Annotated in this window: 71 protein-coding genes and 1 riboswitch; of the genes, 44 read left to right on the plus strand and 27 right to left on the minus strand. The window is 54.8% G+C overall.

The features are described from left to right. Nucleotides 1–511: 511 nt before the first annotated feature. The 4 genes from FE784_RS21370 to FE784_RS21385 all read right to left on the minus strand — a co-directional run bounded on the left by FE784_RS21370 (nt 512) and on the right by FE784_RS21385 (nt 4,588). On the minus strand, nt 512–1,588 hold the full coding sequence (locus tag FE784_RS21370) for a M14 family zinc carboxypeptidase (protein WP_139604269.1): 1,077 nt from the start codon (nt 1,586–1,588) through the stop codon (nt 512–514). A 29-nt stretch (nt 1,589–1,617) separates the two neighbouring features. Further along, nucleotides 1,618–2,946, minus strand: coding sequence for an ABC transporter substrate-binding protein (locus FE784_RS21375; protein WP_139604270.1), 1,329 nt, complete (start codon nt 2,944–2,946; stop codon nt 1,618–1,620). A gap of 165 nt (nt 2,947–3,111) precedes the next feature. Next, nucleotides 3,112–4,149 carry a LacI family DNA-binding transcriptional regulator gene (locus FE784_RS21380; RefSeq protein WP_176706403.1) on the minus strand — a complete coding sequence of 346 codons (1,038 nt, stop codon included), beginning with the start codon at nt 4,147–4,149 and terminating at the stop codon, nt 3,112–3,114. Nucleotides 4,150–4,255: 106 nt separating this feature from the next. Next, nucleotides 4,256–4,588 carry a winged helix-turn-helix transcriptional regulator gene (locus FE784_RS21385; RefSeq protein ID WP_139604272.1) on the minus strand — a complete coding sequence of 111 codons (333 nt, stop codon included), beginning with the start codon at nt 4,586–4,588 and terminating at the stop codon, nt 4,256–4,258. Between the two features lie 141 nt (nt 4,589–4,729). On the opposite strand from FE784_RS21385, the gene FE784_RS21390 reads away from it, so the two are divergent. Both FE784_RS21390 and FE784_RS21395 read left to right on the plus strand, forming a co-directional pair. Beyond that, nucleotides 4,730–5,905 (plus strand): MFS transporter, encoded by a 1,176-nt coding sequence (locus FE784_RS21390; protein ID WP_139604273.1) that lies wholly within the window; start codon nt 4,730–4,732, stop codon nt 5,903–5,905. Nucleotides 5,906–6,053: 148 nt separating this feature from the next. Then, nucleotides 6,054–6,317, plus strand: a complete 264-nt coding sequence (locus FE784_RS21395; protein WP_139604274.1) for a hypothetical protein — start codon at nt 6,054–6,056, stop codon at nt 6,315–6,317. 300 nt (nt 6,318–6,617) lie between these two features. Here the strand turns inward: FE784_RS21395 and FE784_RS21400 are convergent, their stop codons facing one another. Next, nucleotides 6,618–7,493, minus strand: a complete 876-nt coding sequence (locus FE784_RS21400) for an AraC family transcriptional regulator (RefSeq protein ID WP_139604275.1) — start codon at nt 7,491–7,493, stop codon at nt 6,618–6,620. A 156-nt stretch (nt 7,494–7,649) separates the two neighbouring features. On the opposite strand from FE784_RS21400, the gene FE784_RS21405 reads away from it, so the two are divergent. Continuing rightward, on the plus strand, nt 7,650–8,990 hold the full coding sequence (locus FE784_RS21405) for an ABC transporter substrate-binding protein (RefSeq protein WP_139604276.1): 1,341 nt from the start codon (nt 7,650–7,652) through the stop codon (nt 8,988–8,990). A gap of 321 nt (nt 8,991–9,311) precedes the next feature. Here FE784_RS21405 and FE784_RS21410 read toward each other — a convergent pair whose 3' ends face one another. Next, complete coding sequence (locus tag FE784_RS21410; protein ID WP_139604277.1) at nt 9,312–10,184, minus strand: helix-turn-helix domain-containing protein; 873 nt, start codon at nt 10,182–10,184, stop codon at nt 9,312–9,314. 179 nt (nt 10,185–10,363) lie between these two features. On the opposite strand from FE784_RS21410, the gene FE784_RS21415 reads away from it, so the two are divergent. The 6 genes from FE784_RS21415 to FE784_RS21440 all read left to right on the plus strand — a co-directional run bounded on the left by FE784_RS21415 (nt 10,364) and on the right by FE784_RS21440 (nt 19,186). Next, entirely contained in the window at nt 10,364–11,698 is a 1,335-nt protein-coding gene (locus tag FE784_RS21415) for an ABC transporter substrate-binding protein (protein ID WP_139604278.1), read from the plus strand. A 94-nt stretch (nt 11,699–11,792) separates the two neighbouring features. Beyond that, nucleotides 11,793–12,623, plus strand: a complete 831-nt coding sequence (locus tag FE784_RS21420) for an MBL fold metallo-hydrolase (RefSeq protein WP_139604279.1) — start codon at nt 11,793–11,795, stop codon at nt 12,621–12,623. Continuing rightward, complete coding sequence (locus FE784_RS21425; RefSeq protein ID WP_139604280.1) at nt 12,620–14,371, plus strand: alpha-1,3-galactosidase-related protein; 1,752 nt, start codon at nt 12,620–12,622, stop codon at nt 14,369–14,371. The genes FE784_RS21420 and FE784_RS21425 overlap by 4 nt, the downstream gene beginning before the upstream one ends. After that, on the plus strand, nt 14,364–15,158 hold the full coding sequence (locus FE784_RS21430; protein ID WP_139604281.1) for an HAD family hydrolase: 795 nt from the start codon (nt 14,364–14,366) through the stop codon (nt 15,156–15,158). Before FE784_RS21425 ends, FE784_RS21430 begins: the two co-directional genes overlap by 8 nt. Before the next feature lie 170 nt (nt 15,159–15,328). Beyond that, entirely contained in the window at nt 15,329–16,237 is a 909-nt protein-coding gene (locus FE784_RS21435; protein ID WP_139604282.1) for an S-layer homology domain-containing protein, read from the plus strand. A 615-nt stretch (nt 16,238–16,852) separates the two neighbouring features. Beyond that, nucleotides 16,853–19,186 (plus strand): S9 family peptidase, encoded by a 2,334-nt coding sequence (locus FE784_RS21440; RefSeq protein WP_139604283.1) that lies wholly within the window; start codon nt 16,853–16,855, stop codon nt 19,184–19,186. A 108-nt stretch (nt 19,187–19,294) separates the two neighbouring features. Here the strand turns inward: FE784_RS21440 and FE784_RS21445 are convergent, their stop codons facing one another. After that, on the minus strand, nt 19,295–20,977 hold the full coding sequence (locus FE784_RS21445) for a right-handed parallel beta-helix repeat-containing protein (protein WP_139604284.1): 1,683 nt from the start codon (nt 20,975–20,977) through the stop codon (nt 19,295–19,297). 213 nt (nt 20,978–21,190) lie between these two features. Between FE784_RS21445 and FE784_RS41040 the strand changes: the two genes are divergently transcribed. Then, a complete protein-coding gene (locus tag FE784_RS41040) occupies nt 21,191–22,111 on the plus strand; it encodes a helix-turn-helix domain-containing protein (RefSeq protein WP_176706404.1) in 921 nt (306 codons plus the stop codon). A gap of 545 nt (nt 22,112–22,656) precedes the next feature. Here FE784_RS41040 and FE784_RS21455 read toward each other — a convergent pair. After that, on the minus strand, nt 22,657–24,018 hold the full coding sequence (locus tag FE784_RS21455) for an ABC transporter substrate-binding protein (protein WP_176706405.1): 1,362 nt from the start codon (nt 24,016–24,018) through the stop codon (nt 22,657–22,659). Between the two features lie 722 nt (nt 24,019–24,740). Here FE784_RS21455 and FE784_RS21460 point away from each other — a divergent pair. From FE784_RS21460 to zupT, 5 genes are all read left to right on the plus strand, one after another. Further along, complete coding sequence (locus FE784_RS21460) at nt 24,741–25,547, plus strand: IclR family transcriptional regulator (RefSeq protein WP_139604286.1); 807 nt, start codon at nt 24,741–24,743, stop codon at nt 25,545–25,547. Nucleotides 25,548–25,747: 200 nt separating this feature from the next. Then, a complete protein-coding gene (locus tag FE784_RS21465; RefSeq protein WP_139604287.1) occupies nt 25,748–26,776 on the plus strand; it encodes a LacI family DNA-binding transcriptional regulator in 1,029 nt (342 codons plus the stop codon). An 18-nt stretch (nt 26,777–26,794) separates the two neighbouring features. Continuing rightward, entirely contained in the window at nt 26,795–27,931 is a 1,137-nt protein-coding gene (locus FE784_RS21470) for a Gfo/Idh/MocA family protein (RefSeq protein WP_139604288.1), read from the plus strand. Nucleotides 27,932–28,166: 235 nt separating this feature from the next. Continuing rightward, nucleotides 28,167–28,823, plus strand: coding sequence for a Crp/Fnr family transcriptional regulator (locus tag FE784_RS21475; RefSeq protein WP_176706406.1), 657 nt, complete (start codon nt 28,167–28,169; stop codon nt 28,821–28,823). A 123-nt stretch (nt 28,824–28,946) separates the two neighbouring features. Continuing rightward, a complete protein-coding gene (zupT, locus tag FE784_RS21480; protein ID WP_139604290.1) occupies nt 28,947–29,756 on the plus strand; it encodes a zinc transporter ZupT in 810 nt (269 codons plus the stop codon). Between the two features lie 484 nt (nt 29,757–30,240). Here the strand turns inward: zupT and FE784_RS21485 are convergent, their stop codons facing one another. From FE784_RS21485 to FE784_RS21495, 3 genes are read right to left on the minus strand one after another with little or no spacing between them, the layout of a single operon-like run. Then, on the minus strand, nt 30,241–31,131 hold the full coding sequence (locus FE784_RS21485; RefSeq protein WP_139604291.1) for a sugar phosphate isomerase/epimerase family protein: 891 nt from the start codon (nt 31,129–31,131) through the stop codon (nt 30,241–30,243). A 15-nt stretch (nt 31,132–31,146) separates the two neighbouring features. Then, the gene (locus FE784_RS21490) at nt 31,147–32,241 is read right to left on the minus strand and encodes a Gfo/Idh/MocA family protein (RefSeq protein WP_139604292.1); all 1,095 of its coding nucleotides are present in this window, start codon (nt 32,239–32,241) and stop codon (nt 31,147–31,149) included. Between the two features lie 49 nt (nt 32,242–32,290). After that, nucleotides 32,291–34,216, minus strand: a complete 1,926-nt coding sequence (locus FE784_RS21495; RefSeq protein WP_176706407.1) for an FAD-dependent oxidoreductase — start codon at nt 34,214–34,216, stop codon at nt 32,291–32,293. Between the two features lie 676 nt (nt 34,217–34,892). Here FE784_RS21495 and FE784_RS21500 point away from each other — a divergent pair. The 7 genes from FE784_RS21500 to FE784_RS21530 all read left to right on the plus strand — a co-directional run bounded on the left by FE784_RS21500 (nt 34,893) and on the right by FE784_RS21530 (nt 43,995). After that, nucleotides 34,893–36,191, plus strand: coding sequence for an ABC transporter substrate-binding protein (locus FE784_RS21500; protein WP_139604294.1), 1,299 nt, complete (start codon nt 34,893–34,895; stop codon nt 36,189–36,191). Between the two features lie 116 nt (nt 36,192–36,307). After that, nucleotides 36,308–38,527 (plus strand): hypothetical protein, encoded by a 2,220-nt coding sequence (locus tag FE784_RS21505; protein WP_139604295.1) that lies wholly within the window; start codon nt 36,308–36,310, stop codon nt 38,525–38,527. 139 nt (nt 38,528–38,666) lie between these two features. Next, nucleotides 38,667–38,924, plus strand: a complete 258-nt coding sequence (locus FE784_RS21510) for a phytanoyl-CoA dioxygenase family protein (protein WP_139604296.1) — start codon at nt 38,667–38,669, stop codon at nt 38,922–38,924. Beyond that, a complete protein-coding gene (locus FE784_RS21515) occupies nt 38,882–40,585 on the plus strand; it encodes an FAD-dependent oxidoreductase (protein ID WP_281287139.1) in 1,704 nt (567 codons plus the stop codon). Before FE784_RS21510 ends, FE784_RS21515 begins: the two co-directional genes overlap by 43 nt. Nucleotides 40,586–40,605: 20 nt before the next feature. After that, nucleotides 40,606–41,514, plus strand: a complete 909-nt coding sequence (locus tag FE784_RS21520) for a helix-turn-helix domain-containing protein (protein WP_139604298.1) — start codon at nt 40,606–40,608, stop codon at nt 41,512–41,514. Between the two features lie 158 nt (nt 41,515–41,672). Beyond that, nucleotides 41,673–41,864, plus strand: a riboswitch (cobalamin riboswitch). Nucleotides 41,865–42,143: 279 nt separating this feature from the next. Continuing rightward, nucleotides 42,144–43,139 (plus strand): ABC transporter substrate-binding protein, encoded by a 996-nt coding sequence (locus FE784_RS21525; protein ID WP_139604299.1) that lies wholly within the window; start codon nt 42,144–42,146, stop codon nt 43,137–43,139. A gap of 31 nt (nt 43,140–43,170) precedes the next feature. Beyond that, a complete protein-coding gene (locus FE784_RS21530) occupies nt 43,171–43,995 on the plus strand; it encodes a cobalamin-binding protein (RefSeq protein WP_139604300.1) in 825 nt (274 codons plus the stop codon). A gap of 267 nt (nt 43,996–44,262) precedes the next feature. Here FE784_RS21530 and FE784_RS21535 read toward each other — a convergent pair whose 3' ends face one another. Both FE784_RS21535 and FE784_RS21540 read right to left on the minus strand, forming a co-directional pair. Then, nucleotides 44,263–45,666 (minus strand): extracellular solute-binding protein, encoded by a 1,404-nt coding sequence (locus FE784_RS21535; RefSeq protein ID WP_139604301.1) that lies wholly within the window; start codon nt 45,664–45,666, stop codon nt 44,263–44,265. A gap of 177 nt (nt 45,667–45,843) precedes the next feature. Continuing rightward, entirely contained in the window at nt 45,844–47,166 is a 1,323-nt protein-coding gene (locus tag FE784_RS21540) for an ABC transporter substrate-binding protein (RefSeq protein ID WP_176706408.1), read from the minus strand. 520 nt (nt 47,167–47,686) lie between these two features. Between FE784_RS21540 and hepB the strand changes: the two genes are divergently transcribed. From hepB to FE784_RS21625, 17 genes are all read left to right on the plus strand, one after another. After that, nucleotides 47,687–52,897: a heparin/heparin-sulfate lyase HepB gene (gene hepB / locus FE784_RS21545; RefSeq protein WP_139604303.1), complete on the plus strand. Its 5,211-nt coding sequence runs from the start codon at nt 47,687–47,689 to the stop codon at nt 52,895–52,897. Nucleotides 52,898–52,985: 88 nt separating this feature from the next. After that, nucleotides 52,986–53,921, plus strand: a complete 936-nt coding sequence (locus FE784_RS21550; protein ID WP_139604304.1) for an AraC family transcriptional regulator — start codon at nt 52,986–52,988, stop codon at nt 53,919–53,921. Between the two features lie 94 nt (nt 53,922–54,015). After that, a complete protein-coding gene (locus tag FE784_RS21555; protein ID WP_139604305.1) occupies nt 54,016–55,341 on the plus strand; it encodes an ABC transporter substrate-binding protein in 1,326 nt (441 codons plus the stop codon). 67 nt (nt 55,342–55,408) lie between these two features. Then, nucleotides 55,409–56,983: a glycosyl hydrolase family 28-related protein gene (locus FE784_RS21560; protein WP_139604306.1), complete on the plus strand. Its 1,575-nt coding sequence runs from the start codon at nt 55,409–55,411 to the stop codon at nt 56,981–56,983. Between the two features lie 807 nt (nt 56,984–57,790). Next, nucleotides 57,791–59,404, plus strand: coding sequence for a plastocyanin/azurin family copper-binding protein (locus FE784_RS21565; RefSeq protein ID WP_176706409.1), 1,614 nt, complete (start codon nt 57,791–57,793; stop codon nt 59,402–59,404). A 729-nt stretch (nt 59,405–60,133) separates the two neighbouring features. Next, nucleotides 60,134–60,718, plus strand: coding sequence for an RNA polymerase sigma factor (locus FE784_RS21570; protein WP_139604308.1), 585 nt, complete (start codon nt 60,134–60,136; stop codon nt 60,716–60,718). Next, entirely contained in the window at nt 60,715–61,446 is a 732-nt protein-coding gene (locus FE784_RS21575) for an anti-sigma factor (protein WP_176706410.1), read from the plus strand. The genes FE784_RS21570 and FE784_RS21575 overlap by 4 nt, the downstream gene beginning before the upstream one ends. A 378-nt stretch (nt 61,447–61,824) precedes the next feature. Beyond that, on the plus strand, nt 61,825–63,012 hold the full coding sequence (locus tag FE784_RS21580; RefSeq protein ID WP_176706411.1) for a glycosyltransferase family 39 protein: 1,188 nt from the start codon (nt 61,825–61,827) through the stop codon (nt 63,010–63,012). Then, entirely contained in the window at nt 62,985–63,692 is a 708-nt protein-coding gene (locus FE784_RS21585; protein WP_139604311.1) for a glycosyltransferase family 2 protein, read from the plus strand. The genes FE784_RS21580 and FE784_RS21585 overlap by 28 nt, the downstream gene beginning before the upstream one ends. A gap of 5 nt (nt 63,693–63,697) precedes the next feature. Continuing rightward, the gene (locus tag FE784_RS21590) at nt 63,698–64,090 is read left to right on the plus strand and encodes a DUF2304 domain-containing protein (protein WP_139604312.1); all 393 of its coding nucleotides are present in this window, start codon (nt 63,698–63,700) and stop codon (nt 64,088–64,090) included. 20 nt (nt 64,091–64,110) lie between these two features. Beyond that, on the plus strand, nt 64,111–64,428 hold the full coding sequence (locus FE784_RS21595) for an EamA family transporter (RefSeq protein ID WP_139604313.1): 318 nt from the start codon (nt 64,111–64,113) through the stop codon (nt 64,426–64,428). A gap of 8 nt (nt 64,429–64,436) precedes the next feature. Next, nucleotides 64,437–65,480: a GNAT family N-acetyltransferase gene (locus FE784_RS21600; protein ID WP_139604314.1), complete on the plus strand. Its 1,044-nt coding sequence runs from the start codon at nt 64,437–64,439 to the stop codon at nt 65,478–65,480. Between the two features lie 48 nt (nt 65,481–65,528). Next, on the plus strand, nt 65,529–66,191 hold the full coding sequence (locus FE784_RS21605) for a class I SAM-dependent methyltransferase (protein ID WP_139604315.1): 663 nt from the start codon (nt 65,529–65,531) through the stop codon (nt 66,189–66,191). Then, a complete protein-coding gene (locus tag FE784_RS21610) occupies nt 66,188–67,090 on the plus strand; it encodes a DUF3473 domain-containing protein (protein ID WP_139604316.1) in 903 nt (300 codons plus the stop codon). The genes FE784_RS21605 and FE784_RS21610 overlap by 4 nt, the downstream gene beginning before the upstream one ends. Nucleotides 67,091–67,638: 548 nt before the next feature. Further along, on the plus strand, nt 67,639–68,391 hold the full coding sequence (locus tag FE784_RS21615; RefSeq protein WP_139604317.1) for a polyphosphate polymerase domain-containing protein: 753 nt from the start codon (nt 67,639–67,641) through the stop codon (nt 68,389–68,391). Further along, the gene (locus tag FE784_RS21620) at nt 68,375–69,070 is read left to right on the plus strand and encodes a DUF4956 domain-containing protein (RefSeq protein ID WP_139604318.1); all 696 of its coding nucleotides are present in this window, start codon (nt 68,375–68,377) and stop codon (nt 69,068–69,070) included. Before FE784_RS21615 ends, FE784_RS21620 begins: the two co-directional genes overlap by 17 nt. Before the next feature lie 23 nt (nt 69,071–69,093). After that, nucleotides 69,094–70,995, plus strand: coding sequence for a carbohydrate-binding domain-containing protein (locus FE784_RS21625; protein ID WP_139604319.1), 1,902 nt, complete (start codon nt 69,094–69,096; stop codon nt 70,993–70,995). A 108-nt stretch (nt 70,996–71,103) separates the two neighbouring features. Here FE784_RS21625 and FE784_RS21630 read toward each other — a convergent pair whose 3' ends face one another. Together FE784_RS21630 and FE784_RS21635 are read right to left on the minus strand one after the other, a co-directional pair. After that, nucleotides 71,104–71,679, minus strand: coding sequence for a response regulator transcription factor (locus tag FE784_RS21630; protein WP_176706412.1), 576 nt, complete (start codon nt 71,677–71,679; stop codon nt 71,104–71,106). 14 nt (nt 71,680–71,693) lie between these two features. After that, nucleotides 71,694–73,157, minus strand: a complete 1,464-nt coding sequence (locus tag FE784_RS21635; RefSeq protein WP_139604321.1) for a sensor histidine kinase — start codon at nt 73,155–73,157, stop codon at nt 71,694–71,696. A gap of 237 nt (nt 73,158–73,394) precedes the next feature. Here FE784_RS21635 and FE784_RS21640 point away from each other — a divergent pair, with 237 nt between their 5' ends. Further along, a complete protein-coding gene (locus tag FE784_RS21640) occupies nt 73,395–76,958 on the plus strand; it encodes a glycoside hydrolase family 44 protein (RefSeq protein ID WP_139604322.1) in 3,564 nt (1,187 codons plus the stop codon). A 74-nt stretch (nt 76,959–77,032) separates the two neighbouring features. On the opposite strand, the gene FE784_RS21645 is transcribed toward FE784_RS21640, so the two are convergent. Continuing rightward, nucleotides 77,033–79,150 carry a hypothetical protein gene (locus tag FE784_RS21645; protein ID WP_139604323.1) on the minus strand — a complete coding sequence of 706 codons (2,118 nt, stop codon included), beginning with the start codon at nt 79,148–79,150 and terminating at the stop codon, nt 77,033–77,035. Between the two features lie 399 nt (nt 79,151–79,549). Then, nucleotides 79,550–79,843, minus strand: coding sequence for a Rieske (2Fe-2S) protein (locus tag FE784_RS42910; RefSeq protein WP_139604338.1), 294 nt, complete (start codon nt 79,841–79,843; stop codon nt 79,550–79,552). Nucleotides 79,844–80,201: 358 nt separating this feature from the next. Between FE784_RS42910 and FE784_RS21655 the strand changes: the two genes are divergently transcribed. Next, nucleotides 80,202–81,515, plus strand: coding sequence for an ABC transporter substrate-binding protein (locus FE784_RS21655; RefSeq protein ID WP_139604324.1), 1,314 nt, complete (start codon nt 80,202–80,204; stop codon nt 81,513–81,515). 354 nt (nt 81,516–81,869) lie between these two features. Here FE784_RS21655 and FE784_RS21660 read toward each other — a convergent pair whose 3' ends face one another. Further along, nucleotides 81,870–82,646: an AraC family transcriptional regulator gene (locus FE784_RS21660; protein ID WP_139604325.1), complete on the minus strand. Its 777-nt coding sequence runs from the start codon at nt 82,644–82,646 to the stop codon at nt 81,870–81,872. 240 nt (nt 82,647–82,886) lie between these two features. Between FE784_RS21660 and FE784_RS21665 the strand changes: the two genes are divergently transcribed. Together FE784_RS21665 and FE784_RS21670 are read left to right on the plus strand one after the other, a co-directional pair. After that, on the plus strand, nt 82,887–83,237 hold the full coding sequence (locus tag FE784_RS21665; RefSeq protein ID WP_139604326.1) for a Rieske (2Fe-2S) protein: 351 nt from the start codon (nt 82,887–82,889) through the stop codon (nt 83,235–83,237). 46 nt (nt 83,238–83,283) lie between these two features. After that, nucleotides 83,284–85,212 carry an FAD-dependent oxidoreductase gene (locus tag FE784_RS21670; protein WP_281287140.1) on the plus strand — a complete coding sequence of 643 codons (1,929 nt, stop codon included), beginning with the start codon at nt 83,284–83,286 and terminating at the stop codon, nt 85,210–85,212. Nucleotides 85,213–85,295: 83 nt separating this feature from the next. Here the strand turns inward: FE784_RS21670 and FE784_RS21675 are convergent, their stop codons facing one another. The 9 genes from FE784_RS21675 to FE784_RS21715 form a co-directional block, all read right to left on the minus strand. Continuing rightward, nucleotides 85,296–86,699: a sulfatase family protein gene (locus tag FE784_RS21675; protein ID WP_176706413.1), complete on the minus strand. Its 1,404-nt coding sequence runs from the start codon at nt 86,697–86,699 to the stop codon at nt 85,296–85,298. A 33-nt stretch (nt 86,700–86,732) separates the two neighbouring features. Beyond that, nucleotides 86,733–87,644, minus strand: coding sequence for an AraC family transcriptional regulator (locus FE784_RS21680; protein ID WP_139604329.1), 912 nt, complete (start codon nt 87,642–87,644; stop codon nt 86,733–86,735). Nucleotides 87,645–87,709: 65 nt separating this feature from the next. Then, a complete protein-coding gene (locus tag FE784_RS21685) occupies nt 87,710–89,128 on the minus strand; it encodes a sulfatase family protein (protein ID WP_139604330.1) in 1,419 nt (472 codons plus the stop codon). 11 nt (nt 89,129–89,139) lie between these two features. Continuing rightward, nucleotides 89,140–89,673: an adenylyl-sulfate kinase gene (gene cysC, locus FE784_RS21690; protein WP_139604331.1), complete on the minus strand. Its 534-nt coding sequence runs from the start codon at nt 89,671–89,673 to the stop codon at nt 89,140–89,142. Further along, entirely contained in the window at nt 89,670–90,698 is a 1,029-nt protein-coding gene (locus tag FE784_RS21695; RefSeq protein WP_139604332.1) for a Gfo/Idh/MocA family protein, read from the minus strand. Before FE784_RS21695 ends, cysC begins: the two co-directional genes overlap by 4 nt. A 204-nt stretch (nt 90,699–90,902) precedes the next feature. Then, nucleotides 90,903–92,300 carry a sulfatase family protein gene (locus tag FE784_RS21700; RefSeq protein ID WP_139604333.1) on the minus strand — a complete coding sequence of 466 codons (1,398 nt, stop codon included), beginning with the start codon at nt 92,298–92,300 and terminating at the stop codon, nt 90,903–90,905. 176 nt (nt 92,301–92,476) lie between these two features. Further along, a complete protein-coding gene (locus FE784_RS21705) occupies nt 92,477–93,280 on the minus strand; it encodes a sugar phosphate isomerase/epimerase family protein (RefSeq protein ID WP_139604334.1) in 804 nt (267 codons plus the stop codon). 35 nt (nt 93,281–93,315) lie between these two features. Then, complete coding sequence (locus FE784_RS21710; protein WP_139604335.1) at nt 93,316–94,422, minus strand: Gfo/Idh/MocA family protein; 1,107 nt, start codon at nt 94,420–94,422, stop codon at nt 93,316–93,318. 84 nt (nt 94,423–94,506) lie between these two features. Beyond that, the gene (locus FE784_RS21715; RefSeq protein WP_176706414.1) at nt 94,507–95,571 is read right to left on the minus strand and encodes a Gfo/Idh/MocA family protein; all 1,065 of its coding nucleotides are present in this window, start codon (nt 95,569–95,571) and stop codon (nt 94,507–94,509) included. A gap of 734 nt (nt 95,572–96,305) precedes the next feature. On the opposite strand from FE784_RS21715, the gene FE784_RS21720 reads away from it, so the two are divergent. Then, nucleotides 96,306–96,695: an Hpt domain-containing protein gene (locus FE784_RS21720; RefSeq protein ID WP_139604337.1), complete on the plus strand. Its 390-nt coding sequence runs from the start codon at nt 96,306–96,308 to the stop codon at nt 96,693–96,695. Nucleotides 96,696–96,734: the final 39 nt, after the last annotated feature.

Consider the following 96,734-nt stretch of genomic DNA (forward strand, 5'->3'; position numbering starts at 1 on the left):
ACCCCGAACCCCGAACCCCGAACCCCGCACCCCGCACCCCGCACGCCGCACGCCGCACGCCGCAGCCCGCACCCCGCACCCCGCAGCCCGCACGCCGCACCCCGCACGCCGCACGCCGCACCCCGCACGCCGCACCCCGCACCCCGCATGCCGCAGCCCGCACGCCGCAGCCCGCACGCCGCACCCCGCACGCCGCACCCCGCACTACCGAACCAACTACCGCTTCACAGATACAAGCACACATTCCACTTTGTTTCTCCTTGCGATCGAACTCAAGCGGGGACGGTCAATGACTGCCCCGCGCATGGGATAACCGAACGCGATTGGAGGCGTTTCTTCTCGATATGGAAAAACGTCTATCGACGTCTTTCGAAGCTGAGCGACCGAGCCGTTGTTTTGTCGGTAAAGAAGTCTCATTTCGCTTTAGTGCTTTAGCGAAGTTAAACTGTCTTGTCGTTAAAAAAGACCGGGGCTGCCTCGCGGCGGACCCGGCCTTTGCACTTCATTCCGATCAACCCTTTACCATCCGGCCGGCCAACAGCTCCTCCGCCGCCAGCTCGAACAGTTGATGGTGAACGTCCAGTATCGCTTCATAGCCGAATGGAGCGGCAGTCGGGCTCACCACGCCATGCGGGCTTTCGAATAAAATAGGCAAATCCGCTCCTACGTGGTACAGCAGACTTTGCAAGTTCAAGGGCGCCTCCGCACTGGCGAGTCCGACACCGATCAAATCGGCGGGCTGCTTGCCATGGCTGTGGCCCCGGTCGGCTAGCCGCGCATACAGCTTCGATGCAAACGCGTCGATCCGCCGCTGCTGGCTGTCGGGCACATAAGCCGTCGGCAGAACGCCGGGGGCGCTGGAGTAGCTGTGCAGATTGATCAGGCAGTCCGGCCCTTCGGCGGCAACGAGACGCAGCAGCGCCTTGGTCGTCTCGCTCATCGGCTCCGCCCAATCGTCGTGCATCATGTTGACGCCGTTGTCGTCGAAGTAACCCCCGAGGATGCCGACATCGCCTTTCATCGGATGAACCGCCTTGCATGGCTGCCAGCGGTACAGCTCCCCGTTGCTGCGCGTGCCTTGCCCCCAACGGGTCATCTCGTCCTGGGGAATCCCGCTCCAGCCCCTGTATGGCACACGCGCCCTGCCGTCGGGGTTGGCGAGCGGGATGACGATGACGCGAAGCCGGCTCAGCTTGGTCGCGAGCTCCGGCTGCGGATTTCCCGCCAGATCGAGTCCGCTCTCGAGAATGCGGATGACGGAAAGAGCGCTTGCCATACCCTCGATTTCATGGCCATGAATACCGCCGATGATGCACAGGACGGGCCGGGTCCGATTGTTTCGACTATAATAGGCGTCCGGATTTTTCGCGCCGAGCGCGGAGTTGAAATTGGCCGTCCCTTTCCACTCGGGCTCTGCCAAGCCGTAATAAGCGGCGTATACGTGGCGGCCCCCCGGAGAAACGGATAATCGCGTCGATTCGCCGACGGCGACCCGCTCCGTGAGCTCCCGCTCGATGGAGTCGGCATCTGTTATCCACCAGTCGGGTATGGGGACGGAGCTTGTCATCAAATGCTGAGAGACGGTCATGGCTGAACTTCCTTCCTCGGAATCGCTTTTTATTTTTTGGCGCTTTTCGCCTGCTCGATTTTTTGATTCGCTTTCTCGGCCGCTTCCCTCAGGGCGGTGTTCACATCTTTGCCCGTCGCAATGACTTCGGTAAGCGCGGTATTCAGCTCCCCGTTGGCCGTGCTCGTGTATTCCGAAATGTTGGTGGGAGTGGCGTAAACATTCGGTTCGGCGAAAATAGCCAGATTTTTCTTCCTGATAAACTCGGGAGCTTCCTGGGCGAACGCCGCCCGAATCTCTTTGTTGCCGAGCGTGCTGAATACTCCGCGCTTGGATTTGGCCAATTGAACCTCGTCCGAGGTCATGAAAGCGATGACGTCAAACGCATCCTCCTTATGCGGGCTCGTGGACGAAACGGCGTATATGTTCGGATAAGTCTGCACGTTCCCCGGCGCGTTCGGCATCGTCGGAAAATGGGTGAAGTCGAAGTTCAACGCCTCGAACGTGAACGTCAAGCTGAGATCGTTGGCGATGATCGGGGAATACATCGCGGCTACCCTGTCTTTAGTGAATAAGTTCAGCACGCCTGATGTCGTCAGGTGGGTGGCGGTCTTCTCGTTGCCGGGAATCCGGTACAGATCGGCGATCTGGCTCAAAAACCGCGACCACGTCGGATTGGAGAAGTCCGCTTTGCCCGTGGACGGATCGAGATGGTTCAAGGCGTACGGATTGCGGATCAGGAAATTGACAGGCGCCAGCGCCGAGCCGTGATACATGACGCCATTGTCGGTTCGGCTCAGCTTTTTGCTCAGATCGGCGAATTGGTCCCAGGTCATTTTGTTCGGCGGGTACGCTACTCCGAATTTATCGAACAGATCTTTGTTGTACAACATGTAGGTGCCTCCCGCATCTACCGGCAGCCCATACGGCTTGCCGCCGCCGAGTTTGTTGACCAGTTCGAGGGAGGACGGATCGAGTCTGCCCGTATTGTAGCCAGTTTTCGTTATGAATTCGGTCAGATCGGTCTGCAGGGAGTTGGGAAGAAAGGTAGTATGGAATGTGGCTTGGGACGTAATGACGATATCCATGCGCTCTTTGGCGAGCATGACTTGGTCGAGCGGACGGGTCGCGTTGCTGAAATATTCGATGCGCTCGATGTGCGGGAACTTTTGCTGAATCAGCTTCCCATACTGCTCTTTGAATTCTTCGGCGGACGGGCTGCCGGAGTAAATATTTTGAATATAGAGCGTAATGGGCTTCTTCTGCTCCGGCTGAGGCTGTGCGGGCTGACCAGTTCCTTTGCTGTCCGTTGACGTTCCGCATGCGGCAAGACCGAACAAAGCCAATGCCGATAAAACGGATACAAAACTCGTCTTCATACGTTATCTCCCCTTTTTTCACTCGAGTGAAATGTACAACGTCATTGTAAAGCAGCTTATCGGCTTCTGTCAACGGAAAAGAAAAAAACGATCGGCGCTGGGGCCGACCGTTCGAAAAGGTCAGAGGGCATGGTGTCGCAAGCGGGGAGAGGTGAATGCTTCCCGTCAATCGATTGGAGCGGGGCCGGTCGAGCTTCTGGCGACGATATCGTAATCCATCATGTGCGTCGAGGCGGGAAGATTGCTCTGTTGGATGCGCCGGATCAGCAATTCCGCCAGCATCGCTCCCGATTGCCGCATGGGCGAGCGCATGGTGGTGAGCTGGGGAATGGCCAGCGCTGCGTTCAGATCGTCGAATCCGGCCACGGATACTTCCCCGGGGACCGAAATATGTTTTTCTTTCAGCGCATGCATCATGCCGAGCGCAAAATTGTCGTTGACGCCGATAAATGCGGTCGGCTTGTCGAGCCGGTCCCAGGCCAGCTTGAGCCGTTCGTATGCAAGCAGCATCTCGTCCCCGGATGCGTGGGAAACCGGCTTGTCTTCGGCGATTACCATTGGCTGCAGACCGGCGCTCCGCATTGCTTCGTCGTAGCCCTGAAGGCGTCCCTCGGGCGTCCCCTTGATATCCGCAAAGGTCATAAACACGATGCTCCGGTGTCCGAGGGCGATCAGATGGTTCGTCAAATCATAGCCGGCCTGGCGATGATTCAAGGCGACAAGGTCTATTTGGCGGTCGGCGTAATTCCGTTCGAGGGTGTTGACGGTAATCCCGTTTTTGAGAAAATCGTCCAAGTAGTCATTCAGGCCGGCCGTGGCCGCGGCGGAAATGAACGTCGCTCCGGAGATACGCTGCTGCTTGAGCATCTCGATCGCGCTTATCCAATCGTCCTGCCCCCGATTGACATAGTACAGGATCGTGCTGTACTGATGCTTCATCGCGGTATGCTGGAACGCTTCGATCAGAGGAGCGTATATGCCGCGCCGAAAATCGGCCAGCAGCAGACCGAGCACCGAATTTTTCCCGGTCTGGAGACTGCTTGCGAAGCTGTCCTTTTTATAGCCGAGCCGCTCGGCTGCCTCCCGTACTTTCTCGATCGTTTTGGGCGACACGCCGGGGGCGCCGGTTAATGCCTTGGATACGGTCGTGCGATCTATTTCAAGATAGGCGGCCAAATCTTTCATCGTAATGTTCTTCTTCAATCGCTTCTTCTCCTTCGATCGCATCAAGCGTCCGCTAGTGCAGAGCGTTCCTAGTATACCATTTCCGGTACATGTCGAACTATGCTCCTATCCCCGCAACCCGCCTTTATTGCGAGTCCCACCTCATGGCCCACTTCTCCATTTCCTTGAGCGCGGTTTTGAAATCCATTCCTTTATCGGTCAATGAATATTCGACCGTTACCGGTACCGTAGGAAAGACCTGCCGTCGCACAATCCCGTTTTGTTCCAAATGCCGCAGCGCATCCGTCAATGACTGCGTCTTGACGATGACCAAATCTCTATGGAGCTGTTTAAACCGCTTCGGCCCCTTCGACAGCTCGGCAATAATGAGGAATGCCCATTTCGCCCCAAGAATTTGCAGCACCGAACAGATGTGGGGGAAGCCTTGCGAGCCTTGCGCTTCTTCGTTTAGTTCCAAGCATCCTCACATCCTTACTAATAGTTAGTAGGTCAAAATAGTTGGATAATATCCAAAAGCTTTGCCTTCTTACATTATTATCGTAACCTAACTATAATTCAAACAAGAGCTCTCGCCAATACCTCGAAAGGATTGATTCGAATGAACCGACTGTCCATATATGTTCTTGCTTTAGGAGTTTTTCTGACGGCGACGTCCGAGCTGGTCGTCTCCGGAATTTTGCCAGTCATTGCCGAAGACTTGCAAATTTCCATCGCTCTCGCCGGGCAATTGATTACCGCTTATTCGCTTGCTTTTGCGATCGGTACCCCTATTCTGGTCTCGCTTACCTCCCGTATTGGGCGCAAAAAAGTGATGCTGGGCTCATTGGCGGTTTTTATTGCGGGCTGCTTCGTTTCGTACGGCAGCGCAACGGTTTCGCTTCTGATGGCTTCCCGAATCATACTCGGGGTAAGCTCGGGCGTCTATCTTGTCGTAACGCTCGGCGCGGTTGCGAAGCTCGTACCGGCCGAGAAGCTGGGAGGCGCGATCGGCACGATCATACTCGGATTCAGCAGCGCGATGGTGCTGGGCGTTCCGATCGGGATAGCCGTTGCCGGCTGGCTGAGCTGGCAAGCTATCTTTCTGATTCTGGGCTTGTTCAGCCTGCTGGTCGCGTTCGTGATCGTTCGCCTGCTTCCGGAGACGGAAGGGGACGCGCCGGTTTCGTTCCGGCAGCAATTCAAGGTGCTCGGCAGCGTCGTCGTCGTAACCGGATTTTTGCTCACCTTTTTCAGGGAATCGGGCAATTCGATCCTGTTTACTTATTTGACGCCGTTCATGAAAGACGTCCTTCTGTTAAACGCCTCCCACATCGGCATGATCATGCTCGTATTCGGAATTTTCGGGGCGATCGGCTCGCGGTTGGGCGGTTACGGCGCAGATAGGTGGGGGGCTTCCCGAATCATAACGTTCGGCATTATCGTTCAAGCGGCGGTATTGGCTTTATTGCCCGTGTATGCCGGATCTTTGCCGATCGGGTTAGGATTGATCGCTCTGAATGTGTTCTGCATGTTCGCGACCGGTCCGGCGATTCAAACGTACTTTATTCAGCAGGCGCCTCATTCGTCCAATCTAGTCCTCAGCTTGAACACCTCGATCGTTCATCTGGGACTGGCGGCGGGAGCGGGAACGGGCGGAGCGATGGCAAATGCGACGTCGACGGTCCTCTATCATCCGTGGATGGCGAGCTTTGTAGTCGCGATCGGGTTGTCGGCGGCCATGGTCAGCTTCTCGCTCGGGAAGAGAAGGTTGGTCAAGCTGCAGGAGCGCGCTTGACGGGATTATTCGTCGGAAGTGGTAAATACGGATATGTTCAAGTCAAATCATGGTATGTGAAAAGCGCTGCCGACACTTTATATTGGAAATAAAGTATACACACTGGGGAGCAATCGAATTGCTACTCTAAAAATCGGCGAGGTGCGGCATGCTATTGGATCAGAAGCAAACGGAGTACTACACGCATGTCGATGGAGAGAGCGTATCGAGCATTGCTGTCGAGAGCGAGCTCGGAAAAGGGGAAGGAACGGAGCCGATCGTCCGTGAAAAGGGCTCGGGTCGACAAATTCCGTATACCCGGCAGAGGCCGTCCGGCTCGGTCCGTTTCCGCCTGGAGCCGGGGGTGCACTACACGGTCGGGCTTCGTGATTGTATCGCCGGAGCGAGCGGAGATACGGACTGCGCGCAATAGCGGAACACAAGTACGTTATTTGCTTTCATAATAAAGCTATGAACGGTTTAACGGAACACAATTCCGTTATGTAGACCATGAGAAGCAGGTATAGGCCGAAATAGGAGATTTTACGGAATATAGTTCCTTTATTCTAGGAAAAGACCTGTAAATATTTATAATAACGGAACCGCGTTCCGCTATTTGACAGGGCTGTTGAACATAGATATTCATTCAAGCTTGCCGTCATGCCGAGGTCGTCCAAACGCAGCTATCCGGAACCGCGAACTCGGCGGTTCCTTTTGTTTTGACGCGGATTCGTCAACCTTGGCCGGACCGGACTTTATCCCGATATTGCTTCGGCGTCATTCCTTTCAGCTTCTTGAACGCCCGACGCAGCGTTCTGGCATGGTCGAAGCCTACTTCGACGGAGATGTCGACGATGTCCATATCGGTCGTGGCGAGCAGACTCGCCGCCCGTCCGACGCGCAAGGAGTGGAGATAGTGGATGAACGTTTGTCCGACCTGCTGTTTGAACAGGCGGCTCACATAGGACGCATTCCAATTGTAGTGATCGGCCAAATTCGTCAAGGACAGTTCCTCGTTATAGTGCAGATGCATATAGTCCAGCAGCTCCAATACGTTGCTCTGCGATTGAACGGTCGAGGCACCCGGTTCCGAAGAGTCGTAAAGCGTGCGGGTCAAAAATACTAATGCCTCCAACAGCTTGGAGCGTAGAGACGTTTCTTTGGCAAACCGCGTGCTCTCGTATTCCAGCTTCATCGATTCGAACCAATCGATCATATAGACGGTCTGCTCTTCGTTCAGGTCATAGTGGGAGGGAAGCTGCCGGCCGGTCTGCAGCAAGTAGTTGCCGAATTCCTGGTCGGACGAGCTCAGGAACAGCAAATGGATGTCGAACATGCAATTATATTTATGGACGGGAGGGTTGTCCAGACGAATTTCATGAATGTGGTGCGGCAGCAGCAGCGATACCGTACCCCGTTTGAACCGGTGGGGCGTTCCGTTCAAAATTTCCGTTCCGGTGCCGTCGACGACCAGACTCAGCTCGGCGAAATTGTGGTGATGAAGCGGATAATGATGAAGCATATGCTTCTCCATTATAAAAAGCGGCAGCCGGCTTTTTCCGTACAGATCATGATTCAAGGCGTCTTCGAATCGGGGGGAGAGTACCATAAAGCGTCTCCTTCGCAACCGTTTTGTATGTATTGTAGCACGAATCGTTAAAAAGTGGTCTCTGCGACCTCAATAATTGACCGTCGTTTTTGAGCGTTCTCCTGTATAGTGGAGTAGATTCGATCGCAATCGAAATAAAAAGGAGACGAACGAACAATGAGCAAGAGAAAAGGACGGTTACACGGTTCGCGTTATTTGCTGGCGGTCGCCATGGCGGCTACGCTGGTGTCGGCCTGTTCATCCGGCGGGCAGTCTGGCGCTGCCGGCGACTCGAAGACGGGGCAGAAGCAGGAGACAAGCACCCCGAAAGAGACGTTCCAGCCGGTCGTTTTGAATATTTACGGGGGGCGTTACGTTTCGGAGGAAGGGTTTATGGAGGCTTACGGAAAGCATATCCAGAAAAAATATCCGCATATCAGCTTCAACGTGTACGGAAACAAAAATGCCGCCGATATCGTGTCGGCCGGTCAGCCGATCGATATTTTTTATGCCGATCCGGTAGCCTATCCGCGCGATGTGGCGCAGTTCGGACTGGCCTATGACATGTCCGCGCTGATCAAGGAATTCAACTTCGACCAAAACCGGCTGTATCCGGGGCCGATTCAGGTCATGCGCGACACGTTCAACAAAGGGGTAACGGGGCTGCCATTGGCGATGAGAAACGTCGTCCTGCACTATAACAAGGACTTGTTCGACAAGTTCGGCGTAGCGCCGCCGCGCGACGGGATGACGTGGGACGAAGTATACGAGCTTGCGCGCAAGATGACCCGCACGGAAAGCGGCGTGCAATACCGGGGGATGGATTTCTCGGTGCACGTAATCGACTACAACCAGCTCTCGCTCGGATGGATCGATCCGAAGACGGAGCAGGCCAGCGTCAACAATACGCAATGGAACGACTTGATCCGGAATTTTGCCCGATTCTACCAAATCCCCGGCAATGAAGTAGGCACGGACGCCGCCAAAGAGATTATGGACTGGAACCGGTTCGGAGTAAAAGGAATTACCGCGATGGAAGCGACGACGTTTTATTCGGCTACCGTTACGAAGGATTTGTTCAATATGGATTATGCCGCGCTGCCTTCGTTCGCATCCAAGCCCGGGGTAGGGTCTCAATCGCCCGCAACGTACATCGGGGTTACGTCCAGCGCCAAAAATCCGAAAGAAGCATTCCGCGTCATCGAATATTTATTGTCCGACGAGTTCCAGACGATGCTCTCGCGTACCGGGACGATTTCTTCCCTGCAAAATAAAGCGGTCAACGACGTGTTCGGGGCCGACGTGCCGGAGCTGAAGGGCAAAAACCTGAAGGTGGTCATTCCGACCCAATCGGCCGCTCCCGCCCCATTCTCCAGATTGTCGGGTCAAACTCAGGCCAGCTATTGGACGCCTCTGCTGAAAGTGTTTACGGGCGAGACCGACCTGAATACGGGGCTGCGGAATATGGAGGAATCGATCAACAAAAAGGTTGCGGAGCTGAACTCGGCGGCCAAGTAGCGAACGCAGGCCGATCGCGGGAACGATCGGCCTGCTCCCGTGTTTACAGTATGGCGGCGTGAATCGGTTATAGAACCGCTGCGAGGAAGCTATCTGGAATGAGGGAAGACCTTCATTGTTTGGACTGTCGAGACTGTGCGGCAGTCTTTTTTGTTACATTTTTTGCCGCAGCCCCCCGCCTCCGCTCCAAGCGTGTCCAATGCAGCCACGTAAGCTTCAACGGGCTCGGGGAGCAGTCATGCGCGGAGCGTCGGCCTCGTATTCGGACCCGGGAATGCGCCTAACAACCCCGCTCTTTGTAAGCTCGCCAAATGCCAACTGCTAATCGAACAACACATGGTCGGTCGAATGGTTTTTCCTGAACTTTCCCGGAGGCATGCCGAAAAACCGGCGGAATACTTTCACGAAATAGCTCACGTCGGAATATCCGAGCTGCTGCGAGATTTCCTCCAACGGCCGGTCGGCGCTGCGCAGCAGCTCTACGGCTTTCTCCATGCGGATTTTGGTCAGAAATTCGATCGGCGTCTTGCCCACGGTCCGGTGAAACAATTTGATCAAGTAGCTCTTCGTAACGCCGAGCCGGGCGGCCACGCTATCGAGCCCGTCGATCCGGTCGTACTCCTGCTGGAACAGCTTGGCCGCTTCGGTTACGAGGTCCGGCCATTTTTTCAGCACATCGTAGCCTTTGCAGAACCGGTACAGCTCCATGACGAACTGATAGGCCATAGTCGATGCTTTGAAGGCATCGGTCACCTTTTTCATATTGGCTTCCTGATGAATATATTTCAACGTTCGGATCGGAATCGAGTAATCGGGCATATAGAAGACCGACCCCAGGACGTATTCAACGGAAGTCCAACATTTTGCAACTTCATCGCCATACATGGAAATGAACATACACTCGTAATGGTCGCTGTCCTCCGGCAAATAGTACCGGTAGTCGCCGTGGAAACGGATCAGGAAAGCTTTCCCGGACTCGAGCCGGTGCAGTCGTTCGCCAATTCGAATCATGCCCAGACCGGACAACGTATATTGGAACAAATACGGCCCGCCGCTGTCGCTTCGGGATAAGCCGTCGAAGCTGTAGCCGTCGAAGTTGTTCTCCCACCCGACGGCGCTTAGTCCGAGCGACGGATGAACGGCTCCCTCTTGAAAACGGAATATATAGCTGTTCTTTTCCTGTACGAGATCCATGAAAGCTCCCCTCCCCCAATGCCGTGCAGCCTGATGAAATTGGACAATATTTTACCATTGTTAGCCGACATCGTTCATTGTCACGTCCAAACGGACGCTTTATGCTTAACTATAGGATGGTCGTTAGGAAATGTCCATCGTTCTTGTAAACGAATACAACATAATCGGAGGGGTTCCAAATGAGCTTGATGAAGAAAGGATCGCTTGCTCTGCTGCCGCTCGTGGCGACGTCGCTCATGCTCTCGGCTTGCGGAGGCGGCTCCGGAGAGGGGGCCGCGCCCGGAGCGTCGAAGGGAAATGCGGAATCGTCTTCGCCGGCCAAAGTAGTCGCCTACTCATACTGGCAGGAGTTTTCCGACGAGTATTGGGACAAAGTGCTGGTCCAGCCTCTGAAGAAGAAATATCCGCATATTCAATTGGAAATCGTCAAGCCGGGCAAAAACGGGACGGCCAAGCTGGAGGAAATGATCACCGCCGGGGAAGTGCCCGATATCGTGATCAGCGATCTCGGGACGGCGCCCGCCATAGCCGGACTCGGCTTCAACTACGATATGGCGCCCATGATCAAAAAATACGGACTGGACCTCTCCAAGTACGATCAGTCGACGGTAGAGTACATTCGGACCTTCAGCAACACGGGAGGCATCATTACGCTGCCGTACTCCACCAATTTTATCGGGATGTTCTACAACAAGGACATATTCGACAAGTTCGGGGTGGCGTACCCGAAAGACGGAGTGACGTTCAACGAGGTGCTCGATTTGGCCAAAAGGCTGACGCGGATGGACCAGAACATCCAGTATATCGGCTTCGATCATAACAGCATCCACTTCCTGGCCGGCGGCATTACGAGAGACTATTTCGATCCGAAAACCGGCAAAGCGAACGTATCGACGAAGGAATGGAAAATGGCTTACGACCTGCTGGCCCAACTGATCGCCATCCCGGGCAACCGGTTTCCCCAGGATAAAGACAAAATTACGAGATGGCACAACGAGGATTTCTACAAGACGCAAAATGTGGCGATGATCGGGGTGCCGAATCTGATCTCCGCAGGTCTCCAGACCGTGCCGGGCATGAACTGGGACATGACGTCCTATCCGGTATTCGAAGGGTATCCGAAGACGGCGCAGGCGGCCGGAGGCAGAGGACTGTTCATCAATCCGGGCAGCAAGGTGCTGGATGCCGCCTTCAAGGTCGTGGAGTCGGCGCTGTCGCAGGAATCGCAAATCGTCGTTTCGCGCAACGGCGAGCAGCCTTTCCTGCTGACGAAGGAAACGATGGACGCTTTCTCCGCGGACTTGCCTTACACGAAAGGGAAAAACGTGAAGGCCGCTTTCTATAACAAACAAAACTATCCGAAATATCCGACCGAGTATGACGGCACGGCGCTAAGCATCGCGTACAACCGGTCGCTGGATCTGTATGCCGGCAAAGATATCAACACCGTCATTCGGGAAACCGAGGAAGAGATCAACAAGGAAGTCGAAAAGCTGAAGTCCGGCAAAAAATAACGGTTACAAGTCGGGCGCGGAACGGGCTGCATGCAACCCGATCGCGCTCTGGCATTACCGATTGCGACAGTCGGCAGGGGAGGAAAGAACCGCGATGAACATCACGTTTTTGGGAACGGCGGCTGCCGAGGGCATTCCTTTCCCGTTTTGCGATTGCCTGACGTGCAACCACGCGAGGGAGCATCGGGGGCGCAACATTCGCAAGAGGCAGTCCATCCTGATCAACCGGGATGCATTGATCGACCCGGGACCGGATTTATACGCGTCGTGCGCTCAACTGGGGATGTCGTTAACGGAGCTGCGCCACGTGCTGGTAACGCATAATCATCCGGACCATTTCCAACCGGTCAATTTGCAATTTCGGGCGAAGGGGTTCCGGCAGCAGACGGATTTGCCGCTATTGACGCTTATCGCCCCGCCGTCCGTTCTGGCGACATGGGACCGATTCGGCTCGAACGACGCTTCAGCCGAAATAAGCCGCGTTCCGTTTCTGCCGGGCGACAGCCTGTCCGTTCCGCCTTATCGGGTGGAAGCGATCGAAGCGACCCATATCGAGGAAGCTATGAACTATATCATCGACGATGGGCGAAGCAAGCTCTTGTATGCTTGCGATACGGGACTGTACCGCGACCGCGTTTGGAATGCGTTGGAGGCACACCGGCTCGACGCCGTCATTATGGAGTGCACGCTGGGCAGCCGGATGAGCGCGCGCACGCATATGAGCGTCGGCCATATGAAGACGATGCTGGACCGTATGCGGCTGCTGGGCTGTATCGACGATCGGACGCAGCTGTTCGCGACCCATTTCTCCCACCAGCAGGTGGAGCCGCATGAACCGCTGTCCCGCATGCTGCTGGAGGAGGCAGGCGTTCAGTGCGCATACGACGGCATGGTCTTGACGTTAGGAGAGGAACATAGCGCATGAGAATCGGCATGGAGAGCTACGGATTGAAGCAGGGAGGGGAGCAGGATGCGACGCTTGCGGTGATCGAGGCGCTTCTCGCCTGCCGATCCGCGGAAGGCCCGAATACGTTGGTTTTTCCGAAGGGGATATACCATTTCCGCCCCGAGATGGCGGTGGAGCGGCATCTGTACATGACGAACCATGATCAAGGCGGTACTCGCAGAATCGCCTTCCACCTGTGTGATCATACGGATTTGACGATCGACGGGCAAGGCTCCGAATTTATCTTTCACGGCTCCATTATCCCGTTCCTGCTCGATCACGCCGAGCATATCGTCCTGAAACGGTTTGCAATCGATTGGGAGCGGCCGATGTTCGAGCAAGGGACGGTAGCGGATACGGGCGAAGGGACGTTTGATATAAGACTGCGCGAAGGGACGTCCTATGACGCAGCGGATGGAATGCTGTTTTTCGAATACGGCGGCTCCAAGCTGCCGGTCTGGGGACTGCACGACCTTGACCCGGTTACGATGGCTCATGCCTATCAGAGCGGAGACCGGTTGAGCTGGAGCTCTTTTAAAAAGCTGCGTATTTATGAGATCGGCCCCGGCCTTGTTCGCGTCTCCGGGAAACTGAGTCATATGCCCCTTGCCGGAAACGTAATCGGCATGCGCTTCGGACGTCGTGAAAATCCGGGTATTTTCGTAAAAAACAGCTCGGACATCCGTGTCGAAAAGGTTGCGATTTACCATGCTCCCGGCATGGGCTTGGTCGCGCAGCGCAGCACCGACATCGTTTTGCGGGAGTTCGACGTGAAGCCGAGGCCCGGGTCGGGCCGACCGTTCTCGGCGACGGCCGATGCGACCCATTTTACGAATTGCCGCGGCTCGATCTTGATGGAGCATTGCCTGTTCGAAAATCAACTGGACGATCCATGCAACGTGCACGGCATTTACGCGCAAATATCGGAGCAGCTTACCGATCGGGCGATTGTCGTCAAGCTGCGGGAGCCGATGACCAAAGGGGTCGAAATGGCTGTTGCCGGCGACCTAATGCGCACCGTACGCGGCGATTCCTTGCTCGCTTACGGAGAAGCAGTCGTGGAAAGCGCGGACGTATTGAATTCCGACTATCAACTGATCCGGTTCCGCGGAAGCTTGCCGAAGGAGCTGAAGGTCGGCGACGTAGTGGAGAACGCGACTTGGAATCCGGATTTGACCGTACGCCATTGCACGGCGCGGGCCAATCGCGCGCGCGGCTTCCTTATTACGACGCCGGGAAAAGTACTGCTCGAGCATAACACGATCAGCGCGCCGGGCGCGGCCGTCAAAATATCCGGCGACGCCAGCTCTTGGTTCGAATCCGGCGCCGTGAACGACGTTACGATTCGCGACAATCTGTTTCTCGCGAGCAACTATTGCTGTCCGGACTGGGGGCGGGCGGTCATCGATATCGACCCGGAGCTCGAGCGGCCGGAAGCTTACGGCGGTTGTTACCATCGCAATATCCGGATCGAGCATAACGAGTTTCGCACGTTCGATATCGGTCTCGTGTACGGGCACTCCGTGGACGGCTTCACCTTTCGCAACAATCGGATCACGCGAACCGACGATTACCCGATGCACCGGCATATGAAGCATTCGATCCGATTGATTGCCGCCCGCAACGTCGAAATTTCCGGTAACGAGGCGCCGGAGGAATATAGTCCGGTCCTGCTCGGAAACGTGGAGCGGAAGCTATCGCGGGAGGCGATTCGCGCCCATGAGTAGCCCGTTTCCGAAGCTGTTCATAACCGATCTGGACGGTACCGCTCTTGGAGGAGGGTATCGTCCGTATGCCAAGCTGCCGCCCGCATTCTCCGCCTTCCTGCATCGATTGGCTGAGCGCGGCTGCATGTGGGCGACGTGTACGACCTGGGACGCTCAGGCGCAGTTCAATCTGATTGACGCAAGTCCGGATGCCCCGCCGCCATCTTACTTGATTGCAGGCTCCGGTCTGGGCATCTTCACGTTTCAAGCAGGCGAACGGACGCCCGTCGAGCCGTATACCGCGATCATGGCACAGAGGTCGGCAGAGACGGTGCGCGCTTTTCTACGTCCGCTTATACGCGACGTTTGTGCGCGTTTCGACTGCGGGAAGATGAGCTTTAACGGCTACTGGTTCTCGATGACCGTGCAAGATGAGGAGACGGAGCGAATGGCGGCCTACATGGGCGAGCAGGCGTCCCGATATCCGGACCTCAGAATCGAGGTAATAGCGGAGGAAAACCGGTTTTACACGCATCCGGCTTTTCTGAGAAAAGAGACGGCGGTGCTGGAGCTGCTGCGGCTGACAGGGCTCGACCCGAATGAAGTTGCGATCGCCGGGGACGAACGGATGGATCTGGGCATGATGGAAGCCCATATAACAGCCCATGCCATCTGTCCGGGCAATGCGCACCCGGAAGTGAAGGAGCGTGTCCTGGCCTTGAGCGGTGCTGCGGGTACCGCTAGCTGCTCGGACGGGGTTATCGAGGCGTTCGGCTCGTTGGCGCAGGCAAGAGGGTGGTCGCAATAGGCAAACGAAACAGACAGCAGTTGTCCGGAATCCGGGGCAGCTGCTGTCTGTTTTCATGGCGGCGAAACGAAAGAAGCGTTTTCTTCAAATCGACTGCAACTTTTGATCAGTAAGTAACGTTAAAAAAATAACTCTACAGCAGAGTATACGAACCAGAGGAGTGAATTTAGATGAAAAAAGTGATTGCGGCTACTTCCATGGCACTATTGTTCAGCAATTTGGTATTCGGCACTACTTACGCTTTCACGGACGTAGAAGCGGGCCAGCTTCCGGCGGTTGCCGCTCTGCAGCAGAGCGGGGTCGTGAACGGGATCGACGGCGAGCATTTCGCGCCGAAAGGAAAAGTCAGCTTTGCGCAGAGCGTACAGATGATCGTGAAGGCGTTCGATTTCAATCTGGATTTGATGCGTTTTGCCCAGCCGCCGACAGCTTCGGGGCTTTATGCGAACGTGGCGGATGACGCTTGGTACGCGGAGGCGTTTATTATAGCCCACTATAACGGTTTGGATATTCCGAAGGATGCAAATCCGAACGCGTCGGTGACCCGCGAGCAATTTGCCGCCCTGCTCATGCATGCGTTGGAGAAAAAGGCAAATCTGCCGATGATCAAAATTTACAAGGAGATCGGCGACGAGAAAGAATTGAATCCGGAAAACCAAGGGGCTGTTCAGCGCTTGCTGCATTATAAAATTGCCGAGCTGGACAAAGACGGCAACTTTTCGCCCGGAACCGAGCTTACCCGCGGCGAAGCGGCGACCTGGGTGCACCAAGCGATGAGAGTAGCGGCCGAGGAGCGTGACCGGGCTCAGGCAGCGGTCGAGGAAGTTTCCATTGTTCTGGAGAAAGTGAACGATGAAATCAACAAAGTAACCTTGTCGCGCGGCGTCAAGCCCAACGCGGGCTACGGCATCCATATCGACAGCATCCGGTTCGAGCAGGATGGACGAGCCGTAATCCGATATTCGCTACAGGACCCGAAGCCGGATACTGTATACGCGGAAGTCTTGACGGAAGCGAAAGCCGTCGCGTATGTTTCTTCGGCCTATAAAGCGGAGCTGGAGCCGGCTAACGGAAAGTAAAGTTTTTTCTCCCATACCCCTTGCCGTATTCATTGGAGATGCCTCGCATCTCGGATGAGGACGCAGGGGGTATGTTTTTTTCGTCAGAAATGCTCCTGCAGCGGTGCTCCTTCCAAAATATCCGAATGAACCTTGAGCTTTTTTGAACAGCCGTACTGTGCCGAGGCCCGATACCTTGGCCATGTAATTAGCGCTCCATTTTCTGCCCGGCTTACTTCTGTACATACGCCGAAGCTGCTCATTTAGCCAAACCTTATCTTGCGAGCGGCCTTGCCGATACAATAGCGGAACTACAGTACGCTATTCGCCGGTACATATAGCTCGCAAGCAAAATAGCGGAACTTGGCTCCGTTATACTGCTTGCAATGCGACGTTGCTCCCCGAAATCGACTATTTAACGGAAAGCAGTTCCGTTATTTCCGGAGAGTATCGGGTAATATAGTCGATAACGGCATACAGATCCGCTATTTCCCCGGTACGGAAGCAGAGCGGTTGCCCATTGTCGTCTGCTCTCCCATTTTGGCGCGATACCCGGGGAACGGTTTGACATTCGTATTTTTCATGTGTATACTGTGTATATTGATATATACATTAATCACAGTGGAGGCGTTAGCATTGAAGAAGAAGTTCGTATCGGCCGTACTATTGGCGGCCATGCTCGTATCGGTACCTGTTTCGGCCAGTGCCGCCGACAGTAATGGGAATCATGCGGCAGCGTGGTATGAGGCCAGCTCGGACAAATTGGTGAAGAAAGGCATTTACGAAGCGGGGTCCGATCACGATGCCGCCGTGTCCGCGAAGCAATTTATCGACTATGCCCTGACGGCCCTTACATATGAGCACGGATCGGACGCAATGAGGCAGGAGAAGGTTCGGCAGTGGGTTCGCGCAGGGGAACTGGCCGACCGGGAGTCTCCGATCAAGCGGGGGGAAATCGCGCGCATTCTGGTTCGGGCCATGGGCAAGGAAACGGTCGAGAAAAGTCTGGACGATTACGTCCGGACCGCGAGCAGGCTGGGCATCGTGAACGGGTATCCCGACAGGAGCATGCGGGAAGAGAACGCGGCTACATTGGCTGAAGCGGCGGTCATGCTCGACAACTACAGGAACGCGGTGTCCGCGAGCATCGACAATGCGGGCGTCGCCCCGCTGTCGGTGGAAGACTTTATGAAAAACCCGGGCAGCTTCGCCTACGAGCTTTCTCCGGACGGAAACTACATCTCCTATGCGGCCGAGTGGGAACGGCGCTCCAACGTATTCGTCAAGAAAATGGACGGGAGCGGAGAGCCTGTACGGGTATCGAGCTCCAAAGACCGCGACATCGCCGCGTTTTTCTGGAAGGGAGAACGCGTGCTGTACATGAAGGATAACGGCGGCGACGAGAACTATCACATTTATTCCTCCGCTTTCGGCGGCGGCGAGGAAAAGGATTTGACGCCTTACCCGGGCGTGCGGGTCGGACTGATCAGCTATTTGACGAACGTCGAGAACGAAGTGCTTATTATGATGAACAAAGAGGACGCGACCGTCTTCGATATATACAAGCTGAACGTCAAAACGGGCGAAACGAAGCTGGTGGCGAAAAATCCGGGAACGATCCAAATCTGGGTAGCCGATCACGAAGGGGCTATCCGGCTCGCGGTCGAATCGGACGGCGTGGTCGGAAAAGTTTTGTACCGCGATAAGGAAGACGAACCGTTCCGGCCGTTCATCTCGCTGGAAGCCGGGGAGCAAATTACCCCGATCGCCTTCTCCAAGGACAATCAGTCCATCTACGCGCTATCGAATAAAGGAAGAGACAAGATCGAGCTGGTGAAATTCGACTTGAAGGCGAACGAGCAAGTATTGTTTTCCGACCCGAATGTCGACATTACCGGAGCGTTCTACGACTCGAAGCAGGACAAATTGCTGTATGCGGCTTATATGACGGACAAAGTACACTACCGCTTTTTCGACGGCAAGCTGGAGACGGTATTCCGGGACATGCTGAACAAGCTGAATGCGAGCGAAAGCGAAGTCGGCATCAACGACTACAGCAAAGACATGACCAAGTTCATCGTAAGCGTATCGAACGATAAGTCTTACGGAACGTACTATTATTACGATTCCGTTACGGGCGACATGACCGAGCTGGCCAATTTGAGTCCTTGGCTGAAGCCGGAGCAGCTGGCCGACATGCATCCGATCTCGTACAAGAGCCGAGACGGCCTGACGATCCATGGCTACTTGACGCTGCCGAAAAACAAAACGGCCGAAAACTTGCCGCTGATCGTAAACCCGCACGGCGGCCCTTGGTATCGCGACAGCTGGGGCTTTAATCCGGAGGTGCAGCTGCTGGCCAACCGGGGTTACGCGGTGCTCCAGATCAATTTCCGTTCCTCTACCGGCTATGGGAAGCAATTTCTCGAAGCGGGGAACAAGCAGTGGGGCTTGAGCATCCAGAACGATATAACCGACGGGGTACAATGGGCGATCAAGCAAGGTATCGCCGATCCGGAGCGGGTAGGCATTTACGGCGCTTCCTTCGGCGGCTATGCCGCATTGGCGGGCATTACGTTTACGCCCGATCTGTACGCGGCCGCAGTGGATTATGTCGGCGTATCCAACATCTTTACGCTGCTGCAAACATTGCCTCCGTATTGGGAATCGTACCGGAACATGTTTTACGAACGGGTAGGGCATCCGGAGAAGGACAAGGAGCTGCTGCAGTCGGCTTCTCCCGTCTTTCATGCCGACAAAATCGTCACCCCGCTGTTCGTAGCCCAAGGCGCGAACGATCCGCGGGTCAACAAAGCCGAATCCGATCAAATCGTCGAAGCGCTCAAGCAAAGAGGCATCGAAGTGGAATATATGGTCAAAGACAACGAGGGTCATGGATTTACGAATGAAGAAAACCGCATCGATTTCTACAACGCGATGATCCGGTTCCTCGACACTCATCTGAAATAAGCGGGATCGGCGCGTACCCGCCGAATCGCAAGAAAAGAGCAAGGCGACCGCCTATCGGCATGTGCCTTGCTCTTCTTTGTCGTCAGCTTCGTTAAAACGGCGAGGCAACTAAGTGATCCCGGTGACGTTCCCCGAGCTCTGTACGATGACAAACTCCGTGGCGGAAAGTTTTATAAGCTTGACCCACGAGAACTTCGTCGGAAGCATAAGCCCTTTCACGGGGACGGATCCGATGGGGTGCACGACCTTCTCGGAGAAGCCGCCGTTCGTGCCGAAATGGATATGAAGAGGTTGGTTAAGCTGGGACTGGTTCTCCAATCTGAACTCGACGCCCGTGGCCGGCAACAGATCGTTTACATAGACGATGCCGCCGGTCGCTTCCGATCCTTGGTAGACGACATCGGTCTGCCTGAAATCGTATGAGACGGAGCCGCCGTTTGCGATCGGGCGGGGATGGTCCCGATCATCGAAGCGGTAGACGAAGGAAGAATCGATCGGCGAGTACAAGCCGCCGTAATAGGCCGAGAAGCTTTGCGAGAAAATGCCTTCGATATCGGGAAATTCGATTTTGCAGTTTTGCAGCGTATGCTCGTGCGCGCCGATGACCCGGATGGCATAGCAATCGTTGCCTTCGTTTCGCAATACGGGATTGATAATCGATATATTCCGCATCCCCAGAAAGCCGGCGGAAGGAGCCACGGTCGCCTCGAGCGCGATCCCGTTCGAATAAATGCCGGGCGTGCCCGAATGATTCGGATTGTAAATGCTCGGCTGCTCGATCGTGATGTCGAGATCGTCGGAGTCGCAGTTGAGCAAATACAGCCCGTTTTTGCGCGCGTTACGGATGACCGGCTTCACGATGTTGATCGTTCCCTGCGAGCCTTGTCTCGTTTCGATCGACATGCTGCACTCCTCGCATACCGGATTGTAGATGTTGATGGAAACGTCGGTTTTGACCGTCGTGCTGTAATGCCGCTTCAGCGAAATGACGATGCCGTGATCGTGCACTTGCGTCAGCGCGTTTCGGATCATGCGGGGTTCGTAAATGTTCACGTTGCGCAAATATTCCCCGACGAAGTTGCTCTCGATATCGATGCCCGCCCCCGGCGCCTGGCCTCCCGTGTTCGAGCAGATCGGGCGATACAGGTACAGATTCTCGCCGCTTATGATGGAGATTCCTTGCCTGCGGTTGTCGTCGAACAATCCGTTATGGATTTCGATATCTTTGGACCCTTTGATATACAGCCCGTCTCCCCAAAACTTGCGCGATCTCGGGCTATAGATGCGGACGTTGGTCGAATCCACGATGTTGATGCCGTGCCCCCATTGTCCGGTCGTGCCGGTATGCTCGTATTTGTCGCCTTCCAGATTCGGGTTGTAGATGTATACATTTTCTACGTTCGTCAAATCGAGCAGCTCGTATCGGTCCAGCGAATTCGGAAGCACCTTCAGCCAGGCGTCCGGCTCGAACCATATGCACGTATCGCTCTTCAAGCTCTGCATCAAAGTAACGTCGACCGGATAAGTTCCGTTCTTGATCAGGATCGTGCTGTAGTTCCGGAAAGCGGTATTCAAAATGGCCGAATATTCCGTAACGGTTGCCGACGGCTTGACGACAAAAGCGATCTCGTCGCAGTCGCAGCAATCGTCCTCGTTCGTTCCTCTCTCGCCCAAAGCATGCACGGCACCTCCGGAGACGAGCGCGGCCCCTGCAATTCCCATGGTCGTCAACAGCATTCTCCGGCTCATTTTCTTTTGTTGCCTGGACCGATCGTTATCATTTTCCATCATGACAGCCTCCTGTTCGAATTAAGTTGCAAGCGCTTACGACGATGGGGACGATTGGAGCTTTACAGGATGCTTTTCGTTATCGTTGCATGCCGACGCCTCCTTTTCGCGATCTTTCTAATCGGATTGCCTATGAAATATAATAGGGGCAGGCCGGGACCCGAGTCGTTGTCGCGGAGGTCCAACGTTATGTCATTTTGGTCAGGAGGTGCTGCCATGGAACGTCCCAGACTCGTTCTCCGGGAGGAACTGGCTATCCGCAAATTGGTCACCTTTTATTACAGAGAGATGACCAAATATTTTTATGCGAGCGGGGAACGTCACGATTTTTGGGAATTCGTTTATGTGGATAAAGGCGAAGTGGAAATATTTACCGACACGGCGAATCAACGGCTGCGACAAGGCGAGATGATCTTTTACAAGCCGAATGTACTGCACGGCGGGAAAGCGGTGAACGGGTCGGCCCCCAATCTGATCATCCTTTCGTTCGAATGCACGGCTCCGTGCATGGCTTTTTTCGAGGACAAAACGTTTCGTCTCCAAGCGGACGATCGACAGCTGCTGTTCCGTATCGTCCAGGAAGGGCTGAAAGCTTTCGATCCTCCCATCGATTCGCCGCGCAATACGTATCCCCGCAGAAGGGAAGGGGAGGGGGCTTCCTTCGGAGGGGAGCAGATGATCCGGAACTATTTGGAGATTTTGTTGCTCCAGCTGATCCGCAAGGGCGGAAAAGCGGGCGGCGAAGGGAAGCCGTCTTCGGTGGCCGGGGAGAAGCAAGGGGACGAAGTCGTTTCGGCGATAATCCGGTTTCTCCAGAGCCATGTTGCGAATAACTACACGTTCGATCAGCTGTGCGAGGAGTTCGCCATCAGCCGAACGCGGCTCAAAATGATATTCAAGGAAAAGACCGGCAACGGCGTGATGGAATATTTCAATCGTCTGAAGATCGAGCAAGCCAAGCGAATGATCCGCGAGGAGGCCGCCAGCATTTCCGAAATCTCCGAACGGCTGGGATACAGCAGCAACCATTATTTCTCCAGACAGTTTAAACGGATTACGGAGATGGCCCCCAGCGAATATATGCGTACGATCGGAGCCAGAACCGTCAAGGAAGAGATCGGGAGAGGACGCTGGTAGGACAACCTGCGCTTGTCCAGAAGGTCGGAGCCAGGCATGACAGCGATCGATCATGCGGCCGATATCGGATTGTCGGGGAATCGCTGCGTTAATAGATAATGCGACAATAGTGGATGGAACCTAGGTGGGATGTGAATTGGTGAAGGAGCAGCGGTGAATCGGCCGCAGGCGAATGGAGCGTAGGTGAATAGAGCGTAGGTGTATAGAGTGAACCAAAGTGTTACTGCTTGGGCCGGCTTGGTCCGCCGGAGAAGCGGGAAGACAGAAATAAGGCTGAAACCAGCACTGTCGTCGGCCCGAAGCGGGAAAACGGCGCAGATCGTGCTGAAATCAACCTTATTTGTGGCGCGGAAGGATGAAAATCGGTAGAAATCCGGCTCGCTGAAGGAAGTAAGGATGAGGCCAACCCATTTGTCCGAGCGCTGCCCGGCCGCGTAAGCCATCGCGACAGCCGCGACTGCCCGGCCACGACTTACGAACGTCGTGGCCGGGGATCAGCTCGGCATCGAGCCGTGATCATCCCGACTATACGAGGAACGACTGCTTTATTTTTTCGCGGCGATCGCTTCCTCGATCTTTTTGTTGGCGGCTTCTTCGGCTTCCCTCAGAGCGGTGTTCGCATCCTTCTGTCCGCCTACGACTGTCGTGTAGGCCGTATTCAGAAATCCCGGCACTTGGCTGAAATACGAGTTGAACGGATAAGGGGAAGCGGCGGCTTCGAGCGGCACGGCCGCTTTCAAATTTTTGCCGGCCAGCTTCGGAACGCCGGTGCCGAGCACGGACATCAAGTTATCGATTTTGATCGGCGGTACGTAGCCCAGCTTGGCGAACTCCTTCTGGAACTCCTCGGAACCGATGTAAGCGGCCGCGAGGAACGCCTGGTTGCGGTTTTTGCTCGTGCTGGAGATGGCGTAGAACGGAAGCTGCAGGCCGGGTCCCGCCTTCGGGGCGTCCTTGAATCGCGGCAGCTCGACAAGATCCCAATTGATCGTCGTCGTATTGGCGAAGTCCCAGGACCCGCCGCTTTGGGCCGCGACCATGGCCACTCTGCCGTCCTTCCAGAAAGGGTCGACGTAGCTCGGGACGAACGCATTGCCGTCGATGCGGTGAAAGCGCGCGAAGTTCTCGATGATTTTTTTCCAATTGTCGTTATTGAGAGTTGCCTTGTTCGTCTTCGTATCGATGTAGCCCTGGGACAGCTGGTTGACCGGGAATAGATGCCCGTACCCTTCCTGGAAGCCCATGTATTGGACGCCGCCGTCCTGTCTCGTCAGCTTGCGGGCCAATTCGTATACGTCGTCCCACGTCATGCCGTCCTTCGGATAGGCGACGCCGAATTTATCGAAAATGTCTTTGTTGTAAAATAGCGCCGTCGAGACGGTGGCGTTCGGAATGCCGTACATTTGCCCGTTTGTGCCGAACTGCTTCATTTGATCCAGTATGGCGGGGTACAATTTGTTCACATCGTAGCCGTACAATTTGATCAGATCGGAAACGTCGTTTTCCAGCCTGTTGTCGGACATGAGGGAATAGAACGAAGCGCCGCTTACTTTGACCAGATCGATCGAGACGCCCTGAGCGATCAGCTCGGGGAGAGTCCCGCCGCCGTTCGCCTTGTTGGCGGAGTACGCCTTGAAGGACAGGTTCGGGTATTTTTTCTGGATTTTACTCCCATAAAGGTCCATAAACTGTTCTTGGGTATAAGTGGACGAGTTTTCGAACACGTTGATGACGACCGGCTTCGCAGTCGCCTCCGCGATTCTGGTCGCGATATCGTCCTTCTTTGGCGCACCGCCGTCTCCTGCCGGCTCGGCTGCTTTCTTATCCGTACCGTTTCCGCTACCGCAGGCAGCCAAAACGAGAAGCAGCGTCAGGCTTGCAATCGCGATCGTCCATTTTCTGATCATCCGGGTACCCCTTTCTGAAGTGAACCGACTAAATGACAACGCTTCCATACTCGAAAAGAAATAATTATCTCGAGTGCAGATATTAGTTTGCGAGCGTACGTACGAGTAAGTTTGATAGTGAGAATGTGAGTCCGATGTGAATGCGAGAACGAATGCGAAGTGCGTGCATTTGTGAGTTGCAAAAGCGAATGTAAAGCCGAGCGAATGCAGTACAATACGAGACTGGATGCGATACGAATCCGATGCGAATGTCGAGTGCGCGGTGCCGAAACAAATCGCTTCAAACTTGCGCCCTTTGTCGTTTGCGGTCGTAATCGAGCGGGTTGACCTGACCTTTTGAAAGCCTTTACAAAATCGAGATTCGTTTTTTTCCTCTTCTGCCGGTTCTCCTTTCCAAGTCCAGTATTCTTAGAGGATGCCATGCAATTCAGTATACTGAACTTTATTCAAGATATTGTTCATACCCAGAATATTACAACCATTGACGTCTGTCAATACATACGTTATACGTTATTTGCGACGATCATATTGCTTGCATTACGCCCATCCCTTATCATGATAAGAAAGAGGAAACGCTTGCATAAGGGGAGTGCGGGAGCGTGGATCGTAGCGATTCGATTCGATTCAATTCAATTCAATTTCCCTGCTGCTCCGGTAGCTTCCTTCAGCGTCTTTCCTGCACGGGAGCACGGATAGAACCAAGACCGTTTACGGAGGAAATTATGGAGAAAACTGCGGAGGGGCCGAAATATGCCGTGCCTGCCTTGGAAAAATCGATCGCGATCATGGAATATTTGGCGGCGGCCTCGGATAACGGGGCGTCGTTCGGCGATTTGAGCAAAGAGCTCGGCTTGCCGAGAACGAGCGTGTATACGATATTGAACACGCTGGAATCGTACGGCCTCATACGCAAAAGCCCCGGCGGCACCTACCATCTCGGTTTGAAGCTGTACAGCCTGGGCATGTCGGCGATCCGGGGTATCGATACGGGGACGACAATTGTTCCGTATATGGAACGACTGCGGGACGAAACGAATTTCACCGTACATTTGGGCATTTATGACAAGGGAGAATTCGTCACCCTGGAAAAGATCGAAGGGGCCGGCATGGTCCGTTTCCAATCGTTTGCGGGCGAGCGGAAAAGGATGAATACGTCCGCCGTCGGGAAAGCGATCGCGGCTTATTTGCCGGAGCGGGAGCTGCAGCTCGTGATCGCCAAAGGGCTGCTCTTGCTGACTCCGAACTCGATCGGCACGGAGGCCGCTTTCCGCGAGCATTTGCGGCAAGTACGCGGCTCCGGCTACGCGATCGATGACGAGGAAGGGGAGATGGGCGTCCGCTGCATCGGGGTGCCGTTGTTCATGAGCGACGGTATCGTATACGGAGCGATCAGCCTGACGACTTTAAAAGGGAATCTCCCCGTGCAATCGCTGCCTCACTTCGGCAATATGCTGATCGAAGCGGGGAAGGAGATATCCGCCCGGCTTGGCTACAAAGGGAATTATCCGATAACGGGACAGAACGAATAAGTTTGTTGTTCACTATTTGTTAATTAATAGTATCAACAACTGTTTTGATCGTTTTTTCTTTGATAACGCTGATTCCATGAAGTATTTTTTCTTGTCATAGAGAGCGATCGGCACTATTCGATGTGGTTTGTTTATTTGATTAGTAAACAACGATCGTGTAAAATATAGGTAACCATCCAATAGAGGAGTCAACCTATCTTATGCCGACATTCGAGGATATCGCCAAGATCGCGGGAGTATCGAAGGCGACCGTCTCGCTCTCGCTCTCGGACAGTCCCAAAATATCCATGGAAACGAAAGTGAAAATTCGCAATATCGCCAAAAACATCGGCTACGACCTTAGCGGGATGGAGGGCGGGAAATGGCTGAGAAACCGTTCCATCGGCATTTTGCACGTCAGCCATAATCCCGATTTCGAGAAAGATTTTTTTCGCGATACGCTGATCGGGGTAACGGAGGATGCGACGAATAAAGGGTACGACGTCGTATTTATCGGAAGCCATATGCAAAAAAATATTAACGACACATCCGAGGATATCGCCGAGAAGGTCATGCAGTCCGGTGTCGAAGGCGTCGTCGTCATCTCGTCGATTCCGAATCTGAAAGGGTTCGGGAAGCTTCAGGACATGCATTTTCCGATGGTGTTCGTCGGCAACCGGAAGGTCGACGGCTCCGCCCGGCAAATTTTCAACGTATGCTCCGACCATTACAGCGGGGGCAAGATGGCCGCCGAATATTTATTCGACGATCTCAAGCATACCCGGATTGCGCTGGTCGGACGTCATAACATGCCGCACTGGGAGCAAGACAGGGCGAACGGCTTTTTCTCGCACTTGAGAAATTCGGGGCTCGCGGACATCGAGAACGACAAGGTTCTCGTCTCCGAACGGTATAAGCCGGACGATGAAGGCTGGACGAAGCTGAGCCGGATTGAGCCGACCGCCATATTCGCCGTCAATGCGAGCATCGGGATATCCGTCCTGCATTATTTGCGATCCGTTCAGAAACGGATTCCGCAGGACGTCTCCGTCATCGTATTCGACGATTTCGCATCGTTTCCGTACGAGCACCCGCCCGTCACGGTCATCAAGCAAAACAAGGAAGCGCTCGGCAGCCTCGCCGTCAAGGTGTTGACCGATCTGTTGGAGAAATCGAAATACCCTCCCCGGCAGATGCTCATCTCGACCGAGCTGATCGAGCGGGAATCTTGCGCGGCTGCGCAAATCTAACGCAGAGGGGGAAGGCGTATGCAACAACCGATCCTGAAATTCGGCATGGTAGGCGGCGGAGAAGGATCCTTGATCGGCGACATTCATTGCAGGGCCGCGGCGTTCGACCGCCGGAGCGAGATCGCGGCCGGCTGCTTTTCGCGGGATGCGGCCAAGTCTGCCGCTACCGGGCGCAAGCTCGGAATATCGCCCGACAGGGTATATTCCACTTACGAGGAGATGGCGGAGAAGGAAGCGGCCCGGGACGACCGGATCGATTTCGTCTCCATCGTGACGCCGAACAGCTCGCACTATGCAATCGCGAAAACATTTCTGCAGCACGGATTTCATGTCGTATGCGACAAGCCGGTGACGATCGAGGAGAGCGAAGCGAAGGAGCTGGAGCGGATCGCACGGCAGAACGGCCTGCTTTTCTGCGTGACGTATACGTATTCCGGATATCCGATGGTCAAACAGGCGCGTGAGCTGGTCCGGCACGGGGAGCTGGGCGATATCGTCACGGTGATGGCTGAATATCCGCAGGAGTGGGTGCTTAACGCCGACAAGCCGTCGTGGCGTATGGATCCGAGTCAAGGGAAGTCCTGTTGCGTGGCGGACATCGGAGTCCATATCGCCCATACCGTATCGTATATGACCGGACTGAAGATCGATTCGCTCTGCGCGGATATGCAATCGTACGGGACGTTGATGGAGCTCGACAATAACGCCAACATTTTGGTTAAATACACGACCGGCGCGACGGGGGTATATTGGTGCTCGCAGGTGGCGGCGGGCTGCAAGAACGGCTTGAAGGTCAGGCTGTTCGGCTCGAAAGGGTCGCTCGAATGGGAGCAGGAGCGTCCCGACGAGCTGCGGCTGTCGCTCAAGGGCAAGCCGCTTCAATTGCTGTCGCGCGGAAGGGACGCCATGTACCCGGGGGCGAAATCGTTCAACCGGCTGCCCGGAGGTCATCCCGAAGGATTGTACGAGGCGTTCGCCAACATTTATTCCGCCTTCTGCTCGGAATTGTCCGCTCTGCGGCAAGGCGGCGTCGCTGCCGGGTCGGAAGCGGATTACCCGCGAATCCAAGACGGGATCGAGGGTGTAAGGTTTGTGGACAAATGTCTGGAAAGCGCGCAAGACGGCTCTCGCTGGGTCGCCGTAACGGATTCCTGAACTTATCGGATTATTATAAATGGTATATAGGCGGTCCGGGGTGCGCATAGGCTCCGGGCTGTTTTTGTTTTGCGGAAACGATCGGCTAACCGGAATAGCAAAAAGGAAACAACAGGAAAGGAAAATGGGCCTGTTCCGTCGAATGAGTTGTACGGATGATGACCTCGAATCGATATTGAATATGGAATTCTTACGCGATGCCGCAGTACAGCAATTGTTAACCGGGAGGCTCTCGATGATCGACCTACTTCAAGGCACTTCGCTATTTTCCAGCTTGCACAGCAGCCAACTGCAAAGCATTGCGGACAAATGCTCGACCCGAACGTTTAAAGCGGGAACCATCCTGTTTCGCGAGAACGAGATCGGCACCACCTTTTATCTCGTCGTATCCGGGGCGATCAAAATTTATACGACCAACAAGCATGGCGAAGACAAAATCATGACGATTTTGACGAACGGCGACAGCTTCGGCGAGCTGGCCCTGCTCGACGGAAAGCCGAGATCGGCCACGGCTCAGGCGATAGAAGACACCAAAGTCATTTCGCTCGCGGCCAAGCCGTTTCAACAGCTGCTGAAAGAGCATTTCGACATCAATCTGAGCGTTCTCAAGCAGCTGAGCGCCCGGCTGCGCGAGACGAATCAGCAGGTTCAGGATTTGACCTATATGGATGCCCGACAAAGAGTCGTGAAAACTTTGACCAAACTCGCCAACGATTACGGAAGCCGCACCGGAACGGTCGTCCGCATCCAGATCAAGCTGAATTACAACGAGCTGTCGCAATGGGCGGGAGTCCCGAAGACGCTTGTATTCGAAGTGCTTCACGAGCTGCAGTCGAAACGGATCTTAACCGTATCCGGCGACACGTTTCTGCTTGATTTGAAGCAGCTTTGACGGCGCGGGCGGAAGGCCGCAACAAATGGAGGAGCGGGAAAATGGGAAACATAGACAAAGCCGGCTCGCTTGCGCTCCTGCGCCGTTCTGCGCGAATAAACATCCAGAGGTGAATGCGGTTTGATGCACGATCATTTATGGCTTGCTTTCGGGCTAACCTTGGCGGCGGGTTTGGCGACGGGGATAGGCAGTGTCATTTCGTTTGTCGCCTCGACGACGAATACGAAATTTTTATCGTGGTCGCTCGGATTTTCCGCCGGAGTCATGATTTATGTATCGATGATCGAAATTTTTGTGAAAGCGAAAGATGCGCTTGTCGCGGCGGCCGGGAATGCTTTGGGAAGCTGGTTGACGGTAGGGGGCTTCTTCGGCGGCATTTTGTTGATCGCTCTTATCGACAAGTTCGTTCCGGACCAGGGCAATCCGCACGAAATCAAGAAAGTGGAGGAGATGAACAAACCCGCGTCGGCGATCAAGGATCCGGCCCTGCTCAAGATGGGCACCTTTACGGCGCTAGCCATAGCCATCCACAATTTCCCGGAAGGCATCGCCACGTTCGTGTCTACGCTGCAGGACCCCGGACTCGGCATCGCCATTACGGTCGCGATCGCCATACACAATATTCCCGAAGGCATTGCCGTAGCCGTCCCGATTTATTTTGCGACCGGGAGCCGGAAAAGGGCGTTCAAGCTTTCCTTCCTGTCGGGGCTGGCAGAGCCCGTAGGCGCGATCGTTGCCTATTTCCTGCTGCTGCCGTTTTTGACCGATATGATGTTCGGCATCATCTTTGCCGCGGTGGCGGGCATTATGGTGTTTATCTCATTGGATGAGCTGCTGCCGGCGGCGAAAAAATATGACGAAGGTCATTTGTCCATATACGGGGTGATCGGCGGTATGGCCGTGATGGCCGTTAGCCTGCTGTTGTTTATTTGAATCCCCGACGCACATGGCCGTAAAAAAATAACGGAACGCAGTTCCCTTATTCGACTCCGGAAAAAGAAAAAAATCGGAATAACGGAAATGTGCTCCGTTATTCCGATTTTCGGCGCCGGAATGGCCGAGCTTTGCCCGCATTACGGAAAATAGTTCCGTTATTTTCGGGCAGCGCGGGTAATAAGTGGGGATAGCGGAACGAAGTTCCGCTATTTTGACGCGCATGTTCGAGTAGCGAGTTTGTCATGCTTACTGCACAACCGCGTACATGGCCGAGCCGGTCCGTCGCGAGTGTTCGCCTGCGGGATTGCCGCATAACCGAGCAGCGTACGCCCGCAAAGCTCATTCCCTTCAGCGATCCAAACGCCTTCAGCGATCCAAACACCTTAAGCGATCCAAACACCTTAAGCGATCCAAACGCCTTCAGCGATCCAAACGCCTTCAGCGACGTTGTGCGTATAAGGTGAGAGCCATAGGCGGTCGCTTAAGCGAAAAAGCGCGACAAATGTTGCAACGATTTGACCAAACCGCGCCGGTGCTCCTCCACGCTGCCCTTGTACCGGTGATCCTCCAGCTCGATCGTGACCGCGCCGCCGTAGCCGGACAAGTCCAGCTCGAACGCGATGGCGGCCCAGTCCGCTTCCCCTTCGCCGGGAATCGTATATCGCCACGGTCCCTCGCTCGATTTGATCGCATGACCGAATACCGGCGGCTGATGCCGGCCGTACAAATATACGTTCTCCGGCAAAATGACGCAGTCTTTGGCGTGCACGTGGCCGATACGGCCGGAAAATTCGCGCAAAAACCGGATGCTGTCGATCCCGAGCCGGACTAGGTGCGACGGATCATAGTTCAGCTGTAGCGCAGGGGAGGGGACGGCTTCGAACATCGCCCGCAGCATTTCCGGCGTACAGCCGATCGTCGGATAATAGGGCGCATTGCCGGGCCACCCCTCCAGGACGAGGGCGACTCCGGCTTGCTCGGCGGATGCGAGCAGGCCGGGAAACATTTCCTTGAACAACTCGAAAGATTCCTGTCGGGTCGTCGTCGGATCTTCGGGCTTCAAGCACATGAAGCAAAGCTTGCCTCCGCGGGAGGCGGCGGCCTGAATCGATTGGCGGACGCCCTCGAGCGCCTCGTAACGCTTCTGCTCGTCCTTGCTGAACAGGCGGGCGACCTGAAGCGCCCCGACATCGAACGTTCCGATCGCAAGACCGGCCTCTTCGGTGTCCCGCTTCATCTCATCGGTCAATTCCGGCACGTCCACGACCCGGAATCCGCTCTGCGCCATCCACGCGAACCATTCTCTCCACGTTTCCCGTTCGTTTCCCATCGCGATGCCTCTTGTCAGTCTGACGCCGATCGAATGCGGCATGTCTAACCCCTCCGGTTATGAAAATGTCGGAAGCTCAATGACGACTTCCCGTTTCAGCTCCGACGAGCGGAGTATGCCGTCGATGACGGCCTGGTTCAGCAAAATTTGCTCGCCGGGTATCGGAGCGGGCTTGCCGTCCTTGATCGCGACGACGAAATCGCGAACCTTCTCGTAGAAAATATCCAAAGTGTGCGACTTGACCGGTATAGCGCTTTCCGTCGGATGTCCCATAACGTCATGATACAGCGTGATCGAGCCCGGACCTTTGTCCCACGCGCCCGAGGACAGCTTGCTGATGCCTTGCTCCGGCTCGATTTTCAGTCCGCCTTCGGTGCCGAGGAACAACGTCGGGCCGAGGGTGTCCATGTGCATCGCCCACGAAATTTTGAAATTGAGCACGACGTCTCCTTCGAAGCGGATGAGCGCCTCGCCGAAATCCTCGACGTCGAACCGGTCGGCGTCTTTATGGTATTTCGGATTCGTACCGAAATAGTTGGAGCAGTAGGCCGAAACGGTCAGCGGCTTCGGATAGCCCAAGGCGTCCATCGCCAAATCGAGCGAATAGCAGCCGATGTCCGCGATGGCGCCGGAGCCGGATATGTCTTTGCGGATGAAGCCTCTGCCCGGCATTCCGCGCCTGCGGCCTCCCCCCGTTTGCACGTGGTACACTTTGCCGAGCGTTCCTGACTGGACGATCCGCTTGATTTCTTTATGGTTCGGGTCGTAGCGGGGCTGGAACCCGACGGTCAATATTTTGGAGGACCGTTTCGACGCTTCGACCATCTCGATCGCCTGCTCCAGCGTAACGGCCATCGGCTTCTCTGTCAGCACGTGCTTGCCGGCGTTCAGCGCGTCGACGCTCGTCCGGTGATGCGCGATATTCGGCGTGCAGATGCTGACGCCGTCCAGGTCCAGCTCCAGCAGCCGTTCGTGGCTCTCGTAGGGCGATGCTTGCGTCAGTCCGTTTTTCTCGATGAACTCGGCCGCTTTGCCCGGAACGAGATCCGCGACGGCGACCAGTTCAACGTCATTCATTTTCATATAGGCGGCCGCATGTCTGGTGGCGTTGCTGCCGCTGCCGATAATGCCGATCCGAATATTTCTGCTCATGGAAATCGCTCCTCGTAAATGGATATGAAATAGGGCGGTTGCTCGGCTGTCAGTGTTGTCTCGCCGTTCGAAGGAAGCCATACAGAGCGTTCAGAAACTGACCGCGCGTGACCGTCTCCTTCTCGCCGGCAAACCATTCGCCCTGGGGCGCGTTCATCACTCTTGCCGCGACTTGGCTCCATCTCCGCGCCATGGCTGCGGTCAAATAGGGTTGATCCGTCCAATATTGTTCGGGTGTAGGCTCTTGCTTGGGCGCCTTCGGTCCCATATCTGCCCCTGCGGGCAAAATAGCCGCGGTCGCGGGCAAGCAAGGCAGCTGTTTGCCGCCGGGCAGCAATCGGCTTATCGCGATCCATTGCGAAGCTTGCGCAACGGTAACGTCTTCGTCCGGATGGGCTTCGTATCCCGGGAAAAACGATCTGGCGCCGAAATATTGAACCGCCTTGCTCGTCTCGGTGCCCCACGGCTCATCCTTCAAATACGTAATGACTTGTTTGTCCGCGAGCAGCTCGTCTTGCAGACGGTCGACGGACAAGTCGCGAACGTGCCGTCTCGTGGCAAGGCTCACGTCGGCCGCCACGCCCGCGGCGTATCCGATCTGCATCCAGCACGGCTCCATCCGGATCGTGCCGAGTCCCATATGGGTTGCCGAGACGGCGACCGGCACGAGCAGACGGTCGACCCGCTGCGGAACGATGGAACCGTACGGAATTTGGTATATTTCCGTCAAAAATCCGATCGCCATGAAGCCTTCCAACGCGATGTTCTGGCCGATCGGCTCGCGCTTGCGGGTGGCGTGCGAATCGATGCCGTAGTCTCCGCTCGCGATGCTGTCGTAATGGATCGGCGATCTGCCGAGGCCTGGAGCGCGGCGGGCGTCGTTTTCGGTAAACACGTATTCCCCGTGAATCCGTCTCGCTTCACGTACATAAATTTGCGGCGGGAAATGATCGGTATCCTCGAATTCGTCCGCGGCATGCCCCCATTGGCGGGAATCTTCGCGAAACCATTCCGGAAGCTCCTCGTCATTTTGCAGAAACCAGAGCAAGCCTTGTATATATTCGCGGTGACGCTTCACGATCCGATCCCGGACGGCCCAGCTGCCTTCCGGATAATCCTGGTTTTCTTCGGGCAGATCGGTCGAGCATAAGCAGTAATGATAGTTGTTCGTGTCCGTTTTGCCGTTCGGAATCATGACCGTATTGCAAACCTCGCTGAAGCCTTTGACTCTGCCGGCGCTCACGTCCTCGGTCAGGCTGGCATAATCGTTTCGGTCGTAGCTTGCCGGTTTGACGAAGGGCGCTTGGTTGCTACGGTTTTTGGTCAGACACAGGCGGAAGTTGTACGCTTGGATGCGATCGTCCCCGTCGCCCGTGCTCCCCGGCAGCACTTCCTTCGTCCGGAAGTTCTGATACAGCGTGCCGGCGTACTCCTCGTTCCATTCGTCGCGCGATTCCCTTCCCAGCGAATAAGGAACGCCGGCCTTGGCGGCAAGGTCGCCTTCGTAAGTTGCATCGATAAAAACGTCCGCGCGGTATACGGTTTCGCTGCCTCCGCCCATCGGACGAACGGTAATCGACGTCAAGGAATCCCCTTCTTTTTCGACGGAAACGAGCTCATGGGAAACGATTGTTTCCAAATTGGACTCGGCCCCCATCATCCGGGCGAAAATCGTTTTGGCGACGGACGGCTCGAAGCGCAGTCCTTGGCGGCAATGGACGACTTGCTCCGATTCCGGACCGTATGTTTCGATATAATGGTTCAGCACATTGGAAGCGTATTCGCGGAATACCGAGCCGGCCGCATCGAGCGAGTGGATGTCGGTCATGCCGAGCCCGCTTGTCATCAATCCTCCGACATAAGGCGTTGCCTCGATCATAATCGTTTTCCTGCCGCGTCTGGCGGCGGCGAGCGCCGCTCCGATTCCTCCGGGTGTCGCCCCCAGTATGACTACATCAGCATGTCGAGCTTGCATGGAATTGCTCCTTTCGACCATATGGGATAGGTTTTTCAAATGTATGTTAACAATAAGTTAACCTATTTGATAAACTGAAGTATACAGCATGCCATTCTTTTTTGCCATAAAAATTAAATGCGATTTTAACCGAATGATCGAAGGATAAAGCGGTTTTTCTTTATTATATGCGGTTTTTATGCGGATTTATCGCTGTTTTTTGCTTATTTTCTTTGTTTTTGTTAAATTACAGGTCAACTGATCGAGGCTTCGATTTGATAGGGGATTGCAAAAATGTATTGAAAAAGCTAAAGAGTGCCGATATAATTTTAAACAAGTTGTAATGTTATAGTTTAAAAAACATGTCATGCATTGTTGGGAGTGGTGCGATGATTCATTCGGAATCCATTGATGTGTAAAGGTTTATAGGGTTTAATAACCAATTGATCATAAACGCGATCAATTACGCAAGCAAGTACGCAAGCAAGTACGCAAGCAAGTACGCAAGCAAGTACGCAAGCAAGTACGCAAGCAAGTACGCAAGCAAGTATTGAAAGCGTTTGCCGGTCGACAGGCCGACGGATTGTCGAATCGAAAGTACGGGCCGAACCATCGGCGGTGAAGCGGTTACCTTATGTCGCGATATATAATGGTGCCTCTTTAGAAACATACGAAATGAGTATAGGGGGATATTCGGATGACGGTTAAAAAGAAAATGGCATGCGGTTTCATTTCGGCTTTGCTCGTTTTTATGATCGGCTGCAGCGGCAGTACCCCGGGCTCGTCCGACGCGAAGCCTGCGGAGGACAATAAACCGTCCGCGCCGGAAGCGTTGGGACCGGTTTCTTTAACCTTGTTCAAGGAGGATACCGGCGTTTCCGCGGAGACGGTGGAGCAGCTCATTCGCAAAAAGTTTCCGCAAATCGATCTGTTGGTGATCAAAAGCGCCAAAGGAACGATGATCGAGGACGTCGTATCCGGCGGAGTCGTGCCGGATATCGTGTCCCATTCGCTCGGAGGACTATGGAAGCTGAGAGATTTGCAGCTGCTGTCCGATTTGACGCCGCTGATCCAGACGCACAAGTTCGACCTGAGCCGCTTCGCGGACGGCGTCGTCGACGTGGTGAAGTCTTATTCCGACAACGGGCAGCAGTTTCTGGTCATGCCGTTCGAGCTGAACAACAACGCGCTTTTCTACAACAAAGACATTTTCGACAGAGTCGGCGTCGACTATCCGAAGGACGGAATGACCTGGGAGCAGCTGTACGATTTGACCAAGCGTCTTGTCCGCACGGACGGGAACGTGCAGATCAACGGCTTTCACTACAACTTCCTTAATGTCATCTACAAAAATCAGCTGGCGCTGCCGTTCGTCGACCCGAAAACGAACAAGGCGGCGGTCAACGGCGAGCAGTGGGCCAATTGGGTGAAGGTAATGACGGCTTTCTACACGATACCGGGCAATCAGCCGCCGGTCGACGAGAAGACCGCCTTTATGAAAAACCAGACGCTCGCCATGAGAACGGGGCCGAACTATATGACCGAGCTGGCCGCTTCCGGGATGAATTGGGACGTAGTGTCGTTTCCTCACTTCGCAGGGAAAGAAGGAACCGGCTCGCAGATGAACGCTCCCTTCTACACGATCCCGCCGGCCGGCAAAAACAAGGATGCCGCGTTCCAGGTCATCTCGTACCTGATGTCCGACGAGGTAGCCATCGAGCTCGCCCGGCAGGGCCGGATCCCGATTCTGAAGAGCGAGGCGGTGCGCAAGGAATTCGGCAAAGGGATCGCGGGGCTCGAGAGCAAAAACATTTCCGCCTTTTTCAAAGATACGATCGCCAAGCCGGCGCCGCAGACGAAGTACGACGGTGCCGCGAAATCGACGTTCAACAGCGTGCTCATTACGCTTCTCGGCGGGCAAAAGGATATCAATACCGGGCTGCGGGAAATGGAAGAGCAAATCAACAAGCAGATCGAGCAGGAGCAGCGCCGCTGAAGCGGTTAACGGCATTCGCGGGTAACCGCTTTCGCAGGAAGCGCAAGATTTGGCGGGGAGTGAAACCCGCGAACGCATGCAATGGAAAATCCATATCCATCTGGAGGTTGATGATTATGCCTGGAGACGATTATGAGAGCTTGAATGGCGAGCAAGTCGAAGCAACCGAGGGCAACGAATGGAATGCAAACGTACGTAACGGCATGATCAGCAGACGCAAGCTGCTGTCCTCGATCGGCATAGCGGGCGTCGCGATGGCGGCGGGAGGACTGGTGAACTCCGGTTCTGTCGAAGGAAGCGTGTTGAAGGCCGCATACGGCAACGGCAACGGCAATGGCAATGGCAATGGCAACGGCAACGGCACGGGCTCCGGTTCGGGCGTATGCTGTCCCGTCAAAAGCGTGGCCGAGCTGAGGAGCACGCCCGGCGCAGAGGACGGGCGGCAGGTCAGCCTGCTCGGCTACGATGAGGGTACTCCCGGCAGGGGAGGCGGCATGCTGTATTGGGATGCCGTCAGTACGGAGGGGGACAACGGCGGCACCGTATTTGCCGTGAGCGGCGTGGCGACCGGTCGTTGGAAGCGGGAGCAGACGTCAAGACTCGACTTGGCCTGGTTCGGATGGAAAGGGCTCGGAACGGAGGACGATTCCGCCCGCGTGCAGGCCGCTGTCGACGCTCTCGCTTCGGGCGGAGTTATCGAGGCGGGTCCCGGCATCATAAGGATCGAGAGCACGATCGCCGTGCAGTCCGTCCCTATTGTCTTCGAAGGGGCGGGCAGCACCGATAGCGACGGATTTGCCACGCAGATCGTCGTAGCTACGGGAGTCGCCAACGGATTTGTGCTGTCGGGCGTCCGCGGCGGCGGATTCCGCAACTTGCAGATGCGCGGAGAAGGATTGACCGGCGGCAGCATGATCGTCACGCAGCGTCTCGGCGAGACGGGCAATTATATGCTTTCTTTCTACAACGCCAGATTCAAGAACGGCTATAACGGCCTTACGCTCCGGGCGTGCAACACGGTCCGGTTCCAGAACTGCATCTGGTCCGGCTTTAACGGCGAGCAGGTCATTTTGCTGAACGGCGTAAACGACGCTTCCCGGGCGGACCCGGTCGAGTTCGTGCAATGTGCCATAGCGGCCGGTACGGCCAATGTCAATACGGACAATCTCGTGATCGACGGCTTGGGGGGCTCGATCAAATTTATCGCGACCGCGATCCTGTTCGGCCGGCACGGCTTATGGCTCAGAAACAATACGGGACAGGGCGGACCGAAATTTTTATACTTCGAGGGCGGCGGGTTCGAGAATGCCCACGGCGTCCCGGTGCTGCTCGACGCGGGCGCTCAGGTGCAGTTCGCCAATACATATATCTCGTGCGACGGGGAGGAGGACAATGTCAGGATCGCATCCAGCTTTACCGGCATAGCCACTTTTGGCGGCTGCGTCATCCGGGGCTGCGGCCGCAACGGCATCGATATCGCCTCTTCGCGCGTGACCGTGACCGGCTGCCTGATCGGCAACAACGGCAGAACCGCTCATACCGCCTTCTCGCGGCCAATCGCTTCCATTGCTTCCAACGGAGCCGGGGGCATTCGCGTCACGACGGGCACGGAGCACCGTTGGGTGACGGACGACCGGGTTACGCTTCAGAACGTCACCGGAACGACGGAAGCGAACGGCAAGTGGAAAATAACCGTAATCAGCCCGACCGAGTTCGACTTGCAGGGCGTCGCGTACTCGAATGGCTACACCGGGGGAGGAAGCGCCTGGAGAAACGGGGCCGGCATCAACATCCGGTCGGCCGCGTCCAGAGTCGTAATTGTCGGCAATGCGATCGGTTCGCTGCCGGACGGAGTCTCGCGGCAGGACTACGGTATCGTCAGCGAAGCGGCGGACGTGCTCGTGAGCGACAACGATCTGAAGGGCAACACGGCCGGACCGTACCAAATAACCGGGACGCAAACCGCCCAAACGCGCTTTACCGGCAATAAGGGCATCGATCAAATCGACGGATGGCTGACCGCGCAAATAACGGGGCCGGCAGCGAACGGCCTGTACGATCTTAAAAACTTCCTGTACTTGGACGGCCAACGCATCCGCATCGTGAAGGTCACCCGCAAGCTGGCTGCCGGTACGTGCGATATTCGTTTGGATGCCGACGGGGCGAGCGCGGGAGGCAATGCCGTCGCGGCTTCCTCCGCCTTGCAGACGACCAATCTGGTCTCGCCGTACTCGGTGGACGGCATCGGTACCCCGAGAAAGCTGCAGGTCCGGGTGCTGAACGCCTCTTCCGCCGACGGATTGGAAGTGCAGTTCGCTTATCAGCTGGTGAATTGACCCGCTCCGGCGCAGATTTGGGACGTAATGTCCTCATAGTGCAAAACTGTGGCGACGTCCTGCAAATACAGCCCCGCCTCTTTCTCATACAATGATTTTGAACACGGAACGATGATGTTTCACAAGAGGAGGAGCGGGCATGATCAAGCAGGAGGATGCGGAGTTTTACAAGGAGAACGGGTATTTGCTCGTAAAGGGCGTGTTCAACGATCGGGAACTAGAGGCGATGAGAACCGCCCATCGATCGGATCATTCAAAGGGCCGTGGAAGCGAATATGGACCGCAATTCCCGTTGGGGAGGCGACCATACGCCGGAGACGGAGCTGAAAAAGGTAGTGCTGAAGGGTTATCACGATTCCGGATTCGGAGCAAGTCGTACACTGCCGCAGAGGCGTAAGGTTCGAGCCGTCCGTGGCCAAGAAAATGTTGAGGGAGCTGTTGGACGGCGAGCCTTGTCTGACAGTCGTCCTGTCGCATGAACTCGTTTCGGTGAAACTCGAAGGAAGCTCGCTCCGGTCGATTGCGGTTCGCCCGATAGCCGGGGAGCTCGACGTCATCTATGAGGCGAAAGTGTTCATCGATGCGACGTATGAGGGAGATCTGGCGGCCATGGCAGGGGTCCCCTATTCGCTCGGGAGGGAATCCCGGGACGAGTGGAATGAAGAGCATGCGGGAGTCATTTACCAACATTTCAGAACGAAGCAATTTCTGCCCGGAAGTACGGGGGTGGCGGACGACAGGATCCAGTCGTACAATTTCCGGCTCTGTCTGACGAAAAACCGTGAAAACCAGGCCCCGTTCCGCAAGCCCGCGAGCTATGACAAACAGGACTACGTCAGTTTGATCGGCGACGTGGCCGAAGGCAGAGTAAGAGGATTTAGCGAGGCTTGCAATACGATTCTCATTCCGAACGGCAAAACGGATACGAACAACCACCATTATTGCTTATGCTCGACCGATCTTCCCGAGGAAAACCAAGGTTACGCCGACGGTGGCAAGGAAGAGCGCCGGCGATTCGTTCGGCGCCTCCGCGAGTACACCCAGGGGCTGCTGTGGTTTTTGCAGCATGACGAGGAGCTTCCGGATTGGTTCCGTGAAGATTCCCTCCAATGGGGCTATGCGGCCGACGAATTCGAGGATACCGATCATTTCCCGCCGCAAATGTACATCCGCGAGGCAAGGCGCATTCACGGCGAATACGTGTTCACGGAAAACGACGCGAGGCTGGCCCCGGGGATGGGTAGAGCTCACCTTCATCATGACAGCATCGCGACCGGAGATTACGGCATCGATTCCCATGCGACGCAAAAGCGGAAAGGCGTCAATCGGGACTTGACGCTGGAAGGTCTAATGACGGTCGGCCGCTTGCAGCATATTTATCAAATTCCTTACGGTGTCATCGTGCCGCTAAGGATCGATCGGTTGCTCGTGCCGGTAGCCGTATCGGCCTCCCATATCGGCTTCGGGACGATCCGGATGGAGCCGAACTGGATGCAGATCGGATTTGCCGCCGGTGTTGCCGCCGATCTGAGCATCGCCACGGGAGCGGAGCTGCGCGAGCTGCCGATCGATGATCTGCAGGATCGGCTAATCGAAGACAAGCAGATGATTACGTATTTCAAGGATAACAAGCCGGGTATGGAATCGAACGCGGCGGCACAGTATTTCGGCTCCAAAGGGATGATCACGGATGATTATACCGCCGGACTCGATGCGCTGCTCGCCGTCAAGGAGGCTTCCCGATGGATAACCGCGGCTAGGCAGCTGCCCGGCGGCGAAAAGCTTCCTTGCCTTCCGGTGTCGGACCGATACGTTCCGGCCGGAGAAGATATGTCGCCCAGGACGATCAGCGAGGAAGCGCTGCCGCAGGATTACTGGGAAGAACGTCCTCTGCTGAGCCGCAGGATGGCGATCCGCTGGCAGGCGGCTGCGGCAAGAAGTCTGAAGGTTTCGATAGCGGGACTGGTGCATAACGGCGAAGGACTTGTAAGACGAGGCGAGTTTTTAACCGACTTGTATGAGATGCTCAGAACGGCCAGGCGGAACCGCCGGGTATAGGGCGGAACGGAGGCAGCGCGATGACGGACGGATGGGTGGGGGCGAAACGGCTGCTTGATGCCTTCGACGCCGAAATCGGCAACCCGGATATCGCTTTTTTGGTTCACTATTGGGGCGTGACGCCGGCTCATAGGGACAACCCGGTACACCGTCATTCGTTTTTCGAAGTGTGCTACGTCGTGGATGGAGAGGGGACTTATGCGGAAGGCGGGTTGGAATATCCGCTCCGCCCCGGTACTATGTTCTGCTCCCGTCCGGGAGTTCAACATCAGATACGGAGCCGGGGAGGAATGTACTTGCTGTATGTCGCGTTCGAGACGGTCGAGGCGAAGACGGGTCCCGTTGTATGTCGCAGGTTGGAAGGGCTGAAACGGTCCGGGCGGGTCGCGATCGCGGAATGTCAAGGCTCTCCCTCCGTTCTCCTTTGGCGTGCCTTGCTGGACATGGCATCCAGTGGAAAGGCTGTGCGCGAGGCGCTTGCGAGCGCGATTCATGCGCTTCTCGTATCCTTCCTGTCCGAGTTTGGGGAGGAGGAGAGCGAGGAACGGCGGCACATGCCGCTAAACCCGAACGAGAGGCACGTGAAGCGGGCGGTGCTCTATATTCGCAACAACTTGTCCGCACGGCTGCGTTTGCGAGACTTGGCCGAATATTTGCATATATCGGGCCGCCATCTTTCCCGGCTGTTCTCGGACTCGCTCGGCATGTCGTACACCGAATATGTCCGCAACGAAAGGCTGCGGCAAGCGGCGGAGCTGCTCGTTTCCAGCGACATGCCCTTAAAGGAGATTGCGCGGGAAACCGGCTTTCAGACTATCCATTATTTTACGCGGGCTTTTTGCGAATGCAAAGGGATGCCGCCGGGCAAATATCGCGAGACGGGGCGCGCGACGCAGAATGACGGCGGTCTGGAGGCATGGGATTCATAAAGAAGGAGTCCGCTTCGACGGGCTATTCTTTGGTTGTCCATCTACCCATCTGGAAATCTATCGCGATCGCTCTGTAAGATATATCAAGGAAGACAAATGACACCAGGCCCAATGCTGTGGTATAATCGCCAAAGTGAATCGAGCTTGAATAATTGAAAACTCGTAACAGCCAGTAGGTGCCTTGCCGCGTGAGCGGCGAGGGTAAAAGGGAAGCCGGTGCGAATCCGGCGCGGTCCCGCCACTGTGTATCGGGGAGAACCTCATTAGGCCACTGTTCCGCAAGCGGAATGGGAAGGCGGGGAACTCGTTCGCCCGAAAGCCAGGAAACCTGCCTACAGCGCTGCAGCCAACGAAATCCTTCGCGGAAAAGGATCGGCTATCTGGAGATTTGACGTCCATGCACATGGAACGTCCGTATGCGTGTCCCGTTACATGTGCATCTTGCATGCTTCGGGAACTGCGCTGCTGCGGGCAAGCGGCTTCGACTGCGACTGTGCGTGAATCATTCCGGATACCAGCCCCCCTTCCAGCGGAACGGGGGGCTTTTTACGTTGCGTGCAAGCGGTACGGGTTCTCCAACCAATCAGGCCGTTTCCCATCATATCAACTGGAGAGGGAAGAAAAGGGTCATGAACAAGATTGTCGCACTTTTGCTAGTTGTACTGCTCAGTTTATCAATTGCCGCTTGCGGAGCCGGAAGCACGGGAGATTCCACTGCCAAGAACGGAGCGTCCCCCGCTGCTGGTCAGCCTGCCGTAAAACCTGCGGATGCCGCCAACGCAACCGCTACGAAATACCCGCTCAAGATGAAGGATACGACCGGCACCGAAATTACGCTGCAAAAAGCGCCGCAGCGGATCGTATCGACGTCGACCGCCGAAACCGAAATTTTGTTTGCCTTGGGCCTCGGCGACCGCATCGTAGCCGTATCCGACTTCGACAACTATCCGGAGGAAGCGAAGACGAAGACGAAGGTAGGCGGTGTTTCGGCACCGAATGTCGAAGCGGTTCTCGCGGCCAACGCCGATCTGGTCATTACGGGCATCTCGATCAAGGAAGACGCGCTGGGCAAGCTCCGCTCGCTCAACTTGCCGCTTTACAAATTCGAGCCGAAATCGATCGACGATATTTTTGCCAACGTGCTCGTACTCGGCCAATTGACGGACAAGCAAAAGGAAGCGCAAGAGCTCGTGGACAAGATGAAGAAAGAGATCGACCGGATCAAGACCGCCGTCAGCGCCGTCAAGCCGGAGCAGAAGAAGAAAGTATACATCGAGTTCTCGCCGGGCTACACGGTCGGCAAGGGCGAGTTCATGGACGAAGTGCTGACATTGGCCGGCGGAATCAACATCGCGGCCGACACGAAGGGCTACAACAAGATCAATGAAGAGAAAATTATTCAGGACAACCCGGCAGTCATCTTCTACACGACCGGTACGAAAGACAAAGCGGGTCAGACGCTGGATCAAATTATTAAGAGCCGCAACGGATGGGACAAAATCGAAGCGGTCAAAAACAACCAGCTCGTCGGGGTCAATCAGGACACGCTGAACCGCCCGGGTCCTCGTATCGTGGAAGGCTTGCTGACTATTGCCAAGGGCATTTACCCGGATCTGGTGAAATAAGGGAGCTTTTCGGGGAAGGAGTGCAAGTGCTATGAGAATCGTATCGCTCAGCCCGAGCAATACCGAGCTGTTAGGCTTTATGGGACTGGACCGGTTCATCGTCGGGGTGGACAAATATACCGACTGGCCGGCCAGCGTGAACGGGCTACCTAGGCTCGGCTCGGATTTGAACATCGATATGGAGGCGGTCGAGGCGCTGCGTCCGGATCTGGTTTTGGCGTCTCTCACGGTTCCGGGGATGGAGAAAAACATCGCGGGCTTGCAGGAGCGCAATCTGCCGTTCATTACGCTCAATCCGAAGAGGCTGTCCGATATCTCCGACTGCATGATCGAGGTGGGAGAAGCGATGGGCGAATTAGAGCGAGCCCGGGCGGCCAAAGCCAAGTACGAGGACATGCTGGCGCATTACGCGGAGCTTAGCCGGCGCTGCACGGACAAGCCTTCCCTGTATTGGGAATGGTGGCCGAAGCCGGTGTTCTCGCCCGGCGGCGGGAACTGGCTGTCCGAGATCAGCGCCCTGGCCGGAGCGGTCAACGTGTTCGCAGACAACCCGGCAGCCAAGGTCAAAACCGATTGGGACGACGTGGCCGGCCGCGATCCCGACTATATTTTACTCGCATGGGTAGGCGTCAGGGAGCAGTTGGTCAAGCCGGAAAGCATACGGACTCGTCCCGGCTCGGAACGGCTGCGCGCCGTCGCCGAAGACCGGGTGCGCGTCATGGAGGAATCGCTGTACTGCAGACCGTCGCCGCTTCTCGTTGCAGGGCTGCGCAAGCTCGGCCATATGCTGCACCCGGACGTGTACCCTCCGTACGACGCCGAGGAGGCGGAACGATGGTTGAACGGACTTTTGTAGAGAGATAAGCGCTTATATACCTAGGAATCCGCGTAAAACGCGGATTTTTTATTTTAGCAAGTCCAGCTAAGCACGTATCTTCTAGCCGGTGAAAGTCCGGTCGCGGGAGGGGCCAAGCCCCCGCGTAGCTAGGATGCCTGCGTATGGCGAAATCCGTGCGTAGAAGCGCATCGACGAAAGTACCTGTCAGGGACAGGACGAGCATCAGGCCAGGCCGTAACTTGAAGTGAATCCTGCCGCATCGTCAAGAAGGCCTCGACAGAGGGATCAAGCTTGGTTTTTAGAGGGAGACTCGTCAAGCATCAATGTCTGAGCGATATTGCGGCACATCGTCTCTTTGTCGCTCAAACCGGACCAGTACAGCCTCGCTGCCTTTAATACTTCGAGCAACTCGTTTGTCTTCAGTCCCAATTCCCCGATTGTGCGAAATGTAGGGATAATCTCCCTGTACATGCTGAATCGCGACGGCCTGTATATCGATTCTTCGCCCTTCCATTCCGCTGCCAGCTTGTTTGCCGGAATGCTCAACGTTCGTTGGCGGATAATCAGTTGCGCTTCATAGGACGTCAAATAATCGGCCAATATTTTGGCGGCGCCTTTTACTTTCGATTTGCGGTTCACGGCGAGTCCGATCGAGAGCATCAGCGTCCTTTGTTTGTGAAAAGTCGGAATCGGGGCGATCTCGTAAGCGACATCCGCTTGCCGCAATTCGTTCAGTTTATAATAAGTCGTCAGCAAAATCGATATTTTGCCTTGCGCAAACAATTCTCCCGCTTCGGCATCGCTTATCGATAACGGAAACACATGTTCCAGCTTGAGCAGTTTTGCGGGAATATCGAGGCCGTCCGCCAGCTTCGTACGGATCAGATTGCGTAGTTCATCGGGCCGCTCGCGGTCGAATACGAAATCGCTTTGTATCATAAAGATCGGCCAACGGTTGGAGGCCTGAACATCGTAAAAAATTCCGTATCTTTCCTGGGGGATGGACAGTTGCTTCGCCGCATGAAACAAATCGTCCCACGACCAGCTGCTGTCGGGCTCCGGCAAACGCGCCTGTTCAAAATGATCCCGATTGTAGCACAATATAACCGGTGAAAACGTAAACGGGCGGACGAGCTGCTCTCCATTCACGAAGTAGGAATCCAGCAAAAACGGATACGTCTGCGAATCGTCGTCCAGCGGGTCGAGCATTTCAGTCAGATCGAGCTCGGCCAGCGCCTGAAAGTTGACATCGTTAACCGTAAAAAGATCCACTATGTTCGCATCTATATACTGCTTAAAAACGTTGTAAACGTTTCCCGGCGGCAATTGCAGCGCTTGTACCTGAATGTGCGGGTAGCGCCTGTGGAATTGTTCCAGCAGGATATGAATATCCGCTTCTTTGGCAATTGAATTATAGTATACGAATCGGACGACGACGCTCGATCCCGTTGCGGGATCGATGACCCGGTTTCCGACCTTCGGAATTTTCTCGATCAATCCTTCGTCCACGAGCACGTCCAGTCCTTTGCGAACTGTATTGTTGCTCAAATGAAACCGTCTGGCCAGATCCGCTTCGGAGGGCAAAAAGTTGTCGGCAGGAAGTTTTCCCGACATCATTTCCTGCCTTAACGAATCGACCATCTCGTTCAAGCGGAGCGGAGACGTTTTGCGTCCTGGTTTGTTTGGCATGAAGCTACCTCTCTCTATGCTTACTGTCACTTAGCATATCGAAAACTTCCCGCCTCTTCAAGTGTCCCGGTCGGTCCAAAGGGATTCGTTAAGGCGGAAGTGTGCCCGGAATAGGTGACCGCTTGGGACGCCGACTTGTCTAGACGTCGAGACTCAGATCGGACGAATTGAATTCGCTTACTTCCCGGCTTTCTCCTTTTCTGCGGCAAGCGCTTTTTTCAGCAGTTCGTCTGCTTCGCGCAAAGCGTTGTTGATGTCCGTCTGGTTTGTCGCCACTTTCTGGAACTGGCCGGACATCGTATTTTGCTGCGTCACAAGCGGGAGGTCCATCAGATTCGGATCCCTTTTCGGTGAAGCCGGGATCGGCGGGAACTTGTTAAGCGCATTCATATTTTTATTGCTGTAAACAGGATGCTCTTTACCCAAAACGGCCTGAATCTCTTTGCTGTTCAAAGTAGTCGGAATGCCTATCTTCGAATCCTGCATCTGCACTTCGTCAGACAGCATCGCCATCATAACCTCGAATGCCTCATCTTTATGCTTGCTCTGATTGGTGATCGACCAGTATGCCGGTCCCCTAAGTCCCATCATCTTCGGCGCTCCGTTCAACAGCGGCGCTGAGACGAGATCCCAGTTCACTTCCTCCGGAATGACAAGATATATATTGTGCTGGTTGATCTGCATGGCGACGTTACCTTTGGCGAACGCGTTGTTTTCCTCCCCGACGGTTTTGGCGATTGGGTTGTTCGGTATTTCATAGAAACGCTTCAGCGTCTCGAACAGCCCCTTCCATCTTTCCTGCCCGGACAAACCGTCCGCTTTCGGGTCCAATATCGGATGGGAGTACGGATTGTCGCGCATAAACGCCATCGTGTTGGCGCTGAATCCGCGGTATACTGTGCCTCCGTCCGTTCTGCTCATCTTCTTGGCAAGCTCGTACACTTCATCGATGGTCATGCCGTCCGTCGGATATTGGACGCCGAACTTGTCGAACAAATCCTTGTTGTAATACAGCACTTGTGGAAAATAAGGCGGCACCGGAAGGCCGTAAACCGCCCCTGTTCCAATGACATCGACGATTTCCTGAGTGAACACTTTGTTGAACCGGCTCATGTCGTACTTGTACTTTTTGATCGTATCGCGCAGATCATAGGCCAGGTTCATGTCCAAATAATTCGTACGGATCGTCGGGATGTCGATTCTGTACAAGTCCGGAATTTCCCCGCGCGAGACGAGATCGGCAATCGAATTCCCATTCCCGCTTGTCGTAAACTTGATTGAAATATGCGGGAATTTTTCTCCAATCGTTTTTTTCCATCGCTCGTTGAATTCTTTCTCGCTTACTCCAGGCGCATAAAGATGCAATTCGTATGGATCTTTCTTCTTGTTTTCCGGGACCGCTTCCTCGCCGGTTTTTTTGCCCGCGCACCCTGCAACTGCAGTTGAGGCCAATAATAATGCCGCGATGCCGATTTTTCCCATGTTTTTTGTTTGTGTCATTTGCTTAAACCCCTCCAGACCATTTTGTTCATTTTTCATAATTGAATGGATAAGATCTTAAAGCGTCTACAATACAAGCATCACATCCTTTCCGCAACGGATTGGGAACATCCAGTTTTGCCGACCGTGTTAAGTGTAACCAACTATATAATTCACTTCTAATTCTATAATACACAATGAAACCTGAAAAACAATAAGTAAATAAATTATAAGTGAACTATTTGAGTGTTTTTTTTTAATTTCATGCCAGTCGTTAAATGGTTTCCTTAGGCGATGTGCCTAAGTATTATAAACTGTTAATGCATTTTAAGTTTAATTTACAATTGATTTTTTTTGTAATGCGATTATTATGGAATTAGAAATGAATTTAATTATTCTTACATCCGTTTCAAGCAAATTCATTGCGGAAAGGTTGGCGATAGTTGTGAACACACTTGCGAAAGCGCATACATGATATTTCGATTGTCTTCGAAGAGCCGGATCAGTTTACTTAAGTTCCGAAAAGAGAGGAGAAGATTCGATGAAAAAACTCGTCTGCTGGCTGCTCCTGTATACGCTCGTATTCGGCATGCTGCCCCTTTATGCGACGGAAACCCGTGCGCAAACGATCTCGTTTTTGAACGGCGGATTCGACTCGGGGCTTACGGGTTGGAGCATGCTCAACGGAAACATAGCGAATATGGTGGTGACGAGCGAAATCAAATATGCAGGCGGATTCAGTCTGAAAATAAAAGATATGGAAAATAACGCAGCTTACGCCATGATCAGCGACAAATATCCGGTATCACCCGGCAAAACGTATACGGCGACTGCCAAGCTGTATCTTGTGGGCGGTTCCGGTTCGATCTATTTGTATTTTTACGATGCGGCTGGAACGAGGATCCATAGCGCATTTTCTGGTTTAAGCGCTCCGCAAAGCCAATGGACCGATGTGAAGATCAGTTCCGATGTGCCCGGCGGAGCTGTGAACGTGAGCGTCGTACTCGCTACGAGCAAATTGAACGTAGGCACCGCCTATTTCGATAATGTCGGCCTGACGGCCGCCGTCCCGATCGCAAACGGCGGGTTCGAATCCGGTCTGGCCGGGTGGAACGCGGCTTACGGAAGCCAGCAACAGATGACCGTCACGACGGAAACCTACTTCGCAGGTGCGAACAGCCTGAAAATTGTCGACAACTCTTCGAGGGGCGCTTTCGGTATGGAGAGCGACAAGTTTCCGGTTATGCCGGGCACGCAGTATACGGCTGAGGTGAAGGTACGGACCGAGACCGGGACGGGGGCGATTTATATAAGGTTTTTTGACGCTTCGAACCTTCAGCTCGAACAGAAATCAACGGGAGCCGGGACTTTGCCCGGACTATGGCAGAGCATGAAAGTAACGCTGACTGCCCCGGAAGATGCTGTATCGGCAAGCGTTCTACTGTATAGCGATTCGGCAAATACAGGAACCCTTTACTTTGATGAGACAAGCATATCGGAGGTAAGCCTCATACGAGGTGCTGTGAGCGATGCCGTGTACGGCTCCCCGGTCCCGTGGGCAAACGCCTACCTGTATCGTGCTGCCGATACCGGTTTCACGACGCCGCTGGACAAGGCTGTGACGGGACAATCCGGGGAGTTTGTGTTTGCCCGGAGTGCGGATGATGGAGCTTATACGGTCAGGGCAATGAAAGATGGCTATTTGCATGGAACGGCCGCTGTCGAGGTTGAAGGCGCCGGCAACGGAAGCGCGGCTATAACATTGGTGCAGGATACCGCCGCGCCGCGATATACGGTAAGCGGTAAAGTGCGCCTGCCCGATGCGAATGCGCCGATCGCCGACGCCGATATTGCGCTTTACGACGATAACGATGTCGGATACACGGCATCGCTTGCTGCCGCCGTATCTGCAACTGACGGGACGTTTACTCTGGATCGGGGCGTCCCGAACGGCAGATATATGGCCCGGGCGGCGAAGGCGGGCTATTACACGACAACGTTTCCGGTAGCGGTAAGGGATCGGAATTTTACTGAGATTGATCTGCGGATGCCTTCAAAGGAAAACGTGACGGAGCAAAATATGCCCAAGCCGCCGGCGGTGCATCCAAGATTGTATGTAACGCCGGAACTCGTTCCGCAGCTGCAGGCGAAAGTCCAAACCCCGGCGTACGAACACGTATGGAGTACACTGGTCAAATTGAGCTACATCCCGGAGTATACAGGGAGGAGCACTGGAAAGACGCTTGGCTTGGAACGGTATGAGTTCCCTGCTCCGGAAAACGCCCGATATGTAAAAATTTTCGGAAGAGGGAATTCCGTCAACCAATGGAACTCGATTACGGAGACTGAGATCTACACGCGCAATTCTTTCGGCGCTCCAGAGAAGCTGGCTGTGCAAGGGGCCGCGTGGAGCAGTCAGGATCAGCAATACGACGGCAACAAGACGATCGACGGAAATCTTGGTCCGGAGTCCAGGTGGTCGGCCGAAGGGCCTCAAGAGTGGATCGCGTATGACATCGGGTCACTCCGGACCGTAACCGATATCGGAGTTGCTTGGCACAGCGGGAATGTTCGAACGTCTTATTTCCATATCTATGTGTCTGATGACGGACAAAACTGGCGCCTTGTCGATCTGGGACTGGGTCGGGAGCCAGGTATGCTGGACCAGCCTCCGGCCGGACAGTCGAATTACTCGGCCGCTCTGAAAAATGCGATCGAATACAATGCGATGAACTATTTGCTGACGGGCGAGGACGCCAGTGGTCGGTTGGCGATTCGGACGATTCTCAACTTTATGGATACGGTTGTCTATGCGGGAATTGACACGTTCCGGCTGATCGGAGATACGATCCACGCCGCTTCTGTGACCTACGATTGGTGTTACCCGCTGCTGACTAGCGATGAGAAGACGGCCTTTATCTCCAAACTGAAATCATTGGCAGGACAGATGGAAATGGGATACCCGCCGGTAAAAGGCAGCTCGATCAGGGGACACTCCAGTGAAAATATACTGATGAAAGATTTGCTGGCGGCAGGTATCGCCATTTATGACGAGGAACCGGAAATGTACAACGTATCGGCCATCCGTTTTTTTGCAGAATTCGTTCCGGCACGAAACTTCTGGTACTTGTCCGGCATGCATCCTCAAGGAGATTCGTACGGTTTCAGCGTACGTTTGATGCCGGAATTGTGGGCGCAATGGATGTTCGCCCGATTGGGATACCCCGATGTATTTATCGATGAGCAGCGTGATGTGCTGTACCGTGGTCTTTACCTTCGCCGGCCGGACGGACAGCTGATGCGGGACGGGGACACGACGTTGCAAAACTACAGTCTCCCGGGCACTTATTGGAAATACTCGCCTGTTGTCCCGTTGCTTGGTGCGTCGTACTATAAGGATCCGTATTTGCAGGGCGAGTTTCTGCGGCAGTATGCGATGGTTACAAACCTGGTGACGGAAATCTTGTTTGCCGATCTGGACGTGCCCGCAAGCCCGGTAGACGAGCTTCCGCTTACGCGTTATTTCGGGTTTCCGTACGGCACAATGATCGCCCGTACCGGCTGGAGCATGGACGGACCTGAAGGGAGAGCTTCCGATGTCGTGGCGGAAATGAAGATCGGCAACTATCAGTTCGGGAATCACCAGCATCTCGATATGGGCAGCTTCCAGCTGTACTACAAAGGTGCGCTTGCGATTGACTCGGGCATGTATCAGGGCAGGCATGGCGCTTACGGTAGCGAGCATGACAACAATTATTACAAGCGGACGATCGCGCATAACGCAATGCTCGTTTACGATCCGGCGGAACGGTTTTACGCCGGTTGGGCAAACGACGGCGGGCAGATGAAGACTCCGGAAGTCGAAAACCTGACCGAACTGCTCGGGAAACCGTATTACACCGGTCAAGTGGCCAACCATCAGTTCGGGCCGGATCCGGCCGCACCGGACTTCAGCTACATCAAGGGCGATTTGACCGCCGCATACACGGATAAAGTGAAGCAGTTCAAACGTTCGTTCCTGTTCCTAAATTTGAAAGACAGCAGCCATCCGGCAGCGATGATCGTGTACGACAAGGTGGTCTCCTCCGATCCGAATTTTAAAAAGTACTGGCTGCTGCATAGTATGGAGGAGCCGATCGTGACAGGCAATACGACGACAATCAGGCGAAGTGAAGACGGATATGGCGGCAAACTGGTCAACGAAACGCTGCTGCCGCAGGCGAACAACACGGTGATCGAGAAAATAGGCGGACCCGGACGCGAGTTCGAGGTATTTGGAACAAACTACTTGCAGGAGCCGTCACGCCCGCCTGGCCAACATACGGTGGAGGCGGGGGCATGGAGAGTGCAGATTTCCCCGCAAACACCGTCGGAAACCGACCGTTTTTTAAATGTGTTGCAGGTATTGGACGACAATAACTCTTCTCCGCTTGCAGTGAGTGCAATAGACTCCGACCGGATGGTTGGCGCCGCTATCGCCGATTCTATCGTCCTGTTCAGCAAATCGGGCGACCGGGAGAGAGGCGCTTTGACATTTTCGGTCCCCGGCAATCAACAATCGCTGCAGTTTGCCGTTGCCGATCTTTCTGCCGGCACGTGGCATATTGCCGGCGGCGGAAAAGAAGCGTACGGCGAAGTGAGCGAAGAGGGAGGCGTGTTGTACTTCCATGGAGCGACGGGTGCGTATACGCTCACTTACATCGGCGCGCAAGACCTCGTGCCGCCGGAAACGTTCGCACTTATCAACGGCAAGAGCGGCCCGGGAACGTTCAACGACCGGAACGTGACGGTAACGTTCAGCACGTATGAGCTGTTGTCCGGTATTGCTTCCACTCAGTACAAATTGAACGGCGGAGCTTGGACGACCGTCAACGAATCCGTTTATTTAACGGGGGAAGGCGTTCATACGCTGGACTACCGTTCCATCGACCGGGCGGGCAATATTGAAACATCAAAGCAAGTCGTCATCGGCATCGACAAAACGCCTCCCGTTCTCCAGTTGAATGGAAAACGCGAAATGTCGCTGTTTGTCGGCACCGTCTTTTCTGATCCGGGATCGACAGCAAAAGACCTTCTCGATTCGGGCGTCAACGGGCGAGTCGAGGTGGAGGGCGAGGTGAACGCAGGCGTGCCGGGGACATACGAGATGACGTACCGGGTTGCGGATACGGTCGGCAATGCCGCGGAGCCCGTTACGCGAACGGTTCGCGTAATCGATCCAGCGAAACTCGGGAAGCTGCAGTTCGACTCCCAGATTTACTTGATGTCGCCGGGGGAACAGCGAGAAGCGACAGTGACCGCGACGGTGTATGGGGACGGCCGCCTTCACGATGTGACGCCGTTTCCTGCCTACGCATCGGATAATCCCGACGCCGCTCATATCGCGGGAGGCGTCATAACCGCGGTCGGAGACGGAGCGTCTCTCATAACCGCCTCTTACGGAGAGCATACGGCGTGGGCGGTTGTGTCAACAGAATCGAACGTCGGAAGGACATTCCAAGCGGTGCGGAAGCTGCTAGATCAATATGCCGCGCTTGGAGAGCTTGCCGCTCCGCTCCAAAGCCAGCTCGACAACCGGCTCGGGCAGGCGGAGCATCAATGGAATCAAGGGCATCGGCAGCAGGCGCTCAAGCAACTGGACGATTTTCTGGATGCGGTAATAAAGCATGCGGATAAAGTGTCGGCGCATGCGGCGCAAACGCTCGGCGAAGGCGTGAATTTGATCGTTCGGGCGTTGTCTGAAACAGCTTGATCAAGCTATTGGGGATGCCGGCCTAAACCGGCATCTCTTTCATTTGCGGCAAGCTGCGCCAAACTTGAAATAGAGGGGACTATGACGCGTGGACATTATTCAGTCCGTAGAGGCGATACGAAACAAGCATTTGCCGAGTATGGAGACGGGGATTTCTCTCGTTCCATGGACGTTGCCGACCATTCCGGAAATTCCGCACTGGCACGATGCGTTAGAGATATGCTACTGCCTTTCCGGCAAGGGCGTGTTTTATTTCAAAAACCGGGAGTACGACATCGGCCCCGGCGATCTTGTCATCGTCAACAATGTCGAGCGGCATACGTCGAAATCCTATAGAGGCTTCACTTGCTCGAATTTGTTTTTATTTTTCCATCCATCAACGATTGAGCAGTTGGACTTTCATTTGCTCCGCCCGTTCCTATTCGACCGCAACCGTTTTACGCATCGCATATCGTCACAGCTTCCTGTAGCTCGCGACATTGGCAAGCTTATTTTGCAAATGCAGGAGGAGCTGGCGGAGCGCCGCCCGGCCTATGGCACGCTTATCAAAAGCTTGTTGTTTCACATTTGCTCTTTGCTCGCGCGCCATTACGACACCGAAACGGACGGGGGATGGCAGCCGTTCTATACCAAATACGCAACGGTCCGCTCGGGTCTCGCCTACATTCAATCCCATTATCGGGAGAACATCAGTTTCGACGACGTTGCCAAAGCAATGTCGCTCAGCGCGTCGCGAGCCCGTCATCTGTTTGCGGAGGTAATGGGGGAGGGATTCAAAACGTACCTGCTCCAACTGCGCGTACAGGTTGCGCAGCGACTGCTGGTGCAGACGGATTTGTCTATCGAGGACATTTGCGATCAATGCGGATTCCAGAGTGTCTCTTCCTTTTATCGGGAATTCCGGAAGCAGGTGAAGGAGACGCCTTTATCGTATAAAAAACGGTACAGCGCTCCATGCCAGCAACCGGAACAATGTAATGCTTCCGCCCTTTTCGTATCTTACCGACAGATTAGCCATTTTTGAGAAAAAGTCAGGCGCTGCTGTTATTGTTGCAAGCTTGTAATGAAATTAAGATTAAGCTGTCTCCATTAATAAAATAGAGGGGTTGAGGTGATGTATGAGAAGCATGCGGCGTTTGGTGCTTATGGGATCGATATCCGTGATCGTTATTTGCGGATGCAATGGGAACCGGCAATCGGCAACAACTGACGGTGCGCTTCAGCAGGCAGAGAAAATGCCGGAGGCGACGAAAGATCCGATCGAGCTGGTCGTGTATTATCCTTTTGGAGATGATTCGCCAGACTCTTTTCAAAAAAACTATTGGCAAATCGTCCAAAAAAAATATCCGAACTTTCATGTCAAATGGGTAAATACGAAAACGTTGACAATGAATGATCTTGCCGCTACACAAACAGCCGTCGATATTATTTTTTCCAATGCGAATCATGCTGCGCAGTTAGCGGATTTCCGCTATGTTTCCGATATGAATGAACTGATCCAAAAATATAAGTTCGATCTCGGGCGCATCGATCCGACAGCAATAGACATCATTAAAAAAGCAAGCAATGGAATGTTGACGGCGCTTCCGATCTATATCAACTATAATCTTATGTTTTACAATAAGGATCTTTTCGATAAATTCGGTGTCTCCTATCCAGTTGACGGGATGACCTGGGACGATACCTACAGCCTTGCGAAGAAGCTGACGCGATACGATAATGGCATTCAGTATGTCGGGTTCAGCTATCATTTTTTGAATGGGAATATGTTGTGGTTAAATTCATACGGGCAGGAGGAGATGGATTCAAAGACAAAGAAAGTCACTTTTGATAGCGGCAGATGGCCCGACATCATGCGAAATTTCTTGCGGTTTTTCGAAATACCGGGACATGAATTTTTGATAGGAAATGCGTCACTAAACGGCTTCGCCAAAGAACAGCGTATTGCGATGCAGATCACATACAGCAATCGAGTAATCGGTAATCCCGATCAAGTGCCGCCCAATTGGGATATTGTTTCCCATCCGGTCTATGAAGACTTGAAAGGGGTCGGCTCGGGGATCGAGCCGCTCTATTTTTACCTTTCCTCGGTCAGTAAGCATAAAAATGAGGCTTTTTTGGCAATAACGGCATTGCTCGAGGATGAGGCTCAAAAAATGTTGGCACAAAGAGGGTTTTATCCCGCAGTTAAAATTCCGGATTTGAAATCCGCATACTCGCAAGTAATCGGATTGAAGGGGAAAAATGTCGAAGCCATGTTCGTCAATCAGTTCGCACAGGCTGTAACGATGTCTCAAGATGTGCTCGCTATCCGGCCATCGTTGAGCGGCGCGGCTACGAATGTCATGACTGGGAAAAAAGATGTCAATACCGCCTTGCGCGAGGCTGCGGTTGAAGTGAATAAGAAATTGCAAGAGCGCATCGCGTCAGGGCTGTCGAACTAATTTGCAACTATCGTTAAGACGCATAAACGGGATTTAAAAACACGATTACGCAGAGAGGCGTGGAAAGATGGAACATTCGAATTCATGGAGAGATTATGCCGTCGTCTCGGACAGCGCCACAATGTGGAACGAATATGCCGCGGCACCGCAGACGCATACCCATATACCGGATTGCTCGTTTGCTGGATACCGTTACAGTGAGCAGGCATTGCCCGATATTCCCGAAGTTATCAGCGTGAAGGACACCGGCGCTGCCGGAGACGGACAGAGAGACGACACCCTCGCATTCAAGCGGGCAATCGAACGGGCGGCACTCTCGGGAGGCGGGGCGATTTACGTTCCCGAAGGAGAGTACCTATTGTCTGACATTTTGTATTTTCGTCATTCCGGCATTGTGATGCGCGGAGCGGGAAAAGACAAGACGAAGCTGCTGTTCGCCAAATCGTTGACCGATATTTTGGGGCCGCTGCCGTTCGGAGTTCATCCACTGAGATCGCAGTATGCATGGTGTGGAGGTCTGATCTGGGTCGGACCGCAAGCTTCAATGACGAAAGACAACTGGGAGGGGTGGGACGATAAGGAGACACTGGCGTCGCTGACTGCTCCAGCTAAGCAGGGAGCCATGACCGTACAGGTGGACGCGGAAGATGCGGGAAAGCTGACTCCGAGCATGGCGGTTCAGATGACGTGGGATAACCCCTCCGATCACTCTTTGCTCGAAGCGATCGCTGGGCATGAGCGGATGAAGGCTACCGACTGGGTATCGGACGGGCAAATGCTGACACGTTGGCCTCGCTGGTACTGGCCGACGGAGATCGCCAAGGTGGAAGGGACTACGGTGACGTTAAAGCAGCCGTTACGGCTCGAGGTGCGGGAGAAATGGAACGTCGCGCTCCGTCCATTAGGGTCGCATATTCGTGAAGTCGGAATAGAGCATCTTACCATTCGCATGCTTCATAATGATAGCGACTATGTGCACTTACAAGACAAAGGTTTCAACGGCATTTACTTCAATCGCGCCATGCATTGTTGGGTTCGGGAGGTGGCGATTCACAATGCGGAGAACGGAATTATACATGCGGCAGTTAAAAGTTCGACCGTTTCGGGACTTACCGTGTCCGGTCGGGAACATCATCACGCCTTGGCATTACGCCTGCACTCCCATGACAATGTGTTCACCGATTTCCGCATCGAATCGAAAACCGTTCACGGCATCAATACAGAAGGCTTGTCTAGCGGCAACGTATGGCGTAAAGGCGTGATGGTGCACGGAACATTCGATTCGCACCGCTTGATGTCTTTTGATTCGATCCGGACCGATATCACGTTGCATAACGATGGAAAACCGGGAGGCGGGGACGGTTTCGGCCCGTTTCTCGGAAGAAGAATGGTGCATTGGAATGTTTGTCTGATCGGCTCCTCCGGCGACTGGGTCTACCAGCCGGATTGCATGCCGAATGGGGCTTTGGTGGGGGTTCGCGGAGCCGAACCGTCGGCAAAGCTGTGCGGGAGAGGGACGGTGCCGGGCTTCAAAGGTTGCGTCGTTGCCGATCTTGCAACCACACCGGAGCTGGAGGACTTGTTCGAAGCGCAACTGCGGCACAGACTAGGAATGCGCGCGATCAGGCGATTGGCCAGATGAAATAGATCGTGCAGCTTACCTTTGCGTCCCGGAGAATTTTGGATATGATATTCATATCCGTATGAATTAGATGTTTAGTTGCTTGCTGCGAATCACTTTAGATGTTTTGAGAATTGCACAAAACGCCTTAAAAAGGAGGAATTGAAATAAGCACCGTCTCCAACATTACTGGAATTGACTCACTTTATATATAAAGATTTTGAAGGACAATTATTGTTGACTACTCTGAAAATAACTCGTAAAGCGTACCTCTAAAAAAGACTACACGAAACTAGGCGCAGCTTGTATGGGTTTAGAAGGGGAAAATTACCAGGCCTACGAAATTACGGGCAATCCATATTTGAATAAGCTGTTCTTACGCTTGGGCGGAAAAGCCGCCGGAAGTTTTCCGCTCACAAGACTTCCGGCGTCACGTCTTCAAACGGTGCCGTCGTTGACGAAGCGCGCGTGATTGAGCGGACTGTATGGGTAAAGAGGGCGTACCACCTGCTCTATCCGCTTCCACAAGAACAAATTTCGTATTGGATTACATAGTGCCCTCGGCAGATTTTGTCGGGGTTTTTGCTATCGATTCGGAAAGAAGCGGTATGAATACCATTGCCGCCTATTTGCGGTTCGCTTTTACGCACCGCATGAAGCTCCCGGCGCGCGGTGATTTGCTGCATGACGGCGGTCGGTCGACCGCGATTCCCTCCTCGCCATTCATGAACTTTTTTGCTAAGAACACAAACCGTTGAAAGCGTCTTCCCGTAAACAGGGATGTACATGCAAAGAAGATCATTTGAAAAACGAGGAGGATTCGCCGGTATGAAGAAACGAAGCAAGCTGATCGCAACGCTGTTGACCGGATGGATGGTGGCGTCGTCGGCGCTGCCGGTATTTGCGGCGGACGGGGCCGCGGCTGCCAATGTGAAGACGGATGCGCAGGTAGCGGCCGAGCTCGGGGTGCTGCAGGGAGACGGAAGCGGGATCACCGCCGCCTACTTGGCGAAGACGACGACCCGCATGCAAGCCGCCATCTTATACTTGCGGCTGAAAGGATTGGAGCAGACGGCTCTCGCTTACAAAGGAACGGACAATTTCGCGGACGCCTCGCTCGTCGGGGACGGGAACAAAGCGATCCTGTCGTATTTGAAAGCGAACCCCGCCCTGGGCTGGACGGGAACGGGCGACGGCAAGTTCGATCCGCTATCTGGCGTAACGGCCCAGCAATATTACAAAGTGCTGCTGGAAGCGATCGGCTATAAGCAGGATGCCGACTTTACGTATGCCGATGTGCTTACATACGCCAAAACAAAAGGATTGTCCCAAATCGCAGATGCCGGCGCACTGCGCAACGGCCATATCGCGACGGCCACCGTAGAAGGAGTGAAAGCGACGCTGAAGGTCGGCGGCAAGACGCTTGCGGAATCGCTTGCCGATGCGAAAGTCATCGCTGCCGATAAAGTCCCGTTGGCGAAGTACGCGCGAATCAACGTTGTGAACGACGCAACGCTCGGTTCTTATCTGGTCGATGAAAGCGGCAAAACGCTGTACTATTTTGCCAAGGACAGCAAGGATACGAGCACGTGCAAAGACCAATGCGCCGCCAACTGGCCGATTTATTATGCCGAGAGCATCCAAGTATCCGGCGAAATGAACGCCGCCGACTTCAAAACGATCGTACGCGAAGACGGCAAAAAGCAGACGACCTATAAAGGGATGCCGCTGTACTATTACGTCAAGGATGAAAAAGCGGGCGATGTAAAAGGCCAAGCCGTCAACAACGTGTGGTTCGTCGTAGGCTTCTCCTCCGTAGCGGCCGCTTCCCAGGAAGGACTCGGCAAGTTTTTGACCGACTCGACCGGCAGGACGCTGTATTGGTTTACGAAAGACGTCAAAGACAAGAGCGCATGCACGGGGACATGCGAAACGAACTGGCCTATTTTCTACTCCGGACACGTGTCGTCCCCGGCTGATTTGTCCGCCGCAGATTTCGGTACGATCGTCCGCGACGACGGCACGAAGCAAACGACCTACAATGGCATGCCGCTCTATTATTTCATCAAGGACGAGAATGCGGGAGACGTCAAAGGCCAAGGCGTGAACAACGTCTGGTACGTGATCGACCTCTCCGAAGCCAAGCAAGCCGAACAGCCGGCAGCGGCTGCGGGCAAGGCGTATGCGATGGATATTATAAAATTCGCCTTCGCCCAACCGGAAATCACGATCGAAGCGGGCTCCACCATTACGTTTACGAATAAAGACAATGCCTTCCACAATGTAGTGTCGGATTTGGAAGCAGACGGCAAAGCGCTGTTCGAAACGCCGATGCTCGACAAAGACGAATCGTTTACGCTGACGTTCGACACGCCGGGGGAGTATACGTACTACTGTTTGCCGCATAAGGAACACATGAAAGGAAAAATAATCGTGAAATAACGGCTGCCGCGGCCGGCGCCGTCTACAAGAAATCCGGTTTTCCTGGATCGGGCTTTTCCGGGGAAGCCGGTTTTTTGTACGACAGGGATAATCCGCGTACAACCGGGAGGCCCTTGATGAATCGGCTGCAGCATGTCGCCGTCAATAGAGGAACTAATTTCCGTTATGGTCTTGAATTCCACTATACTCTCGAAAATAACGGCAAAGAATTCCGTTATCTCGATGTTGCGGAGTGAAATGATCATGAACAGGCGGAATAGCGGAACGGTTTTCCGTTATTTTGCAATCCATACGAGTGGTCGGGTCAATAGCATACTCCAGTTCCGCTATGTGTTGGATTCGGGAGCCCCGCAAAGCGCGGGCAAAGACTGCCGGCCTCTCCGGCATCGGAGCAAAGGTTCCGCTTTGCGAGATATATTGTTGAGAAAGCCAAGCAGAGAAAAGAACCATCTAAAAGTAGTTGGGGAAATGTACGTAAAGCGAAGCGTCTGACTTTAAAATCTAGTTATAACCGCTGCTGTTCATAAAAATAACTTGATTTTAACGGAAGCGGAATGCATTCTCCGACTCCTTGTCTTCATCGCTTCCTATTTTAGCAAGCTTTCTCAACAACCTCGACCCGCTTTGCGGGGTTATTTTTGTCGGCATCTTGCAAAACGGGCGCGGATATAAGAAGATCACTATGAACCGGATTGGGAGATGAGTTGATCGACGCGGGGAGTGTCAATAGTGCGGCAATATTCCGACGAACAGTTAATGAGGATGATCATAGAGAAGCATGGCGGCGCGCTCGAGGAAATGTACGATCGCTATGCCAAGCTCGTATATTCGTTCGCGATGAAGACGTGCAAGGATACGCAGGACGCCCAATTCGCCAAAGAGATCGTCCAGCTTGTATTTACGAGGCTGTGGACGACTGAGATCGGATATGATTCGCAGCGGGGACTGTTCGTCAATTGGCTGCTGACGATTACGAGAAATATCGCCATCGATCAATTGCGCAAGCAGAAGAAGCATGCGGCCGTAGTGCCTTTCGAGCCTTCCGTCTGGGAGCGGCTCCCGGATCATCTGCAGCTGCAGCCGGAGGAAATCGTATCCCGCAAATGGCTCAAGCAGCGCATCGAGCAGGCGTACCGTTATTTGTCGGACAGCCAGACGAGCTTGATTCAAGCTTTTTACTGGGAAGGCTATACGCTCAGCGAAATTGCCGACCGGAACGGCGAGCCGCTCGGCACCGTGAAGAGCAGGCTTCATCAGACGTTGAAAATATTGCGCAAGCATATGAAATCGGCAGGAGAGGAGGGAAGCGAGTGAGCAGGGACAGGAACGACAACGTTTGCGATCGGCTGTTTTCGTATTTTTTGGGAGAAATGACCGATGAAGAGATACGGGCTTTCCATGCTCACTTATCCGATTGCCCGACTTGCCGGGAAGAGCTGAAGGAGCTTGGGCAAGTTTGGGACGCCCTCCCTCATGCGATGACCGAATTGGAGCTGCCGGAGCAGCTGAAGTCCGAGGTGCTCGGGCCTTTATTGAAGGATCAGGCGCAGAGCAAGCCGGCGTATCCGGTCAAACCCGGAAAACGGCGTTACCGTTTCTATGCGGCGGCGGCCGTGCTGGCGCTGCTGATCGGTTCGGCAGGGCTGGTCGAACTGTCCCAATGGCGCAACCGGTCGCTGACGCATTCCGACAATCTGCATCTTCCCGCAGAGGTGCTGGAACGGTATAGTCTGAAGCCGTTCGACCCGGCCGTACCGGCCGCCAGCGGGCAAGTTTGGTTGACGGCGAAGGGCGGCAGCATGGAGCTCGTTCTGCAGACGAGCGGTTTGCCGGCGCTGGAGGGGGAACAGGCGTACCAGGTGTGGCTGGTCAAAAACGGCAACAGGCTCAATTGCGGCACGTTCCGGGTAGATTCGCAGGGCAACGGCGTGCTGACTTACAAAATCGAAGAAGAGGAACGGCTATTTGACGCGATCGGGATTACGCTGGAGCCGGATTCGGGCGGATCCAAGCCGAGAGGGAAAAAGGTGCTCGGCACATGATCGGGTGGATACGGGGTGACGCATCGGGACGGGGCGGCAATAGTCCGTTTGCATATTTTGTCCAAATTGCGTTCACCCTATATGATTATAGCGCTTCGCATGGCTTCTTTTTTCCGTCCGGAAAAAAAGTGTTGCCGAATGTCCCGAATAAGTGCAAAATGGGAGGAGAGCCGCCATGCCCTGATGACAAAACTGTTCGTACGGTTGCTTTTTGCGGGATGGAGTACAGTAGAAAAACTGACAAAGCGCGTTATTTTTTTCAGTCATAAGAGCGAATTGGAGCTGTGTAAAAAAGTGCACCGACTAGTTCAACTATACCATCGAGTCATAATTCGGGATTTTATTTACACGATTCCTCTTGTGCTGCTTTCTCTTCATGTGAGATTGCAGTATTTTTACTATTTGCAGTGGTCCGGCAAAGGATATCCCCAATCCCCCGATTCGGACTGGTATATCCGGTATGCCCAAAATTTGATAGCCAACTTTAAAATCGGCTCGGACATGAACGATATTATGTATATCGGCTACAATTTGCTGCTGACCGTGCTACTTGCCCTCGTCAAGGACCCCGTTACCGTACTGCTGATCCAAGCCGTAACCGCGAGTTTGTGCGTCGTGCTCGTCTTTAAAATCGCTCGCATGCTGTTCAACCTGAGAACCGCGATCATGGCCGGTATTTTCTATGCCTATTCATGGGACATTACGCTGTGGACCACCTATATTCTTACGGACAGCTTCTTTATAAGCCTGCTGCTGTTGTCCGTGTACCTCCTTCTGAAATGCTACAGATCCGATAAACGGATTTACAAAATCGCTTTTGCCGCTACGGCCCTGTACATGCTCGTTTTCAGACCGGCCGGCATCATGACGGTATTTTTTATGTTGATATATATTGTGATCAACCTCGATCGGGGAACGGTGCTTGCTTTCTTCAAAAAGCACAGAATGGCCATCGGGGGCGGCCTTGTTGCCATCGCGGCAGTATGCGTATGGGTCTACGCCGGCGGCAAGCTGGATTCGCTCATCGACTCGATGCAATTTAACGCCAAGAAAGTATTGTACAACGTTTATGCCAACGGCTGGGTGTACGATCACCCATCGCCTCAGGACCATAAGTTCAGGCCGGATTATACGATTAATATATTGAACAGCCTGATATTAAGTTTTATAATTAACAATTGGGACCATATTCTGATCCTTTACGGCAAAAGGAGCATCGCCTTTCTCGGGAGATGGGTGTGGACTACCGACCTCACGTCGCTCGCCGGAATCAAGCGGTTTGCTTGGCAGTTCCTTCCGACAGTTCTCTTTATGACGGCAACCGTCATCGCCATCGCGAACAAGCAGTTCAGGAAAGCATCGATTGTGTGGCTGCTCGTTTTGTCCGTATTTTTATTTTGCATTTTGTTTTTTATCGATGGAATGTTCAGGTACAAAGCGCCGGGTATTCCGTTTATCGCGATAGCGGCGGCTTACGGAGCGGACAGAGTGATTTACGGAGCTATATGGATCGCCAAAAAACTAACGGGGAAGCTGCTATGGAACAAGGGAAAATACTCATTGTAATTCCGGCTTATAACGAACAGAACAATATTCTGAAGGTCATCTGGGATGTCCGTCAGCATATTCCCGAATGCGGCATCCTCGTCGTCAACGACTGCTCGCTGGACGGTACATCGGCAACTGCCCGAAAGGCCGAGGGGGTCAAGGTGGTCGACCTCCCGCACAATCTCGGAATCGGGGGAGCCGTACAGACCGGATTCAAATACGCCGTGTCCAAAGGCTACTCCTACATGGTGCAGATCGACGGCGACGGCCAGCATATGGCCCAAGAGGTCGGCAAGCTGCTGGACACGATGAAGAGCAGCGGCAGCGACATGATCATCGGCTCCAGATTTCTAGATATCAAGTCTTTCCGGACGACCTGGTCCAGACGGCTCGGCATCAAAGTGTTCTATTATTTGTTCCGGCTGCTCATCCGGACGAAGGTTACCGACGGCACGTCGGGCTTCCGGCTGTACAACAGGAAAAGCATCGAGCTGTTGGCCAAACATTATCCGGACGATTATCCCGAGCCGGATGCGATCATTCTATTGAAGAAGCACGGACTGAACATAAGCGAGGTCGGCGTCGAGATGAGGGAACGGGAGCACGGCACGTCCTCGATTACGCTGATCAAAAGCCCGTATTATATGGCTAAAGTAATCCTATCGATCTTCTTCTCCTATATCAGGACAAGGTGGTAAACGGCATGGAAGGCGGAAATCTGGTTAGTGTTCAGTTGATGGGCGTTGCGTTCAGCCTGATCATTATCGTCTCGGTATTTTTAATGGTAAGGGCAAGGATGATCAGGGAGAAATATTCGCTCGTATGGTTCCTGATCGGCTTATTTACGCTGGTCATGTCGGTCTTCAAAGGCTTGATGGACTGGTTCTCGCATATGATCGGGGTGTACTATGCTCCGTCGGCTTTCTTTGCCATCCTTATCGTGTGCGCTTATTTGCTGCTGTTGAAAATGAGCGTCAGCATATCGGGCTTGAAGATGCACAACAAATCGCTTACACAGGAGCTGGGACTGACCAAGCTCAGGCTGGAAGAGCTGGAAAAGAAACAGAATGAGGGTGGGTTGGAATCAACTATCTGATACTGCTTGCAAGCGTAACCATGACCGTTGCCGGAAGCACGCTTCTGAAGCTCGGGAGCCGCTCGGTCAACTTCGAGGGAGCGTTATGGGGAATTGCGCTTGGCTATATGACTTCGCCCGTTCTGCTGGCGGGCTTCGCCTCTTATGCGGTAGGGGCTTTTCTGTGGGTATACTGCTTGTCCAAGTTCGACTTGAGCTATGTAACGTTCGTGTCCAGCTTTCAGTACGTGCTGCTGCTGGCCGTGTCTATCCTTGTATTTCACGAGCAGATCAGCCTGATGAAATGGGCCGGCTGCGTCGTCATCCTGGTGGGCGTATATATGTGGTTGAAAGGATAATCAAATAAATGTTAAGCTGTGTCGGCTATGACGAATCGATGAAGACCGAGTGGGACAAGCTTGCGCTTTCGAAAGGGACCGTGTTTCATACGATCGCTTTCAGACAAATTTTGATCGATTCTTTTGGGTACAAATGCGGCTACCACGCCATAGTGGACAAGCAAAACCGGATTTGCGCGATCGTTCCGCTGGCAATCGGCCGCAATCTCGGCATGAAGAAGGTCGGCGTCTCGCTTCCTTTCGTCAACTATACCGATATTTGCGCCGACAGCGAGGAATCGTTCCGGTTTGCCGTCGATTCCATCGTTTCGCTGAAGGAACGGCTGCGGCTCGGGTACGTCGAGCTGCGATTGAAGGATCAAAGCTTGGACCGTCCGGATTGGAGTTTGAACGTCCACAATCATACCTTTGTGCTCCCCCTATCGGACAACGAGGACGAGGTGCTGGCGCTGTCGAACGGCAGCAATCGGAACCATGTCCGCAAAGTGTATAAGAACGACTGGTTTCAGGTTTCCTTCGACGCCGGCCACTTGGAGGCGTTCTATAAGGTATATGTGAGAAGGATGAAGCAATTGGGCTCTCCGGCTCCGGATATCCGCTTTTTCCGCCGCTTTTTCGAATATTTGCCCGAGTATTCGACTTTGCTCACGGTGCTGGACAAGGAAAACGGCGCCGTTGCGGGGGGCATGCTTCTGCTCGCAAGCCCGGGGAACTCGACGCTTTATTACCCGTACGGAGCCAACCTGTCCGAATACAACAACAAATACTTGAACAATTTCATGTATTGGGAAGCGGTCCGGTTCGGGATCCGGAACGGGCTGAAGGCATTGGATCTCGGCCGGTCGCAGACGGGATCGGGTACATACAAGTACAAGGAGCAGTGGGGAGCAAGACCCGAGCAGCTCCGCTACTTGGTTTACGATGGCGGTACGAATGCCGGAGGGCCTCCGGATAAGCAGAGCCTCAGCATGTTCGTCGAGCTTTGGAAAGCGATGCCCGCTTTCGTAACGGACCCGGCAGGCAAAGCGCTGATCAAATATCTCATGCCGTAATAGGACCCTACAAACTTACATGACCTGACGGTCGGAGGAAGCATATTCATGAGCAATACGAATTGGAAGCAATATTTTGACAAGAAAGCCGAAACGCATGGGGCGGCTGTCCAATCGTCCGACTACTTTAACGAGGAAAGCTTTTTTATGCAGAGGGACAACACGCTGCGGTGGCTCGGCGAAGTGAAAGGCAAGGAAGTATTGGATGCCGGCTGCGGGGTAGGCGCGTTCAGCGAGCCTCTGGTCCAGCACAACACGGTATACGGCGTGGACTTCTCGGTGAAGAGCCTGGAGTTCGCCGCAGCCCGGGGACTGAAGACGATGTCGGAGGACTTGACCGCACTGCCGTTCGAGAAAGGCAAATTCGACGTCGTATTGTGCATCGGGGTTATCCAGCTGATCGAGCAGTATGAGGACGTCATCAAGGAGCTTGCGCGGGTTACGAAGCCGGGAGGCACGCTGCTGATCCAGACGCTGAACCGCAGCTCCGTCCAACGCAAACTGCTGAAGCTGTTCGAGAAGAGCAAGAAATTCGACCGGATGTACGCGATGAACGAGCTTAAGCAATTGTACGTCAAATACGGCTTCGAGCAAATCGAATTCCTGCACATTTACCATCCATTCAAATTCGTGACGAAAAGCAGCGGAGAAGGCATGTTGTCCGATATGTTCTGTACTTCGTTCGCCATAAAAGGGAGAAAGAAACGTTGACGAATCCAGATAGAGCCGTAAGCGGAACCGCACATGAGCCTGTCCGGGGGCGCGGCATAACGAATATGCTCACCTTCGATATCGAGGAATGGTTTCATGCCAATTACGACGACAGTCCTCTGACTCCCGTTTCCGGCAAAAGCTCGAATTTCCGCTCCCATATGGATACGCTGCTCCGCATTTGCAGGGAGACCGACTGCAAGGGGACGTTTTTCGTACTCGGCTGCATCGGGGAACAATACCCGGAGGTAGTGAAGGCGATCGTCCGCGACGGGCACGACGTGGCCTCGCACGGCTACGGGCATCAGTTGGCTTATACGCAGACCTTCGAACAGTTTCGCGACGATGTGAAGAAGTCTGTTGACATATTGGAAAACTTGACCGGCACGAAAGTGCTCGGCTACCGGGCGCCATCGTGGTCTATCGTGGAAAAAAATTTGCATTACCTCGAAGCGCTCGAACAGCTGGGTCTGAAATACGATGCCAGCATATTCCCGGTAAAGACGTTTCTGTACGGCATTCCGACAGCCCCGACGGTCATCCATAAGCCCCGTGTCAACGGGAGGGAGCTCGACCTGTACGAGGTGCCGATGTCCGTCATGAAGCTGGCCGGAAGGAACATGGGGTACTCCGGAGGCTTCTACTTCCGATTTTTTCCGAAGTTTCTGATCAAGAATGCGATTCGTTCCGCGAACCGGGCAGGGAACAGCTCGATCGTGTACTTGCATCCGAGAGAAATCGATGCGGACGAGCAGAAGCTGACTCTGCCTTTCAAAGAAAACTTTATCCATTATTACAATGTGCGAGGTACCCAGGCGAAGCTGGAGGACATCTTGCGAAGCTTCCGCTTTACGTCGATATCGGAGCATTTGAAGCATAACTTCGGACTGAAGGTATGAATCGGGGCTTGCGGGATCGGACAGCGTTATCGTAGTCGAATGAAGAGGCACTCCGTAATTCGGAGTGTCTTTTTTTTGCAGGACGGCATCATTCGCCTACAGAAATACATACCTCGGATGCTCGGTGCAGGCTTGCCGCCTTTGCCGGCGCTCGCGAGACCGCATATCCGTCAAATAGCGGAACTGACATATGTTAATAGGTCCGAAACCGAGTGTCGATTGCGGAATAACGGAAAACCATTCCTTTATTCCGCCGTTCACTCCCCACTTCCCCCCCGAGAGATCGAAATAGCGGAAGTCTGTGCCGTTATATTCAGGTGTGCAACGAAATTCTAGACGATAACGGAACTCAGCGCCGCTATACACAGGCAACATGTCGACACGCCCGCCAAAACGCCCGCCAAAACGCCTCCGGCTTAAATGCGGGTTATGCGGCAGTATTCTTTTTCTTGTCATTCAGCAATCATTCAGCTTACCCTCAAGACAGTTTCAGCTTGAGGGAATATACTTCGTATTGTCAGATCACGAACGAAGGAGGGGGCTGGATAATGGCTATTGAAGTGTTCAATCGATATGAAAACAAGTACTTGCTTGATCATGCGGCCTTCCACCCGTTTTACAACCGGCTGCTCGAATATATGGAGCTCGACGAATATAACAAAGAGCATGCGTTTTATTCCATCAGCAACATTTATTTCGATACGAAGGACGACGCGCTCGTCCGAAAAAGCATCTCGAAGCCGAAGTATAAAGAAAAGCTTCGTCTGCGGGCGTACGGCGTTCCGAAGGGGGATGCGAAAGTATACTTGGAACTGAAGAAGAAGGTGTTCGGCTTGGTCAACAAGAGAAGGACGGCGCTTCGGCTGGAGGAAGCCTATGATTTCGTCAGGACAGGCGTCGAGCCCGAACAGAAGGACTATATGAACAAGCAAGTGCTTCACGAGATCCATTACTTTTTGCAAAGATACGAGCTGGAACCGAAGGTGTACCTGGCTTATGACCGGAAGGCGATGTTCTGCATCGACAACCGCGATCTGAGAATTACGTTCGACACGAACATCCGATCCAGGCGTTACGACTTGAAGCTGGAAAACGGGGACCATGGCGAAGCTTTGCTTGCGCCCGGGCGGTGGCTGATGGAAGTGAAGGCGGGGAAGACGATCCCGCTGTGGCTGTCGAGAATGCTCTCGGAGCATCGGCTTTTCCGGACGAGCTTCTCGAAATACGGCAATGAATACAAGAAATATGCAGCAAACGTCAAAACGCCGCAGGGAGATACGCCGTATGCTCGAGTCCATTGAATCCCTGTTTGCGTCGTCTCCGACGACGACGGAATTAACTTTGTCCCATGCTTGTATTACGATCTTGATCTCGATCGCGTTAGGCTGGGTCATCAGCCTCACTTATATGAAGACGAGCAGCCGCAGCGGGTACTCGCCGAATTTTACGCTGACCATGGTGCTGCTGCCCGCGATCGTAGCGATCATTATCCTGTTGATCGGAAGCAATATCGCAAGGGCGTTCAGCTTGGCCGGAGCCTTCTCCATTATTCGTTTCCGAAGCGCGCCCGGCGATCCTAAAGATATCGCCTATGTCCTGTTTGCGATGGCGGCCGGACTGGCCGTAGGAGTAGGTTCATTCGGCTATGCCGTATTATTTACAATCTGCCTCTGCCTGCTGATGTTCCTCTTAAGCATCTCCAAATTCGGAGTAAAGAAAGCGACGCAGCGTATGCTCAAGGTGACGATTCCCGAGGATCTGGGATATGAGGAAGCGTTCGACGAAATATTTAAAACATTCGATATCGCCTATGAGCTCAAGAAAGTCAGCACGACCGAGCTGGGTAGCCTGTATGAATTGGTGTACCTGGTCTCGATGGATCATCTCACGAACCAAAAGCAATTTCTGGACGCGATTAGAGTGCGAAACGGGAATTTGGATATCAGCTTGACGATGAGCCCCACAACGTCAGAATATTAAACAGTCGGAAAGGAAACTTAACTATGAACAAACATCGCAGCAAATTAGGGATCGCTCTTCTAAGTATCGCGGTATTGTCCGCTTGCAGCAGCACCGCCATCGAACCGTCCGCAACGCAATCCGATTCGGGGACTGCGACGACTACACCGGCGAAAACGGTGAATGAATCCGTATCGAGCCAGGCTCAAGCAAGCAGCGATTTACCCGGGAAAGTGAAGTACGAGGACGATGATTATGCGACGGATTGGACAAAGGCGAACCCGACCATGATCCGATTGAACGGAACGGCTGCGAGCATCGACGGATCGGGTGCCGAAGCGACGGACAAGTCCGTTGCCATTACGGCAGCAGGCACCTACGTGTTCAGCGGAAAATGGGATGAAGGACAGGTCGTCGTCGACGTGCCGGATACGGAGACGGTGCGATTGGTTCTGAACGGAGTAAACATTCAAAGCGTGGATAGGGCTCCGATCTATATTAAAGAAGCGGAGAAGGCGATCATTACGTTGCCGGAAGGTACGGAGAACATCGTCTCGGACGGGGAAACGTACGCCACCGCGGATGTTTCCGACGACGAGCCGAATGCGGCCGTGTTCAGCAAAGCGGATCTAACCGTGAACGGAACCGGCAAGCTGATCGTCCACGGTAACTATAATAACGGAGTGACCAGCAAGGACGATTTGAAAATTACGGGCGGTACGATTGAGGTTCATGCGGCGGACGATGGCCTTATGGGCCGGGACCTCGTAGCGGTCAAAGACGGAACTATCACCATCGAAGCCGGCGGAGACGGCATCAAAAGCACGAACGATACCGAACAATCAAAAGGAAATATCGCCATCGAGGGCGGTTCGTTCGACATCAAGGCCGGAAGCGACGGCATCCAATCGGCGGCATCCTTAAGGATCGACGGCGGCACCTATGCGATTGTGTCAGGCGGAGGAAGCGCCAACGGTACGAAAAAGTCGGGAGACGATCAAAAAGGGCAGTTGGGAAAACAGGATACCGGCAGGCAGGCGGCCGCAACGGATTCGAAAAGCGCCAAAGCGTTGAAAGCGGCATCGAGCATTACGGTGAACGCCGGGACCTTCGCTATCGATTCGGCGGACGATGCGGTGCACAGCAACGGTTCTATTGCCATCGCAGGAGGAGAACTGAGGATAACCTCCGGCGACGACGGAATTCATGCGGACGTCTCGATTGCCATCACGGGCGGAAGCATCGATATTGTCAAGAGCTATGAAGGAATCGAAAGTGCGGAAATCACGATCGCGGACGGCGACATTCGCATAACGGCCAGCGATGACGGCGTCAATGTTGCGGGGGGCAACGACGGATCCTCGATCGGAGGACGATCCGGACAAAATCAGTTCTCCGCCTCGGGCAGCATCAAGCTCGTGATCAATGGCGGCTCCATTACCGTGGATGCAGCGGGCGACGGATTGGATGCGAACGGTTCGATCGTCATGACCGGCGGCAATGTAACCGTGAACGGTCCGACCGCGAGCAACAACGGCTCTCTGGACTATGACGGCACCTTCGAACTGAGCGGGGGCTTCCTGGTCGCAGCGGGAAGCGCCGGCATGGCGGCGGCACCTTCGGAGTCGTCCGGCCAATTGTCCTTGCTAATGAAGTACTCCCAGTCTCAAAAGGCGGGCAGTACGGTTGTACTGAAGGACGGCGACGGGAACGTCGTTGCGACATTCGCCCCGACCAAGGCTTATCAGTCGGTTGTCATCAGCTCGCCGGATTTGAATAAGGATACGACTTATACCCTCTACTCGGGCGATACGAAGGTGGTTGACTTCAAAATATCGAATGCCGTGACCTGGTTGTCCGAATCGGGCGTCACCGCCGCCGGCAGCGGGGGCCGTGGCGGCCCCGGAGGAAATCCCGGCATGGGCGGGGGTCGAACGAGACCTTAGGGCGGATTTATCGAAATAGAGCGAACCTACGACAAGCTGGCGGAACCCGCCAGCTTGTGTTCGTGTTTCATATGCTGTCGACCGAAGAAGGCTCTGACCGACTCAGGATCATTTCAGAAGCTTGCCCCGTATGCTGCGAATTTGCGACTTTATCGTGTTCAACGACTTGCTCAGCATCGTCGAGATTTCGGTGCGGTTGTACCCGCGTTCTTTGAGCTCGTGAATTTCGCGCTCCGAGGGGGTCAGCTGCATGAGTCGTATTTCTTCCCTCATCGCGCCGGCGGCATCGGGATGGATCGAAGACTCGCCGTCGAAAGCTTCCCGAATCGCCCGCGTGATATGATGGAAGTTCGACTTGCCGATGTAGTTGACCGCTCCGTTCTGAAACGCCTTCACAATGATTTCTTTCTCCGTTAACGAAGTCAATATAATAATTTTCAATTCGGATTGTCTCGCCAGCATCAATTCCTTCGTCGCGTCCAGCCCGTCCAAGCGGTTTTCCGATAAGTTGATGTCCATGAGCACGACATCCATCCCGATAGTAGCCGCCGCTTCCAACGCTTCTTGTCCGGTGGCCGCAGCCGCGACAACCTCGATGTCGGGCTCCTTGCCGAGATCCTCCGTCAGTCTTTCCCGCCAGAAAGGATCGTCCTCCACCAGCATGACCCGTATGGACTGCGTCATCCGTACACTTCCTCTCAATAAACGCCGCTCCGCATCTGCCCGAGCCGCTCTGCCGCCGCCGTTGCCGTGCGCACCCGCTTGGCCGGAAACCGAAGCTCCATCCATGTTCCCGCACCCGGATTCGTCTCGATCAGCCGGATGCTCCCTCCGTGCTTTTGCATAACTCCGTAGCAATAATTGAGTCCGAGACCATAGTTCGAACTCCCTTTCTTCGTCGTGAAGAAGGGATCGAATATTTTTGCGGCGCTTTCCTTCGGTATTCCCGAGCCGTTGTCTCTCACCCAGACGAGAACTTCTTTCTTGTCGTTCAGAAGCGACAACGTCAGCTTGCCTTTGCCCGGTTCCATCGCATCGATGGCGTTGCCCAGCATATTGCCCAGCACTTCACGGATATGCCCGGCATCGCACAGCACGACGGGATCCGACTGGATATCCCTGGATAGATGAATCCGATTATGCGCCAAGATCGGCTCCAATGTCTGAACGCTGTAATCGAGCAGGGCGGAGAGCCGGTGCTCCTGTTCATGAAGGACGATCTCGTCGGTTTTTTCCTTGATCCGGTTCATCATGCCCAGAATGTGCCCGGTCACCCTATCCAGACTTTCCAGATCATGAAGCATAACTTCCTTGTCGTCGTTCGCCGCCGCCGTACGCATGCGGCTGCTGAGGTAATTGATCTTCTGAATTTCGTTTTTGATCGTATGGTTGAGAATGAGCGCCCCTTTGGTCAAATTTTTCATCGAATAATCGAGCTTCTGCCGCTCGATCCGCAGCTTGATGCCCATAAAGCCGTATTTCATCGAATAGAAGACGAACAACGCTACGAAGACGAGCGAGATCAGGAAGTTGTACTGCCACAAGTTGTTGCCGTTGATTTGCAGACCGTCCCGCGCGATGTAAAAATAGTTCATACCCAAGTAATCCGTCCCATACAAGAAGCTGATGCACACCATGAGAGCCATGGAGGTGCGGAAGCTGTTCTTCCGATACGAGGGATGCTTCTCCGTCGAATAGCGTATCCAGTAGATGGAAATACCCGCGGCGAAGTACACGCCGGACAGGATCCGGAACAGCGGATGGCCAAGCTGCAGCTCGGGATACAAGGGAGGCACGGCGACCAAATAAATCACGATCGGCAGCGCTGCCGCGAGGCTAAACAGGAACAGGGCGCCTCTACGGAATATGCGGGAGAATACGAGTGCGCACATCAGGTGAAGGTACGGCAAAAAATGATATTCGATTCCCCACGCTATCATCGTGAACAGCCTGACGGCTTCAATGTTTTCAGGAGCGAAAGAAGCTGACGAACGCATCCACGGCAATAGGAGGACGTTCAGGACGACGGAGAAGCTGGCGAAGCCCGTTACGAACAGAAATACGCTGAACCAGCGGACATGCGCGTTCCGCGGATTATGGACGAGCATGATCGTGCCCAACGTCCACAACGATACAAAAATGGTGCAATACAAGAGAACCATCACAAGCCTCCAACTCGAACGGGTGGAACATGTACAACCTTATGCAGAAGCCGCAGCTTCATTTCGATTTCTTTGCAACCTACAGCTCATTATACCTCAGCATTCTCATTTTATGGAAGGAATAAAGCGCGTTCCCCATACGCGGGGTGAGAAAAGTTCATCCTCCTCCGCAAAGAAGTCCGGCAGTATAATAAACGACGTATCAGGTGCCAATTATGAAAGGGGAACGATTCTACAATGATCACCATTCCAAAAAACGGGCTTCGGCTGTTGTCTATTGTTATCGCCGTCGTAGTATTCCTGCAAAGCGCCGGGGGGTTCGTCCCGGCTGGCCGAGCGTATGCGGGGGCATCGTTCGAAGCTTCGGTCGAAGCCTCGCCAAGCGCTGTTCAAGCGGGAGCAATTGCCGCCATTAACGTGTTCGTCACGTCTTCCGCGGATACATCGCTGCTTGTAGATGTGGAAATTTTCGATGCGTCGCTTAAAAAAGTACATCAAGTATTCGTCGATAACGTCAAGGCGAAGGCGGGGGAGAAAACGACCGTCCCCTTCACATGGAGCGTGCCCGCCGGCTTGCCGGAAGGCAAATACATCGTCAGCTTCGGGCTGTTCGGCGCCGGCTGGAGCGCCATGTACGACTGGTATGCGGGGGCCGCTTCCTTGACGGTCATGAAAGGAACGCCGACCATAAGCTTTGCGAGCAGCTCCGCCGCTTCCCCTGCAGCCGTTGAGCCCGGAGGAAGCGTCACGGTGTCGACGACCGTAACGGCCGCCACGTATAGCGGCGCGCTTATTGAAATCGGCATGATCGGGCCCGACGGCTCGAACATTTGGACGCGACCGTTCCATGAGACGTTCCAGGCGAACGAGTCCAAACCGCTGCTCGCAAGCTGGACCGTTCCGGTCGATGCGCCGAGGGGAACGTATCAAGTGGAGGTCGGCATCTATAAGCCCGACCGTACCGAAACATACAGTCTGAACCGGACAGCCGTCCGTTTTACGGTAGGCGGCGAGCCGCAGCCCCCGTTGCCGGCACCGTCCCGGTTGAAGGCGGAGGCCGCCGAAACGTCGATATCGTTAACGTGGGACCCGGTAGAGGGAGCAACGCGTTACGAGCTTGACGCGGACGGAACGATCATCCCGCTTGCCTCGGCAGCCTATGCCCACACGGGACTGCAGCCCGATACGGCGCATATGTACAAGGTGAGGGCGGGCAACGCCTCCGTAACGGGCGACTGGAGCCCGGTCGTCACGGCGAAAACGACGGCGGCCGTAAATACGCCGGCGATCCGGGTCAGCCTGGAAACGAGCGAAAGCTTGAATACTCAAATGCCGACCGTCGCCTTCAAGCTGGAGAACGCGAGCACAACAGCAGTGCCTTTACAAAACGTCAAAGCCAGGTACTATTTTACTCTGGATGAGGAAGCACCGCTTTCCGTCGACTTCTGGAGCACGGTCGCGAAGCAGAACGTGACGACGAAGTTCGTCAAGATGCCGATTCCTTCGGCCGCGGCCGACCATTATCTGGAGCTCGGCTTCACGGATCAGGCAGGGACATTGAACGCAGGGTCCTATGCCACGGTATCCACTTGGTTTCATAAAACGAATTGGCAATCGTTCGACCAGAAGAACGACTACTCGTACTTGCAAGCGCCAAGCTACACATATGCGGAGAAGTCGCCGGGATACGTATCCGGTCAGCTCGCATGGGGCATCGAGCCGGTCCTGTCGGATATGCCCGCATTCCCGGACAACATCAGGGCGTCGTCGGCCGACACGTCCATCACCGTAACGTGGGACCCGGTTGAAGGCGCGACTGGCTACGAGATCGTCGCCGACGGAACGGCCGCGGTGGTGGCAGGTTCTGTCTTTACCCATGAATGGCTCCGTACGGGAACGAAGCATCTCTACAAAGTAAGAGCCATAAAAGGCGACAAATACAGCGTATGGAGCTCCTTGCTGACCGCCAGAACGAACGGAGAGCAACTATTGCCCGCGCCGGGCAACGCGAGGGCGGAACGTTTCGAAACGTCCATACAAATTACGTGGGCTGCACTGGAGGAGGAGATTACCGGCTACGATATCGAAGTCGACGGCTCCGTTCAATCGATCGGTACCGCTCTCGGCTACACCCATGCCGGGCTGGCAAAGGGCAGCCTGCACACGTACCGGGTCAGAGCGAAGGACGGCGCGACGCTGGGACCGTGGAGCGAGATGATGAAGCTTGCTACCGTCAACGTTCCGACAGGTCCGTTCACGGTCAATTTCACCGTCAATTCCGCGGCTGAGCGGGCACTGATCAGCCCGTACATTTATGGAACGAACGATGAATTGACCGGCTTGGAAAACTGGACCTCCTTCCGGATTGGAGGCAACCGGATGACTACGTACAACTGGGAAAATAACGCCTCCAACGCGGGCAAGGACGACGGCTGGCGCAGCGACGGATACGTCCCTTGGTTTTTCGGAAATATTATGGATCGCGCCCTGTGGAGCGTTCCGGGCATCGGCACGACCGCTTTCCATGACCGTTCTCTCGCCAGGGGCGCCTATACGCTGATCACATTGCAAACGGCCGGCTATGTGGCTGCGGACAGAAACGACACCGCCGTGACCGAGACGGCTCCGAACGCCAGATGGGCGGAGGTGAAGCCGGCCAAAGGCTCGCCGTTCAGCCTGACGCCGGATTTGAACGACAATGCCGTCTACATGGATGAATTCGTCAACCTGCTGGTGAACAAGTACGGGCCGGCTTCCTCGGCGACCGGCATCAAAGGGATGGAGATCGACAACGAGCCGGGGCTGTGGGCGGAAAACCACAAGTATGTGCATCCCGTCCAGACGAGCGGCGTCGAGGTGTTGAACAAATCGGTCGCGCTGGCGAAAGCGGTGAAAAACGTAGATCCGGCCGTCGAGTTGTTCGGACCCGTGTCGTATGGGTTCAGCGAATATTTGATGATGGACAACAAGGCGGAGTGGGAGACGATCAAAGGCGGCTACAGCTGGTATATGGACTACTATCTGGATAAATTGCGCGCGGAATCGGCGAAAGAAGGCCGCAGGCTGCTCGACGTGCTCGACCTTCATTGGTACCCGGAAGCGACGGGAGGGGGCGTCCGTATTTCCGATCCGTGGACGGCCAACAACCTGGAGACGCACAAAGCCCGGGTGCAAGCGCCGCGATCGTTATGGGACCCGAGCTATAAGGAAAACAGCTGGATCGGCGACCATTACAGCTCGTTCCTTCCGCTTATTCCGCGACTGAAGCAATCGATCGGCACGTATAACCCCGGAACGAAGCTGGCCTTTACCGAATACAACTACGGAGGGGAAGACCACATATCGGGCGGCATCGCCATGGCGGACGTACTCGGCGTGTTCGGCAAGCAAGGGGTGTACATGGCGAACTATTGGAAAATGGTGGCGCCGGAGAAAACGGCCTACTCGACGGCAGCGGCCCGAATATACAACAATTACGACGGCCATAACGGCAAATTCGGCGATACTTCGGTGCAAGCCGAAACGACCGACGTGGAGAACAGCTCCATCTACGGCTCGATGTTCGAGGACGGAGACGGCAGCCTGCATCTGATCGTCATGAACAAAAATTTCGACTACGAGATGAACGCGGTGTTCCGCATCGAAGGAGCCGAAGCTTACAAGTCCGCCCGAGTATGGGCCTATGACAGCGAAAGTCCGATTATCGGCGAACGGACGGGCATCGCTTCGATCGAGGGCAACCGGTTCGAGTTGACCCTTCCGAAACTGACGGTGGCGCATATCGTGCTTAGCCGGCAATAAAACGGGAATACCCCTGCCTATCCGATTCGGATAGGCAGGGGTATCGTTGCATGACGGCGATAATCCGCCGCGGCTTAGGCGTGAACGAGCGAGCTCACGTATTCGGGCAGCTCGCGGTCGATAACTTGGCGAACCTGCGCGATTTTCCATCGGAGATGCTCCGGGTCCGTCATATACTCCATCGAAGGCTCCCAACCGAGGCGGGAATCGGCATCCGTCAGCGGGATCGTCGCTTCCGCATTGGCGATTTCCAGCTCGGCGAGACGCGCCATGCTCGCGGCAATCGATTCGGCTTGCCGGGGATCCTGTTCCTGCAGCAGACTCTGCTTCAGCTTCCACCATTGCTTCGTGTGAATAGCCGTTTGCACGCAGCGGAATATGAAACGGTTCAGTCCGAGCAGCAGGTTGGCATCGGCCAGCTTGCTCTCCGGAATTGATGCGATCGCTTGCTCCAAGGCGTCATTGCCTTGGCGCCACAGGTCGGCCATTTTCTCCAGGTTGGCGATTTCCACATTGACTCGCAAATTGTTCTCATGATCGGTTCTGGGGCTGTAGGCCGTAGTCACGATCCGGTTGTTGCTGCCGAAATGGGCGTACCACGCTTGCGGGATATAAGCCGGCTCCCGGAATACGAGCGGATAGGACGGACCGACCCGAAACGGTCCGTACTGGTCGTAATTGGTCGGGATGTAGTGCCGGATGCCCTCGCTCCAATGCCGCCATGCCTCCAGCACGAGAGGTACCGCTTCCTCGCTGAAATCCCGCTTCGCGACGGCCGCGAACGTTTCCTCGGCGGAGGGGCTCGGGCTCCAGTACGCCCATTTGGTCAAGTCGGTGACAAAAGACGGCCACCAGCCGAAGTGGTGGGACTCCATAAGTCCCGCCAGTCCCCAGTCGTCATGGGCTTGACGAAGGCCTGCATGACGCCGCGCCCACTGGTAAGGGATCGGCTCATAAGGGATGACGCCGATATCCCAGGTCAATCCGCCGGTATTGGCCATCGTATACAGCCGGATGCCCCGTTCATGGGCGGCTTTCGCCTCGCTGGCGAAGTATACGCCCGGACCCGCGAAGGAAGCGGTATAATCGACGCACGTATGGATGACGCCGTCGCGGTCGAACTTCTCGAACATTTCGAACGTAGCCATCAGCGTGATGTCCGTAGGCAGCGAACGGATGAGCTTCAAGCGTTCTTCCTCGGGAGCATAGCCCCAGTTGTACGTCCAGAAGACGATATCGAGCTCGGGATTATGCTTGCGGGTCACCTTCTTGATCATGTCCAGCCATTGCGGATAGTCGGTACACGGCCACCAGCCCGGAGAAGGCTTCGTTCTCGGTTTGTCCTTCGGCCATTCCAAACGGAGGACTCCCGTCGTGTTCGGATCTTTGCTCGGGAATTCGCACGACTCCCCTACGAAAATAATGCCCTTGAAGCGGGGATATTGCTGCATGATCCGCCCGTACGTGCCGTCGTAGTAAGCTTCGGCATCCGGGTCGTCGGGATGCTTTTTGCTCTGCAAATAGCTGTACATATATACGTCCAGTCCGTGCAGGGCGGCGCGATCGATCACGTAATTAAAATCCAGGTAGCCGAAAGGCGTCTGGTCGATATCCTTCACAAAGACGAGAATCGCGTCGATGCCGGCATGAGCCATGGCGTTCAGATGCGCATCCGGATAGACGTCCAGACCCCAACCGGAATGGATCATGCGCGGAGAGAATACCGGCTCGCGAACCGTATCCTGCTGCTTGATGAAGGGAGCTTCGCGCAAATTCATCAAGTCTTCCAGGAAATAGCTTCCTTGTCCGACACCGCGCTCATCGCATCCGCAGATGACGATGCTGTCGCTTTCCGCTACGATCCGGTAGCTGCGCGCCGCCGTCAAGCTTTCGCCGTATCCGGGCAGGTCCCCCTTCTCGGCCAGCACGATAACCCGTTTCCCGTTTTCCGCCGCATCGCTTACATTCGGAATCCGCAGAAGCCGCAACGAACAGTTCATGCTCGTAAAGAAGTAGTCCTGCAAATCCTTGGCGACGTGGATAACGAGCGGTGTCGCTTTCTCGCTGATGACGATTTGCCATTCGTCGTCGACCCGGCATTCATCCGTTTCCGGCAGCAGCTCCGGGTTGCGGCGGTTCGGCTTATGAACCTCCTCCAGCCGGTTGCGGAACTCGTAATTTCGTTCTCCCATTGGATCCTCCCGTGCAGGCGAATCGCTCCCTGCCCATCATTTGTAGTTGAAGCTTTGGCTTGCATAAGTGAATCGGCCCATCGCTTAAAGCGCTTTCTCGAATATCCCGGACTAGAAGGATCACCCCCTATAGTACAGCGTTTCGCAAATGCGGAGCTGGTGCCGCCAACGGTTCGTAACCGTCGTTCCCGCCGGGCGACCTTCACCGTCGCGATTGCGTGACGACTCTCCGCGAAGGGAACGGATTACTGAAACGCAGTACTAGCCGATGGATTGGATGCATCAAATAATATATTTACTATATCATATATAATAATGGAGTGTGAAGATTCTTTATTGCTGATTCTCGCCACCAGGAACGCAAACGAGGAAGGAGAGCCCTTCCTCGTTTGCTGCGAATTAAATATGAACGACCACTTGATCCTCTTCGACGGAAGTATCGAACCTCTCTACGGATACCTCGCAACACTTCTTGCGCATGGCCGGATCCACGATCATACGGCCCGTCTTAATATCGAATTCCCATTGATGCCACGGACAGCGTACGATTTCTCCCGTTCGCTCGTGCTCGTAGCGGCCTGCCGCGGAGGAGACGATGAGCGGTCTAGTCTGTCCTTTGCACAGCTCGGCCCCTTGGTGCGGGCATACGTTGCGAAGCGAATAAAACCGTCCGTCGATATTATATGCGCCGATACTTCGTCCGCCCGTTTCCCCAGCTTGTTGGAGCCAGGCGGTATTTCCGCAATTTGGCTACGATGTGCCTTTGCTGTCCGGCCGTTCGGTTTATTTTTCTGCGTCATAACGGGTTGACCTCTCTTTCCCGGTTGGCAGCCGACTGATTCCGAGCAGCGGGTGCTGCTTGGGAATGGTTATCGAACCGCAGAACCGGTCGTCCCAAAAAAAATGGTAGCGTTTTCAAAAATCGAAGAATTACTAATAAAAACGAACGATCACCAATCGTAACCCGCATTTGTTCCCATTACAATAAAGGGGAATCCGGATTCGGAAAGACGAAAGAGGCATAAAAAATATTTCATTTTCGGGGGGAAACATGAATATTTTACGAAGCTGTGCGATGTTGGCGCTCCTAGCCACGGGCGGGGCGATTTTGGCGGCATGCGGCTCGGGCGGCGGCAGTGGGGACCTGGGCGCTGCGAAGGAAACGACGGAAAAGCCGATCGAGCTTGTCTTTCATGCGGGACAGAGCAACTGGACCGAGGACATGTTCTGGGCGCTATACGGCAACCCGATCAAGAAGAAATTTCCGCATATTACCCCAAAATTCATTCAAGTGTCCGGATCGAAGATCACGCTTGGCGATTTGATCGCAGCCGGAGATCAGATCGATCTCATGCTCGTCACCACGTCGGGTACGGCCGACAACATTTTGAAGTACGGGCTGGAATACGACATTTCCGGTCTGATTAAAGAGAGCAAATTCGACTTGAACCGGTTCGACCCGTCCATTGTCAATATGCAGCGGGATATCGCCAAGGGCGGCATGTACGGATTGCCGGTGTTCGTGCAGATCCCGTTTATGCTCTACAACCGCGATTTGTTCGACAAGTTTGCCGTCGGTTATCCCAAGATGGGCATGACCTGGGACGAAACGTATGACCTCGCGGTCAAGATGAGCCGTACGGAGGGCGGGAAAAAGTATTACGGACTCGGCACGAACATGACTTTCCATTTTAAAACGAGTCAAATTCCGTTGTCGCTGGTCGATCCGGCGACGAATAAGGCGCGCTCGGACGATAAGACGAAACGGGTGTTCGACAATTTCGTCCGATTTTTCAAAATTCCGAGCTATGAAGCGAATGCGGCCATGAGTAAAGGCGGAGAGCTGGAAAATATGTTTTTCAAGGATCAGACGCTTGCGATGTACCCGCATTTCACGAACGTGTCCAGAAGACTGCCCGACAACTTGAACTGGGATGCCGTATCGCTGCCTTATTATTCCGATGCCAAGGGGGTGGCGCCCGCCGCGGATCCTTATTTCCTCTATATTATGGGGAACAGCAAATATAAAAAGCAGGCTTTCGAGGTAAGCGCTTACCTTACGACGGTGGAATCCCAAATCGAGCTGGCCAAGGAAGGGTTCACCCCCGTCATTAAAGATAAGGCGGTTCAGGACGCTTTCGGCAAAAACAACAAAAATTACGCGGGCAAAAACGTGTCGGCCTTCTTCCCGGAAAAGCTCGCACCGGCGCCGTCCTATTCGCGCTTTTACACGTTGGCAGACTCCAGTCTGCTCAATGCCTTCAGCAGCGTGGTGCTCGGCGCCAAAGATATGAATACGGCGCTCAGGGATTACGAGCAGGAAGCGAATAAAAAAATCGAAGAACAGATGGCCATGTCCAAATAACTGCGATAGGGAATGCACGGCATTCTCGACTGCCCATTTGTTGTCCGCTAAGATTCGGCCGAAAACCGAACAGCAGCTATGGGAAGGAAAACGGTTACTCTCTACGGCATTAGGAGGAACAGCGAACCCGAAGTCTCTATTTCTGAACTCAGGTTCGGTAACAGTGAAATGGAGTTCACTATTCGCCAAATTCGCCAATCCGGCAAACGATTAGCGCAATGAGTTTCAGTATTGGCGAACTTTGGTTCATAAACGCCGCTGCGATATCACGACGAGGCACACGCGATCTAAGATCCCATTGCCGGCCGACGCGTCTTGCGTTTGCCGGCAATGGTTTCTTTTTCGCTTCCGCGCTTAAGTGAGATGTTGAAGCTTTAGCGTATGGGACGGCGGATGGCCGACTATTTTTTTGTACATGTGATTGAAGTACGTAGGATCGCAGTAGCCGAGGGATTCGGAAATTTCTCCGATCGTCATGCTGTTGGTCAGGAGCAATTCCCGGGCGGCGGAGATGCGTACTTCGTGCATATACTCCACGGGCGTTCGTCCCGTCACTTCCTTGAATACGGTGGAGACGTAGGTCGGAGAACGGTCCACCGCCTGGGCCAGCTCGCTGAGCCGGAGCGGCTCGCGGTAACGCTGCACGATATATTGCTGGATGCGCAGGGCGAGACTGCGGCGGGAGGAGGAATGGGCGCCTCCGGACAGCTCGCGCTGGACGATGCCCAATATTTCGAACAGGATGCCGCGGGAAATGAGCTCGTAGCTCGGCATTTTGCCGAGCCAGCATTCGTTCAGCAGCGAAAACCGTTGCTTGAGATACTCATAGCCGAGCGGTCGGAAATGAATGTAAGGTTCCTGATGACTAGCCGGCAAATCCTCGGGCGATATATCCCTGAAATGGGCGGAATACATCTGGGAAGGATCCTTCAGGTCGCTTTCCGCCGAACGGGTGGAGCCTTGCGGGAAAAACAGCGCTTCGCCCTTGCCGACCCGGACGGTTCTGTCGCCAAATCGGTAAATGGCCACGCCTTTTACGACAAGGAGAAGGATATGATGCTTGGTCATCGTCAAGGGGACGATCCAGCTGCCTCCCACGCCCGGCTGGAATGCGATGTTATCGATCTTCATCCGAGTATGCCTCCTTCTGTATGGACCGAAATCGAAGAATTACTAATATAACGATATGATTACCAATCGTATTACTAAATGAATCCCATTACAATAAAAATGTGAAGACAATCGGCATAACATAACGAATCAGCAAGGCAATCCGAAGGGAGAATCAGGAGGCTCCGTCCGGAGGCCAGGCACAAATTTTTTTGCGATAATGCCAAAAAACCGGATAACTTATAGAGCGGAGGGGTAGGAATGGCGATCCATTATGTAGCCGAAGCCGCCGAGATCGAAGAAGGCAAAAGGATCATCGTGGATGTGGAGGGCAGATCGATCGGGGTGTACCGTGTAGGGGGCGAATTGTACGCTCTGCACAACCGATGCCCGCATGAAGGCGCTCCGTTGTGCAAAGGCCCTATTTGCGGAACGACTTTGCCGTCGGGCGTATACGAATATGAATATGGCCGCAGCGGCGAGCTCGTCCGCTGTCCGTGGCACGGCTGGGAGTTCGAGATCAAAACCGGCAAATCGGTTTTCAGCGACAAGGTGCGGACGCGCAGCTACAAGGTGCAGGTTGACGAAGGCAAAGTAGGGATCGTGATCTAACACACGGGAGGCGAGTAGAATTTACCGGAAAGCGGATGTAGTCGTTATAGGAGGGACCCCGAGCGGGATAGCTTGTGCTGTGCGATGTGCCGGGGAAGGGCTGAATGTGATTTTGGTCAACCTCACCGATCACTTGGGCGGCGTGATGGGCTCGGGGCTTGGTGTGACGGACACACTCTACGACGGGTTCCGTGCGCCGATCTATGAAACGTTTATTCAGTCCGTACGCGAGTACTATAAAAAATCATATGGCGAGAATTCCGAACAATACGCGGCTTGTTATTCCAAGCGGAAGCTACACTTCGAGCCGCATGTGGCCGAGCTTGTATTTACCCGTATGCTAGAAGCGGAAAGCCGGATTTCGGTATTGTACCGCTATTATCCGGTATCCGTCGAGCAGGTCCGCCGCAAGTTGACAGCTGTGACGATCCGGAGCTTTGACGATGGGGCTCCGATCCGGCTGGAAGCAGACGCATTCGTCGATGCGAGCCATGAGGGAGATCTTGCCGCTGCTGCGGGAGTGGAAATGAGAGCCGGCAGGGAGAGCCGCGGGGAGTACGACGAGCCTCACGCAGGGAAAATATTTACTCAAACCGGTGGCGGCAAATATCCGCGAGATGCGGTCGAGGGGCTGCTGAATTTGGAGCCTTTCGCAGGCACTACGCAGCAAATTTTCTCAGGCAGCACCGGAGAAGGAGATAACGCATTTCAAGCTTATAATTTTCGCGTATGCTTGACATGCAATCCCGTTAACCGGGTATATCCGTCGAAACCGGACTCCTATGACAAAACCCTTTACCTGGGAATCGTAGAGAAGCCGGAAGACAACCGCGGCCGCACTCATGTTCTGAGAACCCATCTGATGCTGGGCGACGGCAGCTGGCGGTTGAAAAGCCATATTCCCAACGACAAATTGACTTGGAACGACCCTTTATTGCTGGGCGCTCAGCTCGAGTATCCGAACGCCGGCTGGGAGCGCCGAAAGGAGATCATTCGCGAGCATGCGGACTTTGCATTAGGCATGTTGTACTTCCTGCAAAACGATGAAGCTGTGGGACCGGATGTTCGGCAAGAAGCGCTGCGATGGGGGCTGCCCAAGGACGAATTTATCGATAATGGACATTTTCCGTACGAGCTGTTGGTGCGCGAAGGGCGGCGGATGGTCGGACGTTACACCTTCACGGAGCATGACGGGATTCTTGCGTCCGGTCTGAACCGGGCACCGGTTCATTCCGATTCCATAGGTATCGCCGAATGGCCCATTAGCTCGCATGATTGCACGGCCGACAGACGACCGGGAAGCAGCAACGACGGCGTGCTGATGTTGTCCGAATCTACGAGACCTTCCCAAATTCCTTACCGTTCGCTGCTGCCCCAAAATGTGGATAACCTGCTGGTGACGATCTGCTTGTCCTGCTCGCATATCGGATGGGGCACCCTTCGGCTCGAGCCCGTGTTCATGCACTTGGGAGAATCTGCGGCGTATGCGATTGCTTTGGCCGCCGGGCAGGGGATCCCGCCTGGAAAGCTTGATGCGGATAAATTGGTGCGCAAATTGGCGGAGAACCAAGTGATGGTCAGCTTTTTTAATGAATTCGATATGGCGACCCGGCACAATTGGGTTCCTGCGGTACAATATTTCGGTACGAAAGGCTTCTTTGCCGATTACGATGCGAAGCCTGAGGAGATCCTTGACCGGCATACGTTCAGCATATGGGCGGGCGCATTCGGCAGCTTGCTCGCGGGCAGCCCGAATCCGTTGGAAACGGCCCGGAAGCTGCACCGAGAGCGGGAACGATCACGTGATGCCGAGCCTGTGAATCGTATTGAATTTCACCGAATGATCGAAGATGAGCTGGTTATCCGCGGTTTTCAGGGTCTACAGGCGCATCCTGATCAGAATGCTTCTACCCCGCTACGCAGAGGCGAGGCATGCTTCATGCTGTACAGACTGTTATTGGCAATTCCAAACTAGGTGCTTCTGCGAGGTGATGGCGGGGATGCCGAAAGAACGGGGATTTGACCTGCAAGCGGAGCATAAGCCGTTCGCAAGCGGAGCTATAGCTTGCTCCCTTGCAGCAGCTGCCGCCGCATCCACTCGTTGGCGACAACGGCATCGCCGTCGGTGTTCAACTGTTCGTACAGCCGGCGCCGCAGCTCCTTGACGAGCCCGGCGTGTGCGGAATCGCCGACCTTGTTGTCCAGCTCGGCGGGGTCTGCCGCAAGATCGTACAGCTCATCCGTATCCGTCAAATTCCATACATACTTCCATTCGTTCGTGCGGATCATGCGCTGCGTGTACAATCCGAATTGCTGACCGTTATAGGAGGCTATGACCGCATCACGCCATTCGGTCGCATCCGACGCCCCCGAGAGTAGCGGGGCCAGTGACCGGCCTTGCAAATTTCCCGGATCGTGCGATTGAAGTCCGAGCAGCTCCAGCAGGGTAGGGGGCAAATCGAGAAAGCTGTATACGAACCGGCTGCACGTCGTCCCCCGACCGGCAAGCTCCGGATATCGGATCATTAGCGGCACATGAACGACATCGTCGTATAAAACGTAATGTTTGTCCATCATGCGGTGGGAGCCGCACATATCGCCATGATCGGCGGTGAAGATGACGATCGTATTGTCCGCTTCGCCCAGCCGGTCCAATGCCTGCAGCACGATGCCGACCGCTTCGTCCATTTGGCTGATGACGCCGTAATACCGGGCCACTACAGGAGACCAATCGTCCCACGTAAACGTCTCGACGCCCCAGTTGTACAGCTGCTGCCGCTGGATATACGGCTTCCCGGCAAACGTATCGCGAAATCCGTTCCACTCGGGAACGCTTTCAGGAGCGTACATGTCGGCGAATCGTCCGGAAGGACGGCAAGGCAGATGCGGCTCCGGAAAGTGCAGCGCCATATGCCAAGGGGAGCCGGCCGATTGAAGCCGCTCCATCGCCTCGACGGCGCGAGCCGCCAACCAATGCGTCTGCGAATGCTCGACGGGGATCGGATTCGGCTCGCCGAAATAGCCGTTCGCAAACTTCGCATCGGGATAGCTGCTTTTCGCGAATCGCCCGTAGTCCGCTTCTCCGATGTAGGAACCGTAGCCGAAAGCGGTAGGATCGAGAGTCGGGTGAACGCCCCATTTGCCGAGAAAAGCCGAAGCGTAACCATGCTCGGCCAACGTTCTGGCCCAACAATAATGGCGCGGCTCGAGAGAGGCGACGGGAAGAGCGCCGTTGAAGTTCCATAGCGCTCCGAACGTTTCCGCTCTTCTGCCGTTCAGGAGAGATTGTCTGGCCGGCCCGCATACCGGAATATGCGAATATGCGGCGGAGAAGACGGTGCCTTGCGACGCCAGCAAGTCCAGATTGGGAGTTCGGACCGGGTATTTGCCGCTGGAGCCGATACAATCGTAGCGAAGCTGGTCGGCCGTAATCAACAAGACGTTCGGCGGATTATCTCTCATGTCCGTGATCATCCTTTCCTGCGAGCATACGGCTCATTTTCCCGCGCGGAGCGCTTTGTCCAGATCGAGCCCTTGGCGGTATTGACTGGGCGGGCAGCCCACATGTCTCAGAAACAGCCGGCTGAAAAACGAAGGATCGTCATAACCGACCTGCGTTGCGACGGTAATCACTTTTTCGTCCGATTCGACGAGCAGATGCTTGGCCCGTTCGATCCGGATTCCGTGCAGCACGTCGATGACGCTTCTGTCGAACTCCTGTCTCATGAGACGGTTCAGCTGGCGGATGCCGACATTGAATAAGCCGGCCAGCGATTCCAGCGTAATTTTTTTGTCATAGTTGCGTTCCATGTAGCCGTAGATGCGCCTTGCCGTTATTTCGCGCTCCAATTGCCGCGGAGAAGGAGCGGCGCCGCGGTTGCGCATTAGCGTGTAGTAGCGGGAGAGGAGGACCAGCAGCTCGACCATCTGCAGCCGGATAATCGTCGTATAGCCCGGTCCCCGATTGCCGAGCTCCCGGATCATGCTGTCGAGCAGAACGAGGACGGCGACCGCATCTTGGCCGTGCAAATTCAGATGATGATTGAAGCGGACGTTCGGCTTCATGAACGGATGCACGTAGAAATAGTCCATCGAGGACGTAATTTCCAGCTCCTTCAGAAGCGCATCGGGAATGAAGGACGGCATGAATAAACAGTTGACGATTTCGAGCTGCTCCCCCTTCGACACGGAGTAGGCATGCGTCTCGCCGGGATTGATAATATATACGTCTCCGGCTCCGATTTCATATTCCGTGCCTTCGAATATATGGATGCCTTCGCCGCGTACGACATAGACGAGCTCGACGAATTCGTGCCCATGCTCGGGAATCGCCGCTTGGTTAATCCGCGTTATCCAGAACGGAAACTCATCCTTCATTAAAGTGCTGCTCCTGATCATCGACTTCATCCGCTTCCCACTCCTCGCCAATGACTCCGTTTGTTCCGGTCGAAATTTGACGTTATTCCAGAAGGTTATCCATGACTGCGCAATGCCGTATCGAATCGTTCCCGACGCGGGTCCAGACGCCAATCGTCCCAGCTCATGCCCGTCGAAGCGAGAATTTGCTCGATTCTTCTGCGGAACGGCAGCCCGGCCTGCTGCAGCTGCTGCTCCATAGGGTCGGGCCGTCCCGCGAGCTTGCCGGATACCCACTCCATAAGCTGCCGTTCCAGCCTCGCGGCAAGCTCGGGCTGCGACTCGGCCAAATTGACGGTCTCGCCCGGATCGTCCCGCAAATCGTACAATTCCGTATCCGGCCGGACGAACGGTCCGGAATCGTAGGTGCGGATCAGCTTGTAACGGTCGGTCCGGATGCCCCGCGCCGCCTGCCAAGCGCATTCGCTCAAATAAATCGTATCGTGCGTACGGTCGGTCCGGCCTTCGATCGCCGGCCATAGGCTCTTGCCGTCGAGCCCGGTCGGGTCCGCAAGCTTGCCCGGGTCGATCCCCCGCGGATTTTCGCGACGCACCGCTTCCAATATCGTCGGCAGCAGGTCGACTTGCTGCACGAATCCCGGAACTCTGCGTCCTTCCGGCATACGGCCCGGCCATCTCATCATAATCGGGACGTGCACGGTCGGTTCGTACAAGCCGCAATGATCCCAATAAATGTCGTGCTCGGTCAAGCTTTCCCCGTGGTCCCCGAACAGGATGACTAACGTGTCCTCGCGAATGCCGAGCTTCTCCAAGTGGCGGTCCAAGTCTTGAAGCCGGTCGTCCAAATAGCGGATTTCCGCGTCATAGAGCGCATCGTAATAATCGCTGTCGGTAACCGGGCCGAGCAGATCGTAATGATGATGCTTGAAGAACGGGTACGCCAGATGGTTGTAAGCCCGTTCCATGCTCGTGTTGGCGCGGTCGAACGGGTCCCGTCCTCTTGGGTAAAACTGCGGCACGTACGATTCGGGCGGCAAATACGGCGTATGAGCATCCCAATAATGCAGGAACAGGAAAAACGATTCGTCCTTATGCTGCTCGAGCCACGGAAATGCCAGCTCGTTGACGGTCCGCCCGTCGATCCAACGGTTGCCGCCGACGCTGTTGATATAATACCGGTACCCTCTGGCAAACCATTCCTTCAATTGATACAAATTGTCGACGGCGGATGTCGCAAACCCCGACGATCGCAGCATGGTCGGAAGCCATGCCGTCGACTTCGGCAGATGCGTCAGCTCCGAGCCGTGCGATACGATCCCTGTCGTCAAACCGACTTTGCCGGTAAAGATCCCGGTATGCGCCACTTCGGTAGGAATGTCGGCCGCATAAGCGCGTTCGAACAATACCCCTTCGCGGGCCAGACGGTCCATGAAAGGGCTGGTCGGTTTCCCGTACCCGTATCCGCTTAACCGGGAAGCCCGAAGCGTGTCCAGCGAGATCAGAATGATTTTCATCCGGCTTCCTCCTAACGGGCGCTGGCGGCGTGCAAGCCCGGCCAAGACAGGATGGCGTTCGTATTGTCCGCAAGGGATGCGGTTGCCGTGCAAATCGTCATGTCGGGGCTGGGCGGCGTTTCATACGGATCGGATATTCCCGTAAAATGGTTCAGCTCGCCCCGCCTTGCTTTGGCGTACAGTCCTTTCACGTCGCGACGCTCGCATTCCTCCAAAGGGCACTGCACATAAATTTCCACGTAGCCGGGAAGCGTCCTGCGTGCATACTCTCTCATCTCGTGATAAGGGGTAATGGCCGATACGAGCACATCGACGCCATGCTTGGCCAGCAAGCCGGCCACGTAGACGATGCGCTTCACGTTCTCGAGCCGTTCCTCGCGGGTGAAGCCGAGTCCTTTGCATATCGTCCGGCGCAGCTCGTCGCCGTCGAGCAGCTCCGCGCGCCGTCCCTGCTCGAGCAGCCGGGCTTTCACGTATTCCGCGGTCGTCGTTTTCCCGGCTCCGGACAATCCGGTGAACCATAATACATTTCCATGTTCGATCATGTCGCCGATCCTCCGGAGTTATCATTGCCGTATGGTACGTCCACGGGAGCTCCGCCAAGCTGGTGCGAACGGATGGCCGCTTCGATGACTTCCTGCGCGGCCAGCGCATCCGCCCCGGAAGCTTCGATCTCGCCGGGGGCGTCGCCGGCCTTGATTTGCCCGACGAACCGGTTGATCCGCTGTTTGAACGTATCGTCGAAGCCCTGCATGCCTCCGAATATCGGATTGCGGAAAACGGTCAAATCGTTCGAATGATGAGGGTAGTATGTCATGCTCTCATAGACGTTGTCAATGACGAATCTGCCTACGTTTCCGGCCACCTCGCAATACTCGATCGGATGCTTCATCGACATGTCGTAGCTTCCGGTCAAATGCCCGACGGCGCCGGAAGCGAACTCCATATTTACCGATACGGTAGACCAGGCGAGACGACCGGGAGCTTTCGTCATAAACGACTGCACCCGCTTAATATCGCCCCCGAAATAGCGCAGAACGTCGATCGAGTGGGGATGCAGCGCGCGCATATGGAGCCATTCCGTATCGTCCTGCGGATTGTTGATCGTCAGCCGCATATTGAGGAACAGGAGGGAGCCGAGCTTGCCGGCGCTCACGAGCTCCTTGGCCTTGTACGCGGCCGGGGCGAACCGGTGGTTCAGGTTGCATGCCAGGCGAACGCCCTTCTCGCGGGCGAATGCCACCATGCGTCTCGCCTCGTCGATCCGGTTCGAGATCGGCTTCTCGACAAGCACGTCTTTGCCGGCTTCGATCGCGGCCATGGCGGGCGCGAAGTGGTGGCTTCCCTTCTCGACGCCGGCCGTCGCCACGATGACGACATCGATCCGTTCTTTATCGAGCATGGCCGCAAGATCGGTATAGGCCGGGACGCCGAACTGCCGGCCGGCCGCTTCCGCCCGCTCCGGCAGCAAGTCGCATACGGCCGCGAGCTCGGTATCGGGGTGCTGCCGGTAAGTGCGGCAATGGATGCTGCCGATATGGTTGACGCCTATAACCGCCACTCTGATCATCGTGATCTTCCTTTCTGGTTTCGGGTCGGGCGGAGTCGGCTCGAGCCCCGAAATGGTATAAGAGTCTCCAATACCTTCTATGTGGGTGAGCTCAGCCGTTTTTCGCGAATAGGAGATGTTGGAGCAGAGTCCCAAGCATCTCCTATTCCGCGCGCCGGTGATTGTTTTATGAAAATTGCGGTCTCTGGAGGCTGTTATTTGTCATTATTTCTTGACGGCTTCCGCCTTTTTCTCCTGGAGCGAGCGTGCATTTACGATCGAGCCGATATGCATGGCGTCGTATGCTTCCTGCGAAGAGGTAAAGGTGACGCCTTTGCCGTGCCAGTTCAGGTTCGTGAAAATCGGATTCGTCCGTTTCGTCTGCTTCTCGCGCTTGGCGATATGGTCGTTCATCCGTTTCTCAAGGAATGCCGCGACCTCCGGTTCTTTCTCCGCCAGATTGACGTTCTCCTCCGGGTCCTGCACGAGATTGTACAGCTCGATCTCCGGCTTGAAGTGGAAGTCCGGCTCGAGCGCGCGGATCAGCTTCCATTCCGGCGTGCGCCAGCCGTGCTTGCGCATCCATGTGCATTCGGTAATGTAAAACTCGCTGATGCGGTCGTGCTGCTTTCCTTTGATCCAGTCGACCAGATTTTGCCCGTCGAACTTGATTTTGTTTTTGACCCCGAGCAGGTCGAGTACGGTCGGCATAATGTCCTGGATAAGCGACACGTCGGAGAACCGTTTGCCGGCCGGGACGACGCCGGGAAATTTGATGATGAGCGGGACGACGAGGGTGCAGTCGTACAAGCCGTGATGGTCGAAGTAGCAATCGTGCTCATACAGCGTCTCGCCGTGGTCGGACGTAATGACGATGAGCGTTTCTTCGGTCAGGCCGAGCGCCTCGAGCTTGGCGAACAGCGTTTGGATGCAGGCGTCCATATAGGCGATGGCTCCGTCGTATTGCGCGGATACGTAGTTAGAGTCCGTCACGCCTTCCGGTATCCACGATTTCAGGAAATCGGCGAACGGCTTGAAGCCATACACCGGCTCCATGGAGCGATTGTCCGGATCCTTCTCGTTCTCGCCATAGAAAGTCCGCTCATAAGGCTGCGGCGGCAAATAAGGCGAGTGCGGGTCCATATGCCGCAGGAACAGGAAAAACGGTTTGTCGTCCGCGGCAAGACGCTCCAGCTCGGGCACGGCCACTTGGTTCAAATTGTGCGCTTTCGGGGCGCGCCCGGTCTCGTCGGGATGCCACGACTCGTAGTTGAGATACGTTTGGAACCCGCGTGACGAGGGGTTACCCGTAAAGCCGATACATGTCGTATTGTAGCCGTTATCGCCCAATACTTCGGGCAGCGTCCTGACATGTCCGCCGAGCGGGCCTTGGTGCCGGAGCGCGACCACGTCCGTTCCGAAGACGTCCATCCCGGTCAGCATCGAGGCGTAAGCGGGGGTCGTCGGAATGCTCGGGCTGAAGTGCTGCTCGAACAACACGCCTTCGGCGGCGATTTTGTCCATGTGCGGTGTAGTCAAGCGGGAATAGCCGTAAGAGCTCATATGATCGCGGCGCAAACTATCGATGCCGAAAATGATTACGTTCGGTTTTTTCGCTGGCATTCGGATTCCTCCTCAAAGCTTTCATTATTGGGATGTATTGCAAAAGCCGGCGAACGATGCATCGAATTTCAATTCTCACATTCGCTGGCGAACAGTGAACCCGAATTGCTTATTTGTGAACCTCATTGCGCTATTTTGGACCATTTTTGGGCTAATCGCGGATTAGTTGATCGGTATTACCGGGCACCCAGCTTTTTCAGGCAGGCGTTCAAGTAGCCGTACGATTCGGCGGCTACGATCGACACCTGCGCCAGCGAATGATCGGGACCGGCGCCGATGACCTCCAATACGACCGGACCGCTGTAGCCGCCGTCCACCATCGCCTTGCAGTAGCCGAACAGGTCGATGTCGCCGCGTCCGCACGCCTGCAGCTCGATCGGCCCGGGGCCTTTCTCCCGGCCCTTGCAGTCGCGGATGTGCACATGTCTCACCCGGCCGAGCACGGCCGGAAGCGCCTCCTCGGCATTCTCGCCCGCGCGGTGAATATGGCTCGGGTCCATATCGATGCCGAACGCGGCAGAAGAGATGGCCTCCATCGCCCTAAGCGTAGTGGGCGTATTATAAATGGCGTTGCCGACGTGCGCCTTCACGCACAGCGTAACCCCGTAGGAAGCGGCTCGCTCCGAGAGCCTGGACAGCTTGTCGATCGACGCGACCACGTCCTGCTCGACGCCGAGCTTTCCGCCGGGGCCGACGTTGATGACGGGAATGCCGATCTCGGCAGCCGCCTCGAAAGCGGGCAGCAGCCTTTCCTCGCTCAAGGAAGCGACCTCCGTCGACAAAAACGCGAGCCCGTTTTCTTGCACGATCGATTGCAGCTCGCCCTTCTGCTCCTTCCATCGGCTTAAATCGAGATGCTCGCACATGCCTTGGATAGCGGCAATCTCGACGCCGTCGTATCCGCACAGCGCGATCTGCTTCGCCGCCTCGGCAAAGCTGAAGTGCTTGAACAGCACGGAGTTTACGCCTAGCTTGATCATCGTCTCGGTTCCTCCATTACTCCATGATAGATGTGTTATTTCATATAAAGCGGGTCCCCGTGCAGCGGCGGCAGCGGATGTGGCCTGACCGTCTCGCCGCCTCGCTCGTAAGACTCGATTACGGCGAACGTGTATTCCAGCACGGCGAGAGCGTCCCGTCCGTTGGCGCGAAGCTGGTCGCGCGAAACGTTATTGGATATGTCCTCGAGAAACGCGTGCAGACGATTGTTGAACGTCCGTCCGAAATCGTTCGTCCCGTAGTCGGTCACTTCCGGCTTCGGCTGGACGCTGATGGCGGGCACGCCTTTTTCCGCTTTCCAGTACGACACTTTCTCCACGCAGTTCTCGATGCAGAACGTTCCTTTCGTGCCGGCCATTTCCAGACTCCACCAGCCGCCGAGCCCGTATACCGCATCGCCCCTTTGGCTGAGCAAATAGCCGACTCCGCCGTTCGCAAACTTCACGTGAATGCTGTTGATCGATACCATGACGTCGCCCGCGCTTCTCCGGAAGCCGGGACGGTCCGAAAACGTCTGGATATGGGTGATGTCCCCGCAAAAATGCCGCATCACGCTAAGGGGATGAGTCAGAAACGCCTTCATGTGAAAATAAGGATGGCCCTTGATCTTCGGCGAGCCCGCGAGAGCGTAATTGGCTTCTCCGCCGTTAAAGCCCATCTTGGCCAAGCAGTATACAAGCTCCCCGATGTCGCCGTTGTCGACGTACTGCTTCGCCTTCTCGGCCGGAGGGGTGAAGTAATGGTTCAAATTGCAGCCGAGATATACTTTCTGCTTATCCGCGAAGGCGACGAGCTCGCGCGCTTCTTTGACGTCATGGCAGATCGGTTTCTCGACCAGCACATGCTTGCCGTAGCCGACCGCTTCCATCGCGGGCTCGAAGTGCCAGCTGCCGTTGTCGATGCCGCCTGTCGTAATATCGACGATTTGCAGGTCGGGCTCGTTCTCGACCATATCCTTCAGGCTGTAATACGCCTTGACTCCGAATTTCTCCGCCGCGGCGTCCGCCCGCTCCTTGACTACGTCGCACACCGCAACCAGATCCGCAAGCTCGTCTTCCTTATAACAGGCCGCGTGGTTTTTACCGATGCCGTTCATGCCTACAATGCCGATTTTCAACGCCATATGTTACGTTTCCGGTCCATAAAGTCCGAAGACTGCCGGAAACTTCACCTGCCTTTCGTCTCCAATTAGAATAATTGATATCGCTTACAATTGGGCTATCATCGGATCATCCAACGTAACTCTGCGTCCTTGCCGCGCCGAAGCATAGCAGGCCAGCACCATCCTTAGCGACGTACGGCCTTCCTCCGCCGATGCCAGCGCGCCCCGCTCGCCCCGCACAAATCGGGCCAAAGGTTCTGCCAGCCCGCGAATGCGGAAACCGTGATTAGGCGGGCTCCCGATATCGCTTGCCGTCCAAGCGCCGGTCGCGACATCGAACCGCTTAAGTCCCGCGCCTTCGCCCGGACGAGGGACATTGCAGCTCGTCGCGTCGCCGTAATTTTGCACGATCGTGCCCCGTTCGCAAACGATTTCCGTCGTATTTTCCGCGGCATTGCAGGTGAAGGAGCAGTTCACCTCGGCGAGCGGACCGCCCGGGTAACGGAATATGGCAATCCCGTTATCCATCGGGATGCGCGGGTTGTGCAGCGACTCGATCTCCGCGGTGACGCTATCGGGTACGCCGAGCCAGTAGTGCAGCAGGTCGATCGGATGGGAGGCGTCGTCGGCCCATATATCCCGGTTGTATTCCGGCTTGACGTGCCACGAATCGGCGAAGGACGGCTGCAGCCCCATGGCCAGCCCGTGTCTGCGGCGGATTGTGAATACTTTGCCGAGCTCGCCGCTATCCATCCATTGCTTCATTTGAATGTTTTGCGGATCGGCCCTCATCTGCCACGCCATCGTGAACGGAATGCGATGTTTGCCCACCGCTTCGACAATCCGGTCCGCCTCCCGGATCGTCAGCGCCATCGGCTTCTGCAGGATAACCGCTTTACCTGCGGCGGCCGCCAGCTCCACCAAGTCCGCATGCATCGACGTCTCCGACGAAACGACGACCGCGAGAATGTCATCCCGGGCAAGCATTTCCGAGGCGTCGGCGTACCCTACCAATCCAAACGCCTTCTTCGCCTTCTCCAGCCTTTCCGGATCGTGGTCCCAGCCCGCGATAACGCGAATGCCGTACTCCGGACGCTTCCATTCTTCACAGTAGGAGTTGACATGACCGTGGGCAAATCCGAGTATGCCTACTCCCGTAGGTTGGCTCATCCTCATTCTCCTCTCGGGAACGTTAGCTCGATCTTGTTGCGGCTTTCATAGTTCCATCATAATCATCCGTACCGGCGAAATCATGGCGGATCGGGACAAAAACAAGAGCGATCGGGACGTTTTTTTGGGCCGCTTTCTCGGCTGAAGGAACAGGTCGATCCCGGCCCGACAGCAAACAAGGACGATTCCTGGATCGAAATATGGCTGCAGCCAACATAAGGTAATTGCCGATCTGGCTTCCGCTATCCCGGACCAAGTCCGATGACGCCGATCTGGCTTCCGCTATCCCGGACCAAGTCCGATGACGCCGAAATGGTTTGGAGGGGCAGCACGGGCAAAAGCGACAGAGTTTCTCGCGTCTGTAAATGGAATACATACAGTTATTATGTTGGGTTATCGCTATAACCGGTATAGTAACTGGAAAAGATGCATTTAATCTCACCGCTTTGCACCGATCACGGCGCTTCCGGTGTAAATAGCTGTACATTTTCCCGTTAAAATGCGCTCTCGGTAAGATGCGCCACTTTTAACTGGAGGATTTCCATTAAGTCGTTTTCAGAGGGAGCCAGATACGGAGCAAAGTAGTACCGGACCGGCTCGTGACGCAGATTCCGATCGGGAGGGCGGGTGAGGGCGGATGAGGGCGGTCCGACTGTCCTATATGCACCGCAACCAATATGGGGTAAAATGGTCAATGATTTTAAATAACGATCATTTGAACAGGAACGACCGCGATGCAAAAATACAAGCAAGTTTTTATCCGGCAGTTCGACCGGACATTGGAACGGTGGCGAGCCTCGGGCAAAACCGTAGCCGAAACCGAGGTATACAGGCTTCTCCACTCGATCAAAGGGACCGCCGCGACAATCGGGCTGCAGGAATGGACCGACGAGGCCGCTCTGCTGCTGAAGCATATGAATGAGGAGGGCGGCAGCGAGCTGTCGTTCGCGGACATCATGCGGGTGATCGCGCCCATCGTTCGCTTAAGGGCCGATGCCGCGGACAGCGATTTCGGGCGATCGACGGACGAGATTGCAGACGGGGGGGCGGGCGAATCCACCAACAGGTACGCCGATAACCGAGGGAATACAAACGAATGCGACGACAGGTACGCCGACAGCTGAGGGAAGGCAAACGAATGCGACGACAGGTACGCCGATAGC

This window comes from Paenibacillus hemerocallicola, assembly GCF_006265175.1.
Lineage (GTDB): Bacteria > Bacillota > Bacilli > Paenibacillales > NBRC-103111 > Paenibacillus_AB > Paenibacillus_AB hemerocallicola.

What these genes read in the sequence shown, in the direction of transcription:
- FE784_RS21620 (WP_139604318.1), top strand. Translation starts at nt 68,375, where the DNA reads ATGCTCGAGTCCATTGAATCCCTGTTTGCGTCGTCTCCGACGACGACG.
- FE784_RS21625 (WP_139604319.1), top strand. Translation starts at nt 69,094, where the DNA reads ATGAACAAACATCGCAGCAAATTAGGGATCGCTCTTCTAAGTATCGCG.
- FE784_RS21470 (WP_139604288.1), top strand. Translation starts at nt 26,795, where the DNA reads ATGCAACAACCGATCCTGAAATTCGGCATGGTAGGCGGCGGAGAAGGA.
- FE784_RS21495 (WP_176706407.1), bottom strand. Translation starts at nt 34,216, where the DNA reads ATGCAAGCTCGACATGCTGATGTAGTCATACTGGGGGCGACACCCGGA.
- FE784_RS21715 (WP_176706414.1), bottom strand. Translation starts at nt 95,571, where the DNA reads ATGAGCCAACCTACGGGAGTAGGCATACTCGGATTTGCCCACGGTCAT.
- FE784_RS21605 (WP_139604315.1), top strand. Translation starts at nt 65,529, where the DNA reads ATGAGCAATACGAATTGGAAGCAATATTTTGACAAGAAAGCCGAAACG.
- FE784_RS21370 (WP_139604269.1), bottom strand. Translation starts at nt 1,588, where the DNA reads ATGACCGTCTCTCAGCATTTGATGACAAGCTCCGTCCCCATACCCGAC.
- FE784_RS21430 (WP_139604281.1), top strand. Translation starts at nt 14,364, where the DNA reads ATGAGTAGCCCGTTTCCGAAGCTGTTCATAACCGATCTGGACGGTACC.
- FE784_RS21375 (WP_139604270.1), bottom strand. Translation starts at nt 2,946, where the DNA reads ATGAAGACGAGTTTTGTATCCGTTTTATCGGCATTGGCTTTGTTCGGT.
- FE784_RS21635 (WP_139604321.1), bottom strand. Translation starts at nt 73,157, where the DNA reads ATGGTTCTCTTGTATTGCACCATTTTTGTATCGTTGTGGACGTTGGGC.
- FE784_RS21475 (WP_176706406.1), top strand. Translation starts at nt 28,167, where the DNA reads ATGATCGACCTACTTCAAGGCACTTCGCTATTTTCCAGCTTGCACAGC.
- FE784_RS21655 (WP_139604324.1), top strand. Translation starts at nt 80,202, where the DNA reads ATGAATATTTTACGAAGCTGTGCGATGTTGGCGCTCCTAGCCACGGGC.
- FE784_RS21405 (WP_139604276.1), top strand. Translation starts at nt 7,650, where the DNA reads ATGAGCAAGAGAAAAGGACGGTTACACGGTTCGCGTTATTTGCTGGCG.
- FE784_RS21665 (WP_139604326.1), top strand. Translation starts at nt 82,887, where the DNA reads ATGGCGATCCATTATGTAGCCGAAGCCGCCGAGATCGAAGAAGGCAAA.
- FE784_RS21445 (WP_139604284.1), bottom strand. Translation starts at nt 20,977, where the DNA reads ATGATGGAAAATGATAACGATCGGTCCAGGCAACAAAAGAAAATGAGC.
- FE784_RS21680 (WP_139604329.1), bottom strand. Translation starts at nt 87,644, where the DNA reads ATGAAGTCGATGATCAGGAGCAGCACTTTAATGAAGGATGAGTTTCCG.
- FE784_RS21710 (WP_139604335.1), bottom strand. Translation starts at nt 94,422, where the DNA reads ATGGCGTTGAAAATCGGCATTGTAGGCATGAACGGCATCGGTAAAAAC.
- hepB (WP_139604303.1), top strand. Translation starts at nt 47,687, where the DNA reads ATGAAAAAACTCGTCTGCTGGCTGCTCCTGTATACGCTCGTATTCGGC.
- FE784_RS21525 (WP_139604299.1), top strand. Translation starts at nt 42,144, where the DNA reads ATGAACAAGATTGTCGCACTTTTGCTAGTTGTACTGCTCAGTTTATCA.
- FE784_RS21700 (WP_139604333.1), bottom strand. Translation starts at nt 92,300, where the DNA reads ATGCCAGCGAAAAAACCGAACGTAATCATTTTCGGCATCGATAGTTTG.
- FE784_RS21600 (WP_139604314.1), top strand. Translation starts at nt 64,437, where the DNA reads ATGTTAAGCTGTGTCGGCTATGACGAATCGATGAAGACCGAGTGGGAC.
- FE784_RS21660 (WP_139604325.1), bottom strand. Translation starts at nt 82,646, where the DNA reads ATGAAGATCGATAACATCGCATTCCAGCCGGGCGTGGGAGGCAGCTGG.
- FE784_RS21395 (WP_139604274.1), top strand. Translation starts at nt 6,054, where the DNA reads ATGCTATTGGATCAGAAGCAAACGGAGTACTACACGCATGTCGATGGA.
- FE784_RS21510 (WP_139604296.1), top strand. Translation starts at nt 38,667, where the DNA reads ATGATCAAGCAGGAGGATGCGGAGTTTTACAAGGAGAACGGGTATTTG.
- FE784_RS21390 (WP_139604273.1), top strand. Translation starts at nt 4,730, where the DNA reads ATGAACCGACTGTCCATATATGTTCTTGCTTTAGGAGTTTTTCTGACG.
- FE784_RS21685 (WP_139604330.1), bottom strand. Translation starts at nt 89,128, where the DNA reads ATGAAAATCATTCTGATCTCGCTGGACACGCTTCGGGCTTCCCGGTTA.
- FE784_RS21400 (WP_139604275.1), bottom strand. Translation starts at nt 7,493, where the DNA reads ATGGTACTCTCCCCCCGATTCGAAGACGCCTTGAATCATGATCTGTAC.
- FE784_RS21555 (WP_139604305.1), top strand. Translation starts at nt 54,016, where the DNA reads ATGAGAAGCATGCGGCGTTTGGTGCTTATGGGATCGATATCCGTGATC.
- FE784_RS21435 (WP_139604282.1), top strand. Translation starts at nt 15,329, where the DNA reads ATGAAAAAAGTGATTGCGGCTACTTCCATGGCACTATTGTTCAGCAAT.
- FE784_RS21595 (WP_139604313.1), top strand. Translation starts at nt 64,111, where the DNA reads ATGACCGTTGCCGGAAGCACGCTTCTGAAGCTCGGGAGCCGCTCGGTC.
- FE784_RS21705 (WP_139604334.1), bottom strand. Translation starts at nt 93,280, where the DNA reads ATGATCAAGCTAGGCGTAAACTCCGTGCTGTTCAAGCACTTCAGCTTT.
- FE784_RS21640 (WP_139604322.1), top strand. Translation starts at nt 73,395, where the DNA reads ATGATCACCATTCCAAAAAACGGGCTTCGGCTGTTGTCTATTGTTATC.
- FE784_RS21415 (WP_139604278.1), top strand. Translation starts at nt 10,364, where the DNA reads ATGAGCTTGATGAAGAAAGGATCGCTTGCTCTGCTGCCGCTCGTGGCG.
- FE784_RS21465 (WP_139604287.1), top strand. Translation starts at nt 25,748, where the DNA reads ATGCCGACATTCGAGGATATCGCCAAGATCGCGGGAGTATCGAAGGCG.
- FE784_RS21425 (WP_139604280.1), top strand. Translation starts at nt 12,620, where the DNA reads ATGAGAATCGGCATGGAGAGCTACGGATTGAAGCAGGGAGGGGAGCAG.
- FE784_RS21645 (WP_139604323.1), bottom strand. Translation starts at nt 79,150, where the DNA reads ATGGGAGAACGAAATTACGAGTTCCGCAACCGGCTGGAGGAGGTTCAT.
- FE784_RS21490 (WP_139604292.1), bottom strand. Translation starts at nt 32,241, where the DNA reads ATGAGCAGAAATATTCGGATCGGCATTATCGGCAGCGGCAGCAACGCC.
- FE784_RS21505 (WP_139604295.1), top strand. Translation starts at nt 36,308, where the DNA reads ATGCCTGGAGACGATTATGAGAGCTTGAATGGCGAGCAAGTCGAAGCA.
- FE784_RS21520 (WP_139604298.1), top strand. Translation starts at nt 40,606, where the DNA reads ATGACGGACGGATGGGTGGGGGCGAAACGGCTGCTTGATGCCTTCGAC.
- FE784_RS21565 (WP_176706409.1), top strand. Translation starts at nt 57,791, where the DNA reads ATGAAGAAACGAAGCAAGCTGATCGCAACGCTGTTGACCGGATGGATG.
- FE784_RS21590 (WP_139604312.1), top strand. Translation starts at nt 63,698, where the DNA reads ATGGAAGGCGGAAATCTGGTTAGTGTTCAGTTGATGGGCGTTGCGTTC.
- FE784_RS21615 (WP_139604317.1), top strand. Translation starts at nt 67,639, where the DNA reads ATGGCTATTGAAGTGTTCAATCGATATGAAAACAAGTACTTGCTTGAT.
- FE784_RS21560 (WP_139604306.1), top strand. Translation starts at nt 55,409, where the DNA reads ATGGAACATTCGAATTCATGGAGAGATTATGCCGTCGTCTCGGACAGC.
- FE784_RS21410 (WP_139604277.1), bottom strand. Translation starts at nt 10,184, where the DNA reads ATGGATCTCGTACAGGAAAAGAACAGCTATATATTCCGTTTTCAAGAG.
- FE784_RS41040 (WP_176706404.1), top strand. Translation starts at nt 21,191, where the DNA reads ATGGAACGTCCCAGACTCGTTCTCCGGGAGGAACTGGCTATCCGCAAA.
- FE784_RS21530 (WP_139604300.1), top strand. Translation starts at nt 43,171, where the DNA reads ATGAGAATCGTATCGCTCAGCCCGAGCAATACCGAGCTGTTAGGCTTT.
- FE784_RS21630 (WP_176706412.1), bottom strand. Translation starts at nt 71,679, where the DNA reads ATGACGCAGTCCATACGGGTCATGCTGGTGGAGGACGATCCTTTCTGG.
- FE784_RS21500 (WP_139604294.1), top strand. Translation starts at nt 34,893, where the DNA reads ATGACGGTTAAAAAGAAAATGGCATGCGGTTTCATTTCGGCTTTGCTC.
- FE784_RS21720 (WP_139604337.1), top strand. Translation starts at nt 96,306, where the DNA reads ATGCAAAAATACAAGCAAGTTTTTATCCGGCAGTTCGACCGGACATTG.
- FE784_RS21675 (WP_176706413.1), bottom strand. Translation starts at nt 86,699, where the DNA reads ATGAGAGATAATCCGCCGAACGTCTTGTTGATTACGGCCGACCAGCTT.
- FE784_RS21585 (WP_139604311.1), top strand. Translation starts at nt 62,985, where the DNA reads ATGGAACAAGGGAAAATACTCATTGTAATTCCGGCTTATAACGAACAG.
- FE784_RS21420 (WP_139604279.1), top strand. Translation starts at nt 11,793, where the DNA reads ATGAACATCACGTTTTTGGGAACGGCGGCTGCCGAGGGCATTCCTTTC.
- FE784_RS21455 (WP_176706405.1), bottom strand. Translation starts at nt 24,018, where the DNA reads ATGATCAGAAAATGGACGATCGCGATTGCAAGCCTGACGCTGCTTCTC.
- FE784_RS21695 (WP_139604332.1), bottom strand. Translation starts at nt 90,698, where the DNA reads ATGATCAGAGTGGCGGTTATAGGCGTCAACCATATCGGCAGCATCCAT.
- cysC (WP_139604331.1), bottom strand. Translation starts at nt 89,673, where the DNA reads ATGATCGAACATGGAAATGTATTATGGTTCACCGGATTGTCCGGAGCC.
- FE784_RS21460 (WP_139604286.1), top strand. Translation starts at nt 24,741, where the DNA reads ATGGAGAAAACTGCGGAGGGGCCGAAATATGCCGTGCCTGCCTTGGAA.
- zupT (WP_139604290.1), top strand. Translation starts at nt 28,947, where the DNA reads ATGCACGATCATTTATGGCTTGCTTTCGGGCTAACCTTGGCGGCGGGT.
- FE784_RS21535 (WP_139604301.1), bottom strand. Translation starts at nt 45,666, where the DNA reads ATGCCAAACAAACCAGGACGCAAAACGTCTCCGCTCCGCTTGAACGAG.
- FE784_RS21485 (WP_139604291.1), bottom strand. Translation starts at nt 31,131, where the DNA reads ATGCCGCATTCGATCGGCGTCAGACTGACAAGAGGCATCGCGATGGGA.
- FE784_RS21540 (WP_176706408.1), bottom strand. Translation starts at nt 47,166, where the DNA reads ATGACACAAACAAAAAACATGGGAAAAATCGGCATCGCGGCATTATTA.